109 protein-coding genes and 3 tRNA genes (1 of these 112 running past the window's edge) are annotated in these 114,878 nt (G+C 54.4%); 60 read left to right on the forward strand and 52 right to left on the reverse strand.

Translation table 11 applies throughout. The features are described 5' to 3' along the window. A protein-coding gene (locus RAC90_RS09570) for a DJ-1/PfpI family protein (protein ID WP_054634610.1) crosses the window boundary here: on the reverse strand, positions 1 to 348 show its start. Its footprint begins 360 nt before the window's first position; the window shows 348 of its 708 coding nt (coding positions 1–348); the start codon lies at positions 346 to 348; the stop codon falls past the left edge of the window. 809 nt (positions 349 to 1,157) lie between these two features. Between RAC90_RS09570 and RAC90_RS09575 the strand changes: the two genes are divergently transcribed. The 3 genes from RAC90_RS09575 (at position 1,158) to RAC90_RS09585 (ending at position 3,096) form a co-directional block, all read left to right on the forward strand. Next, positions 1,158 to 1,577: a hypothetical protein gene (locus tag RAC90_RS09575; RefSeq protein WP_054634609.1), complete on the forward strand. Its 420-nt coding sequence runs from the start codon at positions 1,158 to 1,160 to the stop codon at positions 1,575 to 1,577. Between the two features lie 525 nt (positions 1,578 to 2,102). After that, positions 2,103 to 2,501 carry a hypothetical protein gene (locus tag RAC90_RS09580; protein WP_375124275.1) on the forward strand — a complete coding sequence of 133 codons (399 nt, stop codon included), beginning with the start codon at positions 2,103 to 2,105 and terminating at the stop codon, positions 2,499 to 2,501. A 100-nt stretch (positions 2,502 to 2,601) separates the two neighbouring features. Then, complete coding sequence (locus RAC90_RS09585; protein WP_375124276.1) at positions 2,602 to 3,096, forward strand: OmpA family protein; 495 nt, start codon at positions 2,602 to 2,604, stop codon at positions 3,094 to 3,096. Between the two features lie 174 nt (positions 3,097 to 3,270). Here the strand turns inward: RAC90_RS09585 and RAC90_RS09590 are convergent. The 6 genes from RAC90_RS09590 to aspA form a co-directional block, all read right to left on the reverse strand. After that, positions 3,271 to 3,346, reverse strand: a tRNA-Phe gene (locus RAC90_RS09590). A gap of 106 nt (positions 3,347 to 3,452) precedes the next feature. Beyond that, the gene (locus tag RAC90_RS09595; RefSeq protein WP_375124277.1) at positions 3,453 to 4,031 is read right to left on the reverse strand and encodes a transcriptional regulator; all 579 of its coding nucleotides are present in this window, start codon (positions 4,029 to 4,031) and stop codon (positions 3,453 to 3,455) included. A gap of 64 nt (positions 4,032 to 4,095) precedes the next feature. Further along, positions 4,096 to 5,796 carry a protein-disulfide reductase DsbD gene (locus RAC90_RS09600; protein WP_375124278.1) on the reverse strand — a complete coding sequence of 567 codons (1,701 nt, stop codon included), beginning with the start codon at positions 5,794 to 5,796 and terminating at the stop codon, positions 4,096 to 4,098. Continuing rightward, positions 5,772 to 6,086 (reverse strand): divalent cation tolerance protein CutA, encoded by a 315-nt coding sequence (cutA, locus tag RAC90_RS09605; protein WP_058702621.1) that lies wholly within the window; start codon positions 6,084 to 6,086, stop codon positions 5,772 to 5,774. Before cutA ends, RAC90_RS09600 begins: the two co-directional genes overlap by 25 nt. Positions 6,087 to 6,143: 57 nt before the next feature. Beyond that, the gene (locus RAC90_RS09610) at positions 6,144 to 7,445 is read right to left on the reverse strand and encodes an anaerobic C4-dicarboxylate transporter (RefSeq protein ID WP_205951104.1); all 1,302 of its coding nucleotides are present in this window, start codon (positions 7,443 to 7,445) and stop codon (positions 6,144 to 6,146) included. Between the two features lie 114 nt (positions 7,446 to 7,559). Then, positions 7,560 to 8,996, reverse strand: coding sequence for an aspartate ammonia-lyase (aspA, locus tag RAC90_RS09615; RefSeq protein ID WP_033739147.1), 1,437 nt, complete (start codon positions 8,994 to 8,996; stop codon positions 7,560 to 7,562). Positions 8,997 to 9,324: 328 nt separating this feature from the next. On the opposite strand from aspA, the gene RAC90_RS09620 reads away from it, so the two are divergent. The 4 genes from RAC90_RS09620 (at position 9,325) to RAC90_RS09635 (ending at position 12,551) form a co-directional block, all read left to right on the forward strand. Beyond that, entirely contained in the window at positions 9,325 to 9,786 is a 462-nt protein-coding gene (locus RAC90_RS09620) for an FxsA family protein (RefSeq protein WP_375124279.1), read from the forward strand. 229 nt (positions 9,787 to 10,015) lie between these two features. Next, positions 10,016 to 10,309 carry a co-chaperone GroES gene (locus RAC90_RS09625; protein WP_006121709.1) on the forward strand — a complete coding sequence of 98 codons (294 nt, stop codon included), beginning with the start codon at positions 10,016 to 10,018 and terminating at the stop codon, positions 10,307 to 10,309. Positions 10,310 to 10,357: 48 nt separating this feature from the next. After that, positions 10,358 to 12,007, forward strand: coding sequence for a chaperonin GroEL (groL, locus tag RAC90_RS09630; RefSeq protein ID WP_006121710.1), 1,650 nt, complete (start codon positions 10,358 to 10,360; stop codon positions 12,005 to 12,007). Positions 12,008 to 12,200: 193 nt separating this feature from the next. Further along, positions 12,201 to 12,551, forward strand: coding sequence for a DUF4156 domain-containing protein (locus tag RAC90_RS09635; protein WP_375124281.1), 351 nt, complete (start codon positions 12,201 to 12,203; stop codon positions 12,549 to 12,551). A 155-nt stretch (positions 12,552 to 12,706) separates the two neighbouring features. Here RAC90_RS09635 and epmB read toward each other — a convergent pair whose 3' ends face one another. Next, the gene (epmB, locus tag RAC90_RS09640; protein WP_033739151.1) at positions 12,707 to 13,735 is read right to left on the reverse strand and encodes an EF-P beta-lysylation protein EpmB; all 1,029 of its coding nucleotides are present in this window, start codon (positions 13,733 to 13,735) and stop codon (positions 12,707 to 12,709) included. Positions 13,736 to 13,775: 40 nt separating this feature from the next. On the opposite strand from epmB, the gene efp reads away from it, so the two are divergent. From efp to RAC90_RS09655, 3 genes are all read left to right on the forward strand, one after another. Continuing rightward, the gene (gene efp, locus RAC90_RS09645) at positions 13,776 to 14,342 is read left to right on the forward strand and encodes an elongation factor P (protein ID WP_006121713.1); all 567 of its coding nucleotides are present in this window, start codon (positions 13,776 to 13,778) and stop codon (positions 14,340 to 14,342) included. A 49-nt stretch (positions 14,343 to 14,391) separates the two neighbouring features. Continuing rightward, positions 14,392 to 14,523 carry an entericidin A/B family lipoprotein gene (locus RAC90_RS09650; RefSeq protein WP_006121714.1) on the forward strand — a complete coding sequence of 44 codons (132 nt, stop codon included), beginning with the start codon at positions 14,392 to 14,394 and terminating at the stop codon, positions 14,521 to 14,523. A 106-nt stretch (positions 14,524 to 14,629) separates the two neighbouring features. After that, positions 14,630 to 14,764 (forward strand): entericidin A/B family lipoprotein, encoded by a 135-nt coding sequence (locus RAC90_RS09655; RefSeq protein ID WP_006121715.1) that lies wholly within the window; start codon positions 14,630 to 14,632, stop codon positions 14,762 to 14,764. Between the two features lie 49 nt (positions 14,765 to 14,813). Here the strand turns inward: RAC90_RS09655 and RAC90_RS09660 are convergent, their stop codons facing one another. Next, on the reverse strand, positions 14,814 to 15,338 hold the full coding sequence (locus RAC90_RS09660) for a lipocalin family protein (protein ID WP_039338906.1): 525 nt from the start codon (positions 15,336 to 15,338) through the stop codon (positions 14,814 to 14,816). 134 nt (positions 15,339 to 15,472) lie between these two features. On the opposite strand from RAC90_RS09660, the gene epmA reads away from it, so the two are divergent. Further along, entirely contained in the window at positions 15,473 to 16,450 is a 978-nt protein-coding gene (epmA, locus tag RAC90_RS09665) for an elongation factor P--(R)-beta-lysine ligase (RefSeq protein ID WP_033739156.1), read from the forward strand. Between the two features lie 120 nt (positions 16,451 to 16,570). Here the strand turns inward: epmA and degS are convergent, their stop codons facing one another. From degS to zapG, 3 genes are all read right to left on the reverse strand, one after another. Beyond that, complete coding sequence (degS, locus tag RAC90_RS09670; protein ID WP_033739158.1) at positions 16,571 to 17,632, reverse strand: outer membrane-stress sensor serine endopeptidase DegS; 1,062 nt, start codon at positions 17,630 to 17,632, stop codon at positions 16,571 to 16,573. A gap of 89 nt (positions 17,633 to 17,721) precedes the next feature. Next, a complete protein-coding gene (gene degQ, locus RAC90_RS09675) occupies positions 17,722 to 19,098 on the reverse strand; it encodes a serine endoprotease DegQ (RefSeq protein WP_039338905.1) in 1,377 nt (458 codons plus the stop codon). A gap of 109 nt (positions 19,099 to 19,207) precedes the next feature. Beyond that, entirely contained in the window at positions 19,208 to 19,609 is a 402-nt protein-coding gene (gene zapG, locus RAC90_RS09680; protein WP_006121720.1) for a Z-ring associated protein ZapG, read from the reverse strand. Positions 19,610 to 19,786: 177 nt separating this feature from the next. Between zapG and zapE the strand changes: the two genes are divergently transcribed. The 5 genes from zapE (at position 19,787) to sspB (ending at position 23,423) form a co-directional block, all read left to right on the forward strand. After that, positions 19,787 to 20,914 (forward strand): cell division protein ZapE, encoded by a 1,128-nt coding sequence (gene zapE / locus RAC90_RS09685; protein ID WP_375124282.1) that lies wholly within the window; start codon positions 19,787 to 19,789, stop codon positions 20,912 to 20,914. 225 nt (positions 20,915 to 21,139) lie between these two features. Continuing rightward, positions 21,140 to 21,568: a 50S ribosomal protein L13 gene (rplM, locus tag RAC90_RS09690; RefSeq protein ID WP_006121722.1), complete on the forward strand. Its 429-nt coding sequence runs from the start codon at positions 21,140 to 21,142 to the stop codon at positions 21,566 to 21,568. Positions 21,569 to 21,583: 15 nt separating this feature from the next. After that, positions 21,584 to 21,976, forward strand: a complete 393-nt coding sequence (gene rpsI / locus RAC90_RS09695) for a 30S ribosomal protein S9 (RefSeq protein ID WP_006121723.1) — start codon at positions 21,584 to 21,586, stop codon at positions 21,974 to 21,976. A 316-nt stretch (positions 21,977 to 22,292) separates the two neighbouring features. Beyond that, positions 22,293 to 22,934, forward strand: a complete 642-nt coding sequence (gene sspA, locus RAC90_RS09700) for a stringent starvation protein SspA (protein ID WP_033739161.1) — start codon at positions 22,293 to 22,295, stop codon at positions 22,932 to 22,934. Positions 22,935 to 22,937: 3 nt separating this feature from the next. Further along, positions 22,938 to 23,423: a ClpXP protease specificity-enhancing factor gene (gene sspB, locus RAC90_RS09705; RefSeq protein WP_006121725.1), complete on the forward strand. Its 486-nt coding sequence runs from the start codon at positions 22,938 to 22,940 to the stop codon at positions 23,421 to 23,423. Positions 23,424 to 23,530: 107 nt separating this feature from the next. Here the strand turns inward: sspB and RAC90_RS09710 are convergent, their stop codons facing one another. Then, a complete protein-coding gene (locus RAC90_RS09710) occupies positions 23,531 to 25,288 on the reverse strand; it encodes a sulfite reductase subunit alpha (protein WP_006121726.1) in 1,758 nt (585 codons plus the stop codon). Positions 25,289 to 25,466: 178 nt separating this feature from the next. Then, complete coding sequence (locus RAC90_RS09715; RefSeq protein WP_039338902.1) at positions 25,467 to 30,998, reverse strand: glutamate synthase-related protein; 5,532 nt, start codon at positions 30,996 to 30,998, stop codon at positions 25,467 to 25,469. Positions 30,999 to 31,890: 892 nt separating this feature from the next. On the opposite strand from RAC90_RS09715, the gene arcB reads away from it, so the two are divergent. Both arcB and mtgA read left to right on the forward strand, forming a co-directional pair. Beyond that, the gene (gene arcB, locus RAC90_RS09720) at positions 31,891 to 34,227 is read left to right on the forward strand and encodes an aerobic respiration two-component sensor histidine kinase ArcB (RefSeq protein WP_033739163.1); all 2,337 of its coding nucleotides are present in this window, start codon (positions 31,891 to 31,893) and stop codon (positions 34,225 to 34,227) included. Positions 34,228 to 35,100: 873 nt separating this feature from the next. Then, complete coding sequence (mtgA, locus tag RAC90_RS09725; RefSeq protein ID WP_033739165.1) at positions 35,101 to 35,820, forward strand: monofunctional biosynthetic peptidoglycan transglycosylase; 720 nt, start codon at positions 35,101 to 35,103, stop codon at positions 35,818 to 35,820. A gap of 2 nt (positions 35,821 to 35,822) precedes the next feature. On the opposite strand, the gene npr is transcribed toward mtgA, so the two are convergent. The 11 genes from npr to RAC90_RS09780 form a co-directional block, all read right to left on the reverse strand. Continuing rightward, a complete protein-coding gene (gene npr / locus RAC90_RS09730) occupies positions 35,823 to 36,095 on the reverse strand; it encodes a PTS phosphocarrier protein NPr (RefSeq protein WP_006121730.1) in 273 nt (90 codons plus the stop codon). Beyond that, a complete protein-coding gene (gene rapZ / locus RAC90_RS09735) occupies positions 36,092 to 36,946 on the reverse strand; it encodes an RNase adapter RapZ (protein WP_006121731.1) in 855 nt (284 codons plus the stop codon). Before rapZ ends, npr begins: the two co-directional genes overlap by 4 nt. 49 nt (positions 36,947 to 36,995) lie before the next feature. After that, positions 36,996 to 37,475, reverse strand: coding sequence for a PTS IIA-like nitrogen regulatory protein PtsN (ptsN, locus tag RAC90_RS09740; RefSeq protein WP_033739256.1), 480 nt, complete (start codon positions 37,473 to 37,475; stop codon positions 36,996 to 36,998). A gap of 152 nt (positions 37,476 to 37,627) precedes the next feature. After that, positions 37,628 to 37,915, reverse strand: coding sequence for a ribosome hibernation promoting factor (gene hpf, locus RAC90_RS09745; protein WP_006121733.1), 288 nt, complete (start codon positions 37,913 to 37,915; stop codon positions 37,628 to 37,630). An 18-nt stretch (positions 37,916 to 37,933) separates the two neighbouring features. Next, positions 37,934 to 39,370, reverse strand: coding sequence for an RNA polymerase factor sigma-54 (gene rpoN, locus RAC90_RS09750; protein ID WP_033739167.1), 1,437 nt, complete (start codon positions 39,368 to 39,370; stop codon positions 37,934 to 37,936). A gap of 48 nt (positions 39,371 to 39,418) precedes the next feature. Beyond that, the gene (lptB, locus tag RAC90_RS09755) at positions 39,419 to 40,144 is read right to left on the reverse strand and encodes an LPS export ABC transporter ATP-binding protein (protein WP_006121735.1); all 726 of its coding nucleotides are present in this window, start codon (positions 40,142 to 40,144) and stop codon (positions 39,419 to 39,421) included. Positions 40,145 to 40,149: 5 nt separating this feature from the next. Beyond that, positions 40,150 to 40,704 carry a lipopolysaccharide ABC transporter substrate-binding protein LptA gene (lptA, locus tag RAC90_RS09760; RefSeq protein WP_033739170.1) on the reverse strand — a complete coding sequence of 185 codons (555 nt, stop codon included), beginning with the start codon at positions 40,702 to 40,704 and terminating at the stop codon, positions 40,150 to 40,152. Then, positions 40,673 to 41,254 (reverse strand): LPS export ABC transporter periplasmic protein LptC, encoded by a 582-nt coding sequence (gene lptC, locus RAC90_RS09765; RefSeq protein ID WP_006121737.1) that lies wholly within the window; start codon positions 41,252 to 41,254, stop codon positions 40,673 to 40,675. Before lptC ends, lptA begins: the two co-directional genes overlap by 32 nt. After that, complete coding sequence (kdsC, locus tag RAC90_RS09770) at positions 41,251 to 41,817, reverse strand: 3-deoxy-manno-octulosonate-8-phosphatase KdsC (protein WP_054634603.1); 567 nt, start codon at positions 41,815 to 41,817, stop codon at positions 41,251 to 41,253. The genes lptC and kdsC overlap by 4 nt, the downstream gene beginning before the upstream one ends. Positions 41,818 to 41,830: 13 nt before the next feature. After that, the gene (gene kdsD, locus RAC90_RS09775; protein WP_006121739.1) at positions 41,831 to 42,817 is read right to left on the reverse strand and encodes an arabinose-5-phosphate isomerase KdsD; all 987 of its coding nucleotides are present in this window, start codon (positions 42,815 to 42,817) and stop codon (positions 41,831 to 41,833) included. A gap of 16 nt (positions 42,818 to 42,833) precedes the next feature. Continuing rightward, positions 42,834 to 43,814 carry a calcium/sodium antiporter gene (locus RAC90_RS09780; protein WP_006121740.1) on the reverse strand — a complete coding sequence of 327 codons (981 nt, stop codon included), beginning with the start codon at positions 43,812 to 43,814 and terminating at the stop codon, positions 42,834 to 42,836. Between the two features lie 212 nt (positions 43,815 to 44,026). Between RAC90_RS09780 and mlaF the strand changes: the two genes are divergently transcribed. The 7 genes from mlaF to murA all read left to right on the forward strand — a co-directional run bounded on the left by mlaF (position 44,027) and on the right by murA (position 48,832). Further along, entirely contained in the window at positions 44,027 to 44,842 is an 816-nt protein-coding gene (gene mlaF / locus RAC90_RS09785; protein ID WP_006121741.1) for a phospholipid ABC transporter ATP-binding protein MlaF, read from the forward strand. 4 nt (positions 44,843 to 44,846) lie between these two features. Further along, positions 44,847 to 45,629 carry a lipid asymmetry maintenance ABC transporter permease subunit MlaE gene (mlaE, locus tag RAC90_RS09790; protein ID WP_006121742.1) on the forward strand — a complete coding sequence of 261 codons (783 nt, stop codon included), beginning with the start codon at positions 44,847 to 44,849 and terminating at the stop codon, positions 45,627 to 45,629. Positions 45,630 to 45,633: 4 nt separating this feature from the next. Then, on the forward strand, positions 45,634 to 46,185 hold the full coding sequence (gene mlaD / locus RAC90_RS09795; protein WP_006121743.1) for an outer membrane lipid asymmetry maintenance protein MlaD: 552 nt from the start codon (positions 45,634 to 45,636) through the stop codon (positions 46,183 to 46,185). A 15-nt stretch (positions 46,186 to 46,200) separates the two neighbouring features. Beyond that, positions 46,201 to 46,833: a phospholipid-binding protein MlaC gene (gene mlaC / locus RAC90_RS09800; RefSeq protein ID WP_006121744.1), complete on the forward strand. Its 633-nt coding sequence runs from the start codon at positions 46,201 to 46,203 to the stop codon at positions 46,831 to 46,833. Further along, on the forward strand, positions 46,833 to 47,129 hold the full coding sequence (gene mlaB, locus RAC90_RS09805; protein ID WP_006121745.1) for a lipid asymmetry maintenance protein MlaB: 297 nt from the start codon (positions 46,833 to 46,835) through the stop codon (positions 47,127 to 47,129). Before mlaC ends, mlaB begins: the two co-directional genes overlap by 1 nt. Before the next feature lie 122 nt (positions 47,130 to 47,251). Beyond that, entirely contained in the window at positions 47,252 to 47,509 is a 258-nt protein-coding gene (ibaG, locus tag RAC90_RS09810; protein WP_006121746.1) for a BolA family iron metabolism protein IbaG, read from the forward strand. Between the two features lie 63 nt (positions 47,510 to 47,572). Further along, positions 47,573 to 48,832: a UDP-N-acetylglucosamine 1-carboxyvinyltransferase gene (gene murA, locus RAC90_RS09815; RefSeq protein WP_006121747.1), complete on the forward strand. Its 1,260-nt coding sequence runs from the start codon at positions 47,573 to 47,575 to the stop codon at positions 48,830 to 48,832. A 73-nt stretch (positions 48,833 to 48,905) separates the two neighbouring features. On the opposite strand, the gene RAC90_RS09820 is transcribed toward murA, so the two are convergent. Together RAC90_RS09820 and ispB are read right to left on the reverse strand one after the other, a co-directional pair. Beyond that, a complete protein-coding gene (locus RAC90_RS09820) occupies positions 48,906 to 49,187 on the reverse strand; it encodes a helix-turn-helix transcriptional regulator (protein ID WP_006121748.1) in 282 nt (93 codons plus the stop codon). 221 nt (positions 49,188 to 49,408) lie between these two features. Then, positions 49,409 to 50,380, reverse strand: coding sequence for an octaprenyl diphosphate synthase (ispB, locus tag RAC90_RS09825; RefSeq protein ID WP_006121749.1), 972 nt, complete (start codon positions 50,378 to 50,380; stop codon positions 49,409 to 49,411). 255 nt (positions 50,381 to 50,635) lie between these two features. Here ispB and rplU point away from each other — a divergent pair, with 255 nt between their 5' ends. From rplU to cgtA, 3 genes are all read left to right on the forward strand, one after another. Then, entirely contained in the window at positions 50,636 to 50,947 is a 312-nt protein-coding gene (gene rplU / locus RAC90_RS09830; RefSeq protein WP_006121750.1) for a 50S ribosomal protein L21, read from the forward strand. A 15-nt stretch (positions 50,948 to 50,962) separates the two neighbouring features. Further along, the gene (gene rpmA / locus RAC90_RS09835; RefSeq protein ID WP_006121751.1) at positions 50,963 to 51,220 is read left to right on the forward strand and encodes a 50S ribosomal protein L27; all 258 of its coding nucleotides are present in this window, start codon (positions 50,963 to 50,965) and stop codon (positions 51,218 to 51,220) included. Between the two features lie 243 nt (positions 51,221 to 51,463). Beyond that, the gene (gene cgtA, locus RAC90_RS09840) at positions 51,464 to 52,636 is read left to right on the forward strand and encodes an Obg family GTPase CgtA (RefSeq protein WP_033739183.1); all 1,173 of its coding nucleotides are present in this window, start codon (positions 51,464 to 51,466) and stop codon (positions 52,634 to 52,636) included. Between the two features lie 444 nt (positions 52,637 to 53,080). Here the strand turns inward: cgtA and dacB are convergent, their stop codons facing one another. Next, on the reverse strand, positions 53,081 to 54,514 hold the full coding sequence (gene dacB / locus RAC90_RS09845; RefSeq protein ID WP_033739262.1) for a serine-type D-Ala-D-Ala carboxypeptidase: 1,434 nt from the start codon (positions 54,512 to 54,514) through the stop codon (positions 53,081 to 53,083). A 245-nt stretch (positions 54,515 to 54,759) separates the two neighbouring features. On the opposite strand from dacB, the gene greA reads away from it, so the two are divergent. Continuing rightward, entirely contained in the window at positions 54,760 to 55,236 is a 477-nt protein-coding gene (gene greA / locus RAC90_RS09850; RefSeq protein WP_006121754.1) for a transcription elongation factor GreA, read from the forward strand. 106 nt (positions 55,237 to 55,342) lie between these two features. On the opposite strand, the gene yhbY is transcribed toward greA, so the two are convergent. Next, complete coding sequence (gene yhbY, locus RAC90_RS09855) at positions 55,343 to 55,636, reverse strand: ribosome assembly RNA-binding protein YhbY (RefSeq protein ID WP_006121755.1); 294 nt, start codon at positions 55,634 to 55,636, stop codon at positions 55,343 to 55,345. Between the two features lie 126 nt (positions 55,637 to 55,762). On the opposite strand from yhbY, the gene rlmE reads away from it, so the two are divergent. From rlmE to RAC90_RS09940, 17 genes are all read left to right on the forward strand, one after another. Then, positions 55,763 to 56,392, forward strand: coding sequence for a 23S rRNA (uridine(2552)-2'-O)-methyltransferase RlmE (gene rlmE, locus RAC90_RS09860; protein ID WP_006121756.1), 630 nt, complete (start codon positions 55,763 to 55,765; stop codon positions 56,390 to 56,392). 113 nt (positions 56,393 to 56,505) lie between these two features. Continuing rightward, on the forward strand, positions 56,506 to 58,434 hold the full coding sequence (ftsH, locus tag RAC90_RS09865; protein ID WP_033739186.1) for an ATP-dependent zinc metalloprotease FtsH: 1,929 nt from the start codon (positions 56,506 to 56,508) through the stop codon (positions 58,432 to 58,434). An 80-nt stretch (positions 58,435 to 58,514) separates the two neighbouring features. After that, positions 58,515 to 59,348 (forward strand): dihydropteroate synthase, encoded by an 834-nt coding sequence (folP, locus tag RAC90_RS09870; RefSeq protein ID WP_375124283.1) that lies wholly within the window; start codon positions 58,515 to 58,517, stop codon positions 59,346 to 59,348. Positions 59,349 to 59,353: 5 nt separating this feature from the next. Continuing rightward, entirely contained in the window at positions 59,354 to 60,688 is a 1,335-nt protein-coding gene (gene glmM, locus RAC90_RS09875) for a phosphoglucosamine mutase (protein ID WP_033739188.1), read from the forward strand. 218 nt (positions 60,689 to 60,906) lie between these two features. After that, positions 60,907 to 61,242 carry a preprotein translocase subunit SecG gene (secG, locus tag RAC90_RS09880; RefSeq protein WP_006121760.1) on the forward strand — a complete coding sequence of 112 codons (336 nt, stop codon included), beginning with the start codon at positions 60,907 to 60,909 and terminating at the stop codon, positions 61,240 to 61,242. A gap of 48 nt (positions 61,243 to 61,290) precedes the next feature. Further along, a tRNA-Leu gene (locus RAC90_RS09885) sits at positions 61,291 to 61,377 on the forward strand. Between the two features lie 59 nt (positions 61,378 to 61,436). Then, positions 61,437 to 61,513 (forward strand) — tRNA-Met (locus tag RAC90_RS09890). A 211-nt stretch (positions 61,514 to 61,724) separates the two neighbouring features. Then, positions 61,725 to 62,177, forward strand: a complete 453-nt coding sequence (rimP, locus tag RAC90_RS09895; protein ID WP_006121761.1) for a ribosome maturation factor RimP — start codon at positions 61,725 to 61,727, stop codon at positions 62,175 to 62,177. 24 nt (positions 62,178 to 62,201) lie between these two features. After that, positions 62,202 to 63,689 (forward strand): transcription termination factor NusA, encoded by a 1,488-nt coding sequence (gene nusA, locus RAC90_RS09900; protein WP_006121762.1) that lies wholly within the window; start codon positions 62,202 to 62,204, stop codon positions 63,687 to 63,689. Positions 63,690 to 63,706: 17 nt separating this feature from the next. Then, a complete protein-coding gene (gene infB / locus RAC90_RS09905) occupies positions 63,707 to 66,391 on the forward strand; it encodes a translation initiation factor IF-2 (protein WP_028723648.1) in 2,685 nt (894 codons plus the stop codon). A gap of 65 nt (positions 66,392 to 66,456) precedes the next feature. Next, positions 66,457 to 66,864: a 30S ribosome-binding factor RbfA gene (gene rbfA / locus RAC90_RS09910; protein WP_006121764.1), complete on the forward strand. Its 408-nt coding sequence runs from the start codon at positions 66,457 to 66,459 to the stop codon at positions 66,862 to 66,864. Beyond that, positions 66,864 to 67,808 (forward strand): tRNA pseudouridine(55) synthase TruB, encoded by a 945-nt coding sequence (gene truB, locus RAC90_RS09915; RefSeq protein WP_262959774.1) that lies wholly within the window; start codon positions 66,864 to 66,866, stop codon positions 67,806 to 67,808. The genes rbfA and truB overlap by 1 nt, the downstream gene beginning before the upstream one ends. Before the next feature lie 123 nt (positions 67,809 to 67,931). Then, the gene (rpsO, locus tag RAC90_RS09920; protein WP_006121766.1) at positions 67,932 to 68,201 is read left to right on the forward strand and encodes a 30S ribosomal protein S15; all 270 of its coding nucleotides are present in this window, start codon (positions 67,932 to 67,934) and stop codon (positions 68,199 to 68,201) included. A 305-nt stretch (positions 68,202 to 68,506) separates the two neighbouring features. Next, positions 68,507 to 70,636 (forward strand): polyribonucleotide nucleotidyltransferase, encoded by a 2,130-nt coding sequence (pnp, locus tag RAC90_RS09925; RefSeq protein WP_375124284.1) that lies wholly within the window; start codon positions 68,507 to 68,509, stop codon positions 70,634 to 70,636. A 129-nt stretch (positions 70,637 to 70,765) separates the two neighbouring features. Beyond that, positions 70,766 to 71,650, forward strand: a complete 885-nt coding sequence (gene nlpI, locus RAC90_RS09930) for a lipoprotein NlpI (RefSeq protein WP_033739194.1) — start codon at positions 70,766 to 70,768, stop codon at positions 71,648 to 71,650. Between the two features lie 109 nt (positions 71,651 to 71,759). Then, positions 71,760 to 71,834, forward strand: a complete 75-nt coding sequence (gene yrbN, locus RAC90_RS09935) for a protein YrbN (protein ID WP_226374622.1) — start codon at positions 71,760 to 71,762, stop codon at positions 71,832 to 71,834. Beyond that, the gene (locus RAC90_RS09940) at positions 71,827 to 73,695 is read left to right on the forward strand and encodes a DEAD/DEAH family ATP-dependent RNA helicase (RefSeq protein ID WP_375124285.1); all 1,869 of its coding nucleotides are present in this window, start codon (positions 71,827 to 71,829) and stop codon (positions 73,693 to 73,695) included. The genes yrbN and RAC90_RS09940 overlap by 8 nt, the downstream gene beginning before the upstream one ends. A gap of 181 nt (positions 73,696 to 73,876) precedes the next feature. On the opposite strand, the gene RAC90_RS09945 is transcribed toward RAC90_RS09940, so the two are convergent. The 3 genes from RAC90_RS09945 to RAC90_RS09955 form a co-directional block, all read right to left on the reverse strand. Continuing rightward, on the reverse strand, positions 73,877 to 74,887 hold the full coding sequence (locus RAC90_RS09945) for a luciferase-like monooxygenase (protein WP_375124286.1): 1,011 nt from the start codon (positions 74,885 to 74,887) through the stop codon (positions 73,877 to 73,879). A 112-nt stretch (positions 74,888 to 74,999) separates the two neighbouring features. After that, positions 75,000 to 75,884 (reverse strand): U32 family peptidase, encoded by an 885-nt coding sequence (locus RAC90_RS09950; RefSeq protein ID WP_375124287.1) that lies wholly within the window; start codon positions 75,882 to 75,884, stop codon positions 75,000 to 75,002. Positions 75,885 to 75,893: 9 nt separating this feature from the next. After that, on the reverse strand, positions 75,894 to 76,889 hold the full coding sequence (locus RAC90_RS09955; protein WP_375124317.1) for a peptidase U32 family protein: 996 nt from the start codon (positions 76,887 to 76,889) through the stop codon (positions 75,894 to 75,896). A gap of 205 nt (positions 76,890 to 77,094) precedes the next feature. On the opposite strand from RAC90_RS09955, the gene RAC90_RS09960 reads away from it, so the two are divergent. Continuing rightward, positions 77,095 to 77,619, forward strand: a complete 525-nt coding sequence (locus tag RAC90_RS09960) for an SCP2 domain-containing protein (RefSeq protein WP_006121773.1) — start codon at positions 77,095 to 77,097, stop codon at positions 77,617 to 77,619. Further along, a complete protein-coding gene (locus tag RAC90_RS09965; RefSeq protein ID WP_375124288.1) occupies positions 77,613 to 78,119 on the forward strand; it encodes a GNAT family N-acetyltransferase in 507 nt (168 codons plus the stop codon). The genes RAC90_RS09960 and RAC90_RS09965 overlap by 7 nt, the downstream gene beginning before the upstream one ends. Here RAC90_RS09965 and RAC90_RS09970 read toward each other — a convergent pair. Further along, positions 78,103 to 78,390, reverse strand: coding sequence for a GIY-YIG nuclease family protein (locus RAC90_RS09970; RefSeq protein WP_006121775.1), 288 nt, complete (start codon positions 78,388 to 78,390; stop codon positions 78,103 to 78,105). The two genes, RAC90_RS09965 and RAC90_RS09970, sit on opposite strands and share 17 nt — an antisense overlap. A gap of 82 nt (positions 78,391 to 78,472) precedes the next feature. On the opposite strand from RAC90_RS09970, the gene RAC90_RS09975 reads away from it, so the two are divergent. Further along, positions 78,473 to 78,901, forward strand: coding sequence for a YhbP family protein (locus RAC90_RS09975; protein ID WP_375124289.1), 429 nt, complete (start codon positions 78,473 to 78,475; stop codon positions 78,899 to 78,901). A gap of 37 nt (positions 78,902 to 78,938) precedes the next feature. Here RAC90_RS09975 and RAC90_RS09980 read toward each other — a convergent pair whose 3' ends face one another. Then, a complete protein-coding gene (locus RAC90_RS09980; protein WP_006121777.1) occupies positions 78,939 to 79,460 on the reverse strand; it encodes a type 1 glutamine amidotransferase domain-containing protein in 522 nt (173 codons plus the stop codon). A gap of 145 nt (positions 79,461 to 79,605) precedes the next feature. Here RAC90_RS09980 and RAC90_RS09985 point away from each other — a divergent pair, with 145 nt between their 5' ends. Next, positions 79,606 to 80,238 (forward strand): NAD-dependent epimerase/dehydratase family protein, encoded by a 633-nt coding sequence (locus RAC90_RS09985; protein ID WP_375124290.1) that lies wholly within the window; start codon positions 79,606 to 79,608, stop codon positions 80,236 to 80,238. Here RAC90_RS09985 and nrdG read toward each other — a convergent pair. Both nrdG and nrdD read right to left on the reverse strand, forming a co-directional pair. Further along, the gene (nrdG, locus tag RAC90_RS09990) at positions 80,230 to 80,697 is read right to left on the reverse strand and encodes an anaerobic ribonucleoside-triphosphate reductase-activating protein (protein ID WP_044242934.1); all 468 of its coding nucleotides are present in this window, start codon (positions 80,695 to 80,697) and stop codon (positions 80,230 to 80,232) included. The genes RAC90_RS09985 and nrdG overlap by 9 nt on opposite strands. Then, positions 80,694 to 82,832, reverse strand: coding sequence for an anaerobic ribonucleoside-triphosphate reductase (gene nrdD, locus RAC90_RS09995; protein WP_205952541.1), 2,139 nt, complete (start codon positions 82,830 to 82,832; stop codon positions 80,694 to 80,696). Before nrdD ends, nrdG begins: the two co-directional genes overlap by 4 nt. A 247-nt stretch (positions 82,833 to 83,079) precedes the next feature. Between nrdD and RAC90_RS10000 the strand changes: the two genes are divergently transcribed. Further along, a complete protein-coding gene (locus tag RAC90_RS10000; protein ID WP_375124291.1) occupies positions 83,080 to 85,455 on the forward strand; it encodes a beta-N-acetylhexosaminidase in 2,376 nt (791 codons plus the stop codon). On the opposite strand, the gene RAC90_RS10005 is transcribed toward RAC90_RS10000, so the two are convergent. Together RAC90_RS10005 and galR are read right to left on the reverse strand one after the other, a co-directional pair. Further along, entirely contained in the window at positions 85,448 to 85,633 is a 186-nt protein-coding gene (locus tag RAC90_RS10005) for a hypothetical protein (protein WP_375124292.1), read from the reverse strand. The two genes, RAC90_RS10000 and RAC90_RS10005, sit on opposite strands and share 8 nt — an antisense overlap. A 39-nt stretch (positions 85,634 to 85,672) precedes the next feature. Then, the gene (gene galR, locus RAC90_RS10010) at positions 85,673 to 86,683 is read right to left on the reverse strand and encodes an HTH-type transcriptional regulator GalR (protein ID WP_039338882.1); all 1,011 of its coding nucleotides are present in this window, start codon (positions 86,681 to 86,683) and stop codon (positions 85,673 to 85,675) included. A 187-nt stretch (positions 86,684 to 86,870) separates the two neighbouring features. On the opposite strand from galR, the gene RAC90_RS10015 reads away from it, so the two are divergent. The 5 genes from RAC90_RS10015 to RAC90_RS10035 all read left to right on the forward strand — a co-directional run bounded on the left by RAC90_RS10015 (position 86,871) and on the right by RAC90_RS10035 (position 96,791). After that, entirely contained in the window at positions 86,871 to 89,144 is a 2,274-nt protein-coding gene (locus tag RAC90_RS10015; RefSeq protein ID WP_039339105.1) for a molybdopterin guanine dinucleotide-containing S/N-oxide reductase, read from the forward strand. A 275-nt stretch (positions 89,145 to 89,419) separates the two neighbouring features. Beyond that, on the forward strand, positions 89,420 to 91,159 hold the full coding sequence (locus tag RAC90_RS10020) for a penicillin-binding transpeptidase domain-containing protein (RefSeq protein ID WP_375124293.1): 1,740 nt from the start codon (positions 89,420 to 89,422) through the stop codon (positions 91,157 to 91,159). Positions 91,160 to 91,493: 334 nt separating this feature from the next. Next, a complete protein-coding gene (gene aas, locus RAC90_RS10025; RefSeq protein WP_375124294.1) occupies positions 91,494 to 93,644 on the forward strand; it encodes a bifunctional acyl-ACP--phospholipid O-acyltransferase/long-chain-fatty-acid--ACP ligase in 2,151 nt (716 codons plus the stop codon). Continuing rightward, complete coding sequence (gene lplT, locus RAC90_RS10030) at positions 93,641 to 94,834, forward strand: lysophospholipid transporter LplT (protein ID WP_375124295.1); 1,194 nt, start codon at positions 93,641 to 93,643, stop codon at positions 94,832 to 94,834. Before aas ends, lplT begins: the two co-directional genes overlap by 4 nt. Positions 94,835 to 95,141: 307 nt before the next feature. Next, on the forward strand, positions 95,142 to 96,791 hold the full coding sequence (locus tag RAC90_RS10035; RefSeq protein WP_375124296.1) for a methyl-accepting chemotaxis protein: 1,650 nt from the start codon (positions 95,142 to 95,144) through the stop codon (positions 96,789 to 96,791). A gap of 98 nt (positions 96,792 to 96,889) precedes the next feature. Here RAC90_RS10035 and ridA read toward each other — a convergent pair whose 3' ends face one another. The 4 genes from ridA to argF form a co-directional block, all read right to left on the reverse strand. Continuing rightward, positions 96,890 to 97,276 carry a 2-iminobutanoate/2-iminopropanoate deaminase gene (gene ridA, locus RAC90_RS10040; RefSeq protein ID WP_006121790.1) on the reverse strand — a complete coding sequence of 129 codons (387 nt, stop codon included), beginning with the start codon at positions 97,274 to 97,276 and terminating at the stop codon, positions 96,890 to 96,892. 82 nt (positions 97,277 to 97,358) lie between these two features. Continuing rightward, positions 97,359 to 97,823, reverse strand: a complete 465-nt coding sequence (gene pyrI, locus RAC90_RS10045) for an aspartate carbamoyltransferase regulatory subunit (protein ID WP_054634587.1) — start codon at positions 97,821 to 97,823, stop codon at positions 97,359 to 97,361. A gap of 10 nt (positions 97,824 to 97,833) precedes the next feature. Next, on the reverse strand, positions 97,834 to 98,769 hold the full coding sequence (gene pyrB, locus RAC90_RS10050) for an aspartate carbamoyltransferase (RefSeq protein WP_205952545.1): 936 nt from the start codon (positions 98,767 to 98,769) through the stop codon (positions 97,834 to 97,836). Positions 98,770 to 99,011: 242 nt separating this feature from the next. Further along, complete coding sequence (argF, locus tag RAC90_RS10055) at positions 99,012 to 100,019, reverse strand: ornithine carbamoyltransferase (protein ID WP_006121794.1); 1,008 nt, start codon at positions 100,017 to 100,019, stop codon at positions 99,012 to 99,014. A 163-nt stretch (positions 100,020 to 100,182) separates the two neighbouring features. Here argF and rraB point away from each other — a divergent pair, with 163 nt between their 5' ends. Together rraB and RAC90_RS10065 are read left to right on the forward strand one after the other, a co-directional pair. Next, the gene (gene rraB, locus RAC90_RS10060; RefSeq protein WP_006121795.1) at positions 100,183 to 100,605 is read left to right on the forward strand and encodes a ribonuclease E inhibitor RraB; all 423 of its coding nucleotides are present in this window, start codon (positions 100,183 to 100,185) and stop codon (positions 100,603 to 100,605) included. Between the two features lie 57 nt (positions 100,606 to 100,662). Continuing rightward, positions 100,663 to 101,424, forward strand: a complete 762-nt coding sequence (locus RAC90_RS10065) for a tRNA-(ms[2]io[6]A)-hydroxylase (RefSeq protein WP_033739224.1) — start codon at positions 100,663 to 100,665, stop codon at positions 101,422 to 101,424. 5 nt (positions 101,425 to 101,429) lie between these two features. Here the strand turns inward: RAC90_RS10065 and RAC90_RS10070 are convergent, their stop codons facing one another. The 4 genes from RAC90_RS10070 to pepA all read right to left on the reverse strand — a co-directional run bounded on the left by RAC90_RS10070 (position 101,430) and on the right by pepA (position 106,909). Further along, entirely contained in the window at positions 101,430 to 101,927 is a 498-nt protein-coding gene (locus RAC90_RS10070; protein WP_052133190.1) for a GNAT family N-acetyltransferase, read from the reverse strand. An 81-nt stretch (positions 101,928 to 102,008) separates the two neighbouring features. Next, complete coding sequence (locus RAC90_RS10075) at positions 102,009 to 104,864, reverse strand: valine--tRNA ligase (RefSeq protein WP_375124297.1); 2,856 nt, start codon at positions 104,862 to 104,864, stop codon at positions 102,009 to 102,011. A gap of 5 nt (positions 104,865 to 104,869) precedes the next feature. Beyond that, complete coding sequence (locus RAC90_RS10080) at positions 104,870 to 105,328, reverse strand: DNA polymerase III subunit chi (protein ID WP_033739228.1); 459 nt, start codon at positions 105,326 to 105,328, stop codon at positions 104,870 to 104,872. A 69-nt stretch (positions 105,329 to 105,397) separates the two neighbouring features. Next, positions 105,398 to 106,909, reverse strand: coding sequence for a leucyl aminopeptidase (gene pepA, locus RAC90_RS10085; RefSeq protein ID WP_033739229.1), 1,512 nt, complete (start codon positions 106,907 to 106,909; stop codon positions 105,398 to 105,400). 268 nt (positions 106,910 to 107,177) lie between these two features. Between pepA and lptF the strand changes: the two genes are divergently transcribed. Together lptF and lptG are read left to right on the forward strand one after the other, a co-directional pair. Next, positions 107,178 to 108,278: an LPS export ABC transporter permease LptF gene (gene lptF, locus RAC90_RS10090; RefSeq protein ID WP_375124298.1), complete on the forward strand. Its 1,101-nt coding sequence runs from the start codon at positions 107,178 to 107,180 to the stop codon at positions 108,276 to 108,278. Then, positions 108,278 to 109,354 carry an LPS export ABC transporter permease LptG gene (gene lptG, locus RAC90_RS10095; RefSeq protein WP_033739231.1) on the forward strand — a complete coding sequence of 359 codons (1,077 nt, stop codon included), beginning with the start codon at positions 108,278 to 108,280 and terminating at the stop codon, positions 109,352 to 109,354. Before lptF ends, lptG begins: the two co-directional genes overlap by 1 nt. Before the next feature lie 63 nt (positions 109,355 to 109,417). Here lptG and RAC90_RS10100 read toward each other — a convergent pair whose 3' ends face one another. The 6 genes from RAC90_RS10100 to RAC90_RS10125 all read right to left on the reverse strand — a co-directional run bounded on the left by RAC90_RS10100 (position 109,418) and on the right by RAC90_RS10125 (position 114,692). Next, complete coding sequence (locus RAC90_RS10100) at positions 109,418 to 109,750, reverse strand: SH3 domain-containing protein (RefSeq protein WP_375124299.1); 333 nt, start codon at positions 109,748 to 109,750, stop codon at positions 109,418 to 109,420. 211 nt (positions 109,751 to 109,961) lie between these two features. Next, a complete protein-coding gene (locus RAC90_RS10105) occupies positions 109,962 to 111,071 on the reverse strand; it encodes a M20 family metallopeptidase (RefSeq protein WP_375124318.1) in 1,110 nt (369 codons plus the stop codon). Further along, positions 111,071 to 111,826, reverse strand: a complete 756-nt coding sequence (locus tag RAC90_RS10110) for a glutamine amidotransferase (protein WP_033739233.1) — start codon at positions 111,824 to 111,826, stop codon at positions 111,071 to 111,073. The genes RAC90_RS10105 and RAC90_RS10110 overlap by 1 nt, the downstream gene beginning before the upstream one ends. 12 nt (positions 111,827 to 111,838) lie before the next feature. Then, complete coding sequence (locus RAC90_RS10115) at positions 111,839 to 112,918, reverse strand: phosphotriesterase (RefSeq protein ID WP_375124300.1); 1,080 nt, start codon at positions 112,916 to 112,918, stop codon at positions 111,839 to 111,841. 3 nt (positions 112,919 to 112,921) lie between these two features. Continuing rightward, positions 112,922 to 113,923, reverse strand: a complete 1,002-nt coding sequence (locus RAC90_RS10120; protein ID WP_161784121.1) for an ABC transporter permease — start codon at positions 113,921 to 113,923, stop codon at positions 112,922 to 112,924. 22 nt (positions 113,924 to 113,945) lie between these two features. Then, on the reverse strand, positions 113,946 to 114,692 hold the full coding sequence (locus tag RAC90_RS10125; protein WP_161784123.1) for an ATP-binding cassette domain-containing protein: 747 nt from the start codon (positions 114,690 to 114,692) through the stop codon (positions 113,946 to 113,948). Positions 114,693 to 114,878 lie beyond the last annotated feature (186 nt).

The following is a 114,878-nucleotide window of genomic DNA, read 5'->3' on the forward strand; positions in this document are numbered from 1 at the left end:
CAGCCCGGCAGCACCCAGCACCAACGACCCCGTGCAGACCGAGGTGATCAGTCTGGCCTGCTCACTCTGGCGTCGGACAAACGTAAGCACATCCTCATCCGCCATCAGTTCGATTTGCCCGGGGCCGCCGGGCACACAAATGATGTCCAGCGGCGGCGTCGTTGCAAAGGTAGTGGTAGGTAAGATCGCCATGCCACGGTCTGATATCACGGGCTGTAAATTTTTCCAGATCAGATGTACCCGCGCATGAGGCGCACGGACAAACACCTCATAAGGACCGGTGAGATCAAGTTGTGTCAGCGCGGGGAAGAGCAGAAGGCCGATGTTAATGGATGCGATGTCATTCATGAGAGGGTTCCTGAAGGCTAAAAATCTTCAATTGATGCTTTTTGAATGACAACGTTCTTAATGAAGACTCAATACGCTGCCATTCAGAAAGCGTCAAACGCCACATTAAGCTGTCAACGCAAAGCAGATTACTGGCGTGCCTACTAACAGAACGCTGATAGGTAAAATTCCTACCTTAAGGTGGTTATTTATTGCTTATAAACTGAAACACCTCAGTCAAGCCCGCTAATCAATCATCGATTTTCACTTACTCAGTAAATACTGATGATAAAATTGATGAAAAGTCTTTTTTGAACATAGCGTTATGCCACAAGAACATAGCAATTATGATAATAAAATACTAGTGTAAGAACGCTATTTTCTTCACCGATGCATTTTATTGACTCGGCTCATATTCATTTTTTTACTGCACGTGGTTAAATTTTTTTCGGATTAAAGCCTAATATAAATTTATCCATAGTGAAAGTGTGGTGTCACTGAGTTTTAACTGGCGTTACCTTTAACGATCGTCAGCGTCCTCGACGACTCTGTAGCGATGCGCAGGATTTTCAGCGTCAAAACATGTCACCATGAGTTCCTCATTTCTTATGTAAAATAAAGTTTCGGTTTTTCTGTTTTTTCCGGATTTAAAGTCTGGATTGGATTTTTTTTATAGTTCTTATTGTTGATTTTTTGCTTTTTACTGTCCGACATGAGTGGTTTGAGTGTTAAGTTAATGTAAGCTTTATGTAAACTAATATTGTTTACTTAATTTTGACTCCATGTTAATAACTATCTCTGGGTTTAAATGAACGTCATGGAGATGCAGGATGAAAACTATTTTGATTGCTGTAACAATGATGTTGTTGCTTGCCGGATGTAGTTCTGTGGGAGGCGAAGATAAATTTAGTAGGAGCTACGTGACCTCACATATTATTCCTGATAAAACCACGCAGGCCGAGGTTCAGGCGTTATACGGAACGCCAGACGACCAGAACGTAAGTTCCGACGGTGATTACGAATGGATTTATGATAAGAGTGGTAATTTGGATACGGCATCCAGCGTTATGGGTTATGTGCCGGGTGCAAGTGCTATTTCGAGCGCATTGGGAATGGCATCAAGCGCCAGTAGTGCGTCAGATTCAATGGCAAAAGCATCTGGAAAAATGAGCGGTGATACGAATTACCGTGCATCACATTTGTTCATCAGGTTTAATAAAAATAAAACAGTAAGTAGTTGGTTTATGTGATTTTCTCTACAATCAGGAGTGGGGAAGCAAACAGTCACTCCTGATTATTTTATAGTGAAAGGTATAGTGCTTTTTTAATTTCTAACTTTGAATTATCGTTATTTATTTCAAAGGGTTGACGTTGTCAGGTCAGACTTTTTAGAAAGAACACAGTTCGGCGTGTTATCTACAATAATTTATAAAGAATGCTCTGAACCGGTTTGAATCCTGAATGGATGTGCCCTTTCATTCTTTTATCACAACTACACTCGTCACGTTTTTTCTATTTGATGGTGGGTAGGTTTTGCCAGAGATGACGGTAGCGTTTATGGGTAACACTCACTGAGTAACAGGCTATGCATGCGATAACACGGTATCAATTTATTGTGATGAGTCATTTTTTATCGCATTGATAAGTCTTAATCATGTGTCGTGTTAAAAACTTTTTCAAGAGGAGAGGTAAAACGCTGTCAAGACATCCCATCATTCAGAATAATGCTATATATTCTGCGTAAGACATATTAATTTTGATAAAGGGGTATTTCTGTGTGGAAAACAGCGATCATTTCCTTCATTTTAATGCTTCTGGCATTCGCGACTAATTTAAGTATTTCGCGAGCCATGGCGGAGGATAGCGTAAATTCCTCAAGCATTAAACAGACAGCCAGCAAGACGTTTGACCCTTCAGCGATGCCTGTCTCTTCCGCGCCACCAGGGGCATTTCCCTATATAGCCCTTCCTGCGGGTTATGAAACGTCTACCCAACCTGATATCACCGAATTCGATCAAATCCCGTTCTGGACTGGCGATCATCTTGAACCTGTGGAAGGCAAGGTTTGGTCGGCCCATATTAGTGCCGTTCAGAACAAAACATTTTCACAGCTGGAGTTGAGTCGTAATATTGAATCTGTGGTGACGTCGTTAGGGGGGGGAGAGTGTTTTTAACGGAAGAATCCCACCCGAAGTATTAAAAAAGATTGAAGCATGGCCACGTGATTTCACGACCAAGTACAACAGTGGCCTGGGGGATATCTGGAATAATGATGTGACGGTGTTCGTTATTCACCGGGCAGACAGAAATATCTGGATTCACCTTTGCACCTACGAGTTTGGGGGCGGTTTATTGATTGCCGAAACGAAACCTCTTGATATTACCGCGCGCGTATTGCCTGCGAACGAGATGGCAGAACAGATTAAGAAGGTGGGGAAAGTGGCGTTACATGTTAATTTTGCTACTGATAAAACGACAATTTTGCCTGATTCTCAGCCTCAGATTGAGCAGGTAGTTGCGCTACTCCATACCGACCCGGCTTTGAAACTAAAGGTGAGGGGATACACGGATAACACCGGTAACCCAGCCCATAATCAAACCCTGTCTGAAGGGCGTGCCAACGCTGTGGTTAAGGCCTTGACCGAGAAGGGCATTGACGCCGGCAGGTTATCGTTCGCGGGTTTTGGAGCAGCCGATCCGGTGGCCGATAATGCGAATGAGCAGGGCAGGGCTCAGAATCGACGAGTTGAACTGGTTAAACAACCTTAAATCCAAACCTTTTACTGTACTTGAAACGCCCCTACGGCAGTATAAGTGACAACGTGCAACTGGTCGCAACATCACCTCGTTGCCTCATCGCTGCCGTGTGATGTGCATCTGGTCGGATGCTTACTGAAACCCTTGAACGCAAAAACCCCCGCCGAAGCGAGGGTTTCAAATTTGTGGTGCCCGAACCCGGAATCGAACCAGGGACACGGGGATTTTCAATCCCCTGCTCTACCGACTGAGCTATTCGGGCAACGGGGCGCATTAAACCGTAAAGGCCGCAGGCCGTCAACGGCTTTCATGAAAAAACCCTGTAAAACGTGACTGATTGCCTGAATTTCAGTCAAAGGCGTTGAAACTCACGCCAGTGCACCATTTTTACGGCACAGGGCAATGCTTAATATATCTTCCGCCAGACGTTTGGCGACATCCACATCCTGCACATTGCGCTTGATCAGCAGCTTGCTTAAGCAGCCTTCCAGCACCAGCTCCATTTGATCAGCCACCATACTCGGGTTATCCAGACCCAGCGCATTTAAAATAGTGTGGGTAAATTCCCAGGAGGCGCGCTTCTGTTTTTCTGCCAGTTGATGAATGGGTTGATCGGGATGCGGATAGAAGCTGCAGGCGGCGATAAACAGGCAGCCGGGGAAGCGTCCCTTGGTGACATGCTCATTTAACCCTTCGTAGCGCGCCATTAACTTCTCTTCGGGTCGCAGTGCGCTGTTTTGTAATACCTCTTGTCGCCAGCTGTCGATTTGCTGGGCATGAAACTGTAATGCGTCGTAGAGCAGTGCGTCGCGGTCAGCCCAGAACTGCTCAAGTTGCTGCTCGCTGAGTCGCATCTCTTCGGCCAGGATTTTCAGCGACGAGGTGGACGCTAAGCCATTTTGTTCAAGCACGTTTAATGCATGGTCAAGTATCTGTTCACGTTGCAAACCGTTCTCCTCTGCGGTGCAGGCCCGTTCAGGTCAACGGGCTGTGTCCAGGTTCCAGTGTTGTTTACTCACGCAGTTTCTGCAAATGTTCGTCAAAATCCTTTGGCTTCAGGAAACCGGTGATACGTGAACCGGGAATTTCTTTTCCCTGAGCATCAAAGAATAAAATCGTGGGCAGCCCCAGCACGTGAAGATGCTGCAACAGCGCATTATCGGTGGCCGTGTTGGCTGTGACATTAGCCTGTAACAGCTGGACATCCTTAAGACTGGCACGTACCGCACTGTCGCTAAAGGTGTACTTCTCAAACTCTTTACATGCCACGCACCAGTCCGCGTACAAATCCACCATCGTCATGCGGCCCTGTGTCTGTTGCAGTGCCTGATCTAACTGGCTAACCGTTTGAACAGACTGAAAGGGAAGGTGCGCGACAGTTTGTTGTGGCGCGTCATTGCCAAACGCCCAGTCCTGCAAAGGGCGAGCGCTGATCAGGGCGGCGATCAGCATGAGCATTTGCACGATGCGCCATTTGCCGCCGCTGGCGCGCAGGCTGGCACTGAAGGCCCACGCAAAAAAGGCGACGCCCAGCAGGCTCCATAAGCGCACGCCCCATAGCTCACCCAGCACCCGTTCCAGCAGGAAAACCGGCAGCGCGAGAATAACGAACCCAAACCCTTCCTTGACGGTCTGCATCCAGGGGCCGCTTTTAGGCAGGAAGCGGCTACCGAACAGCGTCACGGCAATCAGCGGTAAGCCCATACCGATGGCATACAGCCACAATGTACCGGCGCCCGCCAGCAGGTTACCGCTCTGTGCGATATAGAGCAGGATGGCACTGAGCGGCGCGGTGGTGCAGGGGGAACAAATTAAACCTGCCAGCGCGCCCATCAGGAAAACGCCGGGCAATGAGCCGCCCTGCTGACGGTTGCTCCACAGCGTCAGACGGGTTTGTACGCTGGCGGGTAACTGTAGCGAAAACAGGCCAAACATCGACATGGCCAGCACTACAAACAGCACGGATAAACCGATCAGGACATAGGGATGCTGTAAGGCCGCTTGAAAACGCAGGCCAGCCGCGGCGACTGTCACGCCGAGCAAGGTATAGGTAAGCGCCATTCCTTGCACATAAACCAGGGCCAGCGCGAACAGGCGACCCAGCGAGTTGTTACGCTTACCGCCAAGGATAATGCCCGAAATCAGGGGATACATCGGTAAGACGCAGGGCGTAAATGCCACACCGACACCAATCAGCAGCGCCCACAATGGCGAAAAGGGGAGCGGGCTGGCGGTGGCGGGCGGGCGCTCCCCTGAGTCTGCATCCGCGCTGGCGACAACGGGCGTGAGTGGAATGCTGCGCGTTTCAGGTGGATAACAGAAGCCGGCGGCAGCACAGCCCTGATACGTCACGCTCAGCGTACTGCCCCTGGCGGCCTGTTGCAGCGTGACGGGCACGTTCAGGTTCTGCGGATAAATCTCGCTCTTACCAAAAAATTCATCTTCGTGTGGCTGACCCGCTGGCAAGGCCACAGGCGCGATACGCGCATTGTTGGCGACGACCCTGATTTGCTGGCGGTAGAGATAGTAGCCGTCTTTAACCTTCCAGTGCAGATTGAGCTGTGCGCCCTGTTGATCGAAATCAAAAGCAAAAGCCTGGTCGACGGGCAAAAAGCGGCTGGTGGTTTTGGGGGCAAACAGGTCTGCCTGCGCCTGCAGGCAGATAAACAGGGCCAGTATCAGGGTAATTAAGCGAGCAATGCGTGCAGCCATGACAAGTATTCACTGTCTCCATGTTGAACCGGAAGCACCAGCAGTTCTGGTACGTCATAAGGATGTGAGCGCTTAAGCAGATCGAGCAATGCCTGCTGATGAGCTGTATCGCATTTGAGTAACATCTGAACTTCGCTGGCCTGCTCCAGCTGGCCCTGCCAGACGTAGTACGAGGTGGCACCCGGTAAAAGGGTGACACAGGCGGCCAGTCTGGCCTTCAGCGCCTGGGTGGCAAGCTGCTGCGCGCACGCCTGGTCAGGGGCGGTGCAGAGGATGACAACGGCATTCATCATGAGGCTCCTGTTGAAAATCGCGTCGATGATAGCATGTTCACTGTGCGGTCGGGACTACAGCAGCAGCCCACCAAAAATAAAGCCGAACACGACAGACAGTGTGATGGCCAGCACGCCGGGAATGATAAAGGCATGGTTGAAAACGAACTTACCGATTCGGGTCGAGCCAGTGTCATCCATCTCAACGGCGGCTAACAGTGTGGGATAGGTCGGTAACACAAACAGCGCTGACACGGCGGCAAAAGAAGCGATAGCTGTCAAAGGGGTGACGCCAAGGGCTAACGCCGCAGGCAGCAGGGCTTTCGCGGTTGCTGCCTGAGAATAGAGCAGCATCGAAGAAAAGAACAATACCAGCGCCAGCATCCACGGATAGGTTTTTAAGGTATCCCCCGCCAGCATCTGGATATCAGCCAGATGGGCTTTGACGAAGGTATCGCCGAGCCAGGCTACGCCCATGACGCAGACGCAGGCACTCATACCGGATTTAAACGTACTGGCGCTCAGAATCGCGCCGCTGTCAATATTACAGGTCAGACTAATCAACGTAGCAATAGTGAGCATAAACACCACAATCGCTTCGTTGCGCGGCAGGGGCGGATTGACGATCAGGTTTACGCTTTCGCTGGTAATGGTCGCATAGATCACCACGGCAGCAATCCCGATCAGGAACAGCAGGACAGACTTTCTGGCGCCAGGTCTGGCGTGACAGACGGTTTCCCCACGCAGGGCCACGTCGCCTTTCGCCAGGCGAGCCTGATAAACGGCGTCATCTTTCAGCTCTTTTCCCAGGAAGTTAGTGACCAGCGCGGCAAGAAACAGCCCAACCATGGTAGCCGGAATGGCAATGGCCAGCAGCATGATATAGCTGACGCCGCGCGGTTCGAGCAGCGTGGCAAAGAAGACGACCGCCGCCGAGATTGGCGAGGCGGTAATGGCAACCTGAGATGCGACAACCGCCATCGACAGCGGACGAGAAGGACGCACGCCTTGCTCTTTCGCCACCTCGGCGATGACCGGCAGGGTAGAGAAGGCGGTATGACCGGTGCCCGCCAGCAGCGTCATCACATAGGTGACCAGCGGGGCAAGAAAGGTGACATAACGGGGATGACGACGCAGCAGGCGTTCGGCAAGGCTGACCAGGTAGTCCATGCCGCCAGCAACCTGCATGGCCGCAATCGCCGCGATGACCGCCATGATGATTTCAATCACATCAAACGGAATGGCGCCTGGCTTCATACCAAAGCCAAGCGTCAGGATGAGCACGCCCATGCCGCCCGCAAAGCCAATCCCGATCCCGCCAAGACGCGCGCCCAGCCAGATCGCCAGTACCACGATAAACAGTTCAACCAGGAACATGTGCCACTCCCGAAATGATGATGAGCCGAAAAGCAAACCCATCCTTTTAACAAACAAAAAGGCACATCGTTTTGATTACGATGTGCCTTTTACACCAGTAAGCGCAATTACGCCTTACTGTTCGTTTTCATCGGTATAGCGTTTCGCCTTGTAAACCGGATACATCAGGTTTTGCACAGAGAAAATATCATCCAGCTCGCTTTCGGTCAGCAGGCCGCGCTCCAGCACCACCTCGCGCACGCTTTTGCCGGTTTCGGCGCAAATTTTACCGACGATGTCACCATTGTGGTGGCCGATATAGGGGTTCAGATAGGTCACAATCCCAATGGAGTTAAACACGTAGGCTTCGCAGACCGCTTTGTTCGCCGTGATACCGTTGACGCATTTTTCCAGCAGGTTATAGCAGGCGTTGGTCAGAATGCTGATCGATTCAAACAGCGCCTGACCGATGACCGGCTCCATGACGTTGAGCTGAAGCTGGCCGGCTTCCGACGCCATCGTGACCGTCGTATCGTTACCAATCACCTTGAAGCACACCTGATTGACGACTTCAGGCACCACCGGATTCACTTTAGCAGGCATGATGGAGGAACCGGCTTGCAGCTCCGGCAGGTTAATCTCGTTCAGGCCCGCGCGTGGGCCGGAAGAAAGCAGGCGCAGGTCATTACAGATCTTCGACAGTTTGACAGCCAGGCGTTTGAGCGATGAATGCACCATGACATAGGCACCGCAGTCTGAAGTGGCTTCGATCAGGTCTTCGGCGGGCACTACCGCGAGGTTGCTGACTTCCGCCAGTTTCTGCACCGCCAGTTGCTGGTAACCGTCCGGCGTGTTCAGGCGCGTACCGATAGCGGTTGCGCCCAGGTTCACTTCCAGCAGCAGTTCGCCAGTGCGCAAAATGCTTTTCGTCTCTTCATTCAGCAGAACGCTGTAGGCATGGAACTCCTGGCCCAGCGTCATCGGCACCGCATCCTGTAGCTGGGTACGACCCATTTTTAAAATGGTCTGGAATTCATCGGCTTTACGCTGAAACCCGTCCGCTAACTGACTGATACCGTCGAGCAGTTTCAGCAGTGAGCTGTACACGGCAATACGAAAACCCGTCGGATAGGCATCGTTAGTGGACTGGCATTTATTCACGTGGTCGTTCGGGTTCAGGTACTGATATTCGCCTTTTTGATGCCCCATCAGCTCCAGACCAATATTCGCCAGTACCTCATTGGTATTCATATTCACCGAGGTGCCTGCGCCGCCCTGATAAACATCAACCGGAAACTGATCCATGCAGCGACCGTTGTTCAGCACTTCATCGCAGGCCTGAATAATGGTGTTGGCGATATCACGCGGTAAGGTTTGTAGCTCTTTGTTTGCCATCGCCGCGGCTTTTTTCACCATCACCATGCCGCGAACAAACTCAGGAATGTCACTGATTTTGCTGTTGCTGATGTAAAAGTTTTCAATCGCACGCAAAGTATGAACGCCATAGTAAGCATCCGCCGGAACTTCACGCATGCCTAACAGGTCTTCTTCGATACGAATGTTGTTCGCCATGATAACCTTCTTGTTGTCACTGCTAACCATCGCAGATGATGTGTTTGTTTTGTGGGGAAGCGCCAGAACCGCTATTTTATCCGTATTCAGGCAGGTGAGCACGATCCTATTCTGACAGAGACGCAAAGCGCGAACAGAGATCACCTGTCTGGCCGCGTTACGTTAACAATATGTGAAATCGCTCACAAAAATAACCCGTAAGCAAAAATTTGCCGGGTGCGGTTGAAATTGACGATCAGAATAGCCATCTCTGTTTTTTACCTTTTTCACATTCATATTCCACGCTGTCGGGTTAACGACCGGGCAGCCTGACTCACAGGAGAATCCGGTGCGCTGGTTACCGTTAGTGATCTTTTTCGTACTGGCCTGGATTGAGATCTCACTTTTCATTCAGGTTGCACACGTCCTGGGCGTGCTGCTCACCATGCTGCTGGTGGTTTTCACCTCCTGCATTGGCGTGTCTTTAGTCAAAAATCAGGGCATGAAAAACTTTATGCTGATGCAGAAGAAGCTGGCACGTAATGAAAGCCCGGCACAGGAGATGATCAAAAGCGTTTCGCTGATCATTGCCGGTTTCCTGCTGCTGCTGCCTGGTTTCTTTACCGATATGCTGGGGCTGCTTCTGCTGCTGCCACCGGTGCAAAAGCACCTCACGCTGAAGCTGATGCCGCATTTGCGCGTCTGGCGCGGGCCGGGAGCGGGCCCGGACAGTGGCTATACCATGGATGGCGAGTACGAACGTAAAGATACCGATCGTCTTGAACACCATGACGATCCTAAGGATCGTTAATTCCCACCCTGCGCGACGTCGGGTCGCGCTTTTTGTTTGTTCGCCCGCCCGTTTGCCACCTTTGTTCAAAAAGTCATCAGTCGCATCATCAGGCAAAAAAAATTTGTAGGTTCCCCCCTTGAAAGAGGGAAAGCGCGGCCCTATCTCTCTGGTCACGAGGCCGGAAGCCACACAGCCCGGTATTCAACCCAAAAATGAATGATTGGACTTCTCAAAGGAGAGCTATCAAATGAAAATTCGTCCATTACACGATCGCGTAATCGTGAAGCGTAAAGAAGTGGAAGCTAAGTCAGCGGGTGGCATCGTGCTGACCGGTTCTGCTGCAGGCAAATCCACGCGCGGTGAAGTGCTGGCTGTGGGTAAAGGCCGTATTCTTGAAAGTGGCGAAGTGAAGCCGCTGGATGTGAAAGTGGGTGACGTTGTGATTTTCAGCGAAGGCTACGGTGCCAAAACGGAGAAAATCGACAATGAAGAAGTCCTGATCATCTCTGAAAGCGACATTCTGGCGATTGTTGAAGCGTAAGTTTTACGCGTAATTCACTGAACGAAACGAATTTAAGGGAAATTTGAAATGGCAGCTAAAGACGTAAAATTCGGTAATGACGCACGCGTAAAAATGTTGCGTGGCGTAAACGTACTGGCAGATGCAGTAAAAGTTACCCTGGGTCCTAAAGGCCGTAACGTAGTTCTGGATAAATCTTTTGGTGCACCGACCATCACGAAAGATGGCGTTTCTGTTGCGCGTGAAATCGAGCTGGAAGACAAGTTCGAAAACATGGGTGCGCAGATGGTGAAAGAAGTTGCCTCTAAAGCCAACGATGCGGCGGGCGACGGTACCACCACGGCAACCGTACTGGCGCAGTCCATCATCACCGAAGGCCTGAAGGCCGTTGCGGCGGGCATGAACCCGATGGATCTGAAGCGCGGTATCGACCAGGCGGTTGTTGCTGCAGTTGAAGAACTGAAAAAACTGTCTGTGCCTTGCTCAGACTCTAAAGCGATTGCGCAGGTGGGTACCATCTCTGCAAACTCTGATGAAACCGTCGGTACCCTGATCGCGCAGGCGATGGAAAAAGTGGGTAAAGAAGGCGTTATCACCGTTGAAGAAGGCACCGGTCTGCAAGACGAGCTGGACGTGGTTGAAGGTATGCAGTTCGACCGCGGTTACCTGTCTCCGTACTTCATCAACAAGCCAGAAACAGGCGCAGTAGAACTGGAATCCCCGTTCATCCTGCTGGCTGACAAGAAAATTTCTAACATTCGCGAAATGCTGCCAGTGCTGGAAGCCGTTGCGAAAGCAGGCAAACCGCTGCTGATCATCGCGGAAGACGTAGAAGGCGAAGCGCTGGCTACCCTGGTGGTGAACACCATGCGTGGTATCGTGAAAGTGGCTGCGGTTAAAGCACCTGGCTTCGGCGATCGTCGTAAAGCGATGCTGCAGGATATCGCTATCCTGACTGGCGGTACCGTTATCTCTGAAGAGATCGGTATGGAGCTGGAAAAAGCTGCGCTGGAAGATCTGGGTCAGGCGAAGCGTGTGGTTATCAATAAAGACACCACCACTATCATCGATGGCGTGGGTGAAGAAAGCACCATCCAGGGCCGCGTTACCCAGATTCGTCAGCAGATCGAAGAAGCGACCTCTGACTACGACAAAGAAAAACTGCAGGAGCGTGTGGCTAAACTGGCAGGCGGCGTAGCCGTACTGAAAGTAGGCGCAGCGACTGAAGTTGAAATGAAAGAGAAGAAAGCGCGCGTTGAAGATGCCCTGCACGCAACCCGTGCTGCGGTTGAGGAAGGCGTGGTTGCTGGTGGTGGTGTGGCGCTGGTTCGTGTGGCAGCACAGCTGTCAGAACTGCGTGGCCAGAACGAAGACCAGAACGTGGGTATCAAAGTTGCGCTGCGCGCAATGGAAGCTCCGCTGCGTCAAATCGTTTCTAACGCCGGTGAAGAGCCTTCTGTTGTTGCCAACAACGTGAAAGCGGGCGACGGTAACTACGGTTACAACGCGCAGACTGAAGAATACGGCAACATGATCGACTTCGGTATTCTGGACCCAACCAAAGTGACCCGTTCTGCACTGCAGTACGCGGCGTCGGTTGCTGGCCTGATGATCACCACCGAATGTATGGTCACTGACCTGCCGAAAAGCGATGCGCCAGATTTAGGTGCAGGCGCTGGCGGTATGGGTGGCATGGGCGGAATGGGCGGCATGATGTAATTGCCCCCTGACCCTTGCGTCACAGGAACCCCCGATCGGAAACGGTCGGGGGTTTTTCTTTTGCTGAGGAAAAGGTATAAGTAGTGGCGCAACGGTTACGTTGGCACGGATTAGGGCAATGAATGTGCAGAAAAAATGCGTGTTTTTCTGCTACGCTGCCATCCGACTCTGATGATAATAAATGGGGATTATAATGCGGATTAACCTCTTGCTCGGTCTGACGGCTGGCGCGTTATTGCTTGCGGGCTGCAGCAGCTCAACCGAACTCTCTTCTGCAGGTCAGCGCGTCACCTTTACCGATCAGCAGCCTGGCAAACAGTGTCAGCTTCTGGGCACCCTGACCGGCTCACAAAGTAACTGGTTAAGCGGAGCCGGTGGTGAAACCAGCGCACTGCGTGGTGCGGCTAACGATCTGCGTAACCGTGCAGCAGAAATGGGCGGTAACATGATTTACGGTGCGACCAGCCCGACACAAAACCTGCTTTCAGCGTTTGCACCACTCGACAGTAAAATGACCGGCCAGGTTTATAAGTGCCCTAACTGATCGGACAATGAACTGGCAAGATTTCTGAGACGACCGGCCCGCGTGCCGGTCGTTTTTTTATGCGTGGATGAAATGTAAGAGGCTGTATTTGCTTGAAGTGCAACCGTTCCGCGAGGCTTTGCTTCAGTGCCGAAACAGGGCTTGTCGGGGCCGGATTATTCCTGCCGAAGTTGCAGATCCAGGGGGGTTTTACTGGGCTCACCCCCGATTTCGCGCGCCAGCTTCGGTACCAGATAACCGGAGACCAAAGGCAGCAGATCGCGCATCAGGGCACGCGCGTCCTGATCCGAAACATAGAAATGCGCCGCGCCCTGCACTTTATCCAGTACGTGCAGGTAGTAGGGCAGAATGCCCGCATCAAACAGTGCGTTGCTCAATGCCGCAAGGCATTGCGCCCGATCGTTCACGCCGCGCAGCAACACGCTCTGATTGAGTAACGTTACGCCAGCGCGCTTAAGGCGCGTCATGGCGTCGCAGAGGGCGTCATCGATCTCGTTGGCATGATTGATGTGGGTGACCATCAGAACCTGCAGGCGCGTTTCCGCCAGCGTCTGACAGAGCGCCTGCGTAATGCGCGCAGGGATCACCACCGGCAGTCGGCTGTGAATGCGTAACCGTTTCAGATGGGGAATGGCAGCCAGCGCCTCAATCAGCCAGGCGAGTTCATGATCTTTCGCCATTAACGGATCGCCGCCAGAAAAGATGATCTCATCCAGTTCAGGGTGATCGGCAATATAATCAAGCGCTGCCTGCCAGTTACGCTTATTGCCCTGATTATCCTGATAAGGAAAATGACGGCGGAAGCAGTAACGGCAATTCACGGCGCAGCCACCTTTGACCAGCAGCAGGGCCCGGTTTTGGTATTTGTGCAGTAATCCCGGCACCACGCTGTTTTGCTCATCTAACGGATCGGTGCTATAACCTGGCGCTTCAATGAATTCCTGGCGGCTGGTCAATACCTGAAGCAAAAGGGGATCCTGCGCATCGCCTTTTTTCATCCGCTGGATAAATGCGCGCGGCACGCGCAGGGCAAAAAGCCGACGTGCATCGCTGCCAGCAGCCAGATCCGGAAGATGATCGAGCGCTAAAAGTTGCAGTAATTCATGAGGATCAGTGACAACATCAGCAAGTTGCTGCAACCAATCTTCTCTGGAAGGGGAATTTAGGGTTACAATGTGTGCCATTTTTTTGGCTATTACCAGTTAATATCTACAGAGGGCCTTTATGGCGACTTATCTTAGCAACGATTTCCGTACCGGTCTTAAAATCATGTTCGAAGGCGAACCTTATGCCATCGAATCAAGCGAGTTTGTTAAGCCGGGTAAAGGTCAGGCGTTTGCACGTGTAAAAATGCGTCGTCTGCTGACCGGTTCACGCGTTGAGAAAACCTTCAAATCAACCGATTCTGCCGAAGGCGCAGACGTGAAGGATATGACGCTGCAGTACTCTTACAACGACGGCGATTTCTACTACTTCATGCACCCGGAAAGCTTTGAGCAGTACCAGGTTGAAGCTAAAGTGCTGGATGAAGTACAGAAGTGGTTGCAGGACAATGCGGAGTGTATCGTAACCTTGTGGAACGATAAACCGATTGCAGTTCAGCCACCGAACTTTATCGAAGCGGAAGTGATTGAAACTGACCCAGGCCTGAAAGGCGATACCGCGGGTACAGGCGGCAAGCCTGCCACGCTGTCTACCGGCGCCGTCATTAAAGTGCCTTTATTCGTTCAGATTGGCGAGGTGGTGAAAGTGGACACCCGCTCTGGCGAATACGTTTCACGCGTAAAATAATCCTGAGAGGCGCATCCTGTGATGCGCCTTTTTTATGTGAGTTTCAACAATGAAAAAACTGGCAAAACTTATCGCGCTGGCGTTGCTGGTCTCTTCTGGACTGAGCGCCTGTAATACCTTTCACGGTTTTGGCGAGGATGTCTCTCACCTGGGTGGGGCTATTTCTCGCGCCGCGAAGTAACACGGCAGAATTTCCTTTTTTCAGCGGGTTAGGCTCGCAGCGTGGCGTAATCGGTCTATGCTTTAAAAGCTGTACTTTTAATGCAACGTAAAAAAGGAACTGGCTTATGTTAAAGAAAAGTATTGTTGCGATTTTTTCTGTGGTGATGTTATCGGCATTGTTGTCAGGCTGTAATACCACGCGTGGCGTTGGCGAAGACGTTGAAGCAGGCGGTCAGGCGATTCAACGTAGCGCGCAGTAAGCTCCAAAAACCGGTACGAACGTCTTTCGTACCGGCTTTATTTTCTCTTCTATCCCTGTTTTACCCAAATCAACTCATCCACCGGGAAACCGGCCTGACGTGCCTGCTGTACCAGCTTTTGCTTCACGTCGTTGTCCAACTGCGGCGTGCGGGACAGAATCCATAAATAGTGGCGGTTAGGTCCGCAGACCAGCGCATAGCGGTAGTCGGGATCCAGCGCAATAACGTTATAGCCACCATAAAAGGGGCCAAAGAAAGAAACTTTGAGCGCGGCGCGTTGTTTGTCGCCGGTAAAGTAAGCTTTGCCCACGCTCTCCTGCCAGCGCTGCTTTTTCGGGTTATAGCCGCGGTTAACCACCTTAAGGCCGCCGTCTTCCCGAGGACTGTAGTTTGCCGTCACCTGTTCAAGACCGCGTTCAAAGCCGTGATTCAGCCGGGCAATCTCATACCATTGACCGAGATAACGCTCACTGTCGAAGTGTTCAACGACGGTAACATTCTTCGGCGGTGTGGTTGAGCAGGCAACGGACAAGACGGTACTCAGGCTGGCGACCAGTGTTTTCCATGGAGACATAAAAAGATTCCTTTGTTATTTAACCTGTTAATTATAGAACCCGGCCAGTTTATTGGACAGTTTTGCGCCATGATTGTCTGGCACCGCCATTGCGAGTAGACTTCCCACCCTTATTTGTATCAGGAGTCATCACCATGAGTGAAACGGCAAGCTGGCAACCGGGCGCGTCCATTGCCAATTTAATTAAACGCGCAGGCATTGTGGCTGAAGTGCGTCGTTTCTTTGCCGATCGTGGCGTACTGGAAGTGGATACGCCAGCCATGAGTCAGGCGACCGTCACCGATATCCATCTGGTGCCTTTCCAGACGCGGTTTGTCGGCCCCGGCATGTCCGACGGATGCGACCTCTGGCTGATGACCAGCCCGGAATACCATATGAAACGCCTGCTGGCAGCCGGTAGCGGGCCGATTTATCAGATGGGACGTTGTTTCCGCAATGAAGAGGCCGGACGGCACCACAATCCTGAATTCACTATGCTGGAGTGGTATCGCCCCCATTATGATATGTACCGGCTGATGAACGAAGTGGACGATTTGCTTCAGCAGGTGCTGGAGTGCGACAGCGCGGAATCCCTCTCATATCAGCAGGCGTTTATTCGTCATCTTGATCTGGACCCGCTTTCTGCGGATAAAACGCAATTGCGGGAGGCCGCAGAAAAGCTGGGTGAGGGCGAGCTGGCGAATCGGGAAGAGGATCGCGATACCTTGCTGATGCTGCTGTTTATGTTGGGCGTGGAACCCAAAATTGGTCAGGATAAGCCCTGTTTTGTCTATCACTTTCCGGCCAGCCAGGCGGCACTGGCGGAGATCAGCACAGAAGACCATCGCGTTGCCGAACGCTTTGAGGTTTATTACAAGGGCATTGAACTAGCGAACGGCTTCCGTGAACTGACGGACAGCCGTGAACAGCGTCAGCGTTTTGAACAGGATAATCGCCGCCGTGCAGCACGCGGGCTGCCGCAGCACCCGATTGATCATTACCTGCTGGCGGCGCTGGAACATGGCATGCCAGCCTGTTCAGGCGTAGCGCTGGGCATAGATCGGTTGATTATGCTGGCACTGAAGGCCGACTCGCTGAGTGAGGTTATCGCCTTTCCGGTAGACCGCTGCTAGTCAAGGCTTCGCGCCAGCTTACGCTGAGAAGCCTACTGACCTGAGCCAGAAACAGACAAGGCCGCGCATTGCGCGGCCTTGTCTGTTTTTTCCGCGGGCGTTCCCGTCAAAATGTTTTGCCTACTGACTGTTGTCCGGAAACTCCTGAATCGTCACCGGCAGGGTCAGCTTCTTATCATTACGCAGCACCTGGACATCAATCACTGAGCCGGGACGGATTTCGGCAACCTGGTCCATGGTTTCCTGTGCCGATATAGCCGGTTTTCCGTTCACACTCAGCAACACATCGTTAGGCTCAATACCGGCTTTATCCGCCGGACCGCCGGGCGTAACGACGCTGACGATAATCCCCTGAACTCTGTCCAGACTGTTTCCCTGACCGTGCAGCGGGGGCACTTCGCGCCCTGTGATACCGATGTAGCCACGTATAACCCGGCCATCGCGAATCAGCTTATCCATGATTTTCGACGCAAGTGCGGTGGGAATGGCAAAACCGATTCCCTCGGGCGTTTCACCGTCGCTGCTTTTGTCGAAGGTCAGGGTGTTAATTCCCATCAGCTCGCCCAGCGAATTGATTAACGCGCCACCGGAGTTGCCCTGGTTAATGGAGGCATCGGTCTGCAGGAAATTCTGGCGGCCTGACGAGCTCAGCCCGACCCGACCCGTTGCGCTGATAATGCCCTGCGTGACCGTTTGCCCAAGGTTATAGGGGTTACCAATGGCCATCACGACATCGCCAATGTGTGCGACACGTTTGGGATTAATGGGGATCACCGGCAGATTCGGCGCGGTGATTTTCAGCACCGCTAAATCGGTCATCGCATCCGACCCAACCAGCGTCGCCTCGAAGAAGCGGCCATCCTGCAGGGCGACGATGATTTGATCGGCATTATTAATGACGTGCTTGTTGGTCAGAATATAGCCTTTGGCATTCATGATCACGCCGGAACCCAGCGTGGTGATACCACGGTTATTGTTCCCTTGCGTACTGCGGTTATAAACGTTGACCACGGCAGGCACAGCGCGGCGCACCCCTTGATTGAAGCCAAAGGGCGTTTCATCGTTACTGTCATTTTGACTATAGAGGGCAGCACCGCCCAAACGCAGTGCGGGCAACGCTGCGAGCAAGATGCCCGCAACAATCAGTCCCAACACCACTGAACGCAAAAGTTTAAGAAACATGGTGTTAAATCACGTCAGGGGAGAACGTTGGGGAGAATACCATGCGCGAGGCGGACACACACGTGCTTGTGTCCGCCATTATGCGTGGTTTATCTCAATAACAGATAGATGCTTTCCTGACCGCGCACGACATTCAGCGCCAGCACTGGTGGTTTGGCTTCCAGCACTTTGCGCATTTCGGCAATATTCTGGACGCGCGTGCGGTTAACGCCAATGATGACATCATCTTTTTGCAGGCCCACTTGTTCAGCCGGCGTGCCTTTTTCGATGCCGTCAATCTTCACGCCTTTATCACCGGTTTTCGTCTGACCATCGCTCAGCGTGGCACCCTGAAGAGCCGGTGACAGCAGTTGTGCACTGGCGGTTGTCTGAGCACTCTGCTCAAGAGTGACCTCAACGCTGACGGGTTTGCCTTCACGCAGCAGGCCCAGCTTCACTTTCTCGCCGGGTGCCGTGGTGCCGATTTTTACGCGCAACTCAGCAAAACTGGTAATGGGTTTATCATTCACAGAAACAATGATATCTCCCGACTTAATACCGGCTTTCTGTGCCGCCGACTGCGGCAGAACTTCAGACACGAAAGCACCGCGCTGGGCATCGACGTTAAACGCCTTGGCCATATCCGCCGTCATTTCCGTGCCTTTAATGCCAAGCTGACCGCGTTTGACTTCGCCATACTTAATCAACTGATCGGCCAGGTTGATTGCCATATCGCTTGGAATCGCAAAGCCAATGCCGATATTACCGCCGCTGGAGGCGAGGATGGCGGTGTTAATACCAATCAGTTCGCCGTTTAAATTCACCAGCGCACCGCCGGAGTTACCGCGGTTGATGGCGGCATCCGTCTGGATAAAGTTCTCCAGCCCCTCAAGATTCAGTCCGCTGCGGCCCAGTGCCGAAATAATCCCGGAGGTAGCCGTCTGGCCCAGCCCAAAGGGATTACCAATAGCGACGGCAAAATCGCCCACCTTAAGTTGGTCGGAATCCGCGACTTTAATCTGCGTCAGGTTCTTAGCGCCCTGGATCTGAATCAGGGCAATATCCGTTTGTTCATCGTGACCGATGAGTTTGGCGTCATATTCACTGCCGTCGCCCAACTGGACATTGATTTTATCGGCGCCGTTGACCACGTGGTTGTTCGTTAACACGTAGCCCTTCGCGGCGTCGATAATGACGCCGGAACCCAGGCCTTCAAACGGTTGCGGCTGAGACTGACCGCCGCCAGGCAGTTGGCCAAAGAAACGCTTTAAGGGTTCAGGAATATCCTGGGCCTGTGAATCCGACTGCGTGCCTTCAACATGGACACTGACCACGGCAGGTAACACTTTTTCCAGCATCGGTGCCAGGCTGGGCAGTGGCTGCCCCTGAATCTGTGCAGGTAGCGTCGCCATTGCGCCGGGCGCAGCGGCAAGACTCATTCCAATACTCAAGGCTAACGCGCTTAACAGTCGTGCTTGTTTTTTCATTGCTACAACGCTCTCGCTGCAAAAAGTGGGGGGAATAAATCAGTGAGACAGCCGTTTGCGGCCGGGGTTCGCAAAAACAGCGGGCACAGCGTGGCTGTGCCCGATACGCTTAGTCGCGCACGGCGCGTTCACCGCGCAGTAAACCGGAAGCGCCTTCTGAGTAATCGCGTGGCATCTGAACCGGTGCCTGATCGTTATCGGCTTCCGCTTCGGTTAGTTGCCAGGCAAAGGGATTTTTGTCGCCAGGCATGTTTGGCAGCAGGTCATTAGATCCTTTCGCCATATGCTGGTAAAGCTGACGGTAATCGCGTGCCATGTTGTCAAGCAGCTCGGCGCTTTGCGCAAAGTGGTTGGTCAGCTCTTCACGATAATCAGCCAGTTCGGCTTTCGTTTTATCCAGCTCATACTGCATGCTGCGCTGCTCGCGCAGTTTCCTGTTGCCAAAACGCATAGCTACTGCGCCGACAATGATACCTACCACTAAACCAATTAGCCCGTATTCCCAGGTCATAATGACTCCCGTGTTATTTCCGTTGTTCCGTAGGGCGTTGCACCACTTAATAATAGTCACTATACCCGTTAATCTTATGGATGTGGAACTCTGGAGCGCCATGCCTTAGTGTAGAGCGGCCTTTTTTTCGACAAACGATGTGTGAATAAGACAACATTCAGGGACACTGAGCGAACCATGCAAACCTCATCTCCGCTTGCCCGCTATGAGCAGGCGCTATCGCAGGGCGATTTTAAGCCCGACGATGTACAACGTGAAGCGATCACCCGCTTAGATGCTATCCAGCAAGGGCTCATCGCCCGCCAGCAGAAGACTGAACCTGCCTCGCAGGGGTTGTTTGGTCGTCTGTCGAAGCTGATGGGTAAAGAGAAGTCCCAGGTCAAAACGCCGGTACGTGGCTTGTATATGTGGGGCGGCGTGGGGCGCGGGAAAACCTGGGTCATGGATCTGTTTTTTCAGTCTATTCCTGGCAACCGCAAGCTGCGCTTACACTTTCACCGCTTTATGCTGCGCGTGCACGAAGAGCTGACCGAACTGCAGGGGCACAGCGATCCGCTGCTGATCATCGCCGATCGCTTCAAAGCCGAAACCGATATTCTGTGTTTTGACGAATTCTTTGTGTCCGATATTACGGATGCCATGTTGCTGGGCACGTTAATGGAAGCGTTGTTCGAACGGGGCATCAGCCTGGTCGCCACCTCGAATATTCCGCCCGATAACCTCTATAAAAACGGTTTACAGCGCGCGCGTTTCCTGCCGGCCATTGAGCAGATCAAGCAACATTGTGACGTCATGAACGTTGATGCGGGCATTGATTACCGCCTGCGCACGCTGACGTCGGCGCATCTGTGGAAGTTTCCTTTAGGGCCAGAAACCTACGCCGATATGGATCGCATGTTCCAGGCGCTGTCAGGGGAAAAACGCGACAGCGCACCGGTGCTGGAGATCAACCATCGCAAAATGCCCACGCTGGGTGTCAGTGAAGGCGTGGTGGCAATCGACTTCAAAACCCTGTGTGGGGAAGGGCGCAGCCAGCACGATTACATCGAACTGTCGCGCCGCTTTCACAGCGTGCTGCTGTTTGATGTGCCGGTCATGATTTATAAAACGGAAGATCAGGCGCGGCGTTTTCTGGCGCTGGTGGATGAGTTTTACGAGCGCCATGTCAAACTGGTCGTCGCCGCGGAAACCTCGCTGTTCGAAATTTATCAGGGCACGCGCCTGAAATTTGAATACCAGCGCTGCCTGTCGCGTTTGCAGGAAATGCAGAGCGAAGAGTATCTGCGGCTGGCGCATTTACCCTGAGATTCCGGGTAATAAATGAAAATAGAGTTCGATTTTTGTAATCGACTTCTCTATAATCTTGCGACCCCACGTTACGGCACTGGATTTTTTTCCCAAATCCTCTGCGCGCCGGTAACGCTATCCGAAGGGGTGGCTTGCTGGTCAAAATGGTCGTGTGAGCCTCATTCGTTTACTTAAGCGTTTGGGATTTCACCAACGTGTAACTTAATTTGGGTAAGCTTTTCGATGAAAACTTTTACAGCTAAACCAGAAACCGTCCAACGTGACTGGTATGTTGTTGACGCAACTGGCAAAACCTTGGGTCGCCTGGCGACTGAACTGGCACGCCGTCTGCGTGGTAAGCATAAAGCGGAATACACTCCGCACGTTGATACAGGTGATTACATCATCGTTCTGAACGCTGAGAAAGTTGCTGTCACCGGCAACAAGCGTTCTGACAAGATTTACTATCACCACACTGGTCACATCGGTGGTATCAAACAGGCGACCTTTGAAGAGATGATTGCTCGCCGTCCTGAGCGCGTGATTGAGATCGCGGTTAAAGGCATGCTGCCGAAGGGCCCGCTGGGTCGTGCTATGTACCGTAAACTGAAAGTTTACGCAGGTAACGAGCACAACCATGCGGCACAGCAACCGCAAGTTCTTGACATTTAATCGGGATTAAAGGCAATGGCTGAAACTCAAAACTACGGCACTGGTCGCCGCAAAAGCTCATCCGCACGCGTCTTCATCAAGCCGGGTAGCGGTAACATCGTCATCAACCAACGCTCTCTGGAGCAGTATTTCGGTCGTGAGACTGCACGCATGGTCGTGCGTCAGCCTCTGGAACTGGTTGATATGGTTGGCAAACTGGACCTGTACATCACCGTTAAAGGTGGTGGTATCTCTGGTCAGGCAGGCGCGATCCGTCATGGTATCACCCGCGCTCTGATGGAGTATGATGAGTCACTGCGTGGCGAACTGCGTAAAGCAGGCTTCGTTACTCGCGATGCTCGTCAGGTTGAACGTAAGAAAGTCGGCCTGCGTAAAGCACGTCGTCGTCCTCAGTTCTCCAAACGTTAATTGTTGCTGCTTCGGCAGTCACAGTTGGCACAAAAAACCCGCTTCGGCGGGTTTTTTGCTTTTCATGCCAGGCGGCGCAGTCACAGAAAACAACAATGCTGTTCGCATTTTACCCGCAAAAATGCATTCCCCCGCCCACAAGCTGCCTAAAATCTGGTAAACTCCCTGTCACTTTGCGCCCGCAAGCTGGCGCGTTATGCGCCTGGCATCAGTCGGGAGTGGTTAGCGCGGATTGCGAGCGAGTTCTATGAGCAGGTGAGTCGCCGTGTGGTTGGCCATTCGCAGTAACTTTTTGTGAACAAACTGGGAGGTTTTCATGGCTGTCGCTGCCAACAAACGTTCGGTAATGACGCTGTTTTCTGGTCCTACTGACATTTTTAGCCATCAGGTGCGTATTGTGCTGGCCGAGAAAGGTGTCAGCGTAGAGATCGAGCAGGTCGAAATGGATAACCTGCCGCAGGATCTGATTGACCTCAATCCGTACCGTACTGTGCCGACGCTGGTGGATCGCGAACTGACACTGTATGAATCACGCATCATCATGGAATACCTTGATGAGCGTTTCCCACACCCGCCTTTGATGCCGGTTTATCCGGTTGCGCGTGGCGAAAGCCGTTTGATGATGCACCGTATCGAGCAAGACTGGTACAGCCTGATGAGAAAGGTCGAGAACAGCAGCGGTCAGGAAGCCGAAGCGGCGCGTAAGCAGCTGCGTGAAGAGTTACTGGCGATTGCCCCCCTGTTTGGACGTTCACCTTTCTTTATGAGCGACGAGTTCAGCCTGGTTGACTGCTACCTGGCACCGCTGCTGTGGCGCTTACCGTCAATGGGCATCGATCTGCTGGGATCGGGCTCAAAAGAGCTGAAAGGCTATATGAACCGCGTATTTGAACGTGACTCCTTCCTTGCTTCACTGACTGAAGCTGAACGTGAAATGCGCCTGCAAGCCCGGGGCTGATTTATGGAAATGTCGCAACTTACGGCCCGTCGCCCCTATTTGCTGCGGGCTTTTTATGACTGGCTCCTGGATAACCAGCTGACGCCGCATCTGGTGGTCGATATCAACCTGCCGGGCGTTCAGGTTCCGCTGGAATATGCCCGGGACGGTCAGATCGTCCTCAACATTGCGCCGCGCGCTGTAGGCAATCTTGAGCTGGGTAACGAGGAAGTCTCGTTTAATGCCCGCTTTGGTGGCGTGCCGCGCCAGGTGAACGTGCCGATGGCGGCCATTCTGGCCATCTATGCGCGTGAAAACGGTGCGGGGACCATGTTTGAGCCTGAACCGGCTTATGAAGGGGCATCCCAGGCGTTCCCGGAAAATCAGGAAGAGACGGTCATGTCAGTGATTGATGGCGATCGCCCTGACGATGCCAGCGATGACGACAACTCACCTGATGACGATCCGCCACCGCGCGGCGGTCGTCCCGCACTGCGTGTGGTGAAATAACTCAGAATGCCTGTCAGCCGACAGGCATTTTTTTGATCGTCAGAATGATGAGCGAAAAAAAATCCGGGCGCACAGCGTACCCGGATTTTTGCTTTCTGCGGCTGAGATTAGTACACGTCGCGCAGGTAGCGTTTCTCTTTCTTCAACTGATCGATGTAGTCCGCCGCGCGCTCGCTGGACAGACCACCAAACTGGCGTACGATTTCATACAGCGCATTATCCACGTCTTTCGCCATGCGTGAGGCATCACCACAGACGTAGAAATACCCACCTTCCTGCAACCAGGCGTACAGTTCTGCGCCCTGTTCCAGCATGCGGTTTTGCACGTAGACCTTTTTGTCCTGGTCGCGTGAGAACGCCAGATCGAGACGCGTCAGCAAACCGCTCTCATGCCAGGCCGTCAGTTCTTCACGGTAAATGAAGTCATGCTCCTGATGCTGATCGCCAAAGAACAGCCAGTTTTTGCCTTGCGCACCGGTCACCTGACGTTCCTGCAGGAACGCACGGAAAGGGGCGATGCCGGTACCCGGGCCGACCATGATCATGGGCGCATTGCCGTTGGCCGGAACCCGGAAGGATTTATTGGGCGAAATAAAGATCGCCGGCTTTTCGCCACGACGCACGCGCTCGGCCAGGTAGGTTGAACAGACTCCGCTACGGTTGCGGCCACCACTGTGATAGCGCACAGCCGCAATTGTCAGGTGAACCTGGTTAGGATGCGCTTTGGAACTGGACGAAATGGAGTAGGCACGATGCTGCAGCGGACGCAGCAGGGCGACGAACTCAGGCACGCTCAGGCTGCGGGTCAGCTCAAGTTGCAGCAGGTCCAGCGTATCTTTGCCCCACAGCCAGACACCCAGGGCATCTTTATCATCGTGCTGAAGTACGTGACGCAGTTCCTGGTTCGTGGTGTTCTGTCCAACCCACTCAATCAGCTTGCGTGAAGGCTCAGAAATTTCAAACTGGTAGGTCAGCAGATCGCCAAGACTTCTGTCGAAGCCGGGGACGGGCGTCTGATAATCGGCGTTCAGCTGTGTCAGCAGCAGGCTGACCAGCGACGGTTCGTTCACCGGGATCACACCCAGCGCATCGCCCGCTTCGTACTTCAGACCGCTGTCAGTCAGATCAAATTCGAAATGGCGAATGTCTTTCGCAGACTGCTCACTCGACAGGCGCTTGTTGGTGATGAGGGCTGCGGCATAGGGATTGGATTTGTTGCTGCCGGGGATGACCGGGGCTTCCGGTGCGCTCTCCAGAACCGTGCCGCTGCTGCCTGCGCTGCTGGCGAACTGTGGCATCGTGCTGTTCAGCCATGCATGCGAAGGCTCTTCATAATCAATATCGCAGTCAATACGATCAACAACACGTTTGGCTCCCAGCTGTTCAAGGCGCATATCCAGGAATTTACCGGCCTGGCAGAAACCGTCATAGCCGGTGTCGCCGATAGCCAGAACGGCAAAGTGCATCTGCTCCAGACGCGGTGCGGTACTGGCGGAGATGGCGTCCCAGAATAGCTGGGCATTGTCCGGCATTTCACCTTCACCGTAGGTCGAGGTGACGATCAGCACGTGGCGCATTGTGGCAAACACGTCGAGATCCACATCGCCCAGCGCCTGAACGACAGGCACCAGGCCTTTAGCACGGGCCGATTTGGCCGCAGACTGGGCCAGAGCTTCAGCGTTACCGGTCTGCGAACCATAAAGAATGTGCAGTTGGGTCGTTGCAGCGGCGGCGTTGCCCGCGGCAGGTTGCTGTTTGTCTTCTAACACCAGCAAACGGGAGTGCAGGCCAGCCAGAAAGCCCGCCAGCCAGTATTTCTGATCACCATTGAAAGGTGCATCTTCAGGAATGTATGGAATTTTCATGGATACCTTTACTCAATCCCGCTCTTAACCGTCATGTTTCGCACCGCCGTGAGTGTGGCGAAACCCGTCCTCTCAGCGGCCGTCTGCCACAGAGAGGCTCGGGATTGACCTCCGCCCGGTACCGCGAAACCCTCCGGGTAATCATGATTAAACACAGTTCAGTTTACAGACGCGGCTGTCAGGCCAGTTTCCCTACCGCCGCCGCAATTTCAGGTAATGCCGCACGTGCAAACAACTCTTCAAAATCAGGCAGACGACCAAGGATTTCACGGTTGCAGGCATCCTGATACATGATCCAGCCATAGGTGGCCAGGCTGTCCATGGAACGGATGTTGCGTTGCGTCAGTGCCGCTTTGTAATCGGACATGCGTTTTGAACCGATCAGGCTGGCTAATTCGCTGTCGCTGTAGTTCTCAATGGCTGCCCGCGCATGGCGCTGCAGTTTACTGACCAGCGAAAAGTCCTCTGTCATCAGTAAATTACGAACCGCTTTCTCGACCGCCGGATCCTCAACGTGGGTGCCTTTCGGTAACTTGCCGAGAGCCAGCTGCTGCGCGAAGCTCAATACGGTGTAGTTATTGAGCAATACAAACATCTCGACCGTATCTGTCGCGCCATAAGCCGGTACGGCACCGTCTGCAATGGTTTTGCCTTCACGCCACGCGGCTTTGAATTTCGCCACCTGATGCGCTGCCAGCGCGGTTGAGAGTTCTTCCAGCAAATCCTTACGGGATTTCGCCTTCAGGATTTCACCGCCATCCTGATACAGCAGCAGAGAGCGCGGCATCACATACACGAAGTGCTGACATTCGGTTTCCCAGTGCTCCAGCAGCCAGGCCGCACGTGGTGACTGCGTGGCGTCCAGATGCCAGTTCAGCATGGTCAGCACGGCCTGCTTATGAATTTGTGCCAGCTCATCGGCATCGGCAATGGAACCAAACAGAACGGAATCGCCCGCTGCATGGTTAGCCAGGGAGCCGTACGGATCGTACTGGTAAGCAAAGCCGCCGCTCATGCCGTTACCGAAGCCTTTACCAAAGGTGCCCAGGTTCAACACGGCACCGTTGGTCATGTATTCGCAACAGAAGTCACCGACGCCTTCCACTACCGCAGTGGCACCAGAGTTACGCACTGCGAAGCGGTCACCGGCCTGGCCCTGCACGAACAGGCGGCCGCCCGTTGCGCCGAACAGAGCAAAGTTACCGATCAGGACGTTGCCATCACTGTCCTGTGCGCCGCCGCCCGGTGATAACACCACCAGCTCGCCGCCGCACTGGCCTTTGCCCACGCCATCGTTGCAGGTGCCACGATGTTGCATCAGCATGCCGTCATTGCAGAAGGCACCGAAGGACTGACCAGCTGAGCCGGTGGTCGTAATATGCACCGTGGCCGGCGCCAGATAGCGACGACCGCGATCGTCCTGCAGCACAGAGGGCATCGCCTGCAGTTGCTCTGCTGTCAGGGTATGATTCAGCATGCGCTCGATATCGATCGCCAACTGACCGCCCACGCTTTTATTGCGGTTGTTCAGGACGACATCGTGACCTAACTGCAGCGATGTCTTGCCCGCTGTCACCAGTTGCTGGTTGAGTTCTTCCACCCAGCCATCATCCAGCTCAAAATCTTTTTCCAGATAAACCGGCTTGTCGATTTTCAGCTCTGGCACCACGGTGAGCATGGCGCGCAGATCCAGCTTGCCGACTTCCAGCGGGTGATCCATCAAATGGAGCAGGTCAGCGCGCCCACGGGCTTCACGCAGCGAGCGCAGGCCCATACGCGCCAGGATTTCGCGGACTTCGTGCGCCACATTCAGGAAATACTGTGCGAGCTGACGCGGATCGCCATCAAAGGCTTCGGCGTTCGTGGTTAACCCTGCCGGGCATTTGACGTTACAGTTCTTCGCCATCACGCATTTCAGCATCATCAGCGCAGTCGTACCGAATTCAAAGCTGTCACCGCCCAGCAGCGCGGATTTCACCACGTCGCTGCCTGTCTGCTGTGCACCTGAACAGCGCAGCAGGACTTTGTCGCGCAGGCCGTTCGCACACAGCGCCTGATGAACTTCGGCAATGCCGATTTCCGCGACGCGACCGGTATATTTCAGACTGGTCACCGAGGCGGCGCCCGTACCGCCCGTGTTACCGGCGACGTTAATAACGTCAGCACCGGCTTTCGCTACGCCCACAGCAATGGTGCCGATCCCTTCAGAGGACACCAGCTTCACAATGACGCGAACACGCGCCGCTTTGCAGTCGTGAATCAACTGGGCCAAATCTTCGATAGAGTAGGTGTCGTGGTGCGGTGGTGGCGAGACCAGCTCAACGCCCGGTGTGCCGCCACGTGCCGCCGCGATTTCGACGGTGACTTTCGCCGCAGGCAACTGGCCACCTTCACCAGGTTTTGCACCCTGACCAATTTTGATCTCCAGCTCTTCCAGCATCGGATCGGCCAGGTACGCCGCCCAGACGCCGAAACGACCTGACGCCAGCTGCTTGATACGGGACGCACGGATAGTGCCATGACGGGAATAGTGCTCGCCGCCTTCCCCGCAGTTGCTCATGCCGCCGACCATGTTGGTGCCATGTGCGACAGCTTCATGTGCCGGTGCCACCAGCGCGCCGTGACTCATCGCCCCGGAGGCGAAAGTACGAGTGATTTCACAGGCAGGCTGAATTTCGCTTAACGGCAATGAGGGCAGCGCAGTAAAAATGCGCGACAGATAGTCGGCAGCTTTACCTACGGCGGTGATTTTCAGGCCGCCTGCGACCACGTCCGCCGATTCGATTTCGTCACTGAAGCGGGCTTTCAGAGCCCGTGACAGATTCAGCAGACGTTCGCTTTCCGGCTTCAGCCCGGCGATGGCATCGGTCAGCCGCAGCATAAAGGTGTTCGGGCTGCCTTCGATGGCCTCGCATTCCAGGCCGCGAGTAGCAAATCCGTTGTTGGTCAGCGAATAACGGCCCAGTTTACGGCGGAATTCCGCTTCGCTGTCGATGTGCGTCAGATCGGCCGGGAAGGCCAGAATGTCACGCAGCGCAGCAGGGCGGCGTTTACGCTCTTCATACATCAGGCTGGAGAACTGACGGTAATCGGCTGTGATGGCAAAGTTATTCATCACGTCATCAGGAATGCGCTCAAAGCTGCTGTCCTTGAACGTGTCAGGCTTGATGCCAAACGCATTATCCAGACGGGCCAGCGTCATCAGACGAATGAAATTGTCCTCTTCGCGCGCTTTGTCCGCAAAGCGAATCGGCTCTTCCGTCATATCAATAAAGGTACGCACGGCAATGGTGCCGTAGGAGTGGCCTGCGCCCTCTGCGCGCTCTTTAAACAGCCCCAGTAATGGCACTTCTGATTCGCCCTGAATTTTCAGCGCGCTTTGATGCCAGTCCACTGCCATTTGCGCGATGGTGGCAAAGCCCGCGCCACCAACAGGCGTTTTGATATTCGGGAAATACTTCTTCAGCACCGGATCATCAGTGTTAAGGAAGTTAGGTTCAAAGAACTCACCGCTACTGTAGCTTTCAACGGTACACAGGCCCACTTTACCCATGGTCTTCATCAGGGCCTTTTCGGCGGCTTTGGCATAGCGTTTAAAGGCTTTATTGCCTTCTTCACCTTCACCGAATTTCTCCTCGGCACGCATCTGTACGCCGAGCGGATAGACAGCAGAGGCACCAAAGCCCAGCGTCGCGGCAATGTGATGCGACGAGATAATCTGCCCACTCTCCACCACCAGGGACACGTCAAGACGTAATCCTTCCTGTACCAGGCGCTGGTTCACCGCAGAAACCACCAACAGCATGGGCAGGGCGGCATGGGTGGACGAGATGTGGCGGTCGGTCAGGACGGCGATCCCGCCCTGGGAACGCGCGAAATCCACGACCTGCTGAGCCAGATCGTCAATCGCCTTCTCCAGCGCAGTGGCGTTGGCCGTACGGCTGAGCAGGTCTTTGCCGGTGACAGGTTCGTACAGCATGTCAAAACGGGCATAAGGTGCGACGTTCTGTTCGCGCAGCTGTAGCATGTCCAGGTGCGTCAGAATAGGCGTCGGCACAATAATCTGACGGCCTTTACTGCGCCCCAGGTGCGGTTTGGCTCCCAGTGCCACGCGCAGCGTCATACCGTCTGCTTCACGGATGGAGTCCAGCGGTGGGTTAGTGACCTGTGCAAAACGCTGCGAAAAGTAGTGCGCCATGCCGCCTTCATGATCGGACAGACCATTGATCGCGTTGCCGTAACCCATAGCAGAGATTTTCTCGGCCCCGGTGTTCAGCATCGGGTCCATCATGAATTTGAAGCTTTCCTGGTTATAGTAGTAAGCCACAAAGCGCTGATAGGTTTTCAGATCGCCGCGATAGCGCAGAGGCGACCCTTGTTTCTCAGCAGGGATGACAGGCAACTCATTGAGATCGACGCGAGATTTGCCGAGCAGTGCAGCGTAATCTTTTTCCGCAGCCAGCTTTTCCAGCGCTTCATGCGTGGTATAGCTGCGTTTTTCGCGATGATCAAAATAGAGCATGCCGCCGGCTTCGATACGACCACGGCGCAGTACGCTTTCCGGGGGAAAGGCAATCTGGCCGGCTTCCGACATGGCACCAATATACTCGGCGGTTTCAACCGAACGCAGTGGACGAAGACCCAGACGGTCAAGACGTGCGCCAATCACTTCCCCATTACCAAAGATCAACGCCGCAGGGCCGTCGTTCTTCTCTTCATAGAGTGAGAAATATTCCAGCATGTCACGCACCGCCGGAGAGAGCGCGGTGTCATTTTCCCATGCAGGTGGCATCATCGACACCACGGCGGTAATTAAGTCGAGATCGTCTTCCATCAGGCGGCTGTGAATGCTCTGGTCAAGACGGGAACTGTCTGACTGACCTTTCGGGCGAACGATAGTTTTTCCACGCGCAGAGGCCAGCGCGGATTCAGCAATCCGGTTTTTACGATCGGTATTCAGCTCACCGTTATGGGCCATTAACCGGAAAGGTTGCGCCATAGTGGTGTGCGGATCGGTATTGGTTGAGAAGCGGGTATGGAAAAACAGCCCACGGACCTGATGATCGGGATCGGTCAGATCTTTGAAATAAGGAATGACCTCATTGGAATTCAGACGGGCTTTGAATACCTGGGTACGGGACGAAAGCGACAGCGGATACAAACCGCCAAACTCACTTTTCGTAAAGGCCTCTGCCTCAATCGCCAGCAGGGCGCGATAAATCCGTTTTTCAAAATCGTTCTGGTGGCTGACATCCTGAGGCGCAGCAAAAATCCATTGCACGATGGGCAACTGAAACTGGACAGCGGCCGGACGCGTCACGCTGTTATCCAGCGGCATTTCGCGTTTCATGATCACCGGCAGATTAAAATGACGCAGCGTCTCTTCTACCAGGCGCTCCGCATTGGCACGCAGTTCAGCATCTTTAGGAACGAAGAAGTTACCCACGCCAAAGCGACCGGCTTCCAGCGCCTGACCGGTAATTTTACGGAAAAAGTGCAGTGAAAGATCGACGTTGACACCCGCGCCATCACCCACGCCTTCAGCGGACATGCCACCACGGTGCGGAACCGTGCAGAGTGCACTGTGCGCCATACGCAGAATGTCGTGGGTCTGCTCGCCGTCCTTACGGGTAATGAAACCTACACCACAGCTGTCACTTCCTGCTGCTGGGTTATATAAGCCATAGGATTCAGGTTTTTTAGTGGACATTGAGGGTCTCCTTAAACTGCTTTTGACATTACCTGCATTGTTTCAGGCACTGAGCTTGGTTAAACACTTTTCCCAGCGCGCATTCTTTTATTCCCGCGCCTGACAGCCTGCGCGATTTCGTTTTACGCACTTTTCATCGGCAGGAGGATAAGTCCGTGGATGTGTAGCGCGTGGTGTTTCCGTTCTCGAAAGGAGATGACTCAAACCATGCGGGCGTCATGTTGCATAGATATGCCGTGACGCTTGCCCATCATGAAAGCTTTCAGCGGAATTCCAACTTATCGGGAAAGCGAATCAAGGTCAAATAGCGAGCCTGACACAGTTTAATCACGTCTTTATGTCGATAACCAAATGAATTTATTATGCTTTTGTGTCTAAATTGTGTCAGTTTTTCATTAAGCGGTAGAGAGGGAAATGTGAACTCTATCACTGTGCCAGTGGCGTGAAATCGCTGAAGTATGCTGGCGACAGGGTACTAAACAGCATCAAATGCTGCTACAGGCAGTGGAAGCGCAGGATGTATCTGTTTTTCTTATAGCAGCAAATTTGAATCAATAAAGGGCATGTGATTAGTAAAATTAATCAGGTCGCGCTGCTTAAAACTTCGAATAATGTGAATGGCTATGCATGAAAAACAGGGCGTCGTGACAATAAAGCCTTGTCAGACGGAAAAGAAGAGGTTGGATACGCGCGCCTGTTTAGCAGACGGCCCTACAGATTCATTGAGTTAGCACAATTAGTCAAGGGTTTTAGCAATAATGGGGCAAACGTCGGCGAAGCAACGGCGTTTTGCACCATATAAGTGCATGACGGTCGCGATCTCGCCGGATGCACTAAGACGACGGTGACGTAAATACGCTATCATGTGGCTGTTCTCACCCAGGGAGTGTTTATGAAACAGATTCGCCTGCTGGCGCAATATTATGTTGATTTAATGGTCAAGCTTGGCCTGATCCGTTTTTCGCTGCTGCTGGCGTCTGCACTGGTCGTGCTGGCCATGATTGTGCAGATGGCGGTGACCATGGTACTGCGTGGTCATGTCGAAAGTATTGATATGGTGCGATCGGTCTTTTTCGGTCTGTTGATCACGCCCTGGGCGGTTTATTTTCTTTCCGTGGTGGTCGATCAGCTGGAAGAGTCACGCCAGCGTCTTGCCAGGCTGGTGGATAAGCTGGAAGAAATGCGTACGCGCGATCTTGAGTTGAATCAGCAGATGAAAGAGACCATTTCCCGACTCAATCAGGAAATTGCCGATCGTAAAAAAGCGGAGCAGGCACGTGAGCAGGTCATGGCTAAGCTACGCGAAGAGGTGGCGCGGCGCGAGCAGGCGCAAATAGAGCTGGAACAACAGTCGTCTTTCCTGCGCTCTTTTCTGGATGCATCGCCAGATCTGGTCTTTTATCGCAATATCGACAAGCAGTTCTCAGGCTGTAACCGCGCCATGGAGCTGCTGACCGGTAAAAGTGAAAAACAGCTTATCGGGCTCACGCCACATGATATTTATGACAATGACACGGCGACTAAAGTGTTGGAAACCGATGAAAAAGTCTTTCGTCATAACGTCTCGCTCACCTATGAGCAGTGGCTGCAGTATCCCGATGGGCGGAAAGCCTGTTTTGAAATTCGTAAAGTGCCTTATTATGACCGGGTCGGTAAGCGCAGCGGCCTGATGGGCTTTGGCCGCGATATAACCGAACGTAAACGCTATCAGGACGCGCTGGAGAACGCGAGCCGGGAAAAGACCACCTTTATCTCTACGATCAGCCACGAGCTTCGTACGCCGCTTAACGGCATTGTCGGTCTGAGCCGCATTTTGCTGGATACCGATCTGAATCAGGAGCAGCTCAAGTACCTGAAAACCATCCATGTCTCTGCCATCACCCTGGGCAATATCTTTAACGACGTCATCGAAGTGGACAAAATCGAGCGACGCAAGGTACAGCTGGACAACCAGCCGCTGGATTTCACCAGTTTCCTGGCCGATCTGGAGAATCTCTCTGGCTTGCTGGCGCAGCCAAAAGGCCTGAAGTTTGTCATGGCCCCGCAGTTACCGCTGCCCCATAAAATCTCAACGGATGGTACACGACTACGGCAGATCCTGTGGAACCTGATCGGCAATGCCGTGAAGTTTACTCAGCAGGGTGAAATCATCGTGCGTATTGCCTATGAACAGGATGAAACGCTGCGCTTTGAGGTACAGGATTCCGGGCAGGGCATTCGCGAGGAAGAGCAGGACAAAATTTTTGCCATGTATTATCAGGTTACCGATCAGCATGGCGGCAAACCGGCAACCGGAACCGGTATCGGCCTGGCGGTCTCCCGCCGTCTGGCGCAGGCGATGGGCGGGGATATCAGCGTCAGTAGTGCACCGGGCCAGGGCTCCTGTTTTACCGTGGTGATTAAAGCGCCGCGTATTGCCGAGGAAGTGGAAGATGAAGGCGTTGACGATACGCTGCCGCTTCCGGCCCTGCACGTGCTGTTGGTGGAAGACATTGAGCTGAACGTCATTGTGGCACGCTCGGTTCTGGAAAAACTGGGATGCAGCGTTGACGTTGCCATGACGGGGCAAGCAGCGCTTGAGATGTTTGACCCGCTGGAGTTCGATTTGGTGCTACTGGATATTCAGTTACCGGATATGACCGGCATGGACGTGTCGCGTGCCATTCGTCAACGGTATCCTGATGCGCATTTGCCGCCGCTGGTTGCCTTAACCGCCAACGTATTGAAAGATAAAAAAGAGTATTTTGATGCGGGCATGGACGATGTGCTCAGTAAACCGCTTGCCGTACCTGCGTTAACGGCCATCATCAAAAAGTTTTGGGATGACCAACCCGGAAACGATGATCAGGCCGTTATGACGCCGGGCAGTCGTCAGTCCGATACCTTGCTGGACATTCCAATGCTTGAACAGTATCTGGAACTGGTGGGACCCGGTCTGATTACGCAAAGCCTGACCATCTTCGAACAGATGATGCCGGGCTACCTGGAGGTACTGGACTCCAACCTGATGGCACGCGACGAAAAAGGCATTGCTGAAGAGGGCCACAAAATCAAAGGTGCCGCAGGGTCCGTTGGCTTACAGCATCTTCAACAGATCGCGAAACAAATTCAAAGCCCAGAATTACCGGCCTGGTGGGATAACGTGGGCGAATGGGTGGAAGAGCTGAAGCGTGAATGGCGGCACGATGTGCAGATATTGCGCGAGTGGGTGGCTGAGAAACAGCGGTGATCCAAAAAAAATGACCCCAGCCGAGGCCGGGGTGCGCTAATACTGCGCCAACACCAGGGAAAAAGTCGCTGCTGCTATGCTTAGTGTTTTTCAAGGCAACAACGGGTATTGGTTAACACATGCAACACCTTATCAAATTCGAATTAGCTTGTGACAAGATTCATTAAAATTTGTGATGTTGAACAGCGTTTAAATACAGGAAACATTAATTTGCCAACATAGTCAAGAAAGGAATCAATTTTACCGTTACATTGGTTGTTTTTTGAACAAAAGTTCTGTTTTTTGTACGGGTTTAACCCAAATTTGTTAACAAAGCCTGTGTTAAGCCTCTTAACACAAATGATTCGTCACTGATGCGAACTAAATTGGCTATAAGCTTATGATAATAAAGAATAATGAAAGGATCGGGTCAGGAAGGTCCAAAACGTTTCGGAAAACGTCATCCGCCCTGGCGCTTAAAAGGTTTTACCAATAGAAAAGTTTGTAATGTTTGGGGAAATGTATTAATAAAAAAACATGTATTGCGGTGAAGAAATGCCATAAGTACGTTAATGCCTGCCGCATTGCTGCAGCCTGTGTTCAGACGCGCCCGAAATAAAATATAAGTTTTATGAAACATTGATGGCTGCAATTATCACGAATTAGTCTCATCGCCCTACAAGGAATGGTGTGAGACTTCGCAAATGGAACCGATTCCTTTTTAAGGGAACTTATTGAACTCATTCATACTATTGTTGCATCGCAGATGCATTTTCTTTGCCATATCATAAAGGTGACAGGTCCGGACGGCGAATTTTTCAGGAATGCTTTTTATCATCAGGGGTGATTACACCTGAAATTAATTAAAAAACGACATAATGATGAGACGATTGTATGAGTAAGCATAAAGGGAAGCTTTGGCAGGGTGTAAAGCGCATTGTGCTGCGCATTCTGCTGATTTGGGCAGGGCTGTGGCTGGCAGGTATTTTACTTTTTTCCTTTCTCCCGGTGCCTTTCTCTGCCGTGATGGCTGAACGCCAGATCGGTGCCTGGCTGCGTGGCGATTTCAGCTATGTCTCACATTCGGATTGGGTGGGGACACAGGCGATGTCGCCCTGGATAAGGCTGGCCGTTATCGCGTCGGAAGATCAAAACTTTCCTCACCACTGGGGCTTTGATGTGGCAGCCATTCAGTCTGTACTGGACAGCGATGATAACCGGATGCGCGGTGCGTCAACGCTGTCACAGCAAACGGCTAAAAATCTGTTTTTGTGGGATGGACGTAGCTGGATGCGTAAAGGACTGGAAGCGGGTCTGACGGTCGGCCTGGAAACCGTTTGGACTAAACGCCGGATCTTAACGGTTTACCTGAATATCGCGGAGTTTGGTAAAGGGACCTTTGGTGTTGAGGCAGCGTCCCGGCGTTTTTTCAACAAGCCTGCCAGTCGCTTAACCATGTCAGAAGCGGCGTTACTGGCGGCCGTTTTACCTAACCCGCTGCGCTTTCGTGCCGACGCGCCATCAGGCTATGTGCGCCAGCGCCAGCAATGGATACTCCGACAGATGCGCCAACTGGGAGGAGAGGGCTTCCTGCAGCGCAATCATCTGGACTGATGTTACTCTTCGTCGAAGCCGGCTTCGAAGAGTTCAATGACGGCGGCCAGCGCGTCAGTTTCCTGGGGGCCGCTGGCTTCGATCTCAATATGGCCGCCCTTGGCGGAATCCAGCATCAGCAACGCGATAACGCTGCTGGCTTCGGCTTCTGTGCCGGCCTCGTTGCGTAACAGCACTTCGGCATCGAAACTTTGCACCAGTTCAAACAGCTTCATGGCGGGGCGTGCATGCATGCCCAGCTTGTTTCTGATTTCCACGGTTTGCTTGACGGTCATGATTTACGTTTTTCCAGTGTGCGATGACGGGACTGTACATTTTTACCCCGTGAGCGGAAATAATCAGCGAGCTGTTCTGCAATATACACCGAGCGGTGTTTGCCACCGGTGCAACCAATCGCCACGGTGAGATAGCTGCGGTTGTTCGTTTCCAGCATGGGCAGCCAGAGTTCCAGATAACTGCGTGTCTGATAAATGAAGTTATGGACTTCGGTATGACGATCCAGAAAAGCCGCGACGGGACGATCCAGCCCCGTCATCGGGCGCAGTTTGGGATCCCAGTGTGGATTGGGCAGGAAACGCACGTCAAAGACGTAGTCCGCATCAATGGGAATACCATGTTTGAAGCCAAACGACTCAAACACCATAGTCAGCTCCCGCTCGCGTTTACCCAGTAAGCGGGTACGCAACATCTCAGCCAGTTCATGCACCGACATCTCTGACGTATCAATGATCAAATCGGCCCGCGAGCGCAGCGGCTCGAGCAGGTCACTCTCTTCATCAATCGCGCTTTCCAGCGACAGATTTTTGCTGGACAGGGGATGGAGGCGACGCGTATCACTGTAACGGCGGATCAGCGTATTGCGGTCGGCATCAAGAAACAGCAACTGGGGCGAGAATCCGGAAGGCAGATTATTGAGCGCGGTTTCAAAAATTTCAGGCGACTCAGGCATGTTACGCACATCGATACTCACCGCCGCAGAGATATTGCGCTCAACCAGTGATTCTGCCAGCTGAGGCAACAACACGACCGGCAGGTTATCCACGCAGTAAAAACCCATGTCTTCCAGCGCGCGCAGCGCCACTGATTTTCCTGAGCCTGACCGACCGCTGACGATCATCAGCACCATGACCTTCTCTCCCGTTTTAAAGCCGGCTCACGCCGGTAAATCACGCGCTTTATTGCTCTGTTTGTTCTTCGGTAATGATGGCATACAGCTCTTCATCGCTCTGCGCAGCACGCAGACGGCGGCAAACCGTTTTATCCGCCAGCCGTTTGGCGACTAACGACAGTGTATGTAAGTGAGTTTTACACTGGTCAGCGGGCACGAGGAGCGCAAAAAGGAGATCGACAGGCTGATTATCCACGGCATCAAATGCGATGGGTTGCTCAAGGCTGATAAAGACACCGACGGCACGTAACGTATCCTCCTCCAGCTTGCCATGCGGGATGGCAATACCGTTGCCAATACCGGTACTTCCCATGCGCTCGCGGGTCAGTATCGCTTCAAACAGCGTTTGATGCGGCAGGTTGAGCTGCTTAGCGGCCAGTTCACTGATAATTTCCAGCGCCCGTTTTTTGCTTTGGCAGTGTACGCTGCTGCGGGTGCAGTCTGGCGAAAGCACTGTGCTCAGTTCCAGTGTTAAATCATTGTTCATTTTCGTTTCACTTGCGAGTTCACTTAGCCAGTAAACCGGTACGCGGTAATCACGTAGCGGAATCATGGCGCTGGCACAGATGACAAAACGGGGCGGTTAATCCGCCCCATCCTTTCAGCTCTGCGCGCCCGGCGCGCCTGCCAGCGTGAAGGTTAGTGTTTTTTTAACTTGTCTTTATATTTGGTCAGTTGACGGGCCAGCTTGTCAATCAGTCCGTCAATTGCCGCATACATATCTTCCGCTTCCGATGTGGCGTGCAGCTCGCCCCCGTTAACGTGCAATGTGGCATCAGCAACCTGTGTCACCTTCTCAACGTTCAGGACAACATATACCTGGTTGATATGATCAAAGTAGTGTTCCAGTTTGGCAAATTTCGCCGTGACGAATTCACGCAGTGGCTCGGTGATTTCAACATTTTGCCCGGTAAGGTTCAGCTGCATAGGTCTTCCTTCTCTCTGTTAAACCAACTGCTTACGTTGGTTTGAAGGCGGTATGGACAAAGACTCTCGATATTTTGCAACGGTACGACGTGCCACTATGATCCCTTGATCAGATAACATGGAGGTCAGTTTACTGTCACTCAAGGGCTTAGCGGGATTTTCCGCCGAGATTAATTTTTTTACCAGTGCCCGTATCGCAGTAGATGAGGCTTCGCCTCCTCCTTCAGTATTAACATGACTGGAGAAAAAATACTTCAGTTCAAAAATGCCACGCGGGCTGTGAAGATATTTTTGCGTGGTGACGCGGGAAATCGTGGATTCATGCATATCCACCGCCTGGGCAATATCGGCCAGCACCATCGGACGCATAAACTCTTCGCCCTGCTCAAAAAAGGCCTGTTGCTGTTCAACAATGCAGCGTGAGACTTTTAACAGTGTCTCATTGCGACTTTCCAGACTTTTGATCAGCCAGCGCGCCTCCTGCAAATTACTGCGGATAAACTGACTGTCACTGTCATTACGCGCAGCACCGCCCATGGCGGCATAGTGCTGATTGATTTTAAGCCGCGGCAGACTGTCGGTATTAAGTTCCACCGTCCAGCGCGTCGCAACTTTACGGACCAGCACATCAGGAATAACGTATTCAGGTTCGCCAGTATTGATCGACTGGCCCGGACGTGGATCGAGCGACTGAATCAGCAGCATTGCCTCTTTCAGTACGTCTTCCTTTAAACGCGTGACGCGCATCAGGCTGCGGAAATCATGGTTAGCCAGCAGATCAAGATGATGGCTGACGATCAGGCGGGCTTCAGAGAGCGTTGGCGTTTCAGGCGCATACTGCGACAACTGTACCAGCAGGCAATCACGCAAATCACGTGCACCTACGCCGATCGGATCAAAATGTTGAATGCGCTTTAAAACGGCCTCAACTTCGTCCATTTCCAGCTCATCGTCGCCGATACTGTCGAGAATGTCTTCAAGCGAAACGGTAAGATAACCCGTATCGTCAATGGCATCGACGATAGACGTCGCGATCGCCCGATCGGTATCGCTAAACGGCGTCAGCTCAACCTGCCACATCAGATAATCTTGCAGCGACTGGGTGGTTTCGCCCTGGTAGATGGGCAGTTCATCATCCTGATAGTCCGTACCGGTTCCTGATGGCGTTCCCGCGGTATAGATTTCATCCCAGGTCGCATCGAGCGGCAACTCTTCGGGCATATCCTTTTGTTCCAGCGCTTCACGCGTATCAAGTCCCGCTTCGCCTTCCTGATACTCTTTTGCGTCTATTTCTTCATGCTGTTCAGTCTGTTCAAGCAGGGGATTACTTTCCAGGGCCAGCTGTAGCTCTTGCTGAAGTTCAAGCGTAGAAAGCTGCAACAGACGTATCGCCTGTTGCAGTTGTGGGGTCATCGCCAGTTGCTGGCTGAGCCGGAGTTGTAAACCTTGCTTCATAGACAGGATGAATATTCCCGGGTAACCATCAGTATTAACGACACCTTATCAGAGTCTGAACTCTTCACCCAAATAAACACGTTTAACCTGCTCATCTGCAAGGACTTCATTCGGCGTACCGTGAGCAATCAGGTTGCCCTGGCTGACAATATAGGCCCGTTCACAGACCGCCAGCGTTTCACGCACGTTGTGGTCAGTGATTAACACGCCAAGCCCACTGTCGCGCAGATGTTCAATAATCTTTTTGATATCAATAACGGAAATCGGGTCAACACCGGCAAAAGGCTCATCCAGCAGAATGAATTTGGGATTTGCGGCCAGCGCACGGGCAATTTCCACACGGCGACGTTCACCGCCCGACAGTGACTGTCCCATATTGTCGCGCAGATGTGCAATATGGAACTCATCCATGAGCTCATTCGCCCGATCCTGTCGCTGTTCTTCGGTTAAATCATCACGAATTTGCAGCACGGCCATCAGGTTGTCGTAAACGCTCAGACGCCGGAAGATTGACGCTTCCTGGGGCAGGTAGCCGATACCGCGACGCGCACGCGCGTGGAGCGGCAGAATACTGATGTCTTCATCGTCGATGACAATGCGGCCCGCATCGCGCGGAACAATCCCGACCACCATATAGAAGGTGGTGGTTTTACCGGCACCGTTTGGGCCGAGCAGGCCGACGATTTCACCGGATTTTACCTGCAGACTGACGTCTTCAACCACGCGACGGCCTTTGTACGCCTTCGCCAGGTTCTCTGCGATTAATGTGGCCATAGTGATCAGTTACTCTTTTTTTCGCTATTGGTTGACGCGGGCTTGTCCTGCAACTGCGACGGCACCAGAACTGTGGTTACGCGCTTGCTCTGGCCCTGGCTGTAAGCCTGCATTTTTTGCTCTTTGACCAGGTAAGTAATGCGGTCGCCTTTAATATTGCTGTCCAACTGCTCAATGTACGCATTGCCCGTCAGCTCAACAAAGTCATTAGCAAGCTCGTAATGCAGTTTGGACGCGTGTCCCTGTACCGGTTTACCGTTGTCCTGCATCTGATAGAAGGTCGCCGGATTGCCGTAAGCATCAACGATAGTTTTTTTGCTGTCGCCGCCCGGACGGGTCACCACGACTTTATCTGCCGTAATCTTGATCGACCCTTGAGTTACGACCACATTACCGGTAAAGGTCGCGACGTTGCCTTGCAGATCCAGCGACTGATTTTCAGAGTCGATATTAACGGGTTTGTCCGAGTCACCGGTCAGCGCCAGCGCCGGCAGGCTGGCTGCAAGCAGCAGGCTGGCCAGTAAAAACTTAATGCTGTTTTTGTTCATTTTGAATTTCATAAGAGGTTTTGACCTTTTCGAGTAACTCGGCTTGCTTTGTCCGTAAATTTCCACGCATTTTCATGCCGGTAGAGTTAAAACTGCGGCCATATAACGTCACCTGATCGTCCGAGGCGACGTCCTGAGTGACAAGATTGACCTGAGCGTTATCCGTTTTGATGCGCTCCAGTTCAGAATCTGGCGCCAGCGCATTCAGCTCAACATGACCATATAAATACAGCATACGATCTTTAGTGAGCTTTGCTTTATCTGAACGTACCGTCCAGGTCGGCATTTTATTCTCGTCGTAGGTTGTCATGACCGGATTATCAAACCAGCTGGTTCCCGTATTTTCGAAATACGTAACTTTGTCCGAGATCAGCTTATAAGCCAGGCCACCCTGAGGGTTGTAAACTACGGTATGCGAATTGGCACTGGTGTAGGTTGGCGTTTGATCATTATTCATTACCGGTGCGCCATCGTCGCTGTCCCGGTTAGTGAAATTCCAGCCAATGAGCACCAGCGCAATCAAGGCCAGCCCCAACGTTATCCAACGCCTGCTTTTACTCATACTGATTGCCCTTTGGCATCCTCAAATTTATTTTGCGCCATCAAAATGAGATCGCACAGTTCACGCACTGCGCCGCGCCCACCGGCGATACGTGTGACGTAACGCGCTCGCGCTAACAGCAGCGGGTGCGCGTCGGCCACCGCTACGCTGAGCCCTACTTTTGCCATAACTGGCCAGTCGATCAGATCGTCACCAATATAAGCCACCTGCTCGTCAGAGAGCGACAGTGTATCCAGAAGTTCGCGATAGGCCAAAAGCTTATCTGATTGCCCCTGATAAAGATGGCGAATCCCCAGCGTTTTGCAGCGGTCTTCCAGTAACCGGGCCGTGCGGCCGGTAATAATAGCCACTTCAATGTCCGAGGTCAGCAGGCAACGAATGCCGTAACCGTCACGCACATTAAAGGTTTTCAGTTCTTCTCCACTGTTACCCATGTAGATCAGGCCATCAGACATCACGCCGTCCACATCGCAAATCAGCAGGCGAATGTGCCCGGCACGGGCCATAATGTCGGCACTGACCGGGCCGTAACATGTTTCTATAGTGGCAATCTCAGACTGCATTGTGTCTTCCTGTTTACACTACGCCTGCGCGCAGCATGTCATGCATATGTACCACACCCAGCAGATGGTCGTCATCGGCTACCAGCAGGGAGGTAATGTTTTTGGTTTGCATTAAATTCAGCGCATCGACGGCCAGCACGTTCGGACGCACGCGGATGCCGCCACGCGTCATGACTTCTGCAATGGTCGCTTTTTGAAAATCGATGCCCATGTCAAAGATGCGGCGCAGGTCACCATCGGTAAAAACGCCTTCAATCTTCATCAAATCGTCAACAATCACGGTCAGGCCCAGATTTTTACGGGTTATCTCCAGCAACGCATCCCGCAATGATGCATCCCGCGTGACGTGCGGTAACTCATCACCGCTGTGCATGATGTCGCTCACGTGCAGCAGCAGTTTACGGCCCAGCGCACCGCCCGGATGCGACAGCGCGAAATCTTCAGGCGTGAAGCCGCGTGCCTCCAGCAGGGAGACCGCCAGTGCATCGCCCATCACCAGAGCTGCGGTGGTACTGGTTGTAGGGGCCAGGCCCATTGGACAGGCTTCCTGCGGCACCTTGACGCAAAGATGAATATCGGCGGCCCGGGCCATGGCGCTTTCAGGTCGACTGGTCAGGCAGATCAGTTTAATCTGCTGGCGTTTCACCACCGGAATCAGCGCCAGAATCTCGCTGGATTCACCGCTATTGGAAATGGCAAGCACCACGTCGTCTTTACCCACCATTCCCAGGTCGCCGTGGCTGGCTTCCGCTGGATGCACAAAGAAAGCCGGCGTGCCGGTGCTGGCAAAGGTCGCCGCCATTTTTTTACCAATATGACCTGACTTGCCCATGCCCATAACCACCACTTTGCCCTTACAGGCATAAATCATGGCGCAGGCGTCGGAAAAGGCCTCGTTGATATACTGGTCAAGCTGCTCAAGGCCTTCGCGCTCAATGCGCAGAACCGTTTTACCGGCTCGCTGAAAATCAAACTCTACCGTTGGTTGCTGATGTGACATGGCAAATCTGTCCTTTTTAGCCGCCCATAAACGCTGGCTGTAGCCACAGCAACGTTACCCAGACGAAGAAACCACAGAGTAAAAGCGTCCCCGCCGTACGGCCAATGCGGCGGTGGCGCAACAGACAAAGCATGGCGAACAGTACGCTTACGCCAAGCATTATCCAGTAATCGCGTGCAAAAGCGTGATAATCGACGCTGCCGGGGTGAATCAGTGCCGGCAGGCCCAACACGATAGCGAGGTTATAAATATTGGCCCCAATCAGGTTACCTATCGCAATATCATCTTCGCCTTTCAACGCACCGGCGATGACCGTGGCCAGCTCCGGCAGACTGGTGCCGACGGCGATAAGCGTCAGCCCCATAACCAGTTCACTCACGCCAAAGTAGTCGGCAAAGACCGTCGCATTATCAATCACCATGTGTGTCGACATGGGCAGGATAATCAGGGCGACAGCCAGCCAGAGAAAGGCCACGGTGTTACCCGTCTCTTCGCGTGGCAGCTCAGCCAGTTGTTCACGCGTCAGCGTATCGTTATTGTCATTTTCTGCTTTACGCGCGATGCGAATAGTCACAATCAGATAAATCGCGGCGATGGCAATCAGGGCGATACCGTCCAGTCGACTAAGATAGTTATCAAACAGCGTAATACCGCTCAGTAATGAGACCAGCACCATCAGCGGCAGTTCACGGCGAATTAAGTTGGAATGGATGCTGAGCGGATGCAACAGCGCCGCGCCGCCGAGAATCAAAAGTATATTGGTGATGTTCGAACCAAGCGCGGTGCCCACCGCCAGATCCATTTGGCCATACTGCGCAGCGGAGAAGGAAAGGATGATCTCCGGAAGCGAGGTACCGATACTGACGACGGTCATGCCGATGATTAACGGCGGGATCCCGAACGATCGGCAAAGTATTGCAGCACTAAACACCAGACGATCGGCACCATAAGCCAGTAAAAGCAGTCCGATAATCAGCAGTGCGGTTGCGACGAACATGAAAAATCCTTGCTTAAAACCCCTGTTGGCTTGCCTTCAGGTTCGATGTGACAAAACAGGCGCTGATTTTGACCGTCCGAGCGACAAAAGTAAATTTTATGACCGTTTTCGCCAAATCTTTGCATTAAGTTTCTGTAAAGCTATCGTGCGTTTAGCCTTAACAGGCTACCATCGTACCCTATGTTTACGCCCGATCCGTAATAGAGGTGATAATGATCCAACAAAAAACGAACCTGGTTGAGGTTCGTGGCGTGAGTTTCTCACGTGGCGATCGCAAAATTTTCGACGATATTTCCCTTACGGTACCCAAAGGCAAAGTGACGGCGATCATGGGGCCGTCAGGGATCGGGAAAACAACGCTGCTGCGCTTGATTGGCGGGCAACTTCAGCCTGACAGCGGCGAGATCTGGTTCCGGGACGAGAACATTCCGACATTGTCGCGCACCCGATTGTATGAAGCGCGTAAAAAGATGAGCATGCTGTTTCAGTCCGGTGCACTTTTTACCGATTTAACCGTCTACGAAAATGTGGCCTGGCCGCTTCGTGAACACACACGGTTGCCGGCGGCGCTTCTGCACAGCACCGTCATGATGAAGCTGGAAGCCGTGGGGTTACGGGGTGCCGCGCAGTTGAAACCTGCGGAGCTTTCGGGCGGAATGGCGCGCAGGGTGGCCCTGGCTCGGGCTATTGCTCTGGAGCCTGAGTTAATTATGTTCGATGAGCCCTTTGTAGGTCAGGATCCTATTACGATGGGCGTACTGGTTAAACTGATTGATGAGCTTAACCATGCACTGGGACTGACATGCATTGTGGTGTCGCATGACGTGCCTGAAGTGTTAAGTATTGCCGATTATGCTTATATCGTGGCGGGACAAAAAATTATCGCGCACGGGACCACGCCCGATTTGCGTGCCAACAATGACCCACGCGTGCGCCAGTTTATCGACGGCATCGCGGACGGGCCCGTACCGTTTCGTTTTCCGGCGGGCGATTATTTGGCCGATTTAACCGGGTCAGGGAGAAGCTAAACTGATGTTGTTAAAAGCACTGGCGTCATTAGGACGTCGGGGGATTGGAACCTGCGCCAGCTTTGGGCGTGCCGGATTGATGCTTTTTCATGCGCTGGTCGGTAAACCCGCGTTTCGCAAACACTTCCCGCTGTTAGTCAAACAACTCTACAGCATTGGCGTCCTTTCTTTGGTGATCATTGTGGTCTCCGGGTTATTTATCGGCATGGTGCTGGGGTTGCAGGGCTATCTGGTATTAAACACCTATGGTGCAGAAACCAGCCTGGGCATGTTGGTGGCACTGTCATTGCTACGTGAACTGGGGCCGGTTGTCACAGCCCTACTGTTTGCAGGTCGGGCAGGTTCGGCGTTAACGGCTGAGATTGGGCTGATGAAGGCCACGGAACAGCTGTCCAGCATGGAGATGATGGCGGTCGATCCTCTGCGCCGTGTTGTCTCACCACGTTTTTGGGCAGGTTTTATCAGCATGCCGCTGCTGGCACTCATCTTCACCGCCGTAGGGATTACCGGCGGCGCGCTGGTGGGCGTGAGCTGGAAAGGTATTGACCCTGGCTTCTTCTGGTCGGCGATGCAAAATGCCGTCGATTTTCGTAGCGATGTGGTTAACTGCATTATTAAAAGCGCCGTTTTTGCCGTCACGGTTACCTGGATCGCGCTGTTTAATGGTTACGATGCGATTCCGACCTCTGAAGGTATTAGTCGCGCCACGACGCGCACCGTGGTGCATGCATCACTGGCGGTCCTCGGTTTAGATTTTGTGCTGACAGCACTGATGTTTGGGAATTGATGCGATGCAAAGCAAAAAAAGCGAAATTTGGGTTGGCGTTTTTATGATCATGGCACTGTTAGCGGTGCTGTTCCTTTGCCTGCGCGTGGCGGATCTTAAATCGCTGGGAACAGAACCTACCTGGAAGCTGTATGCCACCTTCGATAATATCGGCGGCCTGAAAGTCAGTTCGCCTGTTAAAATTGGTGGTGTCGTGATTGGTCGGGTGACAGATATTTCACTTGAACCGAAAACATTACTGCCACGCGTCACGATGGATATCAGCGACAAGTATGCCAACCAGATTCCGGACACCAGTTCGCTGGCCATCCGTACTCAGGGCTTGCTGGGCGAGCAGTTCCTGTCGTTAAACGTTGGCTTTGACGATCCTGAGCTGGGCTCGGCGATGTTAAACGATGGTGGCACGATACGTGATACCAAGTCGGCGATGGTACTGGAGGACCTGATAGGCCAGTTCCTGTATAAAAGCGGCGACAACAAAGGTAACAAGCAAACCGGTGACAGTAAGGATGCGCAGGGTGGCGATACTGCCGCTCCCGCAGCCGCTCAACCTTAACAGAGGGATAACATGATGTTTAAACGTTTTCTGATGATTGCCATGCTGGCGATCGCGCCATTGGCGGCGACAGCAGCCGATCAAAGCAATCCTTATACGTTGATGAATGAAGCGGCTAATAAAACTTTTACCCGCCTGAAAAGCGAGCAGGCGAAAATCAAGCAGGATCCCAACTACCTGCGTGATATCGTCCGCCAGGAGCTGCTGCCTTATGTGCAGATTAAATATGCGGGGGCGTTAGTCCTGGGCCGTTTCTATCGGGAAGCCACACCGGCACAGCGCGAAGCCTATTTTAAGGCTTTTGGTGATTATCTGGCTCAGGCCTATGGCCAGGCGTTAGCGCTTTATCACGGTCAGACTTACCAGATTGAACCTGCGAAACCGCTGGGCAACGCCAATATTGTCGCCATCCGTGTGACGATCATCGATCCTCAGGGCCGTCCGCCAGTGCGCCTGGATTTCCAGTGGCGTAAAAACAGCCAGACCGGTAACTGGCAGGCGTTCGATATGATCGCAGAAGGGGTCAGCATGATCACCACGAAACAAAATGAGTGGGGCGATCTGTTACGTACGAAAGGGATTGATGCATTGACTGCGCAACTTGAAGCGTCAGCGAAACAGCCAATCACACTGGATCAAAACAAATAATGCAGCCCTCACTGCACTGGAGCCGCGAGGCGAACACGCTACGGCTGGAAGGTGAGCTGGATCGTGACACGCTGCTGGATCTCTGGGAGCAGCGTGAAACGTTGATTAGCGGGGCGACGCTGATCGACGTTTCAGCTCTGGAACGGGTGGATACCTCAGGCCTGGCGCTGTTGGTCCACCTGCGGGAAATCGTCTCGCAGCAGGGCGGCGCGCTGCAGTTTGTTGGAATCGGTGACAAACTGCAGTCGTTGATCACCCTTTACAACCTGCAACAAATTATTGTTTCTGCGGATTAAAGCGCCTGTATTCGCCTTCTGAGCCTTAGCCCCGGTCGCCGACAGGGGCTTTTGCGTATTTAAGAATCAGGCACTTTCCTCTACTATGTCAGCCTTATTATTATTAAGTGAAGTTAAGAGCAATGGAAAACAGTGAAATTCAGGCTGTGCTGATGGCAGCACTGCCTTTAGAAGAAGTTCATGTCATGAGCAACGATGGCAGCCATTTCCAGGTGATCGCCGTGGGCGAACTGTTTGGTGAGTTAAGCCGCGTTAAGAAACAGCAGGCTGTTTATGCGCCGCTGATGGAATTCATTGCGGATAACCGCATTCATGCGGTATCCATCAAAACCTACACGCCTGCAGAGTGGGCGCGTGACCGTAAACTGAACGGTTTCTGATCCCCGCGAGGGCTGCGCCACCTGCGCGACCGTTTAATAGCCAGTTAATTGAGAACCGTGTTAATGGATAAATTTCGTGTGCAAGGCCCCACCCGTTTAAGTGGTGAAGTCACCATTTCCGGGGCGAAGAACGCCGCACTGCCAATTCTGTTTGCAGCTTTACTGGCCGAAGAGCCGGTTGAGATTACGAATGTGCCGAAGCTGCGTGACATCGACACCACTATGAAGCTGTTAACCCAGTTAGGTGCGAAGGTTGAGCGCAACGGTTCTGTTCACGTCGATGCCAGCGGCGTAGACGTTTTTTGTGCACCCTATGACCTTGTGAAAACCATGCGTGCCTCTATTTGGGCGCTTGGTCCGTTAGTGGCCCGTTTCGGTCAGGGCGAAGTCTCACTGCCCGGCGGTTGCGCCATCGGTGCGCGCCCGGTAGACCTGCATATCTCGGGTCTTGAGCAGTTGGGTGCCGAGATTAAGCTGGAAGAAGGCTATGTAAAAGCCTCAGTTAACGGTCGCCTGAAAGGGGCGCTGATCGTGATGGATAAAGTCAGCGTAGGCGCGACGGTGACCATTATGAGTGCTGCGACGCTGGCAACCGGGACCACGGTGATTGAGAACGCGGCGCGTGAACCTGAAATCGTGGATACCGCCAATTTCCTTAATACGCTGGGTGCAAAAATTTCGGGCGCAGGCACGGATAAAATCACCATTGAAGGCGTTGAGCGTCTGGGCGGTGGGGTTTATCGCGTCCTGCCAGACCGTATTGAGACCGGCACCTTCCTGGTGGCGGCTGCTATTTCGGGGGGGAAAGTGCTGTGCCGCAATGCGCAGCCTGACACCCTGGACGCAGTGCTGGCGAAACTGCGTGATGCCGGTGCAGACATTGAAACCGGTGAAGACTGGATCAGCCTGGATATGCACGGTAAGCGCCCTAAAGCGGTCAACGTGCGTACCGCTCCTCATCCGGGGTTCCCGACCGATATGCAGGCGCAGTTCACCCTGCTGAATTTGGTCGCGGAAGGCACGGGGCTAATCACCGAAACCATTTTTGAAAACCGTTTTATGCACATCCCTGAACTGATTCGTATGGGTGCTCACGCAGAAATTGAGAGCAATACCGCAATCTGTCACGGTGTGGAAACCTTGTCGGGCGCGCAGGTGATGGCGACGGATCTCCGTGCATCGGCAAGCCTGGTGCTGGCAGGGTGTATTGCGGAAGGCACAACGCTGGTCGATCGCATTTACCACATCGATCGGGGTTACGAGCATATCGAAGATAAGCTAAAAGCGATGGGCGCAAACATCGAGCGCGTCAGCGGCGAATAGTGTTTCGGACAGGCCTGTAAAAAACCAGCCTGGCATACGGGCTGGTTTTTTTTCGTCTGGCACTAACCCGATGTTAGTTTTTGGTCGTCTGATCGGACGATCGCACACGTTTTTTTCGATCCAGTAGGCTGTTCGTTTCAGGATCGTAATAGCGGCTTGGCCATATCTCTGATGGGTGGACATTGATCGCATCAGCAATCAGCCATTCCCCTTTTGGCCATGGCCGTGAAAGGGCGTTAGCCAGTGTTGATGAGCTTAATCCTGCCTGGCGGGACAATGCCGCCAGCGTTGTACCACGTTTGCGCAGTGCGGCAATAATATCGGCAGGATGCCAGTCCTCTGTCCTTTTTTGCATTACTGTTTTCTCCTTGTCAGTGCGAAGCGCGCGGGGGGATTCTGACGTGCTTTAAAATACATCTGGAAACTTATGGTGGTTTATATCAGAAAGTTTCCATAAGGTTCCAGTAATATTTCCGTAAGCAGACAGAACTGCGCGGCCTGACGCAAAAGGGTGGTAATGACTGCAACAGCGGCGGGGGAAAGAAAGAAGACGAGGCCGTCAGGCCCCGTCAGCGATTAGAAATCGCGTTGAACCGACATGTGAGCCAGAGATTCCAGCGCTGTGCGCCATGGGGTTTCAGGCAGGATTTGTAATGCCGCGATGGCCTTATCCGCTTCCTGCTCAGCACGCTTGCGCGTCCATTCCAGAGAGCCGCACTGGTTCATCGCTTCCAGAACGGGAGCCAGTAAATGGCGGCCGTTCCCCTGTTCAATCGCCTCACGGATCATTTTAGCCTGTTCAGGCGATCCGTTGTTCATGGCATGAAGCAGAGGCAGCGTGGGTTTACCTTCGCTGAGATCGTCACCGGTATTTTTGCCCAGGGTTTCACCATCGGCACTGTAGTCCAGTAAATCATCGATTAACTGGAAAGCCGTTCCCAAATAACGTCCGTAATCCTGCAGCGCTTTTTCCTGCGCTGGCGTCGCTTCCGCCAGAATCGCCGAGGCCTGAGAGGCGGCTTCAAATAAGCGCGCGGTTTTGCTGTATATCACCCGCATATAGCTCTCTTCGGTGATGTCGGGATCGTTGACGTTCATCAGCTGGAGCACTTCTCCTTCAGCGATCACGTTCACCGCCTCGGACATCAGCGCCAGAATGCGCAACGAGCCCATGCTGGTCATCATCTGGAAAGCGCGGGTATAAATAAAATCACCGACCAGTACGCTGGCCGCGTTACCAAATGCGGCGTTCGCGGTGGCTTTTCCACGGCGCATATCGGATTCATCCACGACATCGTCATGCAACAGCGTGGCGGTGTGGATAAATTCGATTAGCGCCGCGTTGGTCACGTGTAAATCGCCCTGGTAACCCATGGCGCGAGCAGACAGCACGGCAATCATGGGCCGGATGCGTTTACCGCCGCCACTGATGATGTAATAACCCAACTGGTTGATGAGCGAGACATCTGAATTCAGCTGGTCGAGTATGGTCTGGTTAACGGCAGCCATGTCCTGTGCGGTTAATTCGTTAATCTGTTCTAAGTTCATTCGTCTTTTCAGCTATGACTCGTTTCTCTGCCATGGTAAGCGGTTTTACCCAGCCAGCGTTCAGTAATCTGTTACTGATTGTACTTGAATTTTCAGGTTGAGAAACGTTTGCATTGAGCCTGTGTTTTTTTTCTGCAAGAGTGTGCAAAGTGCTCTTGTCTTCTGTTTGAGTTTTGCGTAGAATTCGCGCCCTATTGTGAATATTTAGCGCGCCGCCTGATGAACTAAAAGGCAAGCGCAGAAGCGGAGTTTTATATGTACGCGGTTTTCCAAAGTGGTGGTAAACAACACCGAGTAAGCGAAGGTCAGACCGTTCGCCTGGAAAAGCTGGACATCGCAACCGGTGAAACCATCGAGTTTGACCAGGTTCTGATGATTGCAAATGGCGAAGACGTGAAAATCGGCGCGCCACTGGTTTCAGGCGGTGTGATCAAGGCAGAAGTTGTTGCTCATGGTCGTGGCGAGAAAGTTAAAATCGTTAAGTTTCGTCGTCGTAAGCACTACCGTAAGCAAGCTGGCCATCGCCAGTGGTTCACTGATGTGAAAATCACTGGTATCACGGCGTAAGAGGAGATCTGACAAATGGCACATAAAAAGGCTGGTGGTTCGACTCGAAATGGTCGTGACTCCAATGCAAAACGTCTGGGTGTAAAACGTTTCGGTGGTGAATCTGTTCTGGCAGGTAGCATCATCGTTCGCCAGCGTGGTACCAAATTCCATGCCGGTAACAACGTAGGTTGTGGTCGTGACCACACTCTGTTTGCTACCGCAGACGGCAAAGTAAAATTCGAAGTTAAAGGTCCGAACAACCGTAAATACATCAGCATCGTTGCTGAGTAAGGTTGTCGTGACGCAGACGGTTACCGTCTGAACGCACGAATTGAAGGCCCCGCAACTCTTGCGGGGCTTTTTACATTCTGCGACCTGTCGCCAGACAGGCGACATAGCCTGGCTGCGTGTTGTACACTTTATGTACATGCTGGCGAGAGCCAGTTTTGATTTATCCGCCGCTGGTCAGCGCAGAACGACCCTGGCGGACCCGTTTGCAGCCTGTTGCAGACGATTGTGTGACGGAGAAAGAAAATGAAGTTTGTTGATGAAGCGACAATTTTGGTCGTCGCAGGTGATGGCGGTAATGGCTGTGTCAGTTTCCGCCGTGAAAAATATATCCCAAAAGGCGGCCCGGACGGCGGTGATGGTGGTGACGGCGGTGACGTATATTTAGTCGCTGACGAAAACCTTAACACCCTGATCGATTATCGTTTCGAAAAATCTTTCCGCGCTGAGCGTGGTCAGAATGGTCAGAGTCGCGACTGTACCGGTAAACGCGGCAAAGATATTACGATTAAAGTCCCCGTCGGAACCCGCGTTATTGACCAGGGAACGGGCGAGACACTGGGCGATATGACGCGTCACCAGCAGACGCTGATGGTGGCAAAAGGCGGCTGGCACGGTCTGGGTAACACCCGTTTTAAATCCTCGGTCAACCGTACCCCACGGCAGAAAACCATGGGCACCGCAGGCGAGAAACGTGACCTGCAACTGGAGCTGATGCTGCTGGCTGACGTGGGCATGCTGGGCTTACCGAATGCCGGTAAATCCACCTTTATCCGTGCGGTTTCCGCTGCCAAGCCGAAAGTGGCTGATTATCCTTTTACCACCCTGGTACCCAGCCTGGGCGTTGTACGTATGGACAGTGAGCAGAGCTTCGTCGTCGCCGATATTCCGGGGCTGATTGAAGGTGCTGCAGAAGGCGCCGGTCTGGGGATTCGCTTCCTGAAACATCTGGAACGCTGCCGTGTTCTGTTGCACCTGATTGACATCGCCCCGATTGACGAGAGCGATCCGGTTGAGAACGCCCGTATTATTCTGGGTGAGCTGGAAAAATACAGCGATAAGTTATTCAACAAGCCGCGCTGGCTGGTGTTTAACAAAGTCGATCTGATTGATGAAGAAGAAGCACAGGCGCGCGCAAAAGCCATTGCTGAGGCGCTGGGCTGGGAAGAGAAGTACTACCTTATTTCGGCGGCCAGCCGTCAGGGCGTGACCGACCTGTGCTGGGATGTGATGAGCTTTATCAACGCCAATCCGAAAGAAGCGGACGTTGAAGAAAAACAGCCTGAGAAAGTGGAATTCATGTGGGACGACTACCACAAAGAAGCCCTTGAGAACGCGGCTGTTGAAGACGATGAAGAGTGGGATGACGACTGGGATGAAGATGACGACGAAGGCGTCGAAATCATTTATCAGCGTTAACACACTTTGCTGCCCCCTTCTGCCGGAATGGGGGCAGTATTCTTTCCGGCCTGTCTTTGACCGCTATCACGCCTTGCCGTTGATAACTCAAATGCCGCAGACAGTGGACAAACCTCCTGCTACCCGCTTCGACGTATACGCCGAAATCCAGCGGGCAGGCGCTGGGTTCACCCGCGCAGCCCTGGCGTATGTCTGCCAGTTTCTTCATACAGCCTGTATCTCACTATGCTTTCCCTCCTTCGCATAAAAGCCTGAGGTTCACTTACGTGGCTAACGTATCGCGGCTCACGGCGTGTTTAATGGCCCGTGGCGTCAGTCAGAGGAACGTCACTAACGCGATGGCAGTAAGAATAAAACAGTGAGGGAAAGGGGAAGGGCGAACGCCTGTCAGGGCAATAAAAAAGCGCAGCGGCGTTGATCCCACTGCGCTTTTATCGACATCAGTTAGTAGTTCTTGTTGATATCGCGATAGAGCCGACTTTCGAACCGCACCAGTGGAATACGGCGCGTGCGCTGATCTTCCGGCGGTACCGCATAGCCGGACAGGAACTGCACAAACGCGACGCGCGCCCCGCTGGACGTGGTGATAAAACCGGCAAGGTTGTAAACGCCCTGCAGTGAACCCGTTTTGGCAGAGACTTTGCCATCCAGACCGGCTTCATGCAGGCCGCCGCGATATTGCAGCGTGCCGTCATGACCCGCCAGGGGCAGCATGGAAATATAATCCAGCTTGCTGTCATTTTGCGCAATGTACTGCAGCACCTGCATCATGGTGGCAGGAGAGATGAGATCGTGGCGCGACAAGCCGGAACCATCAACCTGGATACTGTTACCCAAATCGATATTCGCTTTTTCACGCAGGATACGGCGCACCGCGTCTGACCCGGCGCGGAAGGTGCCCGGCACATTAAAGTAATGATGGCCAATGGTGCGGAACACCGTGTCGGCGATCATATTGTCGGACTTCTTCAGCATCATATGCAGCAGCGTATGCAGCGGCGCAGACTGGGTTGAGGCCAGCACGGTGCCCGGCTCAGTGACCTGTGTCTGGCGCAGCAGATGTCCGCTGTAATCAATACCGGCGGAACGCAGTTCAGATTTCAGAATCTCGCCGGCCCAGGCGGCACCATCCTGAACGGCAAAGGCCAGCGGAAGGGGATCGCTACGCTGACGCAGACAGCCGGTCAGGGTATAGCGGTTCAGCTCACCCGGCACCACATCCAGTTCGCAATACTGACCCTCGCCACTGTTGCGCCCAATGGTGCGCACCTGGCTCAGCATGTGCGCCGGATAATAAGAGGCGATGCGCACGAAGGCGTTTTCGCCGGGCTTATCCGCACTGTAGAGCGACACGGAGAAACAGTTTTTATCGACGATAGCCGCGGCGGGCGGTGCGCTAAAGCACTGCGTCATATCGTTCCACGGCCAACCCGGCGCCGCATCATGGCTGGCAAACACCGAGGTATCAATGACCAGATTGCCTTTGATATGCGTGATGCCTTGTTTTTTTAAGGCTGCGACCATATTACGCAGATCCTGGCGGCCCAATGTGGGATCGCCAGCGAAACGGGCAACAAGATCGCCATTCAGTGTGCCATCGATCAGCGCACCTTTGGTCTCAAAGGTCGTTTGAAAACGATAATCACCGCCCAGTTCCAGTAATGCCGCCAGCGCGGTGATAACTTTCATGGTACTGGCGGGAAGCGCCATCTGTTTCCCGTGGTAATCAATGATCGGCGTAGTTGCGCCCACTTTTTGCACCAGTAAAGCCAGGTTGGCACCATCTGGCAGATACTGCATGTATTCATCAACGGGTGCTGCTTGTGCCTGCAGCATAAACGCACAGGTTAATCCGGTAACAAGTCGTGAAAATCGCATAATCTCGCGGCAACTGACAGGTGAAGGCGACAATACTACGTCCCTGGACGGTGCAAAGTAAACGATGACCCGCAGGGAACTCTGGGGTAAAATACGTATCAAATTGCAAAACCTTTTCTGGCCTGGAACATTTCCGGGTCAGTCTTCTTTTATTTGCAAAATGAGGCATGGCGCCGCAGAACGCTTTTTTCTGCAGTCACCGGTCAGGATGCACCGTGAAACAGGATTGATGACGAGGAGCTAAAATGAACCAGATTCCGATGACGTTAAGAGGCGCTGAAAGGCTGCGCGAAGAGCTGCATGAGCTGAAAACGGTGAAACGCCCGCGCATTATTGCCTCCATCGCGGAGGCCCGCGAGCACGGCGATTTGAAAGAGAATGCCGAATACCATGCTGCGCGTGAAGAACAGGGGTTCTGTGAGGGACGCATTCAGGAGATTGAGGCCAAACTCTCAAATGCGCAGGTTATCGACGTCACCCAAATGCCTAAAACCGGCCGCGTCATTTTTGGCGCGACGGTGACGGTCCTGAATGTGGATACGGATGAAGAGTTTACGTACCGCATCGTAGGTGACGATGAAGCAGACTTTAAGCAAAATCTGATTTCTGTTAACTCGCCAATGGCGCGTGGCCTGGTGGGTAAAGAAGCCGATGACGTGGCGATTATCAAAACGCCGGGCGGCGATGTGGAGTACGAAATCCTGAAGGTGGAATACATCTGACAGGTGGCAACCTTTTGTAACGGGTTGCAGTACAATGTAAAGAAAGGAAAAAGGCCGCGCTGCGGCCTTTTATCCCATGTAAGAGCATGGCACTTTCTTTGCCCACTTAACGTGGCAGAGAAATCTTGCTCTCTTTAGCGGGGCGATACAGCACCAGCGTTTTACCTATCAACTGAACGTTGACGGCGCCAGTTTCACGTACGATAGCGTCGACGATCAGCTGCCGGGTCTCACGATCTTCAGAGGCGACTTTCACCTTGATTAACTCGTGGTGTCCCAGCGCGTGTTCGATCTCTGCCAGCACACCTTCGGTCAGGCCATTGCCTCCGAGCATGACGACTGGCTTGAGCGGATGGGCAAGGCTTTTCAGGTGCTGTTTTTGTTTGGTACTTAGATTCATCGTATTATTTACTTACTCGGGGATTGAAAACGGTTCATTCTACCGCCATCTCGGGTATATCGCCAAATCGACGCAACCTACTGCGTGCAGATTTATCGCTACGATGACGATTTAGTTGGAAATTTTATGACCGGTAAAAAGCGTTCAGCCAGCTCCAGCCGCTGGCTACAGGAACACTTTAGCGATAAATACGTGCTCCAGGCACAGAAAAAAGGGTTGCGTTCGCGCGCCTGGTTTAAACTTGATGAAATACAACAGGGTGACAAGCTTTTCAAACCCGGTATGACCGTGGTAGATCTGGGTGCTGCACCCGGTGGCTGGTCGCAATATGTGGTACAGCAAATTGGGTCCAAAGGGCGTGTCATTGCATGTGATATCCTGCCTATGGATCCTATTGTTGGTGTCGATTTTCTTCAAGGCGATTTTCGTGAAGAATCGGTGATTAACGCGTTGCTTGAGCGTGTGGGCGATCAGAAAGTCCAGGTCGTCATGTCTGATATGGCACCGAATATGAGTGGTACACCTGCCGTAGATATTCCCCGGTCGATGTATTTGGTTGAGCTGGCGTTAGAGATGTGTCGTGACATTTTGGCTCCCGGCGGGAGTTTTGTAGTGAAAGTGTTCCAGGGGGATGGCTTTGATGAATACCTGCGGGAAATTCGATCCCTGTTCACGAAAGTGAAAATACGTAAGCCTGACGCTTCACGTTCACGTTCACGTGAAGTTTATATTGTGGCGACTGGGCGCAAGCTGTAGCCAACGTGGTGGATCATCCAGCCTTCCCGCTGCGATTCCATGTACGAAGGATCTATAGTACCCTACGCTATCTGTTAACACCGTTGTAATATGAGGTTAATCCCTTGAGTGACATGGCGAAAAACCTGATTCTCTGGCTAGTCATCGCGGTTGTACTGATGTCAGTCTTCCAGAGCTTTGGGCCCAGCGAGTCAAATGGCCGTAGGGTTGATTATTCAACCTTCCTGTCGGAAGTGAACCAGGATCAGGTCCGCGAGGCACGTATTAACGGGCGTGAAATTAACGTAACCAAAAAAGACAGTAATAAATACACCACCTACATTCCTGTCAATGATCCCAAGTTACTCGATAACCTGTTGACCAAGAACGTTAAAGTGGTTGGTGAGCCGCCTGAAGAGCCAAGCCTGCTGGCGTCGATCTTCATTTCCTGGTTCCCAATGTTACTGCTGATTGGTGTGTGGATTTTCTTCATGCGGCAAATGCAGGGCGGTGGCGGCAAAGGCGCAATGTCCTTTGGTAAGAGCAAAGCCCGCATGCTAACGGAAGATCAGATTAAAACCACTTTTGCTGACGTAGCAGGCTGTGACGAAGCGAAAGAGGAAGTCGGTGAGCTGGTCGAATACCTGCGTGAACCGAGCCGTTTCCAGAAGCTGGGGGGTAAAATCCCGAAAGGCGTTCTGATGGTCGGCCCGCCGGGTACCGGTAAAACCCTGCTGGCGAAAGCCATTGCCGGTGAGGCGAAAGTACCGTTCTTTACCATTTCAGGTTCTGACTTTGTTGAAATGTTCGTCGGTGTGGGTGCGTCTCGCGTCCGTGACATGTTTGAACAGGCTAAGAAAGCGGCACCGTGCATTATCTTCATCGATGAGATCGATGCCGTTGGTCGCCAGCGTGGTGCCGGTTTAGGGGGAGGGCACGATGAGCGTGAACAAACTCTGAACCAGATGCTGGTTGAAATGGATGGCTTTGAAGGTAACGAAGGCATCATCGTGATTGCCGCGACCAACCGTCCAGACGTACTTGACCCTGCGCTGCTGCGCCCTGGCCGCTTTGACCGTCAGGTTGTCGTGGGCTTGCCAGACGTACGTGGTCGTGAGCAGATTCTGAAAGTGCATATGCGTCGTGTACCCCTGGCAACCGACATTGATGCGGCCATCATTGCGCGCGGTACGCCAGGCTTCTCCGGTGCCGATCTGGCGAACCTGGTGAACGAAGCGGCGCTGTTTGCTGCACGCAGCAATAAACGCGTTGTGTCAATGGTGGAATTCGAAAAAGCCAAAGACAAAATCATGATGGGTGCAGAGCGCCGTTCCATGGTGATGACCGAAGCACAGAAAGAGTCTACGGCTTACCATGAGGCCGGCCACGCGATTATTGGTCGTCTGGTGCCGGAACACGATCCGGTGCACAAAGTGACCATTATCCCGCGCGGTCGTGCATTAGGTGTGACCTTCTTCCTGCCTGAAGGCGATGCGATTAGCGCAAGCCGTCAGAAGCTGGAAAGTCAGATTTCGACCCTGTACGGCGGTCGTCTGGCGGAAGAGATCATCTACGGTGCAGAACATGTCTCTACCGGTGCCTCTAACGATATCAAAGTGGCAACAAACCTGGCCCGTAATATGGTTACCCAGTGGGGCTTCTCTGAGAAACTGGGCCCGCTGCTGTATGCTGAAGAAGACGGTGAAGTGTTCCTGGGCCGTTCAGTGGCAAAAGCCAAGCATATGTCAGATGAAACTGCCCGTATTATCGACCAGGAAGTTAAACACCTGATCGATACGAACTATCAGCGCGCTCGCCAGATTCTGGGCGAAAACATGGATATTCTTCACGCGATGAAAGATGCGCTGATGAAGTATGAAACCATTGATGCACCGCAGATTGACGACCTGATGGCACGTCGTGAAGTGCGTCCGCCAGCAGGCTGGGAAGATCCGGGCAGCAGCAATTCAGACAGTAACGGTACGCCAAAGGCCCCGCGTCCGGTCGATGAACCGCGTACGCCGAATCCAGGCAATACCATGTCAGAACAGTTCGACAAATAAGACGTCAGGTCTTTTAATAAAACCCCGGCTGGTCCGGGGTTTTTTACATCTATACATTGAACCACAAGGAGTTTTTCACCATGAAACTGTTCGCCCGTGATTCCCATCTCGATTTGTCATTTCCACATGTGATGGGCATTCTCAACGTCACGCCGGACTCTTTTTCCGATGGTGGTAAACACAATGCGCTGGTCGATGCGTTAACGCACACTAACGAGATGGTGAACGCTGGCGCAACAGTCATTGACGTGGGGGGCGAGTCCACGCGTCCGGGCGCTGATGAAGTGAGCGTTGAGGAGGAGCTTGAACGGGTGATTCCGGTGGTCGAAGCTATCGCTCAACGCTTTGAGGTATGGATATCAGTCGATACGTCCAAAGCCGACGTGATTCGTGAAGCCGCCAGCGCAGGGGCTCACATTATCAATGATGTGCGCTCGCTGTCTGAGCCTGGCGCGTTGGCAGCGGCAGCGGCAACGGGCTTACCGGTTTGTCTGATGCATATGCAGGGCGAACCGCGTACGATGCAGCAGGCACCAGCCTATAAGGATATTGTAAGCGAAGTGGACACTTACTTCGTTGAACAACTGGCCCGCTGCGAAGCCGCAGGCATAAAAAAAGAGAATCTGTTACTCGACCCGGGCTTCGGTTTCGGTAAGAATCTCAGCCACAATTATGAACTGCTGGCCCACCTCAGTAAATTTCACCGTTTTGCGCTGCCGCTGTTGGTTGGCATGTCACGCAAATCAATGATTGGACAACTGCTGAATGTGGGGCCTTCCCAGCGCCTGACGGGCAGCCTGGCCTGTGCGGTTATTGCCGCCATGCAGGGCGCGCACATTATTCGCGCCCACGATGTAAAAGAAACCGTCGAAGCGATGCGGGTGGTTGAAGCGACACAAAGAGCGAAAGGATGAAGAGCATGAGCGAACGTAAATATTTCGGTACCGATGGGATTCGCGGCAAAGTCGGTGAGTCACCGATTACCCCTGACTTTGTATTAAAGCTCGGCTGGGCGGCGGGTAAAGTACTGGCCCGTCACGGCTCCAAAAAAATTATCATTGGTAAAGACACGCGCATTTCAGGCTATATGCTGGAATCCGCGCTGGAAGCCGGTCTCGCAGCCGCAGGGCTGTCCGCGGCGTTTACCGGCCCAATGCCCACGCCCGCTATTGCCTATCTGACCCGCACGTTCCGTGCCGAAGCCGGCATCGTGATTTCCGCGTCGCACAATCCGTTTGATGATAACGGCATTAAGTTTTTCTCCGCCGAAGGGACGAAACTGCCCGATGACGTAGAAGAGGCGATCGAACTGGAAATGGAAAAACCGCTTACCTGTGTGGAATCCGCCCAGTTGGGGCGTGCCAGCCGTATTGTTGACGCGGCCGGGCGTTACATTGAATTTTGTAAAGGTACGTTCCCCAGCGAACTCAGCCTCAGTGGCCTGAAAATTGTCGTCGACTGTGCAAACGGTGCCACTTATCACATTGCGCCTAATGTCCTGCGTGAACTCGGTGCGACGGTGATTGCAGTTGGCGTCCAGCCTGATGGCATGAACATTAATAAAGCATGCGGCGCGACCGATCTCAGGATGCTGCAGGAACGCGTACTGGCTGAAAAAGCGGACATCGGTCTGGCCTATGACGGTGACGGCGATCGCATCATGATGGTCGACCACCTTGGCAAGAAAGTGGATGGGGACCAGATTCTGTATATCATCGCCCGCGAAGGTCTGCGTCAGGGACAGTTGCGCGGTGGTGTGGTCGGCACGCTGATGAGCAACATGGGGCTGGAGCTGGCGCTGAAACAGCTGGGTATTCCCTTTGTTCGTGCAAAAGTGGGCGACCGCTATGTACTGGAAAAAATGCAGGAAAAAGGCTGGCGCCTGGGAGCGGAAAACTCCGGTCATGTGATCCTGCTGGATAAGATCGCTACGGGTGACGGCATCGTTGCAAGTTTGCAAGTACTTACAGCTATGGTTCGTAACCATATGAGCCTGCACGATCTCTGCACCGGCATGAAAATGCTGCCTCAGGTGCTGGTAAATGTCCGCTTCGCCGGCGAGCACGATCCGCTGGAAAGCGATGCCGTTAAAGCGGTAGCCGAGGACGTGGAAAAAGCCCTGGCCGGAAAAGGACGCGTGCTGCTGCGTAAATCGGGCACGGAACCGCTAATCCGCGTAATGGTAGAGGGTGAGGATGAAACCCAGGTTACGGCGCTGGCGAATCGAATTGCCGATGCGGTTAAAGCCGTCTGAGGCAGCTGGCAGGCGGGGACATCGCAGTGAACCTGCCTGCAAAATCATCGCACTGGCGCTTTTTTCTGCAATCAGCGTGCCGCATGTAAATTGCACTTGCAGAGGTATGCGCCATTGGTTAGTATTCACACCCGCTTCTGATGGGTGATGAAGAAACTCCCCGTCAAATTGGTTGAAGCTTTAACTGTGCGGATTACGCGCAAGGAAACAGGTTGATTATGTACGAAGCTCTGTTAGTTGTTTTCCTTATTGTAGCAATTGGCCTTGTGGGTCTTATCATGCTGCAGCAAGGCAAAGGCGCTGATATGGGTGCATCATTCGGTGCAGGCGCGTCAGGTACGCTGTTCGGTTCAACAGGGTCAGGTAATTTCATGACTCGCATGACCGCCGTACTGGCTACGCTGTTTTTCGTCATCAGCTTGATTCTGGGTAACCTGAACAGTAATAAAACAGCCAAAGGAAGTGAGTGGGATAACCTCACTGCGCCAGCTCAGTCTCAACAGCAGACTCAGCCAGCTAAACCGGCTACGCCGGGCAACGATATCCCGCATTAATAGCGTTAAGCGTCATAAGCGGCAGTTCAGCGTCGCAGTCAGTGCAGTACCGAGGTGGTGAAATTGGTAGACACGCTACCTTGAGGTGGTAGTGCTCGAAAGGGCTTACGGGTTCAAGTCCCGTCCTCGGTACCAAATCTTAGTTAGACTTGCATTTTATGCATGATCGGCGTAACATTCGCCACGTTTTCGGACGCGGGGTGGAGCAGCCTGGTAGCTCGTCGGGCTCATAACCCGAAGGTCGTCGGTTCAAATCCGGCCCCCGCAACCACTTTCCCTTAGAGTTCTTTTTCAAATATACTGTATGCATCGACGGGCGCATTAGCAGCGAATTTTGAAAAAAATTCTTTTGGATGGGCGTCCGGGCCGCAATGCGGCATACAGGGTCCAGTGATAAAAAGCCCCGACTATTCGGGGTTTTTTGTTATTAGCGAATCGTAATACTGGGCTATAGGCCCTTTTTTTATGTCTTGGGGGTGGGCTTGTCCACATTAGAGCAAAAATTGACAGAGTTGGTATCTGCTCCGGTAGAAGCGCTCGGCTACGAACTGGTCGGAATTGAATTCGTTCGTGGTCGCACATCAACCCTGCGCATCTATATTGACAGTGAAGATGGCATCAATGTTGACGATTGCGCGGACGTCAGCCACCAGGTGAGTGCCGTGATGGATGTGGAAGATCCCATCACCGTCCCTTACCACCTTGAAGTGTCCTCACCGGGGCTCGACCGTCCTCTGTTCACTGCAGAACATTATGCACGCTTTACCGGCGATGAGGTGAGCCTGGTGCTGCGTATGGCCGTTCAAAACCGCCGTAAATGGCAGGGAATCATCAAGTCTGTAGAAGGCGAGATGATAACGGTAAACGTTGAGGGTAATGACGAGGTGTTCGCGCTGAGTAATATTCAGAAAGCGAACCTGGTCCCCCACTTTTAAAAGTCCGGATTGAGGCTAACCAGGATGAACAAAGAGATCTTAGCTGTTGTAGAAGCCGTTTCTAACGAAAAAGCCCTGCCGCGTGAGAAAATCTTCGAAGCGCTGGAGAGCGCGCTGGCGACTGCGACCAAGAAAAAGTACGAGCAGGAAATTGACGTCCGCGTCAGCATCGACCGCAGAAGTGGCGACTTTGATACGTTCCGCCGTTGGGAAATCGTAGAGCAGGTCACTCAGCCAACGCGTGAGATCACGCTGGATGCGGCTCGCTACGAAGATGAGTCCCTCAATCTGGGCGACTACGTTGAAGATCAGATTGAATCTGTCACCTTTGACCGCATTACTACCCAGACCGCAAAACAGGTTATCGTGCAAAAAGTACGTGAAGCCGAGCGCGCAATGGTCGTGGATCAGTTCCGTGAGCAGGAAGGCGAAATTATCACCGGCGTGGTGAAAAAAGTTAACCGTGACAACATTTCACTGGATCTGGGCAACAATGCTGAAGCGGTAATCCTGCGTGAGGATATGCTGCCGCGCGAAAACTTCCGCCCTGGTGACCGTATTCGCGGTGTTCTGTATGCCGTTCGCCCGGAAGCGCGTGGTGCACAGCTGTTTGTGACCCGCTCAAAGCCAGAAATGCTGATCGAACTGTTCCGCATTGAAGTACCAGAAATTGGCGAAGAAGTGCTTGAAATTAAAGCCGCAGCCCGCGATCCGGGTTCACGCGCTAAAATTGCAGTAAAAACGAACGACAAACGTATTGATCCGGTGGGTGCCTGCGTCGGTATGCGCGGTGCGCGTGTTCAGGCCGTGTCCAGTGAACTGGGCGGCGAGCGTATCGATATCGTGCTGTGGGACGACAACCCGGCACAGTTTGTTATTAACGCCATGGCTCCGGCTGATGTGGCGTCAATCGTGGTTGATGAAGACAACCACACGATGGATATCGCCGTTGAGGCTGGCAATCTGGCCCAGGCGATCGGCCGTAATGGCCAAAACGTGCGTCTGGCTTCACAGCTGAGTGGCTGGGAGCTGAACGTGATGACCGTCGATGATCTGCAGGCGAAGCATCAGGCTGAAGCCCATGCAGCGATCGATATGTTCACTAAACATCTCGACATCGACGAAGAGTTCGCCACCATTCTGGTGGAAGAGGGCTTCTCATCGTTGGAAGAACTGGCCTATGTGCCAATTAACGAGCTGTTGGAAATCGACGGCCTCGACGAAGAGACCATTGAAGCCCTGCGTGAACGAGCAAAAAATGCGTTAACCACCCTGGCACTGGCTAAAGAAGAGAGCCTGGGGAATCAGGAACCTGCAGAAGACCTCTTGAATCTTGAGGGTCTGGATCGTGCACTGGCTTTCCGCCTGGCATCCAAAGGCGTTTGCACGCTGGAAGACCTTGCTGAGCAAGGTGTTGACGATCTGACTGATATTGAAGGGCTGACTGATGAGCAAGCTGGCGCGCTGATTATGGCCGCACGCAATATCTGCTGGTTCGGCGATGACGCGTAATAACAGGAAGGAACAGCATGACAGATGTAACCGTAAAATCGCTGGCAGCAGAAATTCAGACTTCGGTCGATCGCCTGGTACAGCAGTTTGCTGATGCGGGGATCCCAAAGTCTGAAAATGATGCGGTGACCCAGCATGAGAAAGAAACCTTACTGTCTCACCTGAAGCATGGTCAGGCCGGTTCAGGCAAACTGACCCTGCAGCGCAAAACGCGTAGTACCTTGAATATTCCTGGCACCGGGGGTAAAAGTAAATCGGTGCAAATCGAAGTCCGCAAAAAGCGCACGTATGTAAAAGGTGATGCAGAGTCTGAGCAAGCTCAGGCAGAAGCAGAAGCCGAGGCGCAGCGTGAAGCGGAAGAGCAGGCGCAACGCGAGGCCGCTGAACAGGCGCGTCGTGAAGCGGAACAAAAAGCGCAACGTGAAGCCGAAGAGAAAGCCAGGCGCGAAGCCGCTGAAAAGGCTAAGCGTGCAGCAGCGGAAAATGAGAAAGTGACTAATCAACCTACCGACGAAGTGACCAAGGCCGCCCAGTCCGATAAAGCACGTCGTGAAGCTGAAGCCGCTGAACTGAAGCGTAAAGCGGAAGAAGAAGCGCGTCGTAAGCTGGAAGAGGCTGCCCGCCTCGCCGCGGAAGAAGCCCGCCGTTTAGCCGAAGAAAAAGCGGCTGAATGGGAAAAGCCTGAAGAAGAGGATAAGGGCGACTATCACGTCACCACCTCAACACATGCCCGTCAGGCCGAAGACGAGAACGATCGTCAGGTCGAAGCGGGTCGTGCCCGCACGCGCAGTGCTAAAGCCGCGCGTCCGGTGAAAAAAGGCAACAAGCATTCAGAAGCCAAAACCGACCGCGAAGAAGCCCGTGCGCAGGTTCGTGGTGGTAAAGGTGGTAAGCATCGTAAGCCAAGCGCTCTGCAGCAGGGCTTCAACAAGCCAGCACAGGCGGTTAACCGCGATGTGGTGATTGGCGAAACCATCACCGTTGCTGAACTGGCTAACAAAATGGCCGTTAAAGGTTCACTGGTCATCAAAGCGATGATGAAAATGGGCGCTATGGCGACCATCAACCAGGTTATTGACCAGGAAACCGCACAGCTGGTTGCCGAAGAAATGGGCCACAAGGTGACCCTTCGTCGTGAAAACGAGCTGGAAGAAGCGGTAATGGACGATCGTGATACCGATGCAGCGCAGGAAGCGCGTGCGCCGGTCGTGACCATTATGGGCCACGTTGACCACGGTAAAACCTCACTGCTGGATTATATCCGCTCGACCAAAATCGCCTCTGGCGAAGCGGGCGGGATTACACAGCACATCGGTGCATATCACGTCGAAACCGACAACGGTATGATCACCTTCCTGGATACCCCGGGCCACGCCGCGTTTACCGCGATGCGTGCACGTGGTGCGCAGGCAACGGATATCGTTATCCTTGTGGTGGCGGCAGATGATGGTGTGATGCCACAAACCATCGAAGCGATTCAGCACGCCAAAGCCGCGAAAGTGCCGGTTGTGGTTGCTGTCAACAAGTGCGATAAGCCAGAAGCCGATCCGGATCGTGTTAAAAATGAACTGACACAGTACGGCATCATTCCGGAAGAGTGGGGCGGCGAAAACATGTTCGTCAACGTCTCTGCGAAAGCGGGTACCGGTATTGACGATCTGCTGAACGCGATTCTGCTGCAGGCAGAAGTGCTTGAGCTGACGGCCATTCGTGCCGGTATGGCCAGCGGCGTTGTGATCGAATCGTTCCTCGACAAAGGTCGTGGTCCGGTTGCGACCGTTCTGGTACGCGAAGGTACGCTGAACAAAGGCGATATCGTTCTGTGTGGCTTCGAATACGGCCGTGTTCGTGCAATGCGTGACGAACTGGGACGTGAAGTCATGGAAGCGGGCCCGTCTATCCCGGTTGAGATCCTCGGCTTGTCCGGTGTTCCGGCGGCAGGTGATGAAGCGACCGTGGTGCGTGACGAGAAGAAAGCCCGTGAAGTGGCACTGTATCGTCAGGGCAAATTCCGCGAAGTGAAACTGGCACGTCAGCAGAAATCTAAGCTGGAAAACATGTTTGCTAACATGACCGAAGGCGAAGTATCTGAACTGAACATCGTGCTGAAAGCCGACGTTCAGGGCTCTGTGGAAGCGATCTCCGACTCCCTGCTCAAACTCTCCACCGACGAAGTGAAGGTGAAGATTGTGGGTTCAGGCGTAGGTGGTATCACCGAAACCGACGCGACGCTGGCAGCCGCATCTAACGCGATTATCCTTGGCTTTAACGTCCGTGCGGACGCATCTGCGCGTCGCGTCATCGACGCTGAAAGCCTGGATCTGCGTTACTACTCCGTCATCTATAACCTGATTGACGAAGTCAAAGCCGCAATGAGCGGTATGCTGGCACCAGAGTACAAACAGCAGATCATCGGTCTGGCTGAAGTGCGTGACGTGTTCAAATCACCGAAATTTGGTGCTATCGCAGGTTGTATGGTGACGGAAGGTAACATCAAACGTCACAATCCAATCCGCGTACTGCGCGATAACGTGGTGATCTACGAAGGTGAGCTTGAATCACTGCGTCGCTTTAAAGATGACGTTAACGAAGTGCGTAACGGCATGGAGTGCGGTATCGGCGTGAAGAACTATAATGACGTTCGTGTCGGCGATATGATCGAAGTCTTCGAAGTGATTGAAGTTAAACGCACCATCGCTTAAGTCCTGGCGTTGATGATGCAATTTGGGAGGCCGCTGGCCTCCCGAATTATTTGGGAGAAATAAAAATGGCGAAAGAATTTGGCCGTCCGCAGCGTGTATCACAGGAGCTGCAAAAAGAGATTGCGATGATTCTGCAGCGTGAGATTAAAGATCCACGCCTTGGCATGATGGTGACCGTTTCGGGTGTTGAGGTATCACGTGACCTCGCTTACGCCAAAGTGTTTGTGACATTCCTCAACGATCAAGATGAAGAAGCCGTAAAAAATGGCCTGAAAGCGTTGAAAGAAGCCTCGGGTTATATCCGTACGCTGCTGGGTAAAGCCATGCGCCTGCGTATCGTGCCTGAACTGACCTTCTTCTACGATAACTCGTTGATTGAAGGGATGCGCATGTCCAACCTCGTGACTAACGTGGTGAAAAAAGACGTTGAGCGTCGTGGTCCAGAAACCACGGATGATGACGAGGAGGCGTAATGAGTCGTCCTCGTCGTCGCGGTCGCGACGTCCATGGCGTTTTGTTGCTGGATAAGCCACAAGGCATGTCGTCTAACGATGTTCTGCAGAAGGTGAAGCGCATTTTTAACGCTAACCGTGCAGGACACACCGGTGCACTTGATCCGCTGGCAACCGGTATGTTGCCGATCTGTCTGGGTGAAGCCACCAAGTTCTCGCAGTATCTGCTGGATTCCGATAAGCGTTATCGCGTGATTGCCCGGTTAGGTGAACGTACCGATACCTCCGATGCGGACGGGAACCGGGTACAAACGCGTCCCGTGACCTTTACCCAGTCCGATCTGGATACCGCACTGGACAGTTTTCGTGGTGACATTATGCAGGTGCCGTCGATGTTTTCAGCATTGAAACATCAGGGCCGGAAACTGTATGAATATGCCCGCGAAGGCATCACTATCGAACGTGAGCCCCGGCCGATCACCGTGTATGACTTGCAGTTTATTCGCTGGCAGGGCAGTGAGCTTGAGCTGGAAATTCACTGCTCTAAAGGTACCTACATCCGTACCATTATTGACGATTTGGGTGAAAAGCTGGGCTGCGGTGCGCATGTCATCATGCTGCGTCGTTTGCAGGTAGCACGCTATCCCTTCGAAAGAATGGTCACGCTGGAGCAGCTTCAGGCGTTGCAGGCAGAGGCGAACGCCTCAGGCGACGATCTGGCGTTACAGCTCGATCCTCTGCTGCTGCCCATGGACAGTCCGGCTGCGGATTTTCCTGCGGTCAACCTGTCAGCGGATGTGGCGGCCTACTTTAAACAGGGCCAGCCGGTGCATGCAAGTCAGGCACCTGACCAGGGGCTGGTTCGCGTCACCGAAGGTGAAACACGCAAGTTTATCGGTATGGCAGAAGTGGCCGACGATGGCCGGATTGCTCCACGCCGTTTAGTGGTTGAGTATCAGAATTAAGTTGTGCGCTTTTCATTAAGGGCATTTGCGTTGCCTTCTGGCGAAGAGTAGAATAGCGCGGCTTTAAAGCGGGATGCTGAATTAGAGATCGGCGCCCATACATTCATTTAACTGGAGTTTATTATGTCTCTAAGCGTAGAAGCTAAAGCAGAGATCGTTGCTAAATATGGTCGTGGTGCTAACGACAGCGGTTCAACTGAAGTTCAGGTTGCACTGTTGACCGCGCAGATCAGCCATCTGCAGGGCCACTTCTCTGAGCACAAAAAAGACCACCACAGCCGCCGCGGTCTGCTGCGCATGGTATCTCAGCGTCGTAAGCTGCTGGACTACCTGAAGCGTAAAGACGTTGCACGCTACAGCAGCCTGATCGAAAGCCTCGGTCTGCGTCGCTAAGTCTTAAAATCGGATCGTCTGGGATGCCACAAATGTGTGCTAAAACCCCTTTGGCGATCAGATTTGTGCGAGTTTCATGAAAAGGGGGCCTTTATGGCCCCTTTTTTCGAGCAATGCGCAGCAATCCTGAGCAAACTCATGTATTGTTGTTGGGTGTGATCTTTGTTTGCAGAGGTTCGCGCGGCTAATGAGAGGCTTTACCGCAGGGGCGGTTAAGGGTTGTCATTAGTCGCGAGGATGCAACGGAGATCGGTAATTAATGGCAGGCTCAAGATAGCACTGCCCCGATGTTAAGGACTTTGATTTTGCTTAATCCGATCGTACGCAAATTCCAATATGGTCAACATACCGTCACGCTGGAAACCGGCATGATGGCTCGCCAGGCGACTGCCGCCGTTATGGTGAGCATGGATGACACCGCTGTTTTTGTCACCGTTGTTGGCCAGAAAAAAACCAAACCAGGCCAGGACTTCTTCCCACTGACCGTTAACTATCAGGAGCGTACTTACGCTGCTGGTCGTATCCCGGGCAGCTTCTTCCGTCGCGAAGGTCGTCCAAGCGAAGGTGAAACGCTGATTTCACGTCTGATTGACCGTCCGGTGCGTCCTCTGTTCCCGGAAGGGTTTGTTAACGAAGTTCAGGTGATTGCGACCGTTGTTTCGGTCAACCCACAGGTTCACCCAGACATCGTTGCGATGATCGGTGCCTCTGCCGCGCTGGCGCTGTCGGGTCTGCCTTTCAATGGCCCAATCGGTGCGGCGCGTGTGGGTTATATCAATGACCAGTACGTACTGAACCCAACGGCTGACGAACTGAAAACGTCACGTCTGGATCTGGTGGTTGCTGGTACGCAGAACGCCGTTCTGATGGTGGAATCTGAAGCAGAAATCCTGTCTGAAGAACAAATGCTGGGTGCTGTGGTGTTCGGCCACGATCAGCAGCAGGTGGTGATTGAAAACATTAATGCACTGGTCGCTGAAGCGGGCAAGCCGCGTTGGGACTGGCAGCCAGAAGCGGCCAATACTGCACTGATTTCACGTGTCGCGGCCCTGGCTGAAGCGCGTATCAGCGATGCGTACCGTATCACTGACAAGCAAGCGCGTTATGCCCAGGTTGATGCCATCAAAGACGAAACCATCGCGGCGCTGCTGGCGGAAGACGAATCCCTGGATGCGGCTGAAATCGGTGATATCGTGCACAGCCTGGAGAAGACGGTTGTTCGTACCCGTATTCTGAACGGCGAGCCGCGTATCGATGGCCGTGAAAAAGACATGATTCGTGGTCTGGACGTGCGGACCGGCGTACTGCCGCGTACCCATGGTTCAGCCCTGTTCACCCGTGGTGAAACACAGGCGCTGGTGACCGCAACGCTGGGTACCACCCGCGATGCGCAGAACCTGGATGAACTGATGGGTGAGCGTACCGACAGCTTCCTGTTCCACTACAACTTCCCTCCCTACTCAGTAGGTGAAACCGGTATGGTGGGCTCGCCTAAGCGTCGTGAAATTGGTCACGGTCGTCTGGCGAAGCGCGGCGTGTTGGCCGTAATGCCAAAAGTGGAAGATTTCCCTTACACCGTTCGTGTCGTGTCTGAAATCACTGAATCAAACGGTTCATCTTCTATGGCTTCCGTCTGTGGTGCTTCTCTGGCGCTGATGGACGCGGGCGTACCTATTAAAGCGTCTGTTGCCGGTATCGCGATGGGCCTGGTAAAAGAAGACGACAAATTTGTTGTTCTGTCTGACATTCTGGGTGATGAAGATCACCTGGGTGATATGGACTTCAAAGTGGCGGGTAGCCGTGACGGTATCACCGCGCTGCAGATGGACATCAAAATTGAAGGCATCACCCGCGAGATCATGCAGGTAGCGCTGAATCAGGCCAAAGGTGCACGTCTGCACATTCTGGGCGTGATGGAGCAGGCTATCAGCACGCCGCGTCAGGAAATCTCTGAGTTCGCACCGCGCATTTACACCATCAAGATCAGTTCAGATAAGATCAAAGATGTGATCGGTAAAGGCGGTTCTGTTATCCGTGCGCTGACCGAAGAAACCGGCACCACCATCGAAATCGAAGATGACGGTACGGTGAAAATCGCGGCAACTGATGGCCTGAAAGCGAAAGAAGCGATTCGTCGCATCGAAGAGATCACCGCTGAAATCGAAGTGGGCCGCATTTACAGCGGTAAAGTCACGCGCATTGTCGATTTCGGTGCTTTCGTTGCTATCGGCGGCGGTAAAGAAGGTCTGGTGCACATTTCACAAATCGCTGATAAGCGCGTTGAGAAAGTGACGGATTATCTGCAGATGGGTCAGGAAGTACCGGTGAAGGTGATGGAAGTGGATCGCCAGGGCCGTGTCCGTCTGAGCATCAAAGAAGCGACAGAAACCAAGCCTGAGGCTATTGCAGCTGAGAGCGCACCTGACGCTGAATAAGTCTTTCCTGATTTGCCTCTCCTTGCCTGGCAGGGGGAGGCTTTTGTGTCATCGCGAGGGCAGGAATCCTTGTGCACAGCAGGCGGATGACAGGACGGTTGTCCCAATGTTTGTATTCGGGAGTGGGAAATGAAGCCTTTTTTGCGCTGGTGTTTTGTTGCGACAGCTTTGACGCTGGCAGGATGCAGCAACTCCAATTGGCGTAAGAACGAAGTTCTTGCAGTACCTTTACAGCCCACACTGCAGCAGGAAGTGATTCTGGCTCGCATGGAACAAATTCTTGCCAGTCGAGCCCTTACCGATGATGAACGCGCACAGCTGTTATATGAGCGCGGAGTGTTGTATGATAGTCTGGGTCTGAGGGCATTAGCGCGGAACGATTTTTCGCAAGCGCTGTCTATAAGACCTGATATGCCAGAAGTGTTTAACTATCTTGGTATATACTTAACGCAGGCGGGCAACTATGATGCCGCCTATGAAGCGTTTGATTCTGTACTTGAGCTTGATCCAACTTACAACTATGCGCATTTAAATCGTGGTATCGCCCTCTATTACGGTGGTCGATACAAGTTAGCGCAAGATGATCTGCTGGCGTTTTATCAAGACGATCCTAACGATCCTTTCCGTAGCTTGTGGCTCTATCTTGTTGAAAGCAAGATGGACGCAGCCAAAGCAAAAGTGGCGCTTAAACAGCGTTACGATAAAGCGGTTAAGGACCAATGGGGATGGAATATTGTCGAGTTCTACCTGGGCGACATCAGCGAAGCAACACTGATGGAACGTCTCAAGGCGGACGCAACGGATAACACCTCGCTCGCTGAACATCTCAGTGAAACCAACTTCTATTTAGGTAAGTATTACCTAAGTCTGGGGGAGAAGGACAACGCAGAAGCGTTGTTCAAACTGGCGGTCGCCAACAACGTGAATAACTTTGTTGAACACCGATACGCATTGTTGGAACTGGCGCTACTCGGCCAGGCACAAGACGATTTATCAGAATCTGACCAGCAATAGCTGACGAACTTTTTTGCCTGTAAACCTGTCAAGTCATCATCTTCAGGGATGAGGGCTTTTCTGTTCGTCAAAACTTCTAATTTGAGCCGGTTCACACTTTTTGATGAAAATGACTGAAAGTTTTCACGACGAGTTATGTAGACTGGCCGCCGCAATCAACGAGGCACGTGTACTACATGACTGATATTCAAACCACTTTTGCAGACCTTGGCCTGAACGCCGACATCCTTGAATCACTGAACGGTATGGGCTACGTAAAGCCATCCCCAATCCAGGCTGAGTGTATTCCTCACCTGTTGGCGGGCCGTGACGTGTTAGGCATGGCGCAGACCGGGAGTGGTAAAACGGCAGCGTTCTCTCTGCCGCTGTTAAACAACATTGATCCGACTATTAAAGCACCGCAAATTTTGGTGCTGGCTCCGACCCGCGAACTGGCGGTTCAGGTTGCTGAAGCGATGACCGAATTCTCTAAGCACATGCGCGGTCTGAACGTAGTTGCCCTTTACGGCGGCCAGCGTTATGACGTGCAGCTGCGTGCTCTGCGCCAGGGACCCCAGGTTGTTGTGGGAACCCCAGGTCGTCTGCTGGATCACCTGAAGCGTGGCACGTTAGATCTGTCTAATCTGCGTGGTCTGGTGCTGGACGAAGCAGATGAAATGTTACGTATGGGCTTCATCGAAGACGTTGAAACCATCATGGCGCAGATCCCGGAAGGTCATCAGACCGCGCTGTTCTCTGCCACCATGCCAGAAGCGATTCGTCGCATCACCAAGCGTTTCATGAAAGATCCGCAGGAAGTGCGTATTCAGTCGAGCCTGACAACGCGTCCTGACATCAGCCAGAGCTACTGGACGGCTTACGGCCGTAAAACCGATGCACTGGTTCGCTTCCTGGAAGCAGAAGATTTTGATGCGGCGATCATCTTCGTTCGTACCAAAAATGCCACTCTGGAAGTCGCTGAAGCGCTGGAGCGTAGCGGTTACAACAGCGCGGCCCTGAACGGTGATATGAACCAGGCCCTGCGTGAGCAGACGCTGGAGCGTTTGAAAGATGGTCGTCTGGACATCCTGATCGCGACTGACGTTGCGGCTCGTGGCCTGGACGTTGAGCGTATCAGCCTGGTTGTTAACTACGATATCCCGATGGACGCCGAATCTTACGTTCACCGTATTGGCCGTACGGGTCGTGCGGGTCGTGCGGGGCGCGCACTGCTGTTCGTTGAGAACCGCGAGCGTCGTCTGCTGCGCAACATCGAACGCACCATGAAGCTGACTATTCCGGAAGTTGAGCTGCCAAACGCAGAGCAGCTGGGTCAGCGTCGTCTGGCTAAGTTTGCCGCGAAAGTTCAGCAGCAACTGGAAAGCAGCGATCTGGAACAGTACCGTGCACTGCTGACCAAAATGCAGCCTGAAGAAGAGCTGGATATCGAAACGCTGGCTGCCGCCCTGCTGAAAATGGCACAGGGTGAGCGTCCGCTGATCGTACCTGCTGACGCACCGCGTCCTCCGCGCCGCGAATTCCGTGAGCGTGACGATCGTCGCGACAGCCGTGGTCCACGTGACAGCCGTGATGGCGATCGTCCACGTCGTGAGCGTCGCGATGTTGGCGACATGCAGCTGTATCGCATTGAAGTGGGCCGTGATGACGGTGTTGAAGTTCGTCACATCGTTGGCGCGATTGCTAACGAAGGCGACATCAGCAGCCGTTACATCGGTAACATCAAACTGTTTGGTACGCACTCGACGATCGAACTGCCGAAAGGCATGCCGGGCGATGTCCTGCAGCACTTTACCCGTACGCGTATTCTCAACAAGCCGATGAATATGCAACTGCTGGGTGATGCACAGCCGCATGAAGGTGGCCGTGGTGAGCGTCGTTCAGGTTCTGGCGAGCGTCGTGGTCCTCGTCCTGAAGGTCAGGGCCGTCGTTTCTCTTCTGAGCGCCGTGAAGGTGGTCGTGAAGGTGGACGCAGCTTTAACCGTGAAGGCGGTCGTGGTCCACGTCGTGAAGACGGTGCTGCTGCACCTCGTCGTCGTGACGCATAAGCGAGACGATTTCGCATGATAAAAAGGGAAGCCTGCGGGCTTCCCTTTTTTTTGCCCTTGCGGTAAATCCCTGTCAGGGCAGACCGGCTGAGACAGCGGGGAAGCAAGATAAGTAAAGGGAAGCCAGCAGGCTTCCCTTTTTGTCTTTGTCTTTTACCTGGCGCGAAACAGAACGAGGCGTTTACAGCCCGCGTGCCGCCTCCATCGCCAGCTTAAAGGAGTGCAGACGTGCATCGGTATCGTAAATCTGACCGTTAACCATGATCTCATCGGCCTGCGTTTCACGCAGCAGCGAGGCCAGACCGTGACGCACTTTATCCACGTCCCCGACCAGCGACATGCTCAGAGCCTGCTGGACGCCATACTGTTCTGACGGCGACCAGAGACTGTCCATGTTCTGCACCGGGTCAGGTAACGGACCGGGCTTGCCGCGACGCAAATTAATAAACTGCTGCTGCATCGAGGTAAACAGAAAACGGGCGTCGCTTTCCGTGTCCGCCGCCACGATGTTAATGCAGACGGTAGCATAAGGTTCAGCAAGGCGCGCTGACGGTGTAAAGTTTTCACGATAAACATGCAGAGCCTGGAACAGCTGGTCCGGTGCGAAATGCGAGGCAAACGCAAACGGCAGCCCCATTTTGGCCGAGAGCTGGGCGCTGTACAGGCTGGAACCCAGTAACCAGACGGGAATTTTCATCCCTAAACCAGGTACCGGCTGAACAGGCGGCTGCGCGCCAGCTTCTGCATCAAACCAGTGAATCAGCTCGGCCACATCATCCGGAAACGTATCGGCCTGCATGCCTGACAGGTTGCGACGTAAAGCCAGCATCGTGCGCTGATCCGATCCTGGCGCACGGCCTAATCCCAGATCGATGCGATCGGGATACAGCGATGCCAGGGTGCCGAACTGTTCTGCGATCACCAGCGGCGCGTGATTGGGCAACATAATGCCGCCAGAGCCCAGACGCAGCGTCGTGGTGTTTGCGGCCAGATAGCCGATTAACACGGCTGTGGCGGCGCTGGCGATGCCGGTCATATTATGGTGCTCAGCTAACCAGTAACGTTCAAATCCCAGAGCTTCGGCCTGACGTGCCAGCGCAAGTGAATTCTGAAACGCATCACGTGGCGTAGCGCCCTGAGGAACAGGGGCAAGATCGAGTACAGAGAGGCGAACGTTTTTTTTCTCAGACATGGGTACTCCAGAGGTTATAGCGCAGGTTTCATACCCTGCACTATTAAGTATTGCGCAACATTCGCTATATTAAAACGCTTTACGCCCACTCTCTGTTGCCTGTATGTGCGTTTCAGTCGGTGGTCTGTAAAACCATCCCCGGCAGTTTACGCCAGTAGCCATTGCAGTCCCGGTTTTTCTCGATCGCTAACGGGGCCTGGCCCGCTTCGTTGTCGCGAAAACGGTCAACAAGGCTTAAGGTTTCCTCGCTTTGTGGTGAAAGTCGCACAATATCGACACAATTGTGCATGCTTACCAGATCGTTGCCCAGGTTGTAACAGTAGCCACTCAGCGTCTGAATACCGTTCAGAACGAAAACCTGTTGTTGCTCCTGCGAAAGCACCCTGCGTCCGTTCGGATAATGACGGCAGCAGGTTTCGCAGTCATCTTTAGCGCGATTCTCCGAGCGGGCCGTAAAGCATCGCGCTGACAGGGCTAGCGGTAAATGCCCATAGGCCAGCACCTCGACTTCAAACTGTTCTCGAATACCGCGCGTTTCGCACTGCGCCAGCAGAGGTAACAGCCAGTCTCGTGGCATTTCAACGGGCAGGCACCAGCGCGTCATACCTTCTTTCACCAGCAGATGTAAGGTGTCAGCGTTATAAACGTTCAGGGTAGGACCGGCGACAAAGGGCAGCTTGCGCTCCGCCGCCATATTGACCGCCCCCATGTCGTTGGCCTCGATAAGAAACTCGCCATTTTCGACATAACGCTGTAACTCTTTCAGTTCGGATGGGGATTGCAGCAGCGCCAGCGTGCTCACGACAACCTGCTTGCCGCTGGCAGCCAGCTCACGCGCTAAATCCATCCAGGCGGCAAACGAGGTTGCGCGGCGCTTGCTGCATACGGTTTCGCCCAGGTAAATGATGTCGGCACTGCTTTGGGCGGCGAGGTGGTAAAAGTGTTGCAGTGTGTCGCCAGGCCAGTACCACAGCACCGGGCCAAGGGAATATTTCATGCTGTCTCCTTATTGCCAGTCACGATGGTAAGCACCTAACGTGGTTTGCGTTCCTTCAGACAGCGCCCCTAATGTCTGCATCCATTTCTCGCTGACATCAAAGCTATCCGGCGCGGCCTGACAGCGATTGATCGCCTGACGCCAGACGCGCGCCACCTCAGAAATATAGGCGGGGCTGCGTTGACGGCCTTCAATCTTCACTGAGGCAATGCCCGCCCGCAGCAGCTCAGGCAGCAGTTCCAGGGTATTCAGGCTGGTGGGCTCTTCCAGCACGTGGTAGCGCTGTTCGTCAATCTCGTAACGCCCTTTACACAGGGTGGGATAACCCGCGCTTTCATCCGCACCGTAACGGTCAACCAATACGTCATTCAGGCGCACCTCCATTCCGGCAGGCGTTTGCTGCCAGCGCACAAACTTCGCCGGCGAGCAGGCACCTTTGCTGTTTGGCGATTCCCCTGTGAGCCAGGAGGACAGGTAGCAGCGACCTTCGGCCATAATACACAGGCTGCCAAAGGCAAATACTTCCAGCGGGACTGGCGAACTGCGCGCCAGTTGTTTTACCTGATGGAGGGATAAAACACGGGGCAGCACTACGCGATGCAAAGTGAAATGACGGTGATAAAAACGGATGGCTTCCAGATTGGTGGCCGAGGCCTGAACGGACAAATGTCGCTCTATGTTTGGATAGCGTTCGCGGGCATAGGCCAGCGTGGCGATATCGGCCAGTATCAGCGCATCCGCTCCACAGTCCGCCGCCACATCAATGGCCCGCTGCCAGCGATGCACGCTATCAGGGTGTGCAAAGGTATTAATGGCAACGTGCAGTTTGCGACGATGCTGATGTAAGTAACAGGCTGCTTCACGTAATTTCTTATCCGTAAAGTTTAGCCCGGCAAAATGACGCGCATTGGTATCGTCTTTTAGCCCGACATAGACCGCATCGGCCCCATTCTCAACGGCGGCGCGCAGGGCTGGCAGGCTCCCAGCCGGACACAGCAACTCCATACCCAATCCTCTCGACATACAGATGGAGCCCGAGTCTAGTCATGCCGCGTTGCGCAAATCTTGATTTGGGGCAGTGAAAGCCGTTTTGATGCGTGAGGCTGGCGTATTTTTAATCGGTCAGCTGTTGGTTTTATTGATCTCACCGACGGCGATAACCGGTGTCTGTGGCAATATAGCTAAAATTTTTTTAACAGGAGTGACGAGCGTGCTTCAGCGGTTTTCAGCCAGTTTAGTGAAAAATGGTCCTAAAATTATTGGTTTACCGGCGAAGATTGCCCCGTTTACCTTGAAGAAGCCCCTCTTGCAGCAACTCTTAAACTGGCAATTTCGTCATGTTTTGGCTGAAGGTGAGTTAGACTTCCTTCAGGGACGCTTTTTAGGCATTGAGATCCTTGATATGCATCTCACCTGGATGACCACGCTAGAGGATGGCCGACTGAAGGTGTTGCAGCATGCCGAAGCAGATGTCTGGTTCCGGGGCAATGCCAATGATTTGTTGCTGGTAGCCGCGCGTAAAGCGGATCCTGATATGCTTTTCTTTCAGCGTCGATTGCTGATTGAAGGGGATACTGAACTGGGACTGGAGGTTAAGAACGTAATGGATGCAATAGAACTCGACACCATGCCCGTAGGGTTACGTACCGCCATTCAGCACATGGCTGCGATTGTGGAAACAACGATGCAACAGGACGCGAACGCCGCACAGGCACGCGCAGGTGTTTCATGTTAATACGAACGGAAATTGGCGTTGACGCCGCCGGAATCGATGCACTGCTCCGACGTTGTTTCCCTACATCGGCCGAGGCGGAACTGACACAGGCACTGCGCGAAGATGGCCTGTTAACGCTTGGCGTCGTGGCAACCGATGATGAAGGACAAGTGCTGGGTTATGCTGCCTTTAGTCCGGTCACGATGCAGGGCGAGGATCGCGGCTGGGTCGGCCTTGCGCCGCTGGCCGTTGATGAACCTTTACGGGGACAGGGCATTGCGAAACGCCTCATTTACGAAGGTCTGGATACGCTCAATGAGTTTGGTTACAGCGCGGTAGTCGTACTTGGCGAGCCTGCGCTGTTTCATCCGCTGGGATTTGAACCTGCGGCGCGCCGGGGATTGCACTGTCGCTGGCCGGACAGTGAAGTCGCTTTCCAGGTTTACCGTCTGGCCGATAATGCCTTCGACGACGCGGAAGGGCGCATTGAGTATGCAGCTCCCTTTAACGCACTGCGCTAAGCCAGGTTTCGAGACTCTGCGGTTGCTCGGCAACCAGTTGCAGTTTGCGTTGCCGGGGAAGTTGCTTGACCTGATATTCCAGCCTGGATGCCTGCGCGCGGTCACCTGCCGCGCAGGCATAAACCAGCGCCAGTGGGCCTTTTCCGCGCAGGGCCCGGGCTCCACGACCACACTCATGTTGCGCAAGGCGGCGCGTGACGTCGGTCGTGATGCCGGTATATAACAGACCGGCGGCCGTTTTTATCAGGTAAAGTTGCCAGTGCTGACTCATAATCTGTCCCAGAAATGCCTGCCCGGCAGTGTAACGCGCTTCCCCATCGTGCGCTATCCGTTGCCCTTATCCGGAGTTGATTGTGTCTGATCTTTCCCATCTTATTCGCTACCTGAAGAAGCAACATGTCCTGTCACTGTGCTGCAGTGCCGGAAATGAACTGTGGTGTGCAAACTGTTACTACGTGTTTGATGAGGCACGTATGGCATTCTGGTTGATGACGGAACCGGATACACGTCATGGCCTTCTGGCCAGCAAAAATCCTCACGTGGCCGGAACGATCAATGGTCAGCCGAAAACGGTCTTACTGATAAAAGGGGTGCAGTATCGTGGACGCATCAGGCCACTGCGTGAGGAGGAGGCGGTTGAAGCTCGCCATGCCTATCAGCGCCGTTTCCCGATGTCACGCAGCGTGTCTGCACCGCTGTGGGAAATCACGCTCGATGAGCTGAAAATGACCGATAACGCGCTGGGATTTGGCAAAAAGATTGCCTGGCTGCGGGAAGAGTAGTGCGCCCTGATCCCTGACGGAAAAGGGCGCCAACGCGTTACAGCGCTTCCAGAATGCGCAGGGACTCACGGTTAAAAGCAGGCAGGTCAGCCGGGGTGCGGCTGGTTACCAGCTTGTCACTGTCCACCACCACTTCTTCATCGCGGAAATCAGCCCCGGCATTAATCAGGTCGACCGCAATGGCTTTTACGCTGGTCATTTTTCGGCCGCGGACGCCATTGGCACTGATCAGCAACTGTGGCCCGTGGCAGATCGCAAATACCGGTTTGCCGCTTGCCACGAAGTCTTTGGTGAAAGCGACGAAGCGGTCGTCGCCGCGCAGGGCGTCAGGTGAATGGCCGCCAGGCAGCAGTAGCGCGTCAAACTCAGCCGCACTGACATCGTCGATGCTGCGGTCAATCTTCACTTCCGCATCACCCTGTTTGCCTTTAACGGTTTTACCCGCCTGCTCCTCAATGGTCACCACCTCGTAGCCAGCACGTTTATACACTTCCGCTGGCGAGGTAAACTCAGAGTCTTCAAATTCATCGGTGATCAATACCGCAATTTTGGTGCTCATCTTTACCCTCCTGTAGGCATGTTAGGCGCTTAATGCGCTATCCTGATACGCATTAAGCCTGGCTGCCGACATCAGGAAAGCAAGCCAGACGGCGCACATTGACCAGATTTTGCACGGCTGGTGATGAAACAGGGACAATTCTGAGATGAATCGCGTATTAGTGACCGGCGCAACCGGATTAGTCGGGTCATATCTGCTGCGTTTACTGGTTGATGATCCTCGCATCGATGAGATTATCGCCCCGACGCGCCGCGCGTTGCCTGTTATGAACAAGGTGATCAATCCGGTTGAGGACGATCTGACCGATGTGCTTCAGCCCCTGGATGGACCACTGACCACAGTATTTTGCTGTCTGGGCACCACGCGCAAACAGGCAGGCAGTAAAGCGGCCTTTATTCATGTGGATTACACGCTGGTGGTGGACACCGCATTGAATGGCTTACGACTGGGTGCCACGCAGATGCTGGTGGTGAGTGCGCACGGCGCGCATCGCCATTCGCCCTTTTTATACAGCCGCGTAAAAGGTGAGATGGAGAATACGCTGCGTCACCAGAACTGGGCACGCCTGGTTTTCGTCCGGCCATCTTTATTGCTCGGTGAAAGAAAAGAGAAACGCCGCGGAGAAAGCCTGATGGCACCGTTGTTTTCCTGGTTGCCCGGCAACTGGCGTGCAGTGTCAGCACAGGATGTGGCCCGCTGTCTGCATCAGCAGGCCTTCATGGATAAAGCCGGCGTCACCATCATTGAATCCGGGGCGATTCTCCGCTCTTCAGCGTAAATACCAGATGTGCTGATTACGACTGCCGCGCCATAAGAGGGTGGCGTCTTTTTCGGCCTCTTCAAAGCGCCCGTCGATCAGAACGTCAATCCAGGGCAACACTTCACGCTGCGCGGACGTCAGTGACGCCATTTCATAGCCGGTCCATAGCCAGATATCTTTGCCCGGGCAGGTCTGTTTGACGCGTTTCACCAGACGACGAATATGCGGCACATTCTTTGGATGCAGGGGATCGCCGCCGCTTAACGATAAGCCCTGTCGTGGGATGCGCGTGTCGTTCAGATCGGCCAGCAGTTGTTCTTCCATCGCCAGGGTAAACGGCACCCCGGAATCCAGCCGCCAGGTACGTTGATTGTAACAGCCGCGGCACTGGTGCTCGCAGCCAGAGACAAACAGCGTACAGCGGGTGCCGGGACCGTTCACGATATCGACATCGTAGTAACGATGGATGCGCATCATTCCAGCTGGCCGCTATTAAGATGTTTCACCCGACGCTGCACTTCCTGTTGTTTTCCCGCATTAAACGGGCGCGCGTCCGGACTGCCCAGATAGCCACAAACCCGCCGTGTAACCGAAACCCGTGCAGGATCGTGATTGCCGCAGTTCGGGCAGGTAAATCCGCGGCTGGTACAGGTGAATTCCCCGTTGAAGCCACAGTCGTAACATTCGTCAATTGGCGTGTTGGTGCCGTAGTAAGGCACGCGGTCGTAGCTGTAATCCCAGACGTCTTCCAGCGCCTTAAGGTTGTGCTGCACATTGGGATATTCGCCGTAACAGATAAAACCGCCATTGGAGAGTGGCGGATAGGGGGCTTCAAAATCGATTTTTTCGTAAGGATTCACCTTCTTCTCAACGTCCAGATGGAAGCTGTTGGTGTAATAACCTTTGTCGGTCACGCCTTTTACCACACCAAATTCAGCCGCATCCAGACGGCAGAAACGGTCACATAAGTTTTCACTGGGTGTACTGTAGAGGCTAAAGCCATAGCCCGTTTCCGCTTTCCAGGCGTCAGTCGCCGCGCGCAGACGTGCCACGATAGCCACGCCTTTGGCGCGCAGGGTTGCATCATCAAAAGGATGGGTTGAGGCGCCGCTCAGCGCATTCAGTGTTTCGTGCAAGCCGATGAAACCGAGAGACAAGGAGGCGCGGCCATTGCGGAAAATCGAACCCACCTCATCGTCTGCCTGCAAACGCACGCCGCAGGCACCTTCCATATAAAGAATGGGCGCAACCCGAGCTTTGGTTTTTTCCAGCCGGGCAACACGCGTCATCAATGCCCGTTTCGCCAGCATCAGCCTGTCATCCAGTAACGCCCAGAAACGCGCCTCATCACCCCGTGCTTCCAGCGCGATACGTGGCAGATTCAGACTGATGACGCCGATATTGTTGCGCCCTTCATGAATCTGCTCGCCATTTTCTTCGTAAACGCCCAGAAAACTGCGACAGCCCATCGGCGTTTTAAAGGAGCCGGTAACCTTAACGACCTGATCATAATTGAGAATATCGGGATACATTCGTTTGCTGGCACAGGCCAGTGCCAGTTGCTTAATGTCATAGTTCACATCGCCCGGACGACGGTTAACGCCTTCCCGAATCGCAAACACCAGCTTCGGGAAGACGGCCGTTTTGCGATTTTTACCCAGACCTGCCAGACGGTTACGCAAGATGGATGTCTGCACCAGACGGGCGGCCCAGCTTGTCCCCAACCCGAACCCAAACGTGACAAACGGTGTCTGGCCATTTGCCGTATGCAGCGTGTTCACCTCATATTCCAGCGACTGAAAGGCGTCATAACACTCTTTTTCGGTACGCTGGCGGGCATAGGCTTCCGCCTGCGGGATATCCCAGTGCTGCGCTACCTCTTTATGCCGGGCAAAACTTTTTTCAACATAGGGTGCCAGCACCTCGTCAATTCGATTCAGCGTGGTTCCGCCATAGATATGGCTGGCAACCTGGGCAATGATTTGCGCGGTCACCGCAGTGGCGGTAGCAATCGACCTGGGCGGCTCGATCTCCGCGTTACCCATTTTAAAACCGTTGGTCAGCATGCCTTTCAAATCGATCAGCATGCAGTTAAACATGGGGAAGAAAGGCGAGTAATCGAGATCGTGATAATGGATCTCGCCGCGCTCATGCGCCTGAACCACATCACGAGGCAGGATTTGCTGCTGGGCGTAATGTTTCGCCACAATCCCGGCCAGCAAATCGCGTTGGGTCGGGATCACTTTGCTGTCTTTATTGGCATTTTCATGAAGCAGGGCGGCATTGGTCTGATCGACCAGGCCACGGATGGCATGATGCAGCTGGCTGCGGCGTTCGCGCTCGACGTCACGATCGTGGCGATAGGCAATATAAGCCCGTGCCAGTTGTGGATAAGGTCCGGCCATCAGCGTTTCTTCCACCGCACACTGAATATCCTGAATGTCGACGTCCTGACGATCCACCAGTTGTGCGCTAACCTGTCCGGCCACCGCGTCGCACCATGCGGCATCGTCGACGTTCGCTGCCCGCGCAGCCGCCATAACGGCCGCTGCGATACGTTGTGCATCAAAGCTTACGCGGCATCCGTCGCGCTTTATCACCACCGTTGCCATGCTCTCTCCGTTAACTACATATAGGTGTTGTTTCGGATTTTAGGCTCAACATGTAGTGACTGCAGCGAATTAATTCGTCTCGTTTTGACCTGAAACAAAGAAGCCGTAAACACGCGCAGAAAATCAGCACGACAAAAAAATCGCCCCGGGGGCGCCTTTTCAGACGGACTGATTTGATTAGCCACGCAAAATGACATTACTCTGGTGACCGACCTTTTTTGCCATCGACTTGCAGGGTACCGTGCCAATGTCGCTACGCCGAAATGTGCTTATCTGTTGTTGTGCTTTGTCCTTTTCTGCCGCAGCGGACACGTTGCCGTTAATGCCATGGCCACAGCAGGTAGAGCAACCTGCCAACGCAGGCTGGCTGACGTTGACGCCACAGCTCACCTTGCGCATCGAGGAGGACAGGTTACCCGGTGCCGAAACGCGCTGGTTGTCACGCATTGCCCGACAAACCGGCTGGCCTTTACTGCCCACCGATCAGGCCGTGACCCCGCCTACGATTCGCGTGCAGATTGCAACGGTCACCGATCCCATTCCGCAGCCAGACAGCGATGAAAGCTACCAGCTTAACGTCAACAGTGATGGCGTTCTGCTACGGGCCACTACCCGTTTTGGCGCGATGCGCGGCATGGAAACACTGCTGCAACTAATTGAAAACACGCCCGAAGGCACCCGCATTCCCTGGGTGACGATCCAGGATAAACCGCGCTTTGCGTGGCGCGGCATCCTGATCGACAGTGCCCGCCATTTCATGCCGATCAGAACGATTAAGCGGCAGATTGATGGCATTGCGGCGGCACGGATGAACGTGCTGCACTGGCATCTGACGGACGATCAGGGCTGGCGTTTCGCCTCCAGCCGCTATCCTCAGCTACAACAAAACGCCAGCGACGGCCTTTTCTATACCCAGGAAGAGATGCGCGATGTGGTGCAGTATGCGGCGGAACGTGGCGTGCGCGTAGTGCCGGAACTCGATTTTCCCGGACATGCCTCTGCGCTGGCAGTGGCGATGCCGGAACTGATCAGCGCCCCCGGTCCTTATCGGATGGAGCGCGGCTGGGGTGTCTTTAAGCCGCTGCTGGATCCCAGTAATGAGCAGGTTTACCAGGTCATTGATGCGCTAATCGGGGAGGTCGCCGCCATTTTTCCCGATCCGTATGTGCATATTGGCGGCGATGAGGTCGATCCCAGCCAGTGGCAGGCATCATCCCGCATTCAGCAATTTATGCACGATCGTGGTCTTGCCGACAGTCACGCGCTTCAGGCGTACTTTAATCAGCGCCTTGAAAAAATTCTCGAAAAACATCAACGACACATGGTGGGCTGGGATGAGATCGCCCATCCGGATCTGCCCCACAGCATCCTGATCCAGTCCTGGCAGGGCCAGGATGCGCTGGGTACCGTCGCCAAAAATGGCTATCGCGGCATTCTCTCCACCGGGTTCTATCTGGATCAGCCGCAACCGGCCAGCTATCACTATCGCAATGAAATCTATCCCCAGAGGCTTGAGGGCAAAGATGTCATTCAGCCGGGTGACCAGGCGCAGAGCTGGTCGTTCTCTATGCCGCGGTTAAAAGGCAGTCCGGTGACGGGCAGCTTTACGCTGATTAAAGGTCGTGACGGCTGGCGCGGGTTTATTGATTTCGCGGGTAAGTCGCGCCGTCTGGTGAAAGGAATTGCGTGGCTGGCACCCGATCGTCTGACGTTCGAGGTCGATACGTGGATGGGACCGTTCCAGCCCGTGGTGACGCTGACCGGTAACCAGCTCAGCGGGTATATGCGGGTAGGGAACGTACGCTATGCCACCGAAGGCCGACGCCTTGATGCCGTGCCAGCCGGTATTCAGCCGGTGCTGCCCGATGCGCGGCAGAAGCAGCAAAACCTGCTGGGCGGCGAGGCCGCGCTGTGGGCCGAAAACGTCAACAGCACGATCATTGATACCAAACTCTGGCCGCGCGCTTTTGTGGTGGCCGAACGGTTATGGTCAGCGCAGAACGTGACCGATCCAGACAGCATGTATCAACGGCTGGCGGCGATGGATCGCTGGACAACGATCTCCGTCGGCCTGCAACAGCACGATCAGACGGAACGACAGATGATGCGGCTGGCCAACAGTACCCATATCGAGCCGCTGCGCGTGCTGGCCCAGGCGCTGGAACCGGCACAGTACTATACGCGTCAGCATCTCAAGTTTCAGGCCGGGCATTACAACTACTTTGAACCACTGAATCGCCTGGCGGACGTCTTACCGGCTGAAAGTGATACTGTCCGGGCGCTGGAGAAGCAGGTTGCCCTGCTGATTGAAGACCGGACCGATCCTGCCGCCGCGACGGCGATTCGTGCACAGTTACAACGCTGGCACGAAAATTATTCGCAGGTTCAGCCGCTACTGAATGCCACCCAGCCGCTCCATGCGCTGGCGGGCAGTGCCAGGCAGGTTGATGCACTAAGCGTGATGGGCATGGCGATGGTGGATGCCTATATACGTAACCAGGCCTTTGGGGCGGGCGAGGTGGCGCAGATGCAGGCGAAGCTGGATGCAGCGGCACAGGTGCAGGATGAGACGGTCATTGCACTCGTACGGCCGCTTGAACACCTCCTCCATGCTTTCAAATAAGCTGGCGTGCGCGCAGCAGGCGCGTTGTCTGCGGTTCGCCATCACGGTCACGGACTACAGTAAGCTCCCGGGGATGGCTCATCTTGCCGCCTTCCTGCAGCGCGAAGGCCCGGCTTATTTCGCAGAACAGACAGAGAGAGAAAAGATGCAAAAAATGGTGGGTATCATCCTGCACCATCAACATATGCCGCGGCAAAGGTCGCGGCAAGGCAGGAACTCAGGACGAGGTGGCCGGGCCGCTGACCGAGTGGCGGCGGACTAACGTCGGGCTGAACATATTGGTCACTTCAGGAACGGGCTGGTGGTGAGCCAGCGCCAGCGCCAGTTCGGCGGCTTGCTGCGCCATAGTGACGATGGGATAACGCACCGTCGTCAGGCGCGGGCGAACGTAGCGGGAAACCAGCACGTCATCAAAACCGATCAGGGACATTGCTTCGGGAACCTGTACGCCATTATCGCTTAAGACCGCCAGCGCCCCGGCAGCCATAGAGTCGTTATAGCAGGCTACGGCAGTAAAGTTTCTGCCGCGTCCCAGTAATTCCGTCATCGCCTGCTCGCCGCCGACTTCATCCGGTTCGCCCCAGGCGACCAGCCTGTCATTGCAGGGCAGGCCGTGCTCTTCCAGGGCATCGTAATAGCCCTGCAGGCGGTCTTCCGCATCCGAAATGGTGTGAGTGGAACAGATAAACGCGATATTTTGATGGCCCAGTTGAATCAGATGGCGCGTGGCCAGCCAGGCACCGTAGCGGTCATCAAGCGCAATACAGCGTTGTTCAAACCCCTTTAGCAGGCGATTCACTAATACCATGCCGGGCATCTGCTTCATCAACACTTCCAGCTCGCTGTCGGGGATTTTCTTGGCGTGAACCACCAGCGCCGCGCAGCGATGGCGCATCAGTTGTTCGATAGCCTGGCGCTCTTTTTGCTCATTATGGTAACCGTTACCAATCAGCAAAAAGTTGCCTGTCTGGCCTGCCACTTCATCTACCGCTTTCACCATCGCGCCAAAGAACGGGTCGGATACATCGCCCACCACCAGCCCCAGGGTTTCGGTTGACTGCTGTGCCAGCGCCCGTGCATTGGCGTTTGGATGGTACTGGAGCGATTCCATGGCCTGATTCACCGCCTGGCGCGAACTGTCACTGGCCTTAGGCGAATTGTTGATCACGCGGGAAACCGTGGCGACAGAAACACCCGCCAGCCGGGCAACATCCTTAATGGTAGCCATGGGTTTACCTGATTTTGGGGAAACGTTTACACATCGCTCCAGTGTTACGGAAAAGCGCACGTACATCAAGCCAACAGAATGCCAGTGCGGTCGCAAACAGGGCAAAATCAGACGAGGGGTGATGCCTTCTGCTACGGTCACAGCCCGTGATATGCTGCTTATCCCAACACCTGCCGAAGCGATGACCATGAAAATAAAAGTGCCACATCTGGCGCACTGGGGCGCCTTTACCGCGGTAAGCGAAAACGACCGTCTTATCGGTTGCGAACCTTTTTTTGCCGACGCCGATCCGTCGCCCATGCTCAACACCATTCCTGAACTGGTCTACTCGGATAAACGCATCCGCCAACCTATGGTGCGGCGTTCGTGGTTAACCTCCCGCGAGAACAGCGATCGCACCTTGCGTGGACGCGAAGATTTTGTCGCCGTTGACTGGGATACGGCGCTGGATCTGGTGGCTGAGGAAAATCGCCGCATTCGTGAACGCTACGGTGCCTCCGGCATTTTTAATGGCTCTTACGGCTGGTCATCGGCAGGGCGCGTCAACCATGCGCGCACGCTGGTACGGCGTTTCTATTTTCAGGGCGGCGGCGGTGTCGATCAGCAAGGCAACTACAGCTGGGGCGCAGCGCAGTTTTTCCTCCCTTATGTTATGGGCACCTACATGCCGCTCACCGGGCGCGTCACCGACTGGCCGCAGGTGGTGGAACACGCCGAGATTTTTGTCGCCTTTGGCGGACTGGCGCTAAAAAATGCCCAGGTGGCTTCCGGCGGCGCAGGTCAGCACAGCCTGAAACCGGCGCTGGAACAGCTGGCCGCGAAAGGCACGCCCGTCATCAACATCAGCCCCATGCGCGACGACTGCCCTGAATTTGTTCGCGCCGACTGGATCCCGATCCGGCCGAATACCGATGTGGCGCTGATGCTGGCGCTCGGGTATGAAATTTATCAGCGCGGTGCGACCGACGAGGATTTCCTTGCCCGTCACTGCACCGGCTGGCCGCAGCTGCGTGCTTATCTGCTGGGCGAAAGCGATGGCATCGCCAAAACGGCGGGTTGGGCGAGCCGGATCACCGCGGTCCCGGCGGAGCGCATTGTTCAACTGGCGCAGCAGCTGATCGGCAAACGCAGTTTTATCACCTGCTCCTACTCTGTCCAGCGTGCTCATCGCGGCGAACAGCCCTACTGGATGATGATCGCGCTGTCCTCCATGCTCGGACAGCCAGGCCTGCCGGGCGCGGGCTTCTCATTTGGTCACGGCTCCATGAACAGCGTGGGCAATCCGCGCCAGGAAGGGCCCGCGCCGATGATGAGTACCGGACCCAATCCGTCGGGCCTCTCTATTCCCGTGGCGCGCATCAGTGACATGTTGCTTAACCCCGGCCAGCCCTATAGCTTCCAGGGCGAAACCCTGCACTACCCGGACATTCACATGGTGCACTGGGCGGGCGGCAACCCGTTCCACCATCATCAGCAGTTGAACCGGCTGGTGGAAGGCTGGCAAAAGCCGGATACCGTCGTGGTGCAGGATATCGTCTGGACACCGGCCGCACAGATGGCCGATATCGTACTGCCGGCAACCACCACGCTGGAGCGCAATGATATCGGGGGCTCGTCGCGCGATCGCTTTGTGCTGGCGATGCATCAGGCGATTAAACCCCAGCATCAGGCACGTAACGACTTTGATATCTTTGCGGATCTGGCCGAGCGACTGGGCTATCGGGATACCTTCACGGAAGGGCGCAACGAGATGCAGTGGATCGCGCATCTTTACCAACAATGCGCCGTCGCCCATGGTCGTCGCGGCATTGCTTTCCCCGAATTTGAGGCGTTCTGGCAGCGCGGCTTCGTTGAAATCCCCGAAGGCGGTAAACCCTACGTCTTTATGGCGGACTTCCGCGCCGATCCCCTCGCGCATCCGATCCAGACCGCCAGCGGCAAAATTGAGCTGTTCTGCCAGACGATTGCGGATTATCAGCTGGAGGATATGGCCGGTCACCCGGAATGGCGTGAGCCGCGGGAATGGCTGGGAGCGCCGGCAAGTCAGGACTATCCACTGCATATGATCTCCATTCAGCCCTCGGATCGCTTGCACAGTCAGCTGGATGCCACTGCCACCGTGCAGGGCAATAAAACCGCCGGCCATGAAACGCTGTACATGCATCCTGAGGATGCGAACGCGCGCGGCATTGTCGATGGTGACGAGATTGAAGTCAGCAATGCGCGCGGCAGGATTCTGGCTGGGGTGCGTTTAACCGACGGCCTGAAGCAGGGCGTGGTGATCATCTCTACCGGTGCCTGGTTTGATCCCGGCTTTGGCAACGCCTGGCAGCCGTTTGATCGGGCGGGCAATCCGAATGTTTTAACGCTGGATATCGGCACCTCGTCACTGACCCAGGGGCCGAACGCCATGAGTTGCCTCGTGGACATCAAAAAACATGTCGTTTGCACAAATACGTAAGGATCACACGGCTGGTTACATTTTGCAGGTAACTGTTGCGTTTCTGTCGTGGCAGAACGGGATCGCCGCTTGCTACAGTCAGGATCCCAGAGGTATTGATGGGTGAACATCAACTGATTTTTTTGATTACACCAACCTGCGTAGATACGCAGGTTTTTTTTGCCCCGAGGAAAACGATCAATAACGAACTGATACACAGTTTTCCTGTGTTTTCACCCGCGCTTTGATTATAACTGCTGGATTGACCTCTTTTTTTTTAAGCGCAGCGGATTGCTATGCCCCGGATAAAAAAATTACTGGGTAAAGACCAGATAAAAGCCCCGTTTAACCCGTTTCGTTTTCGCCTGATTTGTCTGGGCGTATTGGCCTGCATGGTCGTTTTACTGGCGCGCGTGGCCGATTTGCAGTTCCTGAATCAGCCGATGCTGGAGCATGAGGCGGATCAGCGCTCCCTGCGTAACGTGACGCTGCCCACCAGCCGGGGCACCTTACTGGATCGCAATGGTGAGGCACTGGCACTCAGCGTGCCCTCGCGTGACGTGATCGCTGATCCGCAGCGCGTACTGGAAAGTAACCCCGACTTTACCAGCGCCAAATGGGCCTATCTGGCGGCGGCGCTGGGCATGCGGCCCGAAGAGGTCGCGTCACAGATCACCGCGAATCCTAAACGTCGTTTTCTCTATCTGGGACGTAAAGTGGAGCTGGGGATCGCCAAAGACATCAAAGATCTCAAGCTGAAGGGCATCAGTGAGGTCTATGACGACAGCCGCTTCTATCCGATGAGTGAAGCCTCGGCACCGCTTATCGGCATCGTCGGTGCTGATAATACCGGTCTGAACGGCCTGGAAAAAGGCTTCGATAAAGTGCTGCAGGGTCAGCCGGGCAAAGAAGTGTATCGCCAGGATGCGGCCGGTAATATCATTTCGATGATTAGCTATCAGCCGCCGACGCAGCCGCCGACGGTACAGCTCAGCATTGATAAATTCAGCCAGTACACGCTGTACAGCAAACTGCGTGACGGCGTGTTGCTCAACAAGGCCGACTCCGGTGCGGCGGTGCTGGTCAAAATTGATACCGGCGAGATTCTGGCGATGGCCTCTTATCCGTCGTTCAACCCCAACAACTATCAGGGTGCCACACCGGCACAGATGCGCAATACCGCCATCAACGACAGTTATGAACCGGGTTCGACAGTGAAACCGCTGGTAGTGATGGAAGGGCTGGAGCGCCACCTGGTGCGACCGGATTCTGTACTGGATACCACGCCTTACCGCGTGAACGGCCACCTGATCCGTGACGTCGGGCACTGGCCGCGTCTGACGATGACCGGCATCCTGCAAAAATCGAGCGACATCGGCGTCTCGCATATTGCCCTGGCAATGCCTGCGGAAGCCCTGGTGAACACCTACTATGCCTTTGGCCTCGGTAAACCCACCGGACTGGGCTTAACCGGCGAAAGCGTCGGCTACTTCCCGCTGCACCGCACGCGCTGGGCCGATATCGAACGCGCGACCTTCTCCTTCGGCTATGGTTTACGCGTGACGCCGCTACAGATTGCCCGGGAATATGCCACGCTGGGTTCCTATGGGGTTTATCGTCCGCTGTCGATCACCAAGGTCACGCCACCCGTGCTGGGCAAGCAGGTGGCCAATCCTGAAACGGTGAAAGAAGTGGTGCACATGCTGGAAAGTGACGTCTTACCGGGCGGGACCGGGGTGAAGGCGGCGGTACCCGGCTATCGTCTGGCTACCAAAACCGGGACAGCGGAGAAAATGGGCAGCAGCGGTAAATATGACGGCGGCTATGTGAACTACACCGCTGGTATTGCTCCCGCCAGCCATCCTGAAGTGGCGCTGGTCGTCATGATTAACCACCCGACCGCTGGCGATCACTTTGGTGGCTCCGTGGCCGCGCCGGTATTCGGCAACATCATGGGGCCGGTGCTGAAGCACATGAATATCGCCCCCGATGCTATCTACAGTAAGCCTGTGGATAACGGTTCAGATAAATCCTAATCAAATCAAACTGTAAGCGAGGTGTGCATGTTTTTACACCTCGTTTCATTTCGGCGAATTCATTTTCTTTTTTCATCTGTCTCTGACCGACTAAAGGGTGAGAGGATAGAAATCCCAGAGGTATTGATGGGTGTGAAAACGGGCACTGCTCCGGCAAGGCCAGTCGTTATTACACCGACCCACGCAGATGCGTGGGTTTTTTTTGCCTGAAATCTGGCCTGGTCTTGTCATGATCTGCGTCAGCTTTCTCCGGCGCATCCGCCAATAATCAGTTGTCGATTACCGCTAAATCCTGCATCGTGAGTGGCTGTTTTCACCATGCTAAGGAGCCGGCATGTTATTCACTTTTTTCCGTCTGCTTTTTCGCCTGCTGTGGCGGGTTGAACTGCGGGGCGATACCGCTGAGCTGCGCAAGCAGAAAGTGTTGATTACGCCCAATCACACCTCATTCCTGGATGGCGCGCTACTGGCGCTGTTTCTGCCCGTTAAGCCAGTATTTGCAATCTACTCGTCTATTAGCGAACACTGGTTTTTACGCCTGATAAAACCCTATGCGGATTTCGTGCCGCTCGATCCTATGAAGCCGATGGCGCTGAAGCAGCTGGTGCGGCTCATCGACAGCGGCCGCCCGGTGGTTATTTTCCCCGAAGGCCGCATTACCGTGACCGGATCGCTGATGAAGATTTACAGCGGCGCGGGCTTTGTTGCAGCAAAATCTGGCGCGACCGTGGTGCCGATGCGCATTGAAGGGGCAGAATTTACGCCGTTCGGTCGCCTGGCGGGCGTTTTCAAGCGTCGCCTGTTTCCCCGTATTACCCTGAGCATTTTACCCGGCACACACATTCCGATGCCCGAGGCGAAGCGCGCCCGCGACCGTCGCGTGCTGGCCGGTGAGCACCTGCACCATATTATGATGGAAGCACGCATGGCGGTGCGGCCCAGGGAAACCCTGTATGAGGCTTTTCTGAGTGCCCGTCAGCGCTATGGCGCGTTTAAGCGGTGCATCGAAGACGTGAATTTCAAACCCGACAGCTATACCGGCCTGCTGAAAAAAGCGCTGGGCGTTGGACGCATTCTGGAACGGTACAGCCAGCCTGGCGATTACGTCGGGTTGCTGCTGCCCAACGCCACGGTCACGGCGGCGGCGATCCTGGGCGCATCATTACGTGGGCGCGTGCCCGCCATGCTGAACTACTCTGCGGGCGTAACGGGCCTGCGTGCGGCGCTGACTGCGTCACAGGTAAAGACCGTGTTCACGTCGCGGCAGTTCCTGGATAAAGGCAACCTGTGGCATCTGCCGCAGGCGCTGACCGAGGTGCGGTGGATCTATCTGGAAGATCTGAAAGATACCGTCACGTTGCAGGATAAGCTCTGGATACTGGCGCATTTGCTGGTGCCGCGTCAGGCGCAGGTGACGCAACAGCCGGAAGATGCCGCGATGGTGCTGTTTACCTCTGGCTCCGAAGGGCATCCGAAAGGCGTGGTGCATTCTCATAAAAGCCTGCTGGCGAACGTTGAGCAGATTCGCACGGTAGCCGACTTTACGCCACGCGATCGCTTTATGTCAGCGTTGCCGCTGTTCCATGCCTTCGGCTTGACTGTGGGGCTGTTTACGCCGCTGATGACCGGGGCGCAGGTCTTTCTGTATCCCAGTCCGCTGCACTACCGCGTGGTGCCTGAGTTGGTGTACGACCGCAACTGTACCGTGCTGTTTGGCACTTCAACCTTCCTGGGGAATTACGCCCGTTTTGCGCAGCCTTATGACTTTGCCCGTCTGCGCTATGTGGTCGCGGGGGCAGAAAAACTGCAGGAGAACACGCGCCAGCTGTACATGGAAAAATACGGCATCCGGATTCTGGAAGGCTATGGCGTCACCGAATGCGCGCCTGTTGTCGCCATCAACGTGCCCATGGCCGCCAAAGCGCACACGGTAGGTCGTATTCTGCCGGGAATGGATTCGCGCCTGATGTCCGTGCCGGGCATTGAACAGGGCGGGCGGCTGCAACTGCGTGGTCCAAATATCATGAAAGGCTACCTGCGGGTGGAGAATCCCGGCGTACTGGAAACCCCGGCGGCGGACAACGGGGAAGGGCAGATGGAAGCGGGCTGGTACGATACCGGCGATATCGTCAGCTTTGATGACGGCGGATTCTGCCAGATCCAGGGCCGGGCGAAGCGCTTTGCCAAAATTGCCGGGGAAATGGTCTCGCTGGAAGTGGTCGAGCAGATCGCCCTGAGCGCGTCGCCGGATAAACAGCACGCGGCCTCGCTGCGGCCCGACGGTAATCGGGGTGAAGCATTAGTGCTGTTTACTACCGACAGCACCTTAGCGCGTGAGGATTTGCAAAAGGCGGCCCGGTCGCTGGGTGCCGCGGATCTGGCCGTACCGCGCGATATCCGCGTGGTCAAACAGCTGCCGCTGCTGGGCAGTGGCAAACCTGACTATGTCACCCTGAAGAAAATGGCGGAAGAGGACCAGGCATGATCCCAGAACGTGATGCGCCGTTACTGTCGCGCGGCATGATAGCGGTAATCGTGGCGCAGTTTTTCTCCGCGTTCGGCGATAACGCCCTGCTGTTTGCCACGCTGGCGTTGCTGAAAAACCAGTTCTATCCCGACTGGAGCCAGCCGGTACTGCAGATGCTGTTTGTTGCCACTTATATTCTGCTTGCGCCCTTTGTCGGCCAGATGGCAGACAGCATTGCCAAAGGCCGGGCCATGATGTTTGCCAACAGCCTGAAGTTGCTCGGTGCGATGGTGATCTGCTTTGGTTTTAATCCTTTCCTGGGTTACACCCTGGTGGGAATCGGGGCTGCCGCGTACTCCCCGGCGAAGTATGGCATTCTGGTTGAAATTGCGCATGGCGAAAAACTGGTTAAAGCCAACGGGCTGATGGAAGCCTCCACCATTGCGGCTATTCTGCTGGGCTCGGTGGCGGGCGGCATCCTGTCGGACTGGCATCTGGTTGCCGCACTGGCCGCCTGTGCTCTGACCTATGCGGTGGCGGTGGTGGCGAACCTGTTTATTCCCAGACTGCGCGCCGCGCGTCCGGGGCAGAGCTGGAATGTGGCGGCCATGCTGGGCCGTTTTCTCTGCGCGACGCGCCTGCTATGGAACAATGCCGAAACCCGATTCTCTCTGCTCGGTACCAGTCTGTTTTGGGGCGCAGGTGTGACGCTGCGTTTTCTGCTGGTGCTGTGGGTACCCGTGGCGCTGGGCATCAGCGATAACAAAACGCCGACCATGCTGAATGCTATGGTCGCGGTAGGGATTGTGGTGGGCGCGGCACTGGCGGCAAAGCTGGTGACGCTGGAAACCGTGCGCCGCTGTATGCCCGCGGGCGTTCTGATCGGCGTGATGGTGGTGATTTTCGCCCTGCAACATACCCTGCTGAATGCTTACCTGCTGCTGATGATCATCGGCGTGCTGGGCGGTTTCTTTGTTGTACCCCTCAACGCGCTGCTTCAGGAACGCGGTCAACAGAGCGTCGGCGCGGGCAATGCGATTGCAGTGCAGAACCTGATTGAAAACACCGCCATGCTCATCATGTTGGGGCTGTATACGCTGGCCATTCGCGCCGGTGCGCCCGCCGTGGCGACCGGCATTGGCTTTGGTGCATTGTTCGCGCTGGCGATTACCCTCCTGTGGCTGTGGCGTCCGTCTTCCCGCGCCTGATGCAACAACCGCGGGGCGCGCTGTCCCCGCGGTTCCGCTTTTCTCCTTTATGCTGGCCCCAAGGGTATTACGTCTCTTTTTGACGTATCACCAAAAATTTACTATTCAAAAAAATATAGTTTATTTTGTTATTGTTTTCATCCGGTCATTTATTTAATTCCGATAAGTTTTTGCAATGAATAATTAATTTAAACTTGAAATCGAATTCAGGTTTAAAAAAATTGAAATAAATTTTTATTTATTATTGCCGATTAATTTCTGGCTTCCTTCGGGAATAGGCTCGGAGGAAAGAAAGGAGCTCGGTTTAATGAATATGACGCAAAGACTTTCTCTGGCTTTTTCGCTTTTAGCAGGTTCGTTGATTATTCTGGGGATCGTAACACTTTCACTTCTTGCCGGTTTTCAGGCGCGATTTGAATATGTGCAGGTAAACACGATTGATTCGCTCAAGGTATTAAACCGGCTGGTGGATGAAAGTAATCGCCTCTCTGTGGCGTTATATCGTCATCAGACAGAGGATGAGAGCGGCAAGCTGGCCAGTCTCGAAGCGGTTATTCAAAAACGCATTGAGGACATTTCGACACTGACGAAATATTATTTCGATAACGATATTACCAACGACGACGATCGGGTGATGACAGAAAAGTCATTCCGGCTAATCGATGCCGTTAAACAAAATCTTCCGGCATTTCTCACGGCTTCCCGGGCACATCAGAATGAACGCAGCCTGGCACTGTTAAGTGATGATGAAGGTATTGGCGGTGCCATCACCCAGCTAAAAAACAGTTACCGCGACCAGTTTGAATTTAACAGCAAAATGGGTGAAGCGTTACGCCTGCAAAACCAACATATTTATCGGCTGACCAAATGGGGCATGGCCGCCGGTATTGCCCTGGCGATTACTGGCCTGGGGATGCTGACGATACTGACCATCATGCGCGTCCGCCGCAGCCTGAATGCCATGGGCGGGCTGATGGAACGCGCCAGCAATACGCTTGATCTTTCCCTGAAGGCCGATGACAGCCGCCGTGATGAAGTCGGTATCATGGCACGCTCTTATAATCGTCTTATGGAAAGTATTTCGTCCGCAATGCATGCGGTCAGCAGTGCCTCGCAGTCCGTCAGCAGTGCGTCGGCACAGATTGCGGCAGGGAATGAGGATTTGTCTGCCCGCACAGAAGAGCAGGCTGCCTCGCTGGAGCAAACGGCTGCCAGCATGACGCAAATCAGCGAAACCGTCAGACAGACCGCCGACAACACGCGCCAGGCGAGCAATCTGGCCGAAAATACGCGTAACCTCTCCGAAACCAGCTCTGCGGCACTCACTACCATGCTGGATACCATGACGTCGATCCGTGACAGCGCGGGCAAGGTGGGCGACATTATCACCCTGATTGAAGGCATTGCGTTTCAGACCAATATTCTGGCGCTGAACGCGGCGGTTGAAGCGGCGCGAGCCGGCGAACACGGGCGCGGCTTTGCGGTCGTGGCAGGGGAAGTGCGCAATTTGTCGCAGCGTTCCACCACCGCCGCCCGTGAAATCAAAACGCTGATTCAGTCGTCGAATGCATTGATTGAATCGGGAACGTCGCAGGCGGATAACGTGAATCAGAATATGGAGACGATGCGCGGTGCGGTCAGTCAGGTTACCGATCTGGTTAACGAAATCGCCGCTGCGGCCACAGAGCAGAGCCAGGGGATCGCGCAGGTGCATCAGGCGGTCAATCAGATGGACGACGTGACCCAGCAGAATGCGGCTCTGGTGGAAGAAGCCTCGGCTGCATCGCTCTCACTACAGGAGCAGGCCGACGGCCTGGCTGCGCTGGTGCGCAGGTTTACGCTCGCGGGCCAGCAGGCGGCTGATGTGACGCCTCAGCGTCAACCCACAACCGTTGTTGCGCCCAAACCCGTGATGGCTCTGGCGACAGGCGGACAGGATAACTGGCAAAGCTTTTAAGGTTGATCACACCGTGAACGGTCGGCGGTAAGCAGGGCAAATTCCAGGCTTAATGGCAGACCGAAAGCCGCGTGCGCACCCGGTGCGCACGCGTTTTATCAGCGACGCAGTGCAATCGCTTCGATTTCAATCTTCACATCTTTTGGCAGACGGGCGACTTCCACGCACGAGCGCGCCGGGAAGTTTGCCTTGTGCTCAGTAAAGAACGCTTCGTAGGTGGCGTTTACGGTCGCAAAGTCATTCAGATCTTTCACGAACACGGTGGTTTTAACGATATCGCCTACCGTCAGTCCCGCCGCTTCCACGATTGCCTTCACGTTTTCCAGCGACTGACGTGCCTGCGCAGACACATCATCGGCGACCTCACCGGTGGCCGGGTTCACGGGAATCTGGCCCGAGGTGATGATCATGTTGCCGAGATCAACGCCCTGTACGTAAGGGCCAATGGCCGCAGGGGCTTTTTCCGTACTGATTTCACGAGACATCATTTCTCCTTAAAGTAAGGCCGGGGCAGCAACGATGCCGCCCGCAACAGAACGCGTTCCATTATAGGCGCGCCCGGGACGATTAAAAGTGGCCCAGCACGACATGGCGGGCGAACTCTTTCTCACAGTATTTGCACTTCAGGTGCACCTCATCGGCGCGGTGCTTGACGGCGAAGCTGGAGAACACCGGCTCGCTGCGGCTGATGCAGTTGCTGTTCGGGCAGGTAAGCACCCGATCGATGTGATCCGGCAGCGTCGGGGCGATCTTGGCCACCACTTCATAGTCGTCGATGCGATTGACCGTCGCATGCGGTGCATAGAACGCCAGCTGATTGATCTGATCGTCGGTCAGGTAGGTGTTTTCGATCTTGATCAGGTCCTTACGGCCCATTTCACCTGACGGCAGGTTCAGACCAATAGTGATGCGCTGGTCAGTTTCGGTCAGGCGAAACAGCGACAGGAGCTTAAAGCCCACCTGCGCCGGGATATGATCGATAACCGTGCCGTTTTTGATGGCTTCGACCTGCAGTTTGTTATCGTGGCTCATTGTTCACTCCTTACAGGGCGACGTCGCTGTTCAGTACCAGCGCCAGCAGGGCCTGGCGCGCATAAATACCGTTACCTGCCTGCTGGAAATACCAGGCGTACGGCGTGGTGTCCACGTCAGGGGTAATTTCATCAATACGGGGCAGCGGATGCAGCACTTTCATGTTATCGCGGGCCCCGACCAGATCGGCTGCCCGTAAAATAAACTGGGCTTTGACGTTGGCATATTCTGAGGGATCGAGCCGCTCTTTTTGCACGCGGGTCATATAGAGAATATCCAGCTCAGGCATCACCTCTTCAAAGCTGTCATGGCGCGACCAGGCAATATTCTGCTCATCCAGCATATCGGTGATATAGGCAGGCATTGCCAGCGCATCCGGCGCGATAAAGAAGAAGCGGTTGCCGTCGAACTTGGCCAGCGCCTGGGTCAGCGAGTGAACGGTACGGCCATATTTGAGATCGCCCACCATGGCCACGTTCAGATTGCTGAGACGACCCTGGGTTTCGTGGAGAGTAAACAGGTCCAGCAGCGTTTGTGTCGGGTGCTGATTCGCGCCGTCGCCCGCGTTCAGAATGGGAATGCCGTTGGAGAACTCCGTGGCCAGTCGGGCTGCCCCTTCCTGCGGATGACGCATCACAATTGCGTCCACATAGGTACTGATGACGGAAATGGTATCCGCCAGGGTTTCCCCCTTCTTGCCCAGCGAGGTGTTACTGCCATCGGCAAAGCCGACGGCGGAGGCACCCAGGCGATGAATGGCGGTTTCAAACGACAGCCGGGTGCGGGTAGAGGCTTCAAAGAAGCAACTGGCGATCACGTTGTGTTTCAGCAGTTCCGGCTGAGGGTTGGCTTTGAGCCGGGCGGCGGTATGCAGCACCAGCTCCAGCTCGTCGCGGCTGAGATCGTTAATTGAAATGATGTGCTTGCGATATAGCGGGTTAGCCATAGCTCTCTCCTCTGCGCGGCCGGATTGCGGACAAAAAAAAGCCCCTTAGAAAGGGGCTTTTTTGAGATCGGTTCGATGACGGAAAGAAACAGCGGTGCCGCCTGCGGTCAGGCGAGATAGCGCGTCACATTGTCCACGATGCTGTTGCATGTTTCCTCCGGCAAATTGTGGCGCATTATACGCCATCGCGGGTTGGCATCAAGGAAAAATCGCGTAACAGGTAACCGTTTGCGTCTGTCTGATTAGCGCTGTCCCAGCGTGGCGACCATTACCGCTTTGATGGTGTGCATCCGGTTTTCAGCCTGGTCAAACACGATGCTGTGTGCCGACTCAAAGACCTCATTGCTGACTTCCATGCCGTCTTTAAGGCCATACTGTTCTGCCATCTGGCGGCCCAGCGTGGTCTGATCGTCATGGAAAGCCGGTAAGCAGTGCAGGAATTTCACCGCCGGGTTGCCGGTCAGCGCCAGCATCGCACGGTTCACCTGATAGTCGCGCAGCAGGGCAATCCGTTCTTCCCACACCGCTTTGGCTTCGCCCATGGAAACCCAGACGTCGGTATAGATAAAATCGGCACCTTTTACGCCCTCGGCAATATCCGCCGTCAGGGTGATTTTACCGCCGGTCTTTTCGGCGACCTGACGGCATTCTGCGACCAGCCCGGCTTCCGGCCAGCAGCTTTGCGGCGCAACCATGCGCAAATCCAGCCCGACCAGCGCGGCGGCTTCCAGCATGCTGTTGCCCATGTTATTGCGGGCATCGCCAACGTATACCAGCGTCATCTTATTCAGCGGTGTAGCGGGAAGATGCTCCTGCATGGTCAGCAGGTCAGCCAGCAACTGGGTGGGGTGAAACTCGGTGGTCAGGCCGTTCCAGACCGGCACGCCCGCGTGCTCGGCCAGCGTTTCCACCAGTGCCTGACCGTAACCCCGATACTGAATGCCATCATACATGCGGCCCAGCACGCGCGCGGTGTCTTTCATCGACTCTTTATGGCCGATCTGGCTGCCGCTCGGGCCAAGATACGTGACGTTAGCTCCCTGATCGTAGGCGGCAACTTCGAAAGAGCATCGGGTACGGGTCGAGTCTTTTTCGAAGATGAGCGCGATGTTTTTGCCTTTCAGGTATTGGGTTTCGCTGGCGGTTTTTTTGGCGTGTTTTAATTCGGCAGACAGGGCAAGCAGGTAATCGATCTCGGCCGGGGTAAAATCCAGCAGCCTGAGAAAATGACGGTGATACAACTGACTCATACAGCACTCCGGTACGGGTTTCGTAATGAATTAAAATTCAATTTAACCGTATGAATATGCATTTTCAACCCTGGCGAGAATAATCTTTTCTGTTTTGTGTAGTGGCGCGACAGGCAGTATGGGAAAATAATGACTTATTGCCGAACTCAGAGAGGATATCGCCATGGCATTTGAAGCATTGTTGGAAGAGCAGCGTGAAGAGACGCGGCTGATCATCGAAGAACTGTTAGAGGATGGCAGCGATCCCGATGCGCTCTATACCATTGAGCACCATCTCTCCTGTAATAACTTTGACTCGCTGGAAAAAGCGGCGGTGGACGCGTTTAAGCTGGGCTATGAAGTCACCGAGCCGGAAGAGCTGGAGCTGGAAGACGGCACCACCGTCATGTGCGTGGATATTCTCAGCGAAGGCGCGTTGAAAGCGGAGCTGATCGACGCGCAGGTAGAGCAGCTGGTGAATCTGGTGGCAAAATATAACGTCGACTACGACGGCTGGGGCACCTACTTTGAAGATCCGAATGCCCAGGATGACGATGAAGACGATGGCGATGTCATCGACGAAGACGATAACGGCATTCGCCACTAATCTGACGAGGGCGGAGTCTGCTCCGCCTTTTCTGTTTTCCGGCCCTGTCTGACATTCATGAATTACGCACCCTTACTTGAACCGATACAGCAATTTTTACACTGCCGCACGCCGCAGGCCTGGATTGATGAAGCGCGCAAACCTGAAAATCTCACACTGCTCCTGACCGACCATCTGGTGTGTGAACTGAAAGCCGCACAGACCGCCGTCTGGCTGATTCGCAAATATGTCGCCGACAAGCCAAGTGGAGACCGGATTCTGGCGTGGCTGCGGCCTTACGAGAATTTTATCTTTCGCGAAGACGGCGACAGCGATTTTATCAACGCCCATAAAAATCTGACTAAAACGATCATCGTACGCAATGCGCTGCCGTGGGCGGACGATCTGGTAGAGAAAATGGTGCTGCTGATTAAAGAAGAGCTGCATCACTTTTATCAGGTGTGGGAAATTATGCAGTCGCGTGGTCTGGTGTACGAGAAAATCACCTCAAGTCGTTACGCCAAAGGGCTGCTGCGCGAAGTGACCACGCACGAACCCGATACGCTGGTGGATAAGCTGATTTGCGGTGCCTATATCGAAGCGCGCTCCTGCGAACGGTTTGCCAGCCTGGCGCCTTTCCTGGACAGTGAACTAGAGAAGTTTTATATCTCGCTGCTGCGTTCTGAAGCTCGCCATTACCAGGATTACCTGGCGCTGGCGGCACAGATATCACCCAAAGACATTACGGCGCGCGTACGGGCGATTGGTGAAGCGGAGGCCAGGCTGATTAGTGAGCCGGACACGGAGCTGCGCTTTCACAGCGGCGTCCCGGCTTTTTGACGGCGTTACAGCGTTTTCAGCATCCTGAACTCGCAGTCGCCATGGCCGGTGCAGCCCAGCGCATGGTCGATACGCGCAAAGCCCAGCGATTCATAAAGCTTAATGGCGCGCGTCAGGCTGCCGGTGGTTTCCAGATAGCAACGACGAAAGCCCCGCTGGCGCGCATGATCCATGGCTAACAGCGCCAGTTCGCGCGCCACGCCGAAGCCGCGGATAGCGGGCAGGAAATACATCTTTTGCAGTTCACAGATATCCGGCGCGCTGCAGGCGAGCGGGGCAATGCCGCCGCCGCCCATCACCTTCCCCTGATGTTCCACCACCCAGTAAGCGCTGTGTTCAGCGCTGTACAGCTCAAACAGCTGGTCCAGATTAGGATCGGCAACGGTGTAGCCTTTATCCGCCGTCAGGCCAAATTCCGCAGAGACGTCGCGGATGACCCGGGCGATATGGGGATTGTCGGCGGCAGTAATGGGCCGCAGCTGAATATCGGCAGTGGTTCTCATCAGGATTCCGGTACAAAGTCAGCGCAATAAAAAAGCCGGGCAAAGCCCGGCTTCAGGTTCAAGCTATCGGACTACGACGCATTACAATGCCGCAATCACCGCCTGCTGTTCAATCAGTTTTGCTTTGGACTGTTCCATGTCGGCAACGCGTTCACGCTCTTTGGCGACGACCGCTTCCGGGGCACGGGACACAAAGCCTTCGTTGGCCAGCTTGGTCTGAATCTTCTCGATTTCAACATCAAGTTTCACCAGCTCTTTCGCCAGACGTTCCAGCTCGGCGGCTTTATCCACCAGATCCGCCATCGGGATCAGGAGCTCGGCGCCTTCGACAATTTTGGTCACCGAAACCGGCCCTTTCTCGCCCGCAGGCAGAATGGTCAGGCTTTCCAGACGCGCCAGGCGTGACAGGAAGTTACGGTTGGCCTCAACGCGGCGCTGGGCCGCCGGCGAGCAGTCACGCAGCAGCACATCCAGCAGCTTGCTCGGCGCGATGTTCATCTCCGCACGGATGTTACGCACCGCGATGATCGCCTGCTTCATCCACTCAATGTCGGCTTTGGCGTCGGCATCTTCTTTCGCCGCATCAAACTGTGGGAACGGCTGCAGCATGATGGTGTCATCGCTGATATTTTTCAGGCCTTTCACGCGCTGCCAGATGGTTTCCGTGATGAACGGAATGATCGGGTGCGCCAGGCGCAGCAGCGCTTCCAGTACATGAACCAGCGTATGGCGCGTACCGCGCAGTTCTGCTTCGCTGCCGCTGTTCATCACCGGCTTGGTCAGCTCCAGGTACCAGTCACAGAACTGGTTCCAGGTGAAGTCATACAGAATGTTGGCGGCGATATCGAAGCGATAGCTGTCCAGGGCTTCACGGTAAGCTTTCACCGTATGGTTGAACTCGGTCAGAATCCAGCGATCGGCCAGCGACAGCGTCATCTCGCCACCGTTCTGACCACAATCCTGATCTTCGGTGTTCATCAGCACAAAGCGGCTGGCGTTCCACAGCTTATTACAGAAGTTGCGATAACCTTCCAGGCGCTTCATGTCCCAGTTGATATCACGACCGGTTGATGCCAGCGCGGCCAGCGTAAAGCGCAGCGCATCGGTACCGGATGGCTCAATACCGTTCGGGAACTGTTTCTCGGTGCGCTTACGGATTTTCTCGGCCAGCTGCGGCTGCATCATGTTACCGGTGCGTTTTTCCAGCAGATCTTCCAGCGAAATGCCGTCAACCATATCCAGCGGGTCAATCACGTTGCCCTTGGATTTGGACATCTTCTGGCCTTCTTCGTCGCGGATCAAACCGGTCATATAGACGGTTTTAAACGGCACCTGCGGTTTGCCGTTTTCATCTTTGATGAAGTGCATGGTCAGCATGATCATGCGGGCAATCCAGAAGAAGATAATGTCAAAGCCACTGACCAGCACGCTGGTCGGGTGGAAGGTCCGCAGGGCCTCGGTGTTTTCCGGCCAGCCCAGCGTTGAGAACGTCCACAGACCTGAAGAGAACCAGGTATCCAGTACGTCATCGTCCTGGCGCAGCGCCACATCGGCGGCCAGGTCGTTTTCGCTACGCACTTCGTCTTCGGTGCGACCAACGTATACATTGCCGTCGTTATCGTACCAGGCCGGAATGCGGTGACCCCACCACAGCTGACGGGAAATACACCAGTCCTGAATGTCACGCATCCAGGAGAAGTACATGTTCTCGTACTGTTTTGGTACAAACTGAATATCGCCGTTCTCAACGGCTTCAACGGCCACTTTTGCCAGCGGTGCCGTGCGGACGTACCACTGGTCGGTCAGCATCGGCTCGATGATCACACCGCCGCGGTCGCCGTAAGGAACGGTCAGATCGTGTGGTTTGATCTCTTCCAGCAGGCCCAGTTCGTCCACCGCGGCCACGATGGCTTTACGCGCCGCAAAACGTTCCATCTTCTGGAACGCAGTCGGGATCGCGTCACTGTAGACGGTGCTGGCTTCGCCGTTGGTATCGTAAACCTGCGCGCTTTCACGGATATCCCCGTCAAAGGTCAGGATGTTGATCATCGGCAGCTTATGACGACGGCCCACTTCATAGTCGTTGAAGTCGTGCGCCGGGGTGATTTTCACGCAGCCGGTGCCTTTTTCCATATCCGCGTGCTCGTCACCCACGATCGGGATCAGGCGATCAACCAGCGGCAGCATGACAAACTTGCCGATCAGATCTTTATAACGCGGATCGTCCGGGTTCACGGCCACGCCGGTATCGCCCAGCAGTGTTTCCGGACGCGTGGTGGCGACAACCAGATAATCTTTCCCGTCGGCGGTTTTGGCGCCGTTGGCCAGCGGATAGCGGATGTGCCACATGGAGCCTTTGCTCTCACGGTTTTCCACTTCCAGGTCAGAGATCGCGGTGCGCAGTTTCGGATCCCAGTTCACCAGGCGCTTGCCGCGGTAAATCAGGTTCTCTTTGTACAGGCGCACAAACACTTCTTTTACGGCATTGGACAGGCCTTCATCCATGGTGAAGCGTTCACGCTCCCAGTCCACAGAGTTGCCCAGGCGGCGCATCTGGCGGGTAATGGTGCCGCCGGATTCGGCTTTCCACTGCCAGATTTTGTCGATAAAGGCATCACGACCGTAATCCTGACGGGTTTTGCCTTCTTCTGCGGCGAGCTTACGCTCAACCACCATCTGCGTGGCGATGCCCGCATGGTCGGTACCGGCCTGCCACAGGGTATTTTTGCCCTGCATGCGCTGGTAGCGAATCATGGTATCCATGATGGTTTGCTGGAAGGCGTGACCCATGTGCAAGCTACCGGTGACGTTCGGCGGCGGGATCATGATGCAAAAGCTTTCCTGGCTGTTGTCGCCATTCGGTTTGAAGTAGCCCTGCTTTTCCCAGTGCTCGTAAAGCGGCTGCTCGATATCTTGCGGGTTATATGTCTTATCCATTTCTGCTATGTCGTTTGCGGCTGTGGTGGCGTTGCCGTATTCAATTGGAAGCCAACGCTGCGATAGGCTTTATAGCGATCGCGCGCTAACTGTTTGAGCGATTCTTCATAAGGAACGAAGTCTATCACTTCATGGAAAGCAGTAGCAAAATCTGCAAACTGCGGCAGCAGGCTGATCAGCAGGTCGCGCGGTGAATTGCCCCGACGCTGCGGCCAGGCCAGCTCGACCGGTGCGCCGTAGCGCGGGCCTTCGCCAGCCAGGTTATGTGGCACAAAGGCATTGGCAGGGCGCTGCCAGAGCGCCTCATCCAGCCGAATGGCTTGCTGCTCATCTTCACAGGCGATGAGCACTCGCTTACCGGCCCGCCAGCGTGTTTCCGCCAGATCGCACACCAGCGCTTCCACAGCGGTTAAGCCGTCGCGGGATGCATCGGTTTCCAGCACGTAGAAGGTTGCGTTTTTCATCGAATTGCCTGCTAAAAGAAAAGCGGGGCGACATGGCGTCCACCCCGGTTGGTTCGGTTGCCCGGGCGTTTAGTCGTCGCCGTTCAGACCTGCACGGTTCAGCAGGAACTGTGACAGCATCGGCACCGGGCGGCCGGTGGCCCCTTTGGCCTTGCCGGAGCGCCACGCGGTGCCGGCGATGTCCAGGTGCGCCCAGTTATATTTGCGCGCAAAACGCGCCAGGAAGCAAGCGGCGGTAATCGCGCCGCCCGGACGGCCACCGATGTTGGCCATATCGGCAAAATTGGATTCCAGCTGTTCCTGGTACTCATCGGCCATCGGCAGGCGCCAGGCGCGGTCGCCCGACTGTTCTGACGCGCTGATTAGCTCATGGGCCAGCGGGTTGTGGTTCGACAGCAGGCCGCTGACGTGATGGCCCAGCGCGATCACGCAGGCGCCGGTCAGCGTCGCCACGTCGATGACCACTTCCGGATCAAAACGCTCGACGTAGGTCAGGGCATCGCACAGCACAAGGCGACCTTCGGCATCGGTATTCAGCACTTCAACGGTCTGGCCAGACATGGTGGTCAGCACATCGCCCGGGCGCATGGATTTGCCGTCCGGCATGTTTTCACAGCCGACCAGTACGCCCACGACGTTCAGCGGCAGGTTCAGCTCGGCGACCATGCGCATCACGCCATAAACGGATGCCGCACCGCACATGTCGTACTTCATTTCATCCATGCTGTCCGCAGGCTTAATAGAAATACCGCCGGAGTCGAAGGTCAGCCCTTTACCGACCAGCACGATGGGGCGTGCATCGGTATCCGGGTTGCCTTTGTACTCAATCACCGACATCAGGGATTCATTGTGCGAGCCGGCCCCGACGGCAAGATAGGCGTTCATGCCCAGCTCTTTCATCTGCTGCTCGCCAATCACGCGGGTTGAGATGTGTTTACTGTAGGCATCCGCCAGCTGACGCGCCTGAGAAGCCAGGTAAGCCGGATTACAGATATTCGGCGGCATGTTGCCCAGATCTTTGGCCGCTTTCACGCCCGCCGCAACGGCCAGGCCGTGCTGAATCGCCCGTTCTCCGCTGGTTAACTCACGGCGGGTCGGCACGTTAAACACCAGCTTGCGCAAAGGACGGCGCGGTTCGGCTTTGTTGCTCTTCAACTGGTCGAAGTTATACAGCGCCTCTTTAGAGGTTTCGACAGCCTGACGCACTTTCCAGTAGGTGTTGCGCCCTTTGACGTGCAGTTCGGTCAGGAAGCACACGGCTTCCATCGAGCCGGTGTCATTCAGCGTGTTAATGGTTTTCTGAATCACCTGTTTGTACTGACGCTCATCCAGCTCGCGCTCTTTGCCGCAGCCAATCAGCAAAATACGTTCTGACAGGATATTCGGCACATGATGCAGCAGCAGCGTCTGACCCACTTTACCTTCCAGCTCACCGCGGCGCAGCAGGGCGCTGATATAGCCATCGCTGATTTTATCCAGCTGCTCGGCAATCGGTGACAGACGGCGCGGTTCGAAAACACCAACTACAATGCATGCACTGCGCTGTTTTTCCGGACTACCGCTTTTTACACTGAACTCCATGCACTCTCCTGAATCTTAAAGACAACAGCCGTAGCTGCCGCTAGAATGTAGCGCATTCATGACTCATTTATTAATCGGTGCAACATGCTAGCATGCTGTCGACGGTCGTAATGAATCAGGGTGACAACGTGTTGTTTTTTCACCACCCACATGCAATTCGTATACATTTTTAGCGCTGGCTTCGGCCATTTATGAAGAAAAATGGCTAATAAGCGTTGAAATTAGCGATTTTCCTGCAAAAAGACAAGTTTTCACAGGCGTATTAAGCGTGATCATTATTAGATATCTGGTTCGGGAAACGCTCAAAAGCCAGCTGGCTATCCTGTTTATCCTGTTGTTGATCTTCTTCTGCCAGAAGTTGGTCAGGATTTTAGGGGCTGCGGTGGATGGCGAAGTGCCGACAAACCTTGTTCTGACGCTGTTAGGACTCGGTGTGCCTGAAATGGCGCAACTTATTCTGCCCCTTAGCCTGTTTCTGGCGATTTTAATGACGCTGGGAAGGCTGTATACGGAAAGTGAAATCACCGTGATGCACGCCTGCGGGCTGAGCAAAGCGGTGCTGGTTAAAGCGGCGATGATTCTGATGCTGTTCACGTCGATTGTGGCCGCGATTAACGTCATCTGGCTCGGCCCCTGGTCGTCACGTTATCAGGATCAGGTTACGCAAAACGCCAAGGCCAACCCCGGCGCAGCGGCCATGGCGGCCGGGCAGTTCCAGACCTCCAGCGACGGCAATAATGTGTTGTTCGTGGAAGACGTAAAAGGCAACCATTTCGGCCATGTCTTCCTGGCGCAGCTACGGCCAAAAGGCAATGCCCGCCCGTCCGTCGTGCTGGCCGACAGCGGCCATATGCAACAGGAAAAAGACGGTTCGCAGATCGTCACCCTGGATAAAGGTACTCGCTTTGAGGGCACAGCGTTGTTACGTGATTTCCGCATTACGGATTTCACCAACTACCAGGCCTATATAGGCTATAAGCAGGCGACGCTGGATCCTAACGATGTGGATCAGGCTCCCCTGAGTACGCTCTACGCTAACAACACGCCGGAATTTAAGGCCGAGTTTCACTGGCGTCTGACGCTGGTGTTCTCTGTGCTGGTGATGGCCCTGATGGTGGTACCACTCAGCGTAGTCAATCCACGTCAGGGGCGCGTACTGTCCATGCTGCCCGCCATGCTGCTGTACCTGATCTTCTTCCTGCTGCAGAGTTCGTTGCGTTCAAGTGGAGCCAAAGGCCGCCTGGATCCGGCCATCTGGATGTGGGTGGTTAACCTGAGCTACCTGGCGTTAGCGATTGTGCTTAACCTGAGGGATACGGTGCCTGCGCGCCGGATTCGCGCGCGCTTTTCACGCGGAGGATCGATCTGATGTTTCGCGTTCTTGATCGCTACATTGGTAAAACCATCTTTAATACCATTCTGCTCACGCTGTTTATGCTGGTCTCGCTGTCCGGCATCATCAAGTTCGTCGATCAGTTGCGTAAGACCGGTCAGGGTGCATACAGCGCGCTGGATGCGGGCTACTACACCTTGCTGAGCGTGCCAAAAGATATCGAAATCTTCTTCCCGATGGCCGCCCTGTTAGGCGCATTGCTGGGACTGGGAACGCTGGCGCAGCGCAGTGAGCTGGTCGTGATGCAGGCGGCGGGTTTTACCCGCATGCAGGTGGCGCTGTCGGTGATGAAAACGGCGATTCCGCTGGTCCTGTTGACCATGGCTATCGGCGAGTTCGTTGCCCCGCAGGGCGAGCAGATGGCGCGTAATTTCCGCGCGCAGCAGCTCTACGGCGGCGCGCTGGTTTCAACACAAAACGGCCTGTGGGCAAAAGACGGCAACAGCTTTATCTACATTGAGCGCATTAAAGGCGACGATGAGATCGATGGCGTCAGTATTTATAACTTCAACGACGCGCGCCGCTTAGAGAATGTTCGCTACGCGGCCTCGGCCAAATGGGATAAAGACAAAAAGCTGTGGGTGCTGTCGCAGGTGGATGAATCGAACCTCACCGATCCCAAACAAATTACCGGCTCACAAAGCCTGGGCGGCGAGTGGAAAACAAACCTGACGCCTGACAAGCTGGGCGTGGTGGCGCTGGATCCGGATGCGCTCTCGATTACCGGCCTTTACGATTACAGTAAATACCTGAAGCAGAGCGGCCAGGAATCCGGTCGTTACCGCCTGAACATGTGGAGCAAGATCTTCCAGCCGCTGTCGGTTGCGGTGATGATGCTGATGGCGCTGTCGTTTATCTTCGGCCCCCTGCGCAGCGTTTCAATGGGCGTTCGCGTGGTGACCGGCATCAGCTTCGGCTTTCTGTTCTATGTGCTGGACCAGATTTTCGGCCCGCTCAGCCTGGTCTACGGCCTGCCGCCGATTTTCGGCGCGATACTGCCAAGCTTCGTCTTCTTTGCCATCAGTCTGTTTATGCTGGTAAAACGGCGTTAAGCGCCTGCCGTGAAAAAGGCCGCCTTTCGGGCGGCCTTTTTGTTTGCAGCTACTACGCATCGGTCAGTCATCCAATAGCCTGATGCATTCTCCAGGCACCCAGCCGCACTCGCCCGATGCGCGTTCAGCCCAGTACCAGTCGTTCAGCGATGTCGTTACGCTCACCCGCTCACCGGGACTGACCGTCAGTTCCTGCGCACTGTAGGTTTGCCGACAGATAACCTGATTTGGACTACGTAGCGAAAAGTATTGCTGAGGTGCCCAGCCTGCTTTTCCACCGGGCAAAATTACCCACAGCCAGCCTCGCCATGCCAGATCACAGTGGCTGACCACCGCAACGTCGCCTGCCTCCACGAAAAGGGGATCGGGATATGCAGACACATAACGCTTTATCACGCATGCTCGCCGTCTCATCATGTTCTCTCTGGCCTGAAACACCGCAATCATTATAGAGGGGAAATCCCTGATCGCTTTTACGTCGATATCAGGCCGTGTCGGCGCAGCGTAAAGGCGGAAAGGTCTGAAGTGAAAAAGCCCGCCGTGCAGGAAAAGATTAAGCCTCAGGAAAACGGGGCTGACACCGCTCCGCGCATGCATCATCTCTTCATCACGTCATCCAGTCGTGAATCAACGCACCATACAGCACCTCCGCTTCCGCTAACCGGCTCAGCAGACAGTATTCATCGGTCTGGTGCGCCATCGACGGCTCGCCGGGGCCGAGGATAATACAGGGCGGATTGCCCAGCGCGGGCAGCAGCAAGGACGCATCGGTGAAGTAGGGCACAATGCGCGGTGTCAGCGGGGCATCATGTAACGGCTGGCAGTGCTGATAAACCGACTGAATCCAGGCCTGATTGTCTTCGCTCAGCACCGCGGGCAGATCCACCAGCGTGGTCACCGTTACGCTGCCGCCCAGTAACGTTGTGAGCTGCTGACGAATGGTGGCGTGCTGCAGATTGGGGGCGCTGCGGATATCCACGTCAAATTGCGTGCGATCGGGCACGGAGTTAATGTTCAGGCCGCCCACGATGCGGCCGACATTGAGGGTCGGCTGCTTCATCAGCGGATGCGGCGCGCCGGGTGAGAAATGCTGAATTTTGCCCAGCGCGTCCGCCGCCAGATAAATGGCATTGATACCCAGCTCCGGCATCGCGCCGTGGGCTGTTTTGCCCCGGGTTTCACAGCGCAGCCAGAGTGCGCCTTTATGGCCGATAACCGGATAGTTGGCGGTGGGCTCGCCGACGATCAACGCGCCCACTTCGGGCAGGTCAGCGCTGTCGATCAGCGCCCGCGCACCATCGCAGCCTGTTTCTTCGCCGCCGGTAATCAACATCACCGCGCCGGAACCCTGTCGAATCGCCTGCTGGTGCGTAACGCAGGCGACGGCAAAGGCCGCAACGGCGGCCTTCATATCACTCGAACCGCGCCCATACAGTTTATCCCCGACGATTTCACCGAACGGATCGTGCTGCCAGTCGGCATTGCCGAGCGGAACCGTATCCAGATGGCCGGTAAATCCCAGTTGCGGTCCGGTCTGGCTGCCAGGCAGGCTGGCAATCAGGTTCAGGCGGTTTTCGCCGAAGGTGGACAGGGTGACGTCAAAGCCCCGTTCCGCCAGCCAGTCCGCCAGAAAGTGCATGCAGGCTGCTTCGTTGCCCGGCGGATTAATGGTGTCAAAGCGCAACAGCTGCTGCGCCAGCGTCTGGCTCTCGCTCATCAGCCGCGCACCGTTAACCAGTCCAGGCAGTTGATCCACAGCTGGCGATAACCCGGCCACTGAGCAAATTCCTGCGGCAGCCAGTGGGCAGACATATCACTCGTCCAGACCAGTGAGCGGCCCTGCTGATATTCGCGCACCGCCAGCAGCGGATGTGACGTTCCGGCAATGGTCGCCAGCAGTTTACCTTCCGGGTGCATTTCCACTTCGTTATAGCCCAGTAACCATGGCCAGTCGCCCGGCATATCGGTAAACAGCGCGTGAGATTCGGTCACGCTGGGATAGGCCCCTTCGGGCGTTTCGATGCGGTCATCCCAGGCCAGGCAGCGCACCGGCAGCACCTTCTCGACCGCCGTGTTGCGATAGCGCGCGCCGCCGTTGATGCCCTGAAAACTAAAATAGCCGCCAATCATCATCAGCGCGCCGCCCGCCGCCACGTAGTCGTGGATCAGCGTCAGGCGGTTTGCCGTGCGCTGGCTCTTCAGCCAGGTATCCGGGTGCAGCAGCAACGTATTGGCGCCGATGTCGGACAGAATAATCGCGTCCCACTGCTGAAGCCCGGCAGGCGTCAGCGGAAACTCGGTCGCGGCGGCATGGGCGGGCATGTAGGTAATGGCATAATCACTGTCGGCCAGCGCCGCCATAAAGTCGGTTGCGCCATTGTGCCAGGTGGCGGTGGCAAACTGATCGAAGCCTTTGACGTGAACGGATGTGCTTGTCCAGGATTCCCCGACCAGTAAAATTTTCTTCTGCATTACGCTTCTCCCTTACCCACCAAAAACGCGCTGTGGGTTAGCAATCAGTAAGGTTTCAAGTTGTTCGCCGCTGACGCCGTGGCGTTTCAGGCGCGGGACAAAATGTTTAAGGATGTAGCCATAGCCGTGACCGCCGTAGCGGGTCAGCATGGTTTTCAGGAACACGTCCTGCGATAACAAAATCTGTTCGATAAAGCCGTCATCGATCAGCTCGCGAATGGCGCGGGCATTCTCTTCATCGGATGGTGACTGCGCGGACTCATCGGCGTAGTAATAGCTCATGCCGATCATGTCGTATTCCAGAAAGGCGCCGCGCTGCGCCAGGTCGCGCTGGTAGCGCTTATCGGCAAAGCTGGGGTTCATGTGGCACAGCACCACGTGACGCAGGTCAGCGCCTTCTTCTTCCAGAATATCCAGCACCCGATGGCCTAATCGCTCCCAGCCGGGCAGATGCACCTCAACCGGCACCCGTGTCGCGGCACTGGCGCGGCCCGCGGCCCGCAGGGATTTCTCCTCGTTGGGAGTAAAGCGGCTGGAGACGCCGATTTCGCCGATCAAACCGGACAGCACCTCGGGTTTCTCTTCCCGGCCGCCCAGGTCGTAAATCAGCTTGTCAGCAAGCGCTTCGATGCTGATCGTTTTGACCCAGTCCGGATGAGATGGCTCCAGATACAGCCCGGTGCTCATGATGATGTTCAGCTCGGTCAGGCGTGCGATGCGCTGCAGCGCTTTCGGGTCACGGCCAATGCCGATATTGGTGGGATCCACCACCGTCTCGCCGCCCAGTGCCCGAAACTTCATCAGCTCTTCAATCGCCAAATCCACATCAAACAGCTGACAGTTATCGCGGCTGATCAGCGGGTTAAGCGACAGCTCGCCCAGGTTTTCGATGCTGACCGGCATTTCCGCCAGGTGACGATCGCCACAGCAGCAGGGCGGCACCCACTTGCCGGAGGCATCCAGCAGAATATGTTCGTGCATCAGCGTCACGCCCATTTCACTCACCGGCAGCGGACCGAGTACGGTCATCACATAGCCGCTGTTGATGCCCAGCGGCAGCGGATCGGGATGGCGAAAAATAGAATGTTTCATCAGCTATCCTTTCGCCGCCGATCGCGTCGGGTTGAGAATGCGGGTGTTCAGCCAGATGGCCAGCAAAATAATCGTACCGGTGGCGATCTGCGTATAAAACGGGGAGATGTGCGACAAAATCAGGCCGTTCTGGATGATGGCAATCGACAGCGCGCCGAGCAGCGTGCCGATAACGGTACCGAAACCACCGAACAGGCTGGTACTGCCCAGCACCACCGCAGCGATAACCTGTAACTCGAAGCCTTCGCCCTGGTTGGAGGAGCCGCTGCCCAGACGCGCAGTGATGATCATGCCCGCCAGCGCCGCCGCCATGCCGCTGATGATGTAGACCTTCATGGTCACGGCTTTGGTGTTAATCCCGCTCCGGCGCGCGCCTTCCGCATTCGCGCCGATCGCCGTGACATAGCGACCAAAGCGCATATGATTCAGCACGATATGGCCGACGATCAGCACCACGATGCCGATCAGCGCGGGCATCGGCACGCCCAGTACCCAGGCGCGGCCCATAAAAGCGAACGGGCTGTCGGCAGGGATGGGAATGGAATAGCCCTGCGTAATCAGCAGCGCCACGCCGCGCACTACCGCCAGCGTCGCCAGCGTGACGATAAAGGCCGGAATGCCTTCATAGGCGATAAAGAAGCCGTTGATGGCTCCTACCAGCGCGCCCAGCAGCAGGCCACCCAGCAATACCACCGGCCAGGGCAGGCCCCAGTTATTCAGCGCGATAGCCGACAACGCGCCGACCAGCGCCAGCGTCGATCCTACGGAAAGATCGATGCCGCCCGTGGTGATCACCAGTGTCATCGCCGTGGCGACGATCAGCAGCGGCGCGCTCTGGCGAATGATATTCAGCCAGTTAGCACTGCTGAGAAAGTTGCCGGTGATCAGGGAGAACACCACGCAGCAGAACACAAAAAACAGCGCGATGCTCACCACGCCAGAGTGGTTGTGCAGCAGGCGGCGCGGCAACGAGTGTTGCGCCATACGGGAACTGCTCAGATTCATAATAGTCATCCTGTTACCTCGCTCAGTGCGCGGCGGCCGAGCGGGCGACAAACTTCTCACCCACGATCAAATTGACGATCTCGGTCAGATCCGTGTCGGCCACGCGGCGCTCCGCTACGTTGGTGCCCTCGTACATCACCATGATGCGATCACACACCAGGAACAGATCCTGTAGGCGATGGGTGATCAGGATGACGCTCACGCCACGCGCCGAGACCCGACGGATCAACTCCAGCACCGCCTCGACTTCGGCGACGGCCAGCGCGGCGGTGGGTTCATCCATAATCAGCACTTTGGGATCGAAGGCGGCGGCGCGCGCAATGGCAATCGCCTGGCGCTGACCGCCGGAGAGATTGCGCACCAGTAAGCGCGTGTCGGGGATTGAAATGCCCAGGCCTTTCAGCATTTCCCGCGCGTCAGCGTGCATTTTTTCTTCGTCCAGAAACGGAATGCCGAGAATCGACTTCATCGGCTCACGTCCCATAAACAGGTTGCCCGCCACATCGACGGTGTCGCACAGCGACAGGTCCTGATACACCATCTCGATATGGCAGCGGCGGGAATCCGCCGGGTTACTGAAATGCTGGTCTTCACCATCGATACGAATCGTGCCGCTGGTGGGCACGACTGCGCCAGACAGCACTTTGGTCAGCGTGGATTTACCCGCGCCGTTATCGCCCACCAGGCCCAGCACTTCGCCCGGGGCCAGTTGCAGATTGACGCCGCGCAGGGACCGTATCGCGCCATAAGTCTTGGTAATATTCACCATTTCTACCCGTGCCGGGGCAGGTTGTATTTGCTGCATGTGATCACTCCCATCACCGCTAACGGGAAAGTTGTTCTGCGGGTAAAAAGAGGTTATCCGGCACGGTTTACGCCCTTGTAAACCGGTTTACCTGCAAGATAAACCCTTTGTCATTACATACAGAACAACGCGCTACAACGATATTTGTTT

Origin of the sequence: Pantoea sp. CS_6 (assembly GCF_041954745.1) — a bacterium.
In the GTDB taxonomy this organism is placed as follows: domain Bacteria; phylum Pseudomonadota; class Gammaproteobacteria; order Enterobacterales; family Enterobacteriaceae; genus Pantoea; species Pantoea stewartii.

Coding starts and splice junctions, on each gene's coding strand:
- RAC90_RS09575 (WP_054634609.1), top strand. CDS start 1,158: ATGAAAACTATTTTGATTGCTGTAACAATGATGTTGTTGCTTGCCGGA.
- RAC90_RS09600 (WP_375124278.1), bottom strand. CDS start 5,796: ATGGCTGCACGCATTGCTCGCTTAATTACCCTGATACTGGCCCTGTTT.
- cutA (WP_058702621.1), bottom strand. CDS start 6,086: ATGAATGCCGTTGTCATCCTCTGCACCGCCCCTGACCAGGCGTGCGCG.
- RAC90_RS09610 (WP_205951104.1), bottom strand. CDS start 7,445: ATGTTCCTGGTTGAACTGTTTATCGTGGTACTGGCGATCTGGCTGGGC.
- aspA (WP_033739147.1), bottom strand. CDS start 8,996: ATGGCGAACAACATTCGTATCGAAGAAGACCTGTTAGGCATGCGTGAA.
- RAC90_RS09625 (WP_006121709.1), top strand. CDS start 10,016: ATGAAAATTCGTCCATTACACGATCGCGTAATCGTGAAGCGTAAAGAA.
- groL (WP_006121710.1), top strand. CDS start 10,358: ATGGCAGCTAAAGACGTAAAATTCGGTAATGACGCACGCGTAAAAATG.
- RAC90_RS09635 (WP_375124281.1), top strand. CDS start 12,201: ATGCGGATTAACCTCTTGCTCGGTCTGACGGCTGGCGCGTTATTGCTT.
- epmB (WP_033739151.1), bottom strand. CDS start 13,735: ATGGCACACATTGTAACCCTAAATTCCCCTTCCAGAGAAGATTGGTTG.
- efp (WP_006121713.1), top strand. CDS start 13,776: ATGGCGACTTATCTTAGCAACGATTTCCGTACCGGTCTTAAAATCATG.
- RAC90_RS09650 (WP_006121714.1), top strand. CDS start 14,392: ATGAAAAAACTGGCAAAACTTATCGCGCTGGCGTTGCTGGTCTCTTCT.
- RAC90_RS09655 (WP_006121715.1), top strand. CDS start 14,630: ATGTTAAAGAAAAGTATTGTTGCGATTTTTTCTGTGGTGATGTTATCG.
- RAC90_RS09660 (WP_039338906.1), bottom strand. CDS start 15,338: ATGTCTCCATGGAAAACACTGGTCGCCAGCCTGAGTACCGTCTTGTCC.
- epmA (WP_033739156.1), top strand. CDS start 15,473: ATGAGTGAAACGGCAAGCTGGCAACCGGGCGCGTCCATTGCCAATTTA.
- degS (WP_033739158.1), bottom strand. CDS start 17,632: ATGTTTCTTAAACTTTTGCGTTCAGTGGTGTTGGGACTGATTGTTGCG.
- degQ (WP_039338905.1), bottom strand. CDS start 19,098: ATGAAAAAACAAGCACGACTGTTAAGCGCGTTAGCCTTGAGTATTGGA.
- zapG (WP_006121720.1), bottom strand. CDS start 19,609: ATGACCTGGGAATACGGGCTAATTGGTTTAGTGGTAGGTATCATTGTC.
- zapE (WP_375124282.1), top strand. CDS start 19,787: ATGCAAACCTCATCTCCGCTTGCCCGCTATGAGCAGGCGCTATCGCAG.
- rplM (WP_006121722.1), top strand. CDS start 21,140: ATGAAAACTTTTACAGCTAAACCAGAAACCGTCCAACGTGACTGGTAT.
- rpsI (WP_006121723.1), top strand. CDS start 21,584: ATGGCTGAAACTCAAAACTACGGCACTGGTCGCCGCAAAAGCTCATCC.
- sspA (WP_033739161.1), top strand. CDS start 22,293: ATGGCTGTCGCTGCCAACAAACGTTCGGTAATGACGCTGTTTTCTGGT.
- sspB (WP_006121725.1), top strand. CDS start 22,938: ATGGAAATGTCGCAACTTACGGCCCGTCGCCCCTATTTGCTGCGGGCT.
- RAC90_RS09710 (WP_006121726.1), bottom strand. CDS start 25,288: ATGAAAATTCCATACATTCCTGAAGATGCACCTTTCAATGGTGATCAG.
- RAC90_RS09715 (WP_039338902.1), bottom strand. CDS start 30,998: ATGTCCACTAAAAAACCTGAATCCTATGGCTTATATAACCCAGCAGCA.
- arcB (WP_033739163.1), top strand. CDS start 31,891: ATGAAACAGATTCGCCTGCTGGCGCAATATTATGTTGATTTAATGGTC.
- mtgA (WP_033739165.1), top strand. CDS start 35,101: ATGAGTAAGCATAAAGGGAAGCTTTGGCAGGGTGTAAAGCGCATTGTG.
- npr (WP_006121730.1), bottom strand. CDS start 36,095: ATGACCGTCAAGCAAACCGTGGAAATCAGAAACAAGCTGGGCATGCAT.
- rapZ (WP_006121731.1), bottom strand. CDS start 36,946: ATGGTGCTGATGATCGTCAGCGGTCGGTCAGGCTCAGGAAAATCAGTG.
- ptsN (WP_033739256.1), bottom strand. CDS start 37,475: ATGAACAATGATTTAACACTGGAACTGAGCACAGTGCTTTCGCCAGAC.
- hpf (WP_006121733.1), bottom strand. CDS start 37,915: ATGCAGCTGAACCTTACCGGGCAAAATGTTGAAATCACCGAGCCACTG.
- rpoN (WP_033739167.1), bottom strand. CDS start 39,370: ATGAAGCAAGGTTTACAACTCCGGCTCAGCCAGCAACTGGCGATGACC.
- lptB (WP_006121735.1), bottom strand. CDS start 40,144: ATGGCCACATTAATCGCAGAGAACCTGGCGAAGGCGTACAAAGGCCGT.
- lptA (WP_033739170.1), bottom strand. CDS start 40,704: ATGAAATTCAAAATGAACAAAAACAGCATTAAGTTTTTACTGGCCAGC.
- lptC (WP_006121737.1), bottom strand. CDS start 41,254: ATGAGTAAAAGCAGGCGTTGGATAACGTTGGGGCTGGCCTTGATTGCG.
- kdsC (WP_054634603.1), bottom strand. CDS start 41,817: ATGCAGTCTGAGATTGCCACTATAGAAACATGTTACGGCCCGGTCAGT.
- kdsD (WP_006121739.1), bottom strand. CDS start 42,817: ATGTCACATCAGCAACCAACGGTAGAGTTTGATTTTCAGCGAGCCGGT.
- RAC90_RS09780 (WP_006121740.1), bottom strand. CDS start 43,814: ATGTTCGTCGCAACCGCACTGCTGATTATCGGACTGCTTTTACTGGCT.
- mlaF (WP_006121741.1), top strand. CDS start 44,027: ATGATCCAACAAAAAACGAACCTGGTTGAGGTTCGTGGCGTGAGTTTC.
- mlaE (WP_006121742.1), top strand. CDS start 44,847: ATGTTGTTAAAAGCACTGGCGTCATTAGGACGTCGGGGGATTGGAACC.
- mlaD (WP_006121743.1), top strand. CDS start 45,634: ATGCAAAGCAAAAAAAGCGAAATTTGGGTTGGCGTTTTTATGATCATG.
- mlaC (WP_006121744.1), top strand. CDS start 46,201: ATGTTTAAACGTTTTCTGATGATTGCCATGCTGGCGATCGCGCCATTG.
- mlaB (WP_006121745.1), top strand. CDS start 46,833: ATGCAGCCCTCACTGCACTGGAGCCGCGAGGCGAACACGCTACGGCTG.
- ibaG (WP_006121746.1), top strand. CDS start 47,252: ATGGAAAACAGTGAAATTCAGGCTGTGCTGATGGCAGCACTGCCTTTA.
- murA (WP_006121747.1), top strand. CDS start 47,573: ATGGATAAATTTCGTGTGCAAGGCCCCACCCGTTTAAGTGGTGAAGTC.
- RAC90_RS09820 (WP_006121748.1), bottom strand. CDS start 49,187: ATGCAAAAAAGGACAGAGGACTGGCATCCTGCCGATATTATTGCCGCA.
- ispB (WP_006121749.1), bottom strand. CDS start 50,380: ATGAACTTAGAACAGATTAACGAATTAACCGCACAGGACATGGCTGCC.
- rplU (WP_006121750.1), top strand. CDS start 50,636: ATGTACGCGGTTTTCCAAAGTGGTGGTAAACAACACCGAGTAAGCGAA.
- rpmA (WP_006121751.1), top strand. CDS start 50,963: ATGGCACATAAAAAGGCTGGTGGTTCGACTCGAAATGGTCGTGACTCC.
- cgtA (WP_033739183.1), top strand. CDS start 51,464: ATGAAGTTTGTTGATGAAGCGACAATTTTGGTCGTCGCAGGTGATGGC.
- dacB (WP_033739262.1), bottom strand. CDS start 54,514: ATGCGATTTTCACGACTTGTTACCGGATTAACCTGTGCGTTTATGCTG.
- greA (WP_006121754.1), top strand. CDS start 54,760: ATGAACCAGATTCCGATGACGTTAAGAGGCGCTGAAAGGCTGCGCGAA.
- yhbY (WP_006121755.1), bottom strand. CDS start 55,636: ATGAATCTAAGTACCAAACAAAAACAGCACCTGAAAAGCCTTGCCCAT.
- rlmE (WP_006121756.1), top strand. CDS start 55,763: ATGACCGGTAAAAAGCGTTCAGCCAGCTCCAGCCGCTGGCTACAGGAA.
- ftsH (WP_033739186.1), top strand. CDS start 56,506: ATGGCGAAAAACCTGATTCTCTGGCTAGTCATCGCGGTTGTACTGATG.
- folP (WP_375124283.1), top strand. CDS start 58,515: ATGAAACTGTTCGCCCGTGATTCCCATCTCGATTTGTCATTTCCACAT.
- glmM (WP_033739188.1), top strand. CDS start 59,354: ATGAGCGAACGTAAATATTTCGGTACCGATGGGATTCGCGGCAAAGTC.
- secG (WP_006121760.1), top strand. CDS start 60,907: ATGTACGAAGCTCTGTTAGTTGTTTTCCTTATTGTAGCAATTGGCCTT.
- nusA (WP_006121762.1), top strand. CDS start 62,202: ATGAACAAAGAGATCTTAGCTGTTGTAGAAGCCGTTTCTAACGAAAAA.
- infB (WP_028723648.1), top strand. CDS start 63,707: ATGACAGATGTAACCGTAAAATCGCTGGCAGCAGAAATTCAGACTTCG.
- rbfA (WP_006121764.1), top strand. CDS start 66,457: ATGGCGAAAGAATTTGGCCGTCCGCAGCGTGTATCACAGGAGCTGCAA.
- truB (WP_262959774.1), top strand. CDS start 66,864: ATGAGTCGTCCTCGTCGTCGCGGTCGCGACGTCCATGGCGTTTTGTTG.
- rpsO (WP_006121766.1), top strand. CDS start 67,932: ATGTCTCTAAGCGTAGAAGCTAAAGCAGAGATCGTTGCTAAATATGGT.
- nlpI (WP_033739194.1), top strand. CDS start 70,766: ATGAAGCCTTTTTTGCGCTGGTGTTTTGTTGCGACAGCTTTGACGCTG.
- RAC90_RS09940 (WP_375124285.1), top strand. CDS start 71,827: ATGACTGATATTCAAACCACTTTTGCAGACCTTGGCCTGAACGCCGAC.
- RAC90_RS09945 (WP_375124286.1), bottom strand. CDS start 74,887: ATGTCTGAGAAAAAAAACGTTCGCCTCTCTGTACTCGATCTTGCCCCT.
- RAC90_RS09950 (WP_375124287.1), bottom strand. CDS start 75,884: ATGAAATATTCCCTTGGCCCGGTGCTGTGGTACTGGCCTGGCGACACA.
- RAC90_RS09955 (WP_375124317.1), bottom strand. CDS start 76,889: ATGGAGTTGCTGTGTCCGGCTGGGAGCCTGCCAGCCCTGCGCGCCGCC.
- RAC90_RS09965 (WP_375124288.1), top strand. CDS start 77,613: ATGTTAATACGAACGGAAATTGGCGTTGACGCCGCCGGAATCGATGCA.
- RAC90_RS09970 (WP_006121775.1), bottom strand. CDS start 78,390: ATGAGTCAGCACTGGCAACTTTACCTGATAAAAACGGCCGCCGGTCTG.
- RAC90_RS09980 (WP_006121777.1), bottom strand. CDS start 79,460: ATGAGCACCAAAATTGCGGTATTGATCACCGATGAATTTGAAGACTCT.
- RAC90_RS09985 (WP_375124290.1), top strand. CDS start 79,606: ATGAATCGCGTATTAGTGACCGGCGCAACCGGATTAGTCGGGTCATAT.
- nrdG (WP_044242934.1), bottom strand. CDS start 80,697: ATGATGCGCATCCATCGTTACTACGATGTCGATATCGTGAACGGTCCC.
- nrdD (WP_205952541.1), bottom strand. CDS start 82,832: ATGGCAACGGTGGTGATAAAGCGCGACGGATGCCGCGTAAGCTTTGAT.
- RAC90_RS10000 (WP_375124291.1), top strand. CDS start 83,080: ATGTCGCTACGCCGAAATGTGCTTATCTGTTGTTGTGCTTTGTCCTTT.
- RAC90_RS10005 (WP_375124292.1), bottom strand. CDS start 85,633: ATGGTGCAGGATGATACCCACCATTTTTTGCATCTTTTCTCTCTCTGT.
- galR (WP_039338882.1), bottom strand. CDS start 86,683: ATGGCTACCATTAAGGATGTTGCCCGGCTGGCGGGTGTTTCTGTCGCC.
- RAC90_RS10015 (WP_039339105.1), top strand. CDS start 86,871: ATGAAAATAAAAGTGCCACATCTGGCGCACTGGGGCGCCTTTACCGCG.
- RAC90_RS10020 (WP_375124293.1), top strand. CDS start 89,420: ATGCCCCGGATAAAAAAATTACTGGGTAAAGACCAGATAAAAGCCCCG.
- aas (WP_375124294.1), top strand. CDS start 91,494: ATGTTATTCACTTTTTTCCGTCTGCTTTTTCGCCTGCTGTGGCGGGTT.
- lplT (WP_375124295.1), top strand. CDS start 93,641: ATGATCCCAGAACGTGATGCGCCGTTACTGTCGCGCGGCATGATAGCG.
- RAC90_RS10035 (WP_375124296.1), top strand. CDS start 95,142: ATGAATATGACGCAAAGACTTTCTCTGGCTTTTTCGCTTTTAGCAGGT.
- ridA (WP_006121790.1), bottom strand. CDS start 97,276: ATGTCTCGTGAAATCAGTACGGAAAAAGCCCCTGCGGCCATTGGCCCT.
- pyrI (WP_054634587.1), bottom strand. CDS start 97,823: ATGAGCCACGATAACAAACTGCAGGTCGAAGCCATCAAAAACGGCACG.
- pyrB (WP_205952545.1), bottom strand. CDS start 98,769: ATGGCTAACCCGCTATATCGCAAGCACATCATTTCAATTAACGATCTC.
- argF (WP_006121794.1), bottom strand. CDS start 100,019: ATGAGTCAGTTGTATCACCGTCATTTTCTCAGGCTGCTGGATTTTACC.
- rraB (WP_006121795.1), top strand. CDS start 100,183: ATGGCATTTGAAGCATTGTTGGAAGAGCAGCGTGAAGAGACGCGGCTG.
- RAC90_RS10065 (WP_033739224.1), top strand. CDS start 100,663: ATGAATTACGCACCCTTACTTGAACCGATACAGCAATTTTTACACTGC.
- RAC90_RS10070 (WP_052133190.1), bottom strand. CDS start 101,927: ATGAGAACCACTGCCGATATTCAGCTGCGGCCCATTACTGCCGCCGAC.
- RAC90_RS10075 (WP_375124297.1), bottom strand. CDS start 104,864: ATGGATAAGACATATAACCCGCAAGATATCGAGCAGCCGCTTTACGAG.
- RAC90_RS10080 (WP_033739228.1), bottom strand. CDS start 105,328: ATGAAAAACGCAACCTTCTACGTGCTGGAAACCGATGCATCCCGCGAC.
- pepA (WP_033739229.1), bottom strand. CDS start 106,909: ATGGAGTTCAGTGTAAAAAGCGGTAGTCCGGAAAAACAGCGCAGTGCA.
- lptG (WP_033739231.1), top strand. CDS start 108,278: ATGTTTCGCGTTCTTGATCGCTACATTGGTAAAACCATCTTTAATACC.
- RAC90_RS10105 (WP_375124318.1), bottom strand. CDS start 111,071: ATGAGCGAGAGCCAGACGCTGGCGCAGCAGCTGTTGCGCTTTGACACC.
- RAC90_RS10110 (WP_033739233.1), bottom strand. CDS start 111,826: ATGCAGAAGAAAATTTTACTGGTCGGGGAATCCTGGACAAGCACATCC.
- RAC90_RS10115 (WP_375124300.1), bottom strand. CDS start 112,918: ATGAAACATTCTATTTTTCGCCATCCCGATCCGCTGCCGCTGGGCATC.
- RAC90_RS10120 (WP_161784121.1), bottom strand. CDS start 113,923: ATGAATCTGAGCAGTTCCCGTATGGCGCAACACTCGTTGCCGCGCCGC.
- RAC90_RS10125 (WP_161784123.1), bottom strand. CDS start 114,692: ATGGTGAATATTACCAAGACTTATGGCGCGATACGGTCCCTGCGCGGC.